We start from the raw sequence: 113,455 nt of genomic DNA on the forward strand, positions 1-113,455 counted from the left end.
TATAGAGTCGATAATTATTTGGTCCATTATTCATTTTGCTATATTTCGCGAGCCTATTTCATAAATTGTCATCCGGGACACTTTGGGCGGGATATCAGCCCCCTCGCGCGGCAACCGGTCGCCGGCCCCCTCGGGCCCTGACGTTACGGACCGCTTGTATCGGGCCCGCGTCGGCGCCAAACCTCGCCGTCTTTATAGCGCGGACCCCATTCCATGATCGGCAAACTGAACCACGTCGGCGTCGCCACTCCCTCGATCGAGGAGTCGGTGAAGCTCTATCGCGACATGCTGGGCGCGACCTCGATCGGCGAGAAGTTCTCCATGCCGGAGCAGGGGGTGTGGGTCTGTTTCGTCAACCTGCCCAACGCCCAGATCGAGCTGATCGAGCCCTATGGCGAGGCCTCGCCGATCCACGGCTTTTTGGCCAAGAACCCCAAGGGCGGGCAGCATCATGTCTGCTTCGAGGTGCCCGACATCTACGCCGCCCGCGATGAGATGCGGGCCAAGGGCGCGACCGTGCTGGGTACCGGCGAGCCGCGCATGGGCGCGCACGGCGTGCCGGTGATCTTCGTGCATCCCAAGGACATGGGCGGGGTGCTGGTCGAGCTGATGGCCGAGCCCAAGGCGGCGCACTGATGAGCCTTTCGGTCTCGATCGCCGTCTTCCTGACCGTCTGGTGGGTGGTGTTCCTGTCCATCCTGCCGCTGGGCGTGATCAGCCACGCCGAGGCGGGCATCAAGCCGGAGGGCGGGGGCGATCCCTCCTCGCCGGTGGACCCCAAGATCAAGCGCAAGGTGATCACCACCACCTGGGTCTCGGCGATCGTGTTTTCGGTGATCTGGCTGGTGCTGCATTTCCACCTGATCCAGCTGCCGCCGCTGCGCAGCTTCAGCTGACCAAATTTCGGGCGAAGGGCGAGGGCGGTTCGCGCGCATCGCCCAGAACTTGGGCGCGGCCCTGCAAACCGCGCGTGTGGACAGCGTTATCGTAGCCATTCGGCTCCAACGGGCGTTTGATTTCCTCAGGACGCCGCGAGGCGTTGTTGCTCCTAGCTTTCTTCCCCAAGACTTTCCCGGCCGCCCGATTCCCTCGGGCGGCCGCCTTTTCATGGTCCTTAGGTTTGGAGCGGGGCGCGGGCGGAAAACCGCTTCACACTTTTCCTCACCCCGCTCGCGCGTTGCCAAGCCGGGCAGGCGAGGGGTAATCAGGGGCTTTCGAGTTTCGAGGACCCCGTCGTCATGCGCCTGTCGCGCTACTTCCTGCCCCTTCTGAAAGAGACGCCGTCGGAGGCGCAGATCGTTTCGCACCGGCTGATGCTGCGCTGTGGCATGCTGCGGCAGGAGGCGGCGGGCATCTATGCCTGGTTGCCGCTGGGCCTGAGGGTCCTGAAGAAGATCGAGCAGATCGTGCGCGAGGAGATGGACCGGGCGGGCGCGGTCGAGCTTCTGATGCCGACCCTGCAACTGGCCGACCTGTGGCGCGAAAGCGGGCGCTATGACGACTACGGGGCCGAGATGCTGCGCATCAAGGACCGGCACGAGCGCGAGCTGCTCTACGGCCCGACCAACGAGGAGATGGTCACCGAGATCTTCCGCGCCTCGGTCAAGAGCTACAAGGACCTGCCCAAGAACCTCTACCATATCCAGTGGAAGTTCCGGGACGAGCAGCGCCCCCGCTTCGGCGTCATGCGTGGCCGCGAGTTCCTGATGAAGGACGCCTATTCGTTCGACCTGGACGAGGAGGCGGGGCGACGGGCCTATAACCGCATGTTCGCCAGCTATTTGCGCATCTTCTCGCGCATGGGGCTGAAGGCGATCCCGATGCGGGCCGAGACCGGGCCGATCGGCGGCGACCTCAGCCACGAGTTCCACATCCTGGCCGAGACCGGAGAATCCGGCGTGTTCTGCGACCGCCGTGTGCTGGAGCTGCCGATCCCGCCTGAGGATGTCGACTATGACAGCGACCTCTCGGGCATCGTGAAGCAATGGACCACGCTCTACGCCGCGACCGAGGACGTGCATGACGCCGCCCGCTACGAGGCCGAGGTGGCGCCCGCCGACCGCATGGAGGCGCGCGGCATCGAGGTCGGCCAAGTGTTCTTCTTCGGTGATAAATATTCCAGGCCGATGAAGGCCTTCGTCACCGGCCCCGATGGCGTCGACCGGCCGGCCCAGATGGGCAGCTATGGCGTCGGGGTCTCGCGTCTTCTGGGCGCGATCATCGAGGCCAGCCATGACGACGCCGGCTGCATCTGGCCCGACGCGGTGGCGCCGTTCGGCGTCGCGATCATCAACCTTCGGCCCGGCGATGCGGCCGTGGACGAGGCCTGCGCCGGCGCCTACGCCGCCCTGACCAAGGCCGGCAAGGAGCCGCTGCTGGACGACACCGACGGACGGGTCGGGGCCAAGTTCGCCGCCATGGACCTGATCGGCCTGCCCTGGCAGCTGATCATCGGGCCCAAGGGCCTGGCCGACGGGGTGGTGGAGCTGAAGCGCCGCGCCACCGGCGAGCGCCAGACCCTCAGCCTCGAAGCGGCCCTGAAGGCGATCTGCGCGTGACCGCTGACGCGCGGCCCGCCGCGCCGTTCAGCCAGTGGGAGCGCTCGGTCGCGGCCCGCTATCTGCGCGCCAAGCGCAAGAACGGCGGGGTGGCGCTGATCTCGACCATCTCCTTCGTCGGCATCGCGCTGGCGGTTGCGGTGCTGATCATCGTAATGTCGGTGATGAACGGCTTCCGCGCCGAGCTGCTGACCCGGATCCTCGGCTTCAATGGCCACCTGTTCGTCGCCGGGCAGGTGCTGAACGAGCCCGGCCGCGCGGCCCTGGTCCAGCGGCTGCGCGCCATCCCCCATGTCGTCCAGGCCGCGCCGATGGTCGAGGCCGAGGCTCTGGTGCAAGGGCGCGGGGCGACCTCGGGCGCGGTGGTGCGCGGGATCGGCCCGGGCGACCTGAAGGCGACGCCGATCATCGCCGGCAATATCAAGCGCGGCTCGCTGAACGGCTTTGGCCAGGGCGATTTCGGCGGCGACATCATCCTGGTGGGCGACCGCCTGGCCGCTTCCATGGGGGTCGAGCCGGGGGACACCCTGACCCTGACCTCGCCCTCGTCGTCCTCGACCGCCTTCGGCTCGGCGCCGATCAGCAAGGCCTATACGGTCGGCGGAGTCTTCAGCGTCGGCATGAGCGAGTACGACCAGACCTTCATCTACATGCCGCTGCAGCAGGCCCAGCTGTTCTTCGGCCGAGAGGACAGCATCGACAAGATCGAGATCAAGCTGGACGACCCGGACCGCACGCCGCTGGTGCGGCCTCAGGTGGCCGTCATCGCCGGGAACGAGGGCGTGGTCACCGACTGGCGGGACAACAACCAGGCCTTCTTCAACGCGCTCGAAGTCGAGCGCAACACCATGCGCCTGATCCTGCTGCTGATCGTGGCCATCGCGGCGATGAACATCATCTCGGGGCTGGTCATGCTGGTGAAGAACAAGGGCCGCGACATCGCCGTCCTGCGCACCATGGGCGCGGACCAGGGCGCGATCATGCGCATCTTCTTCCTGTCCGGCGCCGCCATCGGGGTTCTGGGCGCCCTGGCCGGCTTTGTCCTGGGGGTGCTGTTCTGCACCTACATCAAAGAGATCCAGACATTTGTGCAGTGGGTGACGGGCGCCGACGTGTTCAACGCCGACATCTATTTCCTGTCGCACATCCCGGCCAAGCTGGACTGGAACGAGGTGATCGGGGTGCTGTTCTGGGCGCTGCTGGCCTCCTTCCTCGCCACCCTGCCGCCGGCCTTCCAGGCGGCGCGGATCGATCCGGTGGAGGCGCTTCGCTATGAGTAGCGCGGTGCTGGCGCTCCGGGGCCTGGGGCGCACCTACAAGACCGGCGAGGGCAAGCTCGAGGTCCTGCGCGGCGTTGATCTGGAGGTCCATGCCGGCGAGGTGGTTGGCCTGATCGGGCCGTCGGGCTCCGGCAAGTCGAGCCTGTTGCACGCAGCCGGGCTCCTGGAACGGCCGACCGCGGGCCAGGTGATCATCGAAGGCCAGGACTGCTCGAAGCTGTCGGACAAGGCGCGCACGCGCCTGCGGCTAGGCCTGGTGGGGTTCGTCTATCAGTTCCACCACCTGCTGCCGGAGTTCAGCGCCCTGGACAACGTGGCCCTGCCGCAGATGATCGCCGGCGCCTCGCGGCCGGCGGCTCGCGGGCGGGCGGAGGCGCTGCTGACTCAGTTGGGCCTGGGCGCGCGCCTGGAGCACCAGCCAGGCCAGCTTTCCGGCGGAGAGCAGCAGCGGGTGGCCATCGCCCGCGCCCTGGCCAACCAGCCGTGCATCGTCCTGGCCGATGAACCCACCGGCAACCTGGATCCGCACACCTCCGGCGCCGTATTCCAGGCCCTGTTCGACCTGGCCCGGGCTACCGGCGTGGCCCTGCTGATCGCCACCCACAACATGGAGCTGGCGCGGTTCATGGACCGGGTGTTCGCCCTGGAGGACGGGCGCCTGAGCGAGCGCCGGGGCCGGTTCTAGAGCGACGTGTGCGATTCGAGAATCGCGCACGTCGCTCTAGTTCTTTGATGTCGCATCGTTTTTGCGGAAAACCGGTAGCCACTTTTCCGCACGATGCTTTAGGCGAGGCGGCCATGCCCATCACCGCGGTCGTGTTCGATGTCGGCGAGACGCTGGTGGACGAGACGCGGCACTGGGGCGAATGGGCCGACTGGATGGGCGTCCCCCACCTGACCCTCTTCGCCGCCCTGGGCGCGGTGATCGCGCGCGGCCAGCACCATCGCCAGGTGTTCCAGCTCTTGCGGCCCGGCTTCGACGTGGAGGCGGCCGAGGCGTCGCGGCTGGCGGCGGGGTGGCGCTATCGCTTCCTCCCCGGCGATTTCTATCCTGACGCCCTGCCGTGCCTGGCGGCTTTGCGCGCCGGCGGCCTTCGCATCGGGCTCGCCGGCAATCAGCCCGAAGCCGCGGAAGAAGCGTTGCACGAGGCGGGCGTGCAGGCCGACTTCATCGCCTCCTCGGCGCGCTGGGGCGTGGAGAAGCCGTCGCCGGCCTTTTTCGACAAGGTGATCGAAGCGGCGGGCCGCCCGGCCGGGGAAATCGCCTATGTCGGCGACCGGCTCGACAACGACGTCCTGCCGGCCAGGGCGGCAGGCCTGGCCGCCGTGTTCCTGCGCCGCGGGCCCTGGGGTCTGCTGCACGCGCTTGGCCCTGAGGCGGCCCAGGCCGACATTCAGCTCGAAAGCCTGGATGGCCTGGCCGAGATCCTGGCTCAGGCGCCCAGCACGCGGCGCGGGGTGAGGTAGTTCCCAGAACGCGGCTACAGGTGCAGGCTGGCCGCATTCCTCGGCGCTATAGTCACAGCCAAACACAAGATTCGGAGGCGCGGGCATGGGTGATCGGCCAGGGCGAGTGCAGGGCAAGGTGGCGCTGGTCACCGGCGCGGCTTCCGGGCTCGGCGCCGAGGCGGCGCGCCGGCTGGCGCGCGAGGGCGCGGCTGTGGTGCTGAGTGACATGGCGGCCGACGCCGGCGAGGCGCTGGCCGAAGCGATCAGCGGCGCCGGCGGCCGGGCGGCCTTCCTGACCCATGACGTGACCAGCGAGGCCGATTGGGAGCGGGTCGTGGCCGGGGCGGTGGAGCGTTTCGGCCGGCTGGATGTGCTGGTCAACAACGCCGGCGTGTCCGGCGCGGGCGAAGAGCTGATGAGCCACAGCCTGGAGGCCTGGCGGCGTGTGCTGGGCGTCAATCTGGACGGGGTGTTCCTGGGCCTGCGCCATGCCGGCCCGGCCATCGCCAAGGGTGGCGGCGGGTCGGTGATCAACCTGTCCTCGATCCTGGGCAAGGTCGGAATGGCGGGCGCGGCGGCCTATTGCGCTTCAAAGGGCGGCGTCACCATGCTGACCAAGGCCGCGGCGCTGGAATGGGCCCCGGTCAACATCCGCGTCAATTCCATCCATCCAGGATTCATCGACACGCCGATGGTGGCCGACGCCTTCCACCGCGCCGAGAACGGCAACGAGATGCGGCAGATGGTGATTTCGCGCCACGCCCTCGGCCGGCTGGGCGTCGCGCGCGAGATCGCCGATGGGGTGGTGTTCCTGGCCTCGGACGAATCCAGCTTCATGACCGGCTCGGAGCTGGTCATCGACGGCGGCTACACAGCGCAATAGGCCTCAGAGGCCGAGGCGATAGACCCGGTTCGCCGTGCCGAAGAACAGGGCCGCTTTCTCCTCGGCCGAGGCTCCGGCCGCCAGGCGCTTGAAAGCGTTCCACAGGACGTCGTAGCTGCAGCTGCAGACATCCACCGGGAAGTTGCTCTCGAACATGCAGCGCTCGGCCCCGAAGGCTTCGATGCAGGTCTCGACGTAAGGGCGCCATTCCTCCGCCAGCTGGGCCGAGGTCGCGGGCGGGTCGGCCATGAAGGAGGCGAAGCCGGGGAAGGCCATGGCCAGGCCGCCGAGCTTGACCGAAACCTGCGGGCAGGCGGCGAGGGCGCGGATGTTCTCCCGCCAGACGCCGAACCGCTCCGACAGGCGGCCCGCATAGGCGCCGATGCCCAGCGGCGTGCCCACGTGGTCAAGTACGATCGAGGTCTCGGGGAAGGCGCGAGCCAGATCGATCAGCTCCGGCAACTGGGGCTCCAGCAGCCAGGCGTCGAACGACAGGCCGAGCGGCGCCAGCCGCGCGAAGCCTTCGCGGAATTTGCCGTTCAGATAGAGGCCGCCGCCGATCCGGGCCAGGGGACCCAGCACAGCCGGGTCGGGGTCGTAGGAGGCGCTGTTGCGGATGCCGCGGAAACGTCCGCCAGCCACGGCGATATGCTGCTCCAGCACCCCCGCCGCCGCGTCGCCGAGCAGGAGATCGACGTGGCCCACGATCCCGGCGCAGGCCTTCACCGGGCCATAGATCCCGCTGGCGGTCATGGCCGCGACGCCGTTGACGAACTCGGTCTCGCCCAGCGAGCGCAGCTCTTCCGGACCATCGGCCCGGTACATGGCCCCGCACTGCAGATAGACCGTGGCGCGCACGTCGTGCCCGCTCTTCATGTCGGCCAGGAGTTCGTCCAGCAGATAGCGCGGCCGCATGTGCATCACGTTCTCGAACGGGTGCGTCGGCGCGCCGGTCGGCGCCGGCCGGTCCCAGAGGTGGTGATGGGGGTCGATGATCGGCAGGCCGGGTTCGAGGATCGGCTCGCGCGGCGCAGCAGTTACGGCCATCGGTGTCGTCTCCCGGCGTTCCTGAACCTGTTTCAGTTATCTGATGACCGAGCCGCCTGCGCCTGGCAAGCGGGCCGCACGCGATTGTGAGCCGTGACGTCGGCTGGCGCCCTGCTGTGGCGCTCAGGCCCCGACCATCGAGGCGATCGGTTCCGGCTCGGCCTCGGCTTCGACGGGGTCGCCTCCGGAAACGGCCTCGCTGAGCGCCGCCAGCAGAGCGGCGGCGGTGACCGGCTTGGAGATGTGGCCGTCGGCGCCGGCCTTCAGGCCCGCTTCGCGATGCTCGGGCATGGCGTTGGCGCTCAGCATGTAGAGCGGCGTGCGGCCGCGGCCGCCCGTCTGCTCCTCGATGCGGATGATGCGGGTGGCCTCCAGCCCGTCCATCACCGGCATCTGCATGTCCATGAAGATGGCGTCGAACGGCTCGCGGCGCGCCGCCTCGACCGCCTCCAGGCCATTGACCACCGAGACGGTCTCGACGCCGAACTGGTCCAGCATCATGCGAACGACCTTGCGGTTGGTCTCATGGTCGTCGACCACCAGCACGCGGACGGCGCGTTCGGCGGCGGCCTCGATCTCCTCGGCCCGTTCGGCCACGGTCTCCGGGGCGCTCGCAGCGGGGAAGGGGGCTTCGAAGCTGAAGCGCGAGCCTCGCCCCGGCACGCTGGCGCAGTCGAGTTCGCCGCCCATCAGCGCGGCCAGCTGGCGCGAGATGGCCAGGCCCAGTCCGCTGCCGCCGAAGCGGCGGGTGATCGAGCCGTCCGCCTGCTGGAAGCGGCCGAACAGGCGCTCCTTCTCCGCATCGTCGAAGCCGACCCCGGTGTCGATGACCACGAAGCGCAAGCCGTCCTCGCCGGCCGGCTCGGCGGTGATGGTCACCGATCCGGCGTCGGTGAACTTGACCGCGTTGCTGACCAGGTTGGTCAGGATCTGGCGCACGCGCGTGGCGTCGCCGACGAACCAGCCCTCCAGCTGCGGGGCGATCTGGACCAGCAGGTCCAGGCCCTTCTCCTGGGCCTTGACCTGGGACAGGCTGGCCACTGTCCGCACCAGGTCTGCGGCCTGGAACGGCGCCGGCTCGATGGTCATGCGGCCGGCTTCGACGCGGGCCAGGTCCAGGACGTCGGACAACAGCCGCTCGAGCGACTGGCCGGAACTGCGGATGATCTCGACCATCTCGCGTTCGCGCTTGGGCAGGCCCGCGGCGGCCAGCATGTCGGCGACCCCGACAACCCCGTTCAGCGGCGTCCTGATCTCGTGGCTCATATTGGCCAGGAATTCGCTCTTGGAGCGGCTGGCGAGCTCGGCCTTGAGCTGAGCGGCGCGCAGGCGCAGCCCGATCCGGCGCTGCCAGAACACCACGCCTGCGGCGCAGACCAGGAACAGGCCGGCGAAGGCGACGATCCAATGCTGGGAGCGGGCGGCCTGCCGCTGCAGCTCGGCGTCCTTGCGCGCGGTGGAGAGCTGGGTCTGCAGCGCGCCGGTCAGCTGGTGAACCCCGGCGTTGAAGCGGCGGGCGGCGACCACGGCGTGCTGGCGGTCATAGGCGCGTAGGGCCTCGTAGGCGTCCTTGGTCTTGCCCTGGGCCAGCAGGAGTTCGGCGGCGACCTGTCCCTCGCGTTCCAGGCCTGAGGTTTCGATGTCGTTCGAGGCCTTCAGCACGCGGATGGCGGCCAGGTCGTTCTCCGCGCCGGCGATGTCGTTCGTCCGGGCGCGGGCGATGGCGCGCAGGGGCAGGATGTCCGGCGCCAGGAACTCCGCCCCCGACAGCTTCTCGTCCAGGCCGCGCAGGCAGCGGAGCACCTCGGCCGGCGTGCCGAAACTGTCGCCGACCATGGCGCAGAGGTTCTGGTCCCAGATTTTCAGGTGCGGCAGATCCGAGCGCACCGCCATCTGGTGGTGCACGCTCGACAGTTCGCGCGCCAGCTTGGCGTCGCCCAGCATCACGGCCATGTGGGCCATGTTGTAGACGTCGTCGAAGTCCGGGCGCGGATAACCCGGATGGGCGAACTCGATGTCGGCGCGGGTGAAGGCCTGGGCTGCGCCGTCCAGGTCGTCCAGGATCATCAGGGCCAGGCCGATGGTCTCCCAGATGGTCGATTCGGCGTCGTTCGAGGCCGGGTCGCCCGAGGGGATCAATTGCTCCGCTTCCGACAGCCGCTTCAGCGCCAGGCTGGACTGGTCCTGGTCGATAAGCTCCATGGCCTGGACGCTCATGGCGTGCACGCGGACGAACCAGTCGGCCTGGTCCTTGTCGATGCGCGCGATCTGGTCCTTCACGGAGGCGTCGCCGCGGTCGTAGCGGCTCTTCAGCTCGTCGATGCGGGCGATCGCGATGTAACGGTCGTCGTGCTGCTGCTGGGCGTTGCGCAGCAGAAGGCCGTTCCAGTGTTCGAAGCTTTCGAACTCCGATTGGTTCAGCATGATCCAGCCGACATGCTGCAGCCGGTTCAGCGACTCCCGGTCGGTCCCGCGCCCGGCGGCTTCGCCGAAGCGCTGCAGGTCGGCGAAGCTGGACTTGTCGGCGCGCTGTTCGATCTGCCTGGCGAGCTTGACCGGGGCCTCGCTGCCCTGGGCGCGAGCGGTCGGCGCGCCGGCGGTCAGGCAGGCGAGCGCGCACGCAATGGCTGCGAGCCTCGGCGCCCCCCTCATCCCCATTCAAACGCTCCAACCACCTGGGTCTTGAGAATCAGTAACACGACAAAGGTTTCGGAAACGCTATGAACCAGGGCCGTGTGGCGAAGGGGCGCAGCGCTGTCCCCGGGCAGTATTCGCAGCCCGGAAATCCTTTGATCCAGCGCAACGGCGCCGCTCGCAACTGGCGGCATCTTGAGTGTCATGATACCGCCACTCGCCAGCTTGGCCTGCAGCGCCGCGCTCGCGGCGGCCCAGCCTTCCGTGCCCGAGAAGATCGACTGGCGCGTGCGCGAGCTTCCGCAAGCGGCGGCGACCTATGACATCAATTGGCGGCGGCTAGCGGGCGGCGCACCGCCTACGGGATGGGGCGTGTACGCGGCGGCGCGCGGACAGACCTTCGACTTCGAAAGCCAGGCGGCAGGCTGGGTCGAGGATCCGATCGTCGGTCCAGGCCAGATCGAGGCCGGCGTCGGATGGCGTCAGCCCGACATGGCGGTCATGTTCGGCTTCAACCGCCCCGGCTGGCGCCGGGCCCAGGCCAGCTGGCTCGACGCCGGCGGGCGGGCCGCGGCGCCGCGGGGCGACTATCGCCTCGATATCCGGCCCCAGACTGTAGTGGGGTTCAGTCTGACCTTTCACCTTCAGTGAGCGCCTCACCCGGGACGGTCGGCGCCCTGGCGGCCAAGGCCCGGGATCAGCATCGGCGTGCGTCGGCGATAGGCCTCGTAGGCGTCGTCGCCCAGTTCGGACGACAGGAACCGCTCCTCGATCCGGGCCTTGATCCAGAATCCCAGGGCCATCAGGGCCGCCCCGGCGAAGCCCGAGACCGCGCCGCGCAGGAGGGCGGTGGCCGCGCCGGCCAGGATCAGGCCGCTGTAGATCGGGTGCCGCACCAGGGCGTAGGGGCCGGTGTCGACGACGTGATGCCCGGCCTTGCGCGTCACCGTGCCGGACCACAGCTGGCCCAGGTGCAGCCGCGCCCACCAGCAGAAACCGAGGCCCGCAGCGGTGACGGCGACCAGCAGCCATCCCGGCGCCTCGTCCATGACCCAGATGTGCCCAGGCGCCGCCCCGGCCGGGACGCGGACCACCAGCAACAGCCAGATCCCCAGAGCCGTGATCGCCCAATAGAGTCCCTGGTCCCACAGCGAGACCCGCCTTGCGGCCGGCGCGGCCCACAGCGCGGCGATAACCCACGAAAGCGCCCAGGCGTCCCAGATCCAGAAGATGACGTTGAAGGGCGAGATCATCGCGGCCTCACCGGGTCCGGCGGAAGGCGAAGGCGTCTTTCTGCGGCTCCATGCCGATCCGCTCATAGAAGCCCACCGCATCGGGCATGGAGAGCAGGATCACGCTGACCTCGGGCCCCAGCTCGGCCTGGACCGCCGCCAGCAGGCCCCGCCCGACCCCCAGCCCCTGGGCCTCGGCGCCCACCGCCAGCTCGGAGACGTAGGCGCACCACGAGAAGTCGGTGACACAGCGCGCCACGCCCAAGAGCCGCCTGTCGCGCCGTCGCCGTGCGGTCATGATAAGGTTCGCGTGTGCCAGCATGCGGCCGATCCGCACCGCGTCATCCAGCGGCCGTGTCGCGCCCAGGCCGGATTCCGCCAGCACCTGGCTGAACTCGGCGACGGACAGGTCCTGCTCGCGAGCATAGGCCACCTCGGCGTCGGTCATCACGTTCCTCCGACTGCATTCTCTAACCCGGATCGCGCCGGCTTGACAGTGCCACAACCTTTGCGGGATGCTTGGGCCGTCATCGAGCCTGGCGGGCAAGAATTCGCCAATGAACCTCAGGACGAGGCGAATAGAGATCGCCCTGCGTCCAGGTCGAAGCTAAACTTCGGCTGGTTTTCGATGCGGGCGGACCAAGCGCCGATTGTGGGGCGGAAGTCGTGAGCGCAGAAGCTGAAATCCAGGCGGCGCGCCTGCGCTCGGTTTTCGAGCGCCTGGCGGTCACCTCTCTGGTCACCGTGGTCAACGCGGTGCTGATGGCGCTCGTGCTCCAGCGCCGCGGCGCGACGCCGGGCCCCTGGATCTGGCTCTCTCTGGTTTTGCTGCTGGCGGCGACGCGCACCTTCTCGGGGCGCCTGTTCGAGGACGATGCGGATCGCAGCCGGCGCCTCCTGCACTGGACCGCGGTCTCGGTGCTGGGTTCGGCGGCCTCGGGCGCGCTCTGGGGCCTGGGCGCGGCTTTCCTGTTCCCGCCGGACGAGACCGGCCAGTGGCTGTGGATCTTCCTGATCGCCGGCATGTGCGCCGGCGGCGCCTCGCTGCACGCCGCGCATCTGCCGACCGCCCTGGCCTTTGTGGTCCCGGCCTGCGCGCCCCTGGCCGTGCGCCTGGCGCTGGAGGGTTCGGCTTCGCGCATGGCCGCCGCAGCCATGATCGTGGTGTTCATGGTCGCCATCGCCTTCACCGCCGGCCGCTTCGCCCGCCAGTTCGGGCAGGTCCTCAGCCTGCAACTGGACCTCGAGCGCCGCACCGCCGAGCTGGACCAGACCAACCGCCGCCTTCGGGCCGAGATCGAGCAGCACCGCGCCACCGCCGACAGCCTGCACCAGGCGCAGAAGATGGAGGCCCTGGGCCACATCACCGGCGGCATCGCCCACGACTTCAACAACCTGCTGACCGTGATCAGCGGCAGCCTCGACCTGATCAGGAAGCGCGCCGCCGGCGACGAGACCGTGCAGCGGCTCAGCGCCGCCGCCACCCACGCCGCCAAGCGCGGCGCCCAGCTGACCGGCAGCCTGATGGGCTTCGCCCGCAAGCAGTCGCTGCACCCGGCCGTGATCGACGTCGGCGCCCTGATCGTCGAGTTCGCGCCCCTGCTGCGCCGGGCGGCGGGGGAGGCGATCGAGGTGCGGCTGGACCTGGCCGGCGACGTGGCCGACGCCTATGCCGACGCCGCCCATTTCCAATCGGCCATCCTGAACCTGGTCATCAATGCGCGCGACGCCATGCCGAACGGCGGCGTGGTGACGGTCTCCACCCGCAACGCCGCCCTGGGCGGCTCCGACGCGGTGCTGGACAGCGAGGCGCGCCAGGGGCGGGCGGTGGTGGTCAGCGTGCGTGATCAGGGCGCCGGCATGGCGCCCGAGGTGCTGGCCAAGGCCTTCGAGCCCTTCTTCACCACCAAGCAGGCCGGCAAGGGCACGGGCCTGGGCCTGGCCCAGGTGCTTGGGTTCGCGCGCCAGTCGGGCGGCTACGCCACCATCGACAGCGCTCCGGGGCAGGGCTGCGAGGTCAGCCTGGTGCTGCCGGCCCTGGCCTCCACCGGCTCGCAGCCGGCCAACGAAGCGGGCGCGGCCGAACCGGCGGCGCCGGGCGCCCCCCTGACCGTGCTGCTGGCCGAGGACGATGCGGCGGTGGCGGCGATGCTCCGCGAATCCCTGGGCCAGATGGGCTGGGAGGTGCTGACCGCCGCCTCCGGCCGCGAGGCCCTCGACATCCTGGGCCGCCGGCCCGAGGTCCAGATCCTGGTCGCCGACGTGGTCATGGCCGGCGGGGTCAGCGGGGTCGAGCTGGCCCGGGCCGCCGGGCGCCTGCGCCCGGGCCTGCCGGCGGTGCTGATCTCCGGCTATCCGGGCGAAGCCGCCGGCGCCGACGAGTTCGAACTCCTGCAAAAGCCCTTCACCCACCAGGACCTGGTCGACCACGTGCGCGCCGCCCTGGCCGCGCACGGCGCGAGCAAAGACGAAGCCCCCCGCGCCACGGCGTGAGGGCAATGAATGCTCCGCTCTTCCTGGCGAAGGCGCTGAGTTTGGCGGCTTTGCAGAATATCCTCATCCTGAGGCGCCCGCGCAGTGGGCCTCGAAGGACGCAGTGGTGAGGCCGTGCGTCCTTCGAGGCCCGACGCTTCGCGCCGGGCGCCTCATGATGAGGAAGTTTTTGGACTGCAAAAAAGAATCGTCATGGTGAGGAGCGGCCCGAAGGGGCGCGTCTCGAACCACGCACGAGCTTCGCGACGGCGCCAAAAAAGGGTGATTCCATGCGCATCTTTGTGGTCGCGGCCGCGCTCTGCCTCGCCGTCACGGCTCCGCCGCCAGCCTCGGCCGCCGACTCTGCGCCGCAGGCGCCGCCCGAAACGATCTGGCGCGACGCCCCCGACGGCGGGCTCGAGCACCTGCAGTCGGGCCTGGCCTGCCCGCGCAGTCTCGGCGAATATGATCGGCGCACGGCGTTCGTCTTCGACAATTTCGGCCTGGACGTCGGCTGCGACTACCAGGCGCGCGAAGCGAGCGTGACCCTCTACCTCACCCGTCGGACCCAGGGCGGCTTGGACGAGGCCATGGCTGAGGCCAAGCGCGAACTGGTGCAGTTCGGCGCCGCCGACAACCCCCAACTGCTGACCGAGCAGCGCTATGACGAGGCCGGCCACGCCTGGACCACCGCCCTCTACGCTAAGGACGGCGGGCGCCATTCGGGCATCTGGATGACCGACCTCTACGGCTGGACTCTGGAATATCGTGCGACCTATTCCCTGGCCGTGGAATCCCAGGTCCAGGCCGACCTCAAGGCCTTCACCGCCCAGATCGCCTCCACCGCGGGCACACGCCTGGCTCTCTGCGCCAAGCCGGCTCCGCCCGAGCGGCATGGCGCGGCGGCCCCGGCGACCAAGGACGACTCAGCGACGTCGCTGATGGACGCCCTCGTCGGCGCCGCCGCGATCCAGACAGCGGTGCAAGACAAGCACGCCAAGCCAAAACCCGTCCTCTGGTGCGTCGAGCGCCCGCTAAAGATCGAAGGCCATGGCGCCCTCTACTGGCGCGGGGTGGACGAAACCGGCGCCGACGCCCGCACCGACCAAGTCACCGCCCTGACGATCAAGACCACGCCCGGCCTTACCGTCACCCCCGACACCATGGGCGGCCTGATCGAGGCCCTGGGCAAGAAGGACGGCGACGACGCCCCTCCGCGCTGGGTCGCCGTCCTTGAGGCCAAGAGCCAGTCGACCATCTTCGGCTACTTCAATGGCCGTCCGACGCCCGAGGTCCTGGCCGAACTGTTCGGCCGCATCATGGCCGGCAAGGCCAAGCCCCTGGCCAGCTACGACGCCAGCCGCAAGAACATCACCATCACCATGCCGAAGGAGTGAGGGGGAGGGCCGTGGCGGCCGCGAACGAAGCCGTGTGTCCGGCCTTGACGCGGAACAAAACCAGAAATAAGAACAAAAAAGCAACCCGCTTTCCACAGGGGATTCACATGGTTCGGATGGCTTGGGACGGTCTGGCGCTTGCTTCGGTGGCGAGCTTCGTTTGGATGATGCTGGCGGTGGTTCAGCACGTGGGCTGAGTCGCGGCGCGGGCGTCGGAACGGGAGCGCGGCTGATGGCCGAAGGCGGGGACCTGGGCTTTGTGCATCTTCGGGTGCGGTCGGCCTATTCCCTGCTGGAAGGGGCGATCAAGGCCGACGCCATCGGCAAGCTGGCCGCGGCGGCCGACATGCCGGCGGTGGGCATAGGCGACCGGGCCAACCTGTTCGCGGCCCTGGAATTCTCCAGCTACACCAAGGACGCGGGCGTGCAGCCGATCGTCGGCTGCGCCCTGCCGGTGACGGGTATCGGCGACCGGGCCCCCGACAAGTGGGCGCGCATCCCCACGGTGATGCTGCTGGCCCAGAACCAGGCCGGCTATCTGAACCTGATGGCCCTGACCTCGGCCGCCTTTCTGGAGATCGGCCCTACCGACGACCCGGGGGTGGCCTGGAGCAAGATCGCCGAGCACGCCGAGGGCCTGCTCCTCCTGTCCGGCGGGCCGGACGGGCCGATCGATCCCCTGTTCGCGCTGGGCCGGGCGGCCGAGGCCAAGACGGCGCTGGCCGAGATGCATCGGGTGTTCGGCGAGCGCTTCTACGTCGAGCTGCAGCGCCACGGCCAGCCGCGCGAGGCCCTGGCCGAGCCGGGCCTGGTGGCCTGGGCCTATGACCAGGACGTCCCCCTGGTCGCGACCAACGACGTCTATTTCGCCACCCCCGACATGCACGAGGCGCACGACGCGCTCTTGTGCATCTCCGACGGGGTGTTCGTCGGCCAGGAAGAGCGGCGGCGGATCACCGGCGAGCACTATTTCAAGTCCTCGGCCCAGATGCGCGCCCTGTTCGCCGACCTGCCCGAGGCCTGCGACAACACCCTGGACATCGCCCGCCGCTGCGCCTTCCTGGTCAAGAAGATCGACCCGATCTTGCCGCGGTTCGACACCGGCGCCGGCCGGTCGGAGGCCGAGGAGCTGGCCCACCAGGCGCGTGAGGGCTTGGCCGCCCGCCTGGCCGTGCATCCGCTATCGGCCCCGCGCGAGGCCTATGACGAGCGGCTGGAGCGGGAGATCGGGGTCATCACCCAGATGGGGTTCCCCGGCTACTTCCTGATCGTGTCGGACTTCATCAAGTGGGCCAAGACCCACGGCATCCCGGTGGGGCCTGGCCGCGGTTCGGGCGCCGGCTCGCTGGTGGCCTGGGCCCTGACCATCACCGACCTGGACCCCCTGCGCTTCGGCCTGCTGTTCGAGCGCTTTTTGAACCCCGAGCGGGTGTCCATGCCCGACTTCGACATCGACTTCTGCCAGGAGCGGCGGGAGGAGGTGATCAGCTACGTCCAGCGCAAGTACGGCGACGACCGGGTGGCGCAGATCATCACCTTCGGCACCCTTCAGGCCCGGGCTGTGCTGCGCGACGTCGGCCGGGTGATGCAGCTGCCGCTGGGCATGGTCGACCGCCTGGCCAAGATGGTGCCGAACAACCCAGCCAACCCGACCACCCTGGCCAAGGCCATCGAGATCGAGCCACGCCTGAAACAGGCCCGCGACGAGGACGACAACGTCCGCCACCTCCTGGAAGTCGCCCTGCGCCTGGAAGGCCTCTACCGCAACGCCTCGACCCACGCCGCCGGCGTGGTGATCGGCGACCGGCCCCTGACCGAGCTGGTGCCGCTCTATCGTGACCCGCGCTCCGAGCTGCCGGCCACCCAGTTCAACATGAAGTGGGTCGAGAGCGCCGGCCTGGTGAAGTTCGACTTCCTGGGCCTGAAGACCCTGACCGTGCTCGACCGGGCGGTGAAGCACCTGGCGCGGCGCGGGGTGTCCCTGCACCTGGACCAGCTGCCCTTCGACGATGCGCCCACCTACGAGCTGATGACCCAGGGCCAGACCGTGGGCGTGTTCCAGCTGGAAGGGCAGGGGATGCGCGACACCCTGCGCAAGCTGCGCCCCGGCTCGATCGAGGACATCACCGCCCTGATCTCGCTCTACCGCCCGGGGCCGATGGACAACATCGACGCCTTCGTGGACTGCAAGTTCGGGCGCAAGCCGATGGACACCCTGCACCCCTCGCTGGAGCCGGTGCTGAAGGAGACCTACGGCATCATCGTCTACCAGGAACAGGTGATGCAGATCGCCCAGATCCTGGCCGGCTATTCCCTCGGCGAAGCCGACCTTTTGCGCCGCGCCATGGGCAAGAAGAAGAAGGAGGAGATGGACCAGCAGAAGGTGCGGTTCGTCTCCGGGGCCAAGGAAAAGAACGTCCCCGAAAAGCAGTCGGGCTCGATCTTCGACCTGGTGGCCAAGTTCGCCGGCTACGGCTTCAACAAGAGCCACGCCGCCGCCTACGCCCTGGTCGCCTACCAGACCGGCTGGCTGAAGGCCAACTGCCCGGTCGAGTTCTTCGCCGCCTCGATGAGCCTCGACATCTCCAACACCGACAAGCTGGCGGTGTTCTACCAGGACGCCCGCCGCGGCGGGGTCACCATTCGCGCGCCCGACGTCAACCGCTCGGGCGCCGACTTCGAGGTCGAGGAGGGCGAGGTGCTCTACGCCCTGGGCGCGGTGCGCAACGTGGGCCTTGAGGCCATGAAGCACCTGGTGGCCGTGCGCGAGGAGGGCGGGCGCTTCCGCGACCTGTTCGATTTCGTCGAGCGGGTCGATCCACGCCAGGTCAACAAGCGGGCGATCGAGAACCTGGCCCGGGCCGGCGCCTTCGACAGCCTGCACCCGAACAGGGCCCAGATCGTCGACAACGCCGACGCCCTGATCGCCTATGGCCAGAGCATGGCCGCCGAGCGCGCCTCGTCCCAGACCTCCCTGTTCGGCGGCGAGCAGGTCGAGGCCGGCCGCCCGCGCCTGATGGCCCGCGAGCCCTGGACCGCCACCGAGCAGCTGGACGAGGAACTTGCCGCGGTCGGCTTCTACCTGACCGGCCACCCCCTGGAAGGCATGCTGGAGATGCTGCGCCGCAAGCGCACCACGCTTCTCACCGACGCCCTGGTCCAGGCCGAGGCCGGGTCCGAGGCCTTCCGCATGGCCGGCGTCGTGCGCCGCCGCCAGGAGCGCGCCTCGGCCAAGAGCGGGGAGAAGTTCGCCTTCGTCACCCTCTCCGACCCCACCGGCGAATACGAGGTGCTTTTCCCGCCCGAATCCCTGCGCCGCTGCCGCGAGGCGCTGGAACCGGGCCGGTCGGTCTCGGTGCGGGTGCGGGCCAAGTCCTCCGACGGCGAGGTGCGCTTCTTCGGCGACGACGCCGAGCCCCTAGACAAGGCTATCGAGAACATCCAGGCCAGCTTGCGCGTCTATCTCTCCTCCGCCTCGGCCGACATGGAGGCGCTGAAGAAGCGCCTGCAGCCTGTCGGCGGCGGCGGGCCCAGCGGCCCCAGCGGGGAGGTGGTGCTGATCGCTGGCATGGGCGCCGGCCGCGAGGTCGAGATCAAGCTGCCCGGCCGCTTCATGCTCGACTCCGCCGTCCGCGGCGCGCTGAAGACCGCGCCGGGGGTGAGCTATCTGGAGGAGGCGTAGGCCGTTACTACCGGTCCCCGGATAGCGCCTTGAGGATCTCGGCCTCGCCGCAGACGCCCAGCAGCCGGCCGTTCTCGACCAGCAGCACGGGATGGCGGTTGGCCTCGCAGATCTTGATGATGGCGCTGAGCGGCAGGCCGGCTTCGGCCAGGATCATGCTGTCGGGGCGGATCGGGCCGCCCTGGGGCTCGTGGCGCAACAGCACCCGCTCCTCGCCCTCGACGTGGCAGGCGAGGGGGTGGCGGTCGGCGTCGAGCTCGAGGCGATAGCGGCGGCGGCTGTCGAGCCACACCCCGCCGGCCTCGGCTTCCAGGTCGTCAACGCCGCGCATGACCGTGGCGCCGGTCAGGACCGACAACGGATTCATGTGCCGCACGAACTGGGCGACATAGTCGTTGGCCGGCCTGAGCACGATGTCCTGGGCGTCACCCGTCTGGACGATGCGGCCGCCTTCCATGATGGTGATCTGGTCGCCGAGCTTCAGCGCCTCGTCCAGGTCGTGGCTGACGAAGATGATGGTCTTCTGCACGCTCTCCTGCAGGCTGATCAGCTCGTCCTGCAGTCGGCTCCTGATCAGCGGATCGAGGGCCGAGAACGGCTCGTCCATCAGGAGGATGTCGGCGTCGGTGGCGAAGGCCCTGGCCAGGCCCACGCGCTGCTGCATGCCGCCACTGAGTTCCTGGGTCTTGCGGTCGGCCCATTCGGCCAGGCCCACCAGCTCCAGCTTCTCGTCGACGATCCTGCGCCGCTGGGCCTTGTCCATGCCCTGGAATTCCAGGCCCAGGCCGACATTGTCGCGCACGGTGCGCCAGGGCAGCAGGGCGAACTGCTGGAACACCATGGCGATCGACTTGCGGCGCACTTCGCGCAAGGTCGGCGCGTCGCAACTGGCCACATCGACCACGCCGCCCTGGTGGCGAACCAGCACCTGGCCGCGGGTGACGCTGTTCAGGCCGTTGGCGGCGCGCAGCAGGGTGGACTTGCCTGAGCCGGAAAGACCCATCAGCACCGAGATCTCCCCGGCCCTGACGGTCAGGTTGGCGCCGGCGACGCCCAGAACCACCCCGGTCTCAGCGGCGATCTGGCTGCGGGTGGAGCCGGCCTCCATCAGCGAGATGGCCTTGGCCATGGCCGGGTCGCGCGCGCCCTTGCCGGCCTTGCCGAACAAGATGTCGACCTCTTTGAACTCGACCGCGGTGGTCACGTCGCCGGCTTCCTGGCGAGGGGGCTCATCGGTGAGGGCCGCCGCGTGAACGTTCATCAGACCCCTTTCAGCGCCAGGTTCTCGGGATCATAGGGCGAATCCGGGATCACTGTCGCGCGGTGTCGTTCCCCGAGGATGCTGATCTCGAGTTCTGTGCCGATCTCGGCCAGATCCGGCCGCACCATGGCCAGGGCCAGCGACTTGTTCACCCGCCAGCCATAGCCGCCCGAGGTGGCGCGGCCGACCAGCGCCTCGCCCAGATAGATCGGCTCGGAACCGCGCGCGTCGGCGTCGGTGACGCCATGCACTTCCAGGGTGACCGCCTTGTTGGCGAAGCCGCGCGCCTTCCAGGCGGCGAGGGCGTCCTTGCCGTGGAAGGTCTGCTTCTTCATGGCGATGAAGCGGCCGAGGCCGGATTCCAGCGCTGCGTATTCGATCGAAAGCTCGCGCGGGATCAGCTTGTAGGTCTTTTCCAGGCGCATGGAGTCCATGGCGCGGATGCCGAAGGGCTTAAGGTCGAATTCGGCGCCGGCCTCGAACAGCTTGTCGAAGATGTAGTTCTGCATCTCGATCGGGTGGTGCAGCTCCCAGCCCAGCTCGCCGACGAAGTTGACGCGCAGGGCCTTGGTGTGGGCCGCGCCGATGTCGATGTCCTTGCCGGTCAGCCAGGGGAAGGCCTCATTCGACAAGTCGGCGTCGGTGACCTTGGCCAACAGCTCGCGTGAGCGCGGGCCGGCCAGGACCAGCACGCCATATTGCGTGGTGATCTTCTCGATCCGCACCGAGCCGTCGGTCGGCATCGCCTTGAGCAGGTAGTCGTAGTCGTGCCGCTCCAGGGCGCCAGCCGAGACCAGGTAGAAGCTCTGCGGCGCCTCGCGATAGACGGTAAACTCGGCCCGCACCCCGCCCTTGGCGGTAAGCAGGTAGGTCAGGCTGACCTTGCCGACGTCCTTGGGGATGCGGTTGGTGAAGAGGTTGTCCAGCCACGCCTCGGCGCCCGGCCCCGAGACCTGGAACTTGGCGAAGGCCGACATGTCCAAAAGGCCGACCTTTTCGTGCACATGCCGGCACTCGGCGCCCACATGCTCGAAATAGTTGGAGCGGCGGAAGCTCCACTTTTCGCGGATCGGATCGCCTTCCTTGGCGGGTTCGGGGTGGTTCTCGTTCAGGATCACGTCCGGCTTGTCGAGGTCGGCCTCGGTCAGGGCGTAGCCGGCGGGGGCGAACCAGTTGGGCCGCTCCCAGCCAAACACCGAGCCGAACACCGCGCCGAGGGCCTTCATGCGGTCATAGCAAGGGGTGCGGCGCAGGGGCCGCGCACCCGTGCGCTCCTCGTCCGGATAGTGGACGGTGAAGACCTTGGCGTAGGCCTCTTCGTTCTTTTGGCGGAGGTAGCCTTTGGAGGCGTAGTCCCCGAACCGGCGCGGATCGACACCCATCATGTCGATGGTCGGCTCGCCCTCGACGATCCAGTGGGCCAACTGCCAGCCGGCGCCGCCGGCGGCGGTGACGCCGAAGCTGTGGCCCTCGTTGAGCCAGAAGTTCTTCAGCCCGTTCCAGGCCGGGCCGACGATCGGGCTGCCGTCGGGGGTGTAGGCGATGGCGCCGTTGAAGATCTTCTTGATGCCGACCTCGGCGAAGGCCGGCACGCGGGCGATGGCCGCCTCGATGTGCGGGGCCAGGCGGTCCAGGTCCTCCTGGAACAGCTCGTATTCCGATTGCGGGTCCGGCCCATCAACATAGCAGCAGGGCGCGCCGACCTCGTAGGGGCCGAGCAAGAGACCGCCGGCCTCCTCGCGCATGTAGTAGGAGGCGTCGCTCTCGCGCAGCACGCCCATTTCCGGCAGGCCGGCCGCCTTGCGCGCCTGGATCGCCGGGTGGGCCTCGGTGACGATGTACTGGTGCTCGACCGGGATCACCGGCACGTCGAGGCCGACCATGGCCCCGGTGCGGCGGGCGAAGTTGCCGGTGGCCGAGACCACGTGTTCGCAGGTGATGTCGCCCTTGTCGGTCGAGACCACCCACTCGCCGTTCGGCTTCTGGGTGACGCCCGTGACGGTGGTCTGGCGATGGATGGTGGCGCCGCGGCTGCGGGCCCCGCGGGCCAGGGCCTGGGTCAGGTCGGCCGGCTGGATGTAGCCGTCGTCGGGATGCTGGATGGCGCCGATCAGGTCGTCGGTCTCGCAGAGCGGCCAGATCTCCTTGACCTGCTCTGGGGTGAGGAAGCGAACGTCGACGCCGATCGTCTTGGCCACCCCGGCATAGTACTTGTATTCGTCCATCCGGTCAGGGGTGCGGGCTAGGCGGATGTTGCTGACGCGGGAGAAGCCGACGTTCAGCTCGGTCTCGGCTTCGAGCGTGGGATAGAAGCCGACCGAATACTTGTGCATCTGGCCGACGGAATAGCTCATGTTGAACAGGGGCAAGAGGCCCGCGGCGTGCCAGGTGGAGCCCGAGGTCAGCTCCTTGCGCTCGATCAGCACGCAGTCGCTCCAGCCGAGCTTGGCCAGGTGATAGAGGGTGCTGACCCCGACGACCCCGCCGCCGATCACCACCACGCGCGCATGCGAATTCATGAACCGTTCCCGACGGAAGTCTTCCGCCGCAGGGGATCTACGGCGCCTGGAACGATAGGTCCGGGGCGTGTGCTGTCGAGAGAATGTTTACGCCGCTGGATTGGAACGATTGCGACGCGTTTTCGTCGCTCGCGTTCAAGAACCGCAGCGCCGGGCTGAAACCGGCGCTGCGGCTTCCGGCCTGGTTCAGAGGCCCTGCCAGAGCGCGGCTTCCACGGTCTCGGTCACGAACAGGCCCCGGTCCTGGGCGATCTTGAGCATACCCTGGTATTCGGAGTCTTCGAGGAGGGCGTGCGAAGCCTTTTCCCACTGGGCGAGGCTGTCGTAGCGGGTCACCCAGACGATGTCCTGGGTGCCGGCCAGGCGCGTAGCGACATCGGTATGGATCCCGGTGCGCTTCTCGACCAATTGCGCCACCTGCTTGGCCCATTGTGCGGGTTCGCTGCCAGCCTTGGCTGAACGGGCGCGGATAGAATACATAATCATGGTCGTCTCCTGTCGCTCTATGGCGTCGGCCATTATCCAGGCGAGCAAAAGCACTTGCGGCGCTTGCGCCGGAAACGTCCTTGCGACCCTCGGAGACTCGATTGCGAACGAAAACCAAGTCGTTCGAAATTGCGCGGAGCGCTAATTTTACATAACTTTACTCGAAAGGGCGCCAATGCACGCGTTATCCGAGAGCATGGACCTGAATTTTCAAGCCGACGCTTGCTGAATACAGTCTGCACCCTGGCCGTAGAGATTCATAGCCGAATCGAAGCTTTGCTTTCGAAAGCTCTGGCGCGGCCAAAAAGCCGCGCCAGAATGCCAGGGCCTACTTCAGGATCAGCTCGCGGGTGATGATGTCGCCACGCTGGGTGCGAATGGTTTCCCGGTCGACAGCGGCCTTGGCCGAGGCGGTGACGGAGCCGAACTCCTTCTTGGCCATGGCGTCGAAGTCATCGAGCGGAACGTCGAACGCCGCCATATTCTTGTACTCGACCATCAGGAACAGGTCGGGCTCGTTGTCGCGTTGGTCCTGGACGGTCAGCACCTTGTAGTCGAGCACCACGCCCTTGGCCTTCAACGCCTCCTGGCGGGCCTTCCACACCGTGGCGACGAAACGCATGTAGTCGTCGAAATGACCGGGCTTGGTCTGGATGGCGGCGACGTCCCAGACCGGGCCGTTGTCGTAGGGGCGCGCCGCGTCCTGGGCCGACGCGGCCATGGGCGCCGCGAGCAGGGCGGCCGAAGCGAGCAAGCCAGTGAGAACGATCTTCATGTCCGGATCTCCGGTTTTCCGCGCCCCGGTCGCCGCCGACATGGCGGACTTGTCCCCCTTTGGACGCGGCGGGAGCTTCCGCCTGGCGCGCGGCAGCACAACTGGACATTTTTGATCGAACGGCGTTCGGCGAAGTTTCGCCGGCGTTCAGGGCGCGTGGAGCGGGGGCGGCGCTTCGGGTTCGTGCGCCGGCGGCGGCATGGCCAGAGGCGGATCAGCCCGCTGCTCGAGGGTGGCGAGTGCCGATTTCGCCGCGCAGATGATGAAACCCATCAGCCGGGTGGCGAACACCAGACGCAAGGGCGCCGCCGCCGGCGCCTGGAACAGGATCGCCCCGTCCGCTTCGCGGCGCACCCAGCCCTGGCGCTCGAAGTCGTCCAGCATCCTCATGATGTGGGCGCGCGAGACCCTCAGCTGGCGTGCGACGTGGGCGACGGACAGCCGGGCCGGCCCCCTGGGCGGGAAATGACCGTCGAAGGGCGCCGAGGTCAGCAGCATGTGGGTGAGCTGCGCGCCTGCATGGCGATGATAGAGCAGCCGGATGATGGGGGCCTCGGTGTCGGCGCGGCTGCTTGAAAGGAAGAAGCCGACGCCCTGGTGCCGCAGCCAGACCTCGAGCACGGCGTCGTCTTCCAGCGCGATGGCCACCGGCGCCGTCGCCGGCTCGATCAGGCTGGCGGCCTCCAGGGCCTGCTGCAACTGGATGCGGAACGCCCTCATCAGCGCGGGGGTGGCCGCATAGCGGCGAGCCTCTCCGCGTTGCGAGGGGACCGGGCGGACAAAGCCCAGGAACTGCAGGTAGAGCAGCATGGCGCGAGCCCGCCCCGGGCTGAGCAGCCCGCTAGCCGCGCACAGCTCCTTCAGCCGTGGCAGGGTCAGGCCGCCTGTGAGGTGCAGATAGGCGGCCCATACTCCCGACACGTAGCGGCCAAGGTCCTTGGCCAGGCCGTCGAAGGTCGCGTCGTGCTCCGCGGCGGCGATCATGCGCAGGGAAAGCTCGCGGCATGCCGCCGCGAAGTTCGGGTGGGCGAACACCCAGGCGTAGCGGTCATCCGGGATCCGGTCGTCGATATCCCAGGCTCTCAGCGCCCGGATGTGCCCCGGCTCCGGCAACCCCGCCTCCAATGCGCTTGGGCGACCCTCGCGTTCTGACGGGGCGCCGACGTCGCGAAACTAGGGAAACTGCGGCGCAGTCTTATGTCACGCCGAGCGCGCCGCAAGCGCAATCTCTACGGTCGCCTTCAGTGCGCGCCACGCTCCGTACGCGGACGGGTCATGCGGTCGAGGATGATGGCCAGCAGCACGATGGCGAAGCCGGCTTCGAAGCCCATGCCCACCTGCACCGTATTCAGCGCCCGAACCACCGGCACGCCCAGGCCGCCGGCGCCGACCAGGGCGGCGATCACCACCATGGACAGGCTCAGCATGATGCACTGGGTGATCCCGGCGATGATGGTCGGCATGGCGCTGGGCAGCTCGACCTTGAACAGCAGCTGGGCCTTGGTGGCGCCGAACGCCTCGCCGGCCTCGATCAGCGGCCGGGGGGTCGAGGAGACCCCGAGATGGGTCAGGCGCACCGGGGCGGGCAGGGCGAAGATCACCGTCGAGATCAGGCCCGGCACCACGCCCAGGCCGAACAGCACCAGGGTCGGGATCAGATAGACGAAGGTCGGCAGGGTCTGCATCAGGTCCAGCACCGGGTGCATGGCGTTGTAGAGCCAGGGCCGGTGCGCGGCGGCGACGCCCAGCGGCACCCCGATCAGGGTCGAGATCAGGGCGGAGAAAAGGACCAGCGACAGGGTCTCCAGCATGGCGTCCCAATAGCCCTGGTTCATGATCAGGAGCAGGGCGAGGGCGACGAAGACGGAGAGCGGGATCGAGCGCTGCAGGCCCCAGGCGAGGGCGGTCAGGGCCAGGATCAGGATCAGTGGCGGGACGTGCTTGAGCAGACCGGTCAGCCCGTCGACGGCGCCGTGCACGCCGCCGGAGATGGCGTCGAACACCCCGGCGCCATGGGCCTTGATCACCTCGACCAGGTCCGCCATCGCCGGCCCGATCGGGATCTTGTGCCCGGTGACCCAGGCGGCCAGGCCGCCGTGCGAGATCGGTCCCGCGGCGCCCAGCGCCTCCAGAGCCGGCCGGCCATCGAAGGTGGTCACGCCTGAGACCCATCCCTTCAGGATCTCGGGATGCGCGGCGAGCCAGGCGACAGCGACGGCCTTGGGGTCCTGATGCCTGTCGGAGATGTCGCTCATCATCGCGTCTTCCTGAGCGACGGTGAACTGCAGGTTCTGCAGCAGGCGGCCGACATTGGGGCACTGGCGCAGATAGCCCGCGCGGACATTGGTGAACACCTGGGCCCCGCCGTAGTTCGGGCCGAAGGTGGAATCGCCGCCGGTCAGATAGCGCAGGTCGAAGCGCTGGTTCATGGGATGCGGCTCCCAGGCCAGGAACACGATCGGCTGCTTGTCGCGCACCGCCCGTTCGACCTGGGACAGCATGCCCTGCTCGCTGGACTCGACCAGCTTGAAGGAGCCCAGCCCGTCGGTGTTGCTCTTGATCAGGTCCAGGATGTGGTGGTTGCCGTCATTGCCGGGCTCGATGCCGTAGATCGAATTGTTCAGCTGCGGGGCGAAGCGGCGGATGTCGGAGAAATCGTGCAGGCCGGCGGCGTAGGTATAGGCCGGGACGGCCAGGGTGTATTTGGCGCCGTTGAGGTTGGCCCGCACCACCTCGACTGACCCGTCCTTGACGAAGGGGCCGCGGTCGGGCGCCTGGGACGGCATCCAGTTGCCCATGAAGACGTCGATGTCCTTGTTCTTCATGGCGGCGTAGGTGACCGGCACCGACAGCACGACGATCTTGGGCTGATAGCCCAGGTCCTCGAGGATGACGCTGGTCAGGGCGGTGGTGGCGGTGACGTCGGTCCAGCCGATGTCGGCCAGGCGCACCGCCTGGCACTGGGCGCCATCGGCGCGCGCGGCGCCGGCCATGGCCAGCAGCAGGCCGAACGCCAGGAACAGACGGTGCAGGAACGCCGGTCGCTTCATCGAGCGTCTTCTCCCATCCTGCTAAACGAGGATTCAATCTCTACACTGACGCGGGGCGCTCGCATTCGCAAGGCGCCAATTCACTGACCACGAAGCCCGAGATATTCCTGCGCGGCGCCCTGAATTTGCACGCATCGAGCCGTGAGCACTTGCATTGAATCGTCGTTCAAACGGCTTCGCCGCCCGGCCCGTTCGCCAAACCGGCTTTTCGCAGGGCTGTTGATCCAGGTTAGCCGCCGGCAGGCATCCAGGCCAGTTCGGGCTAACCTGCGTCAATACCCCTCTCCATCCCGAAAGTAATTGAAACGGGTCTCGATCAGAAGCCTGTCGTCTTGGCGTCCGGCCGTTCAATGCAAGGGGATTGACTGTGAAGAATAGCCTTTATCTGGCGGCCGGAGCAGCCGCGTTGTTCGTCTGCACCGCGGCCTATGCGGACGACTATACGCCCAGCAAGGCCGGCAGTTGGATCGTCGATCTGCGTGGTACAGGGGTGCTGCCGGCCAATACTGACGCTATCAAGACCGCCGCCGGCGCGGACACGGGCCTGAAGACCCATATCAGCGATTCCTACGTGCCGACCCTCGGGATCACCTATTTCATCACCGATCACATCTCGACCGAGCTTGTCCTTGGGACGAGCCATCACAAGATCAAGGCCGTCGGCCCGGGGGTCGACCTCGAGGTGCGCGACGCCTGGGTGCTGCCGCCGATCTTGACCGTGCAATACCGCCCGGCGCCCGCTTCGCGCCTGAACCCATACCTGGGCGCCGGCCTGAACTACATGTGGTTCTACGCCGGCTCCGGAAAGAACGGCTTCTCGGTCAAGGTGCCCAACGGCGTGGGCTATGCCGTGCAGGGCGGCGCCGACATCGCGCTGAAGGGCCCCTGGACGCTGAACGTCGACGTCAAGAAGGTGTTCTTCGAGACCGACGCCAAGGTCAACGGCGGGGCCCTCTATTCCCACGTCCACCTGGATCCGATCGTCGCCTCGGTCGGGATCGGGCGAAAGTTCTGACGGCGCGTCGCTGAACGGCGCCCCGCCCTGGGGCGCCGCGCTTCGCAATTGATCTGGGTCAAGGGCGAGTCGCTCGGCAAGGGCGAGCTTGTCGGCATGACCCAGACCGAACCGTTGCTCGCCCATACCTCGAACTGCGTCTATTGCGCGGCCAGGCCGCTCGGCGTCTGCGGCGCGCTCGGCGACGGCGAAGCCTTCCGCGAGCTTCGCGATTCCCGCCGGGCGGTGCGCATCCTCGACGCCGGCCTGCCGATCTATCGCCAGGGCGATCCGTCCGGCGACCTGTTCAACCTCGTCACCGGCTGGGTCGTGCAATACCAGGACCTGGAGGACGGCCGTCGCCAGATTCTGCGTTTCCTGGTCCCAGGGGCCCTGTTCGGCTACGAGCCGACCGGGGTGAAGGGCATGTGCCACGGGGCCGAGGCCCTGACCAACGCCAGCCTCTGTGTCGTGCCCGCCGCGCGGATGACCGAGCTGCGTCACAGGCATCCGGCGTTCAACGAGCGGTTCGTGTGGATGCTGGAGCGGGACAGCCATCTGGCCTTTGACCATATGATGTCGCTGGGCCAACGCGACGCGCGCGAGCGGGTCGCGCATCTCCTGCTGGAGTTGGCCGTACGCTCGACCGGGCGGTTGCCCGCGGCGCGGGGTGAGGTGTTCAAGATCCCGCTGAACCAGCCCCTGATCGCTGAAGCCACCGGGCTGACCTCGATCCATGTCAACCGCATGCTGCGCAAGCTGCGGGAGGACGATATCCTCGATTTCCACCACGGGCGGCTGACTGTGTTCGACCCCGAAAGGCTGGTGGAGCTGGCCGGAGTTTCGGAGGCCATGCTGGCGCTTTGGAGCCGTGCGTCCCAACCGATGGACGAGGCGCTGAGCGCCTGATCAGGCGGCGATGAGCGCAGCCGGGCCGGCGCCCTTCCGTACACGGCCGAGGCCCCGGCGGGGCGCGCCGGAGATTTCCCGCCAGGCTCCCAGGTCCATCACCAGAAGGTCCGCGCCGCAGGCCGCAGCCGCTTCGAGCGCGGCGCGGGCGGCGCTGGCCGTGCATCGGCGGATCATCACCGGCATCAGGCCCTGGGCGCTCAGGTGCTGCTCCAGGGCGCTGTCGCAAGCGCCCAGGTCGGCGGCGTTGGGGGCGGCCTGCACCACCCACAGCGCATCGGCCGCCTTCAGGATCGGCATGGCGGCGGCCAGCGCGCGCCAAGCCTCTGGACCCTCGCGCCAGGCGACGAGCACACAGCGGCCGATGGTCTTGCTGGCGTTTGGCGGCAGGACCAGAACCGGCCGGCCGCTGGCCGTCGCCAGGCGGCAGTGGCCGAGGTCCGTGGCGGCCGCGTCAGCGCCGGATGGATCGAGTGGGGCGATGATCAGGTCGGCCGCCCGCGCCCGCTCCAAAAAGTCGCTCTGGCCGTCGCCGGAAAGCTGTGTCCAGTCGGCGTCGGCGCCCTGGTGCGACGCGGCTTCGAAGAACGACTTGCGCGCCACGACGTCGCGTCTGGACCGGCCGGCGGGCGCGGCGACATAGAGGCCGTGCAGCCTGGCGTCCAGCCGCCTGGCCAATTCAGCCGCGACGGCGATGCGGCCCGTTTCGCGCGCCGCCGACCCGACCGGGATGACGATGTCCGCATAGCCCATGGCCAAGTTCGTTGTCCTCCGGCCGCGAGCGCTCGAACCCGCGACCTGGACATGGTCGGTTCATGCGGCCCTTGGCGGCTTGACCTAGATCAGCGGCCGGGCTCGGCCGGCTTCACGCCTCGGCGGCGAGGTCGGCCGATCTCAAGGCCGCGCGAGGCCGGGTGCGGGCGAGGGCCCAGGCTTCGGCCAGGTCCACCGCCCGGGAAAGACCGATGCCGATCAGGCAGCAGAGCGCGATGGCCGGCAGGGCGAGGGCCAGCGGAATGCGGCCGTGCAGCGCGGACCTCAGGGCGTGAACCACCATGCCGTGGGACAGGTAGATGTAGAGGCTTGCCGCCGCCGTCATCGAGACGACCTGGGTCAGCTTCCACCCCAGGGTGACCCGGCGCACGAACAGCAACAGGGTCAGGGCCGCCAGGGTCACCGGCGCGGCGAACTCGATCCCGGGGCGTTCGAAGGCGAACAGGGCGCCGGCGCCCAGGGCCAGCAAAAGAAGCCTGCGGCCCGTCGTTCGCGCCTGGGGGATCGCCCAGCCGAAGGCGAACAGGTAGCCCAGGGTGAAGGGCGTGTGGTCGAAGAAGACAGGAAGGCTCATGTTGAGCCGCGCCACCGAGCCTGCGATCAGGGTGACCAGGACAAGTCCGAGCGCAAAGGGCCAGGGGTGTTTGGCCCCGAGCCGCCTGAGGCCGGGCGCCAGCATCATCAGGCTGGCGGCCAGGATCAGCCAGACATAGGTCTCGATGTACCAGAACACCGTGGTCCGCAGCGGGTCGGGCGTCGCCGCCGAGGCGCTGAAATTGCTCACCAGCAGGTATTGCGGCAGGAACACGCCGTGCTGCAGCACGAAATAGGCGCTGATGATCAGGAAGTAGGGCGCCAGCACCTTGACCAGCAGCGGCTCCAGCACCGACCAGAGCTGGCCCTGGGCCAGTTTCGGAACCTGGAAACGGGAGAAGTTCATGCCGGCGATCAGCAGCAGGCTGTAGGCGCCGCCGCCGACGGCGCTGTTGGTCACGTGGTGCATGACCACCATGACGATCGCCACGGCGCGGGCCAGCACGTCGGAATCGATCGCCATCCGCCGCTGAGGCCAGGATTGCGAGGCGCCTTCCAGCTCGGCCAGGCTCATGGTCTCCCAGTTTTCCGGGCAGCGGCCGAGGTGCTCTTCCAGCACCAGCCAGGCGCGGACATAGTTCAGCGAGTCTCCGCCCAGGCTGATGAAGCTGTCTTCGTCGCGGACCTGGCGCACGCCGAGCACGGCCGCCAGGGCTGGGCGTAGGCCGCCGGTCCGCGCCTGCGCGGCTTCGCCCGCATCCCGCGCCTGGCGCAGGATGGCGGCATAGTCGGTCTTGCCGGAGGACAGGCGCGGGATCGTCGGCAGGGCCAGGACCAGGAACGCCGCCTTTGGCAGGTGCAACTGGTTCAGCAAGAGGTCGGTGGCGGCCTGGGTGTCGCTCGCGGCGCAGGCCACGGCCAGGCCTTCGTCGTCGGCGGCGACCGCGGCGGCCAGGCCGGCTTGGGCCAGGCGGGCCTCGATCTCGTCCAGGCTGATGCGCAGGCCGAACACCTTGGAGATGCGGCTGAGGCGCCCGGTGATCTGGAAATAGCCGGCGTCGTTGACGCGGGCGATGTCGCCGGTGCGCAATTCGGCCGTCTCCGCCCCGCGGGTCAGGTCGGCGCGCCCTTCGGCGTAGCCCATCATCACGTTGGGCCCGGCATAGACCAGTTCGCCCTGCTCGCCGTCGCCGATCGGCTCTATGCGCAGCCGTCCGCCCGGCACGGCGCGGCCGATGCAGTCCGGATGGCGCTCGATGTCTTCGGCCGGCACATAGGCGATCCGGGGCGCGGCCTCGGTCTGGCCGTACATGACGAAGAAGCGCTTGCCGGCCTTGCGGAGCTGGGTGGCCCAGGCGAGCACCTGGTCGGCCGGCAGCCGCCCGCCGGCCTGGGTCACATAGCGCAGGCTGGGGTGGGCGGCGGGCTCGAAGCCCGAGCCGCGCAGAAGGTCGAAAATGTGCGGCACGCCGGCGAAGCTGGACGCGCCGTCGCGATCCAGGATCTGGGCGAAGGCCGGATCGGTGACCGAGCCGTCGAACAGGGCCAGCCGGGCGCCGGCCAGCAGGTGCGAGTGGATCACCGACAGGCCGTAGGAATAGGCCGGGGGCAGGGTGGTGATCGCCGTCTCGTCGGGGCCGATGCCCAGATAGTCGATGATCGAGCGGGCGTTGGCCGCCAGGTTGCCGTGCGACAGCCGCACCAGCTTGGGCGAACCGGTCGAGCCCGAGGTGGACAGCAGGACCGCGAGGTCGGGGTGCAGCTCGGTCGCCGCCTCGGCCGCCGGCTTCTGGGTCCAGGCGCCGGCCCGGAACACGGCCTCCGGGCGGAAGGTGCGGACGATCGGGGCCTCGTCACTGGCGCCGCCCGGTGTCGTCAGGATGACGGCGTGGCCTGCACGGATCGCGCCGACATAGGCGGCGAGCGGCGTCAGGCGGTTGGCGATCTCGATCGCCACCAGCCTGCGACGCGCGCCCAGCGGCTCGACGAGGGATGCGGCCCGGGCGAGCAACGCCGCATAGGTGACGGGGCGTCCCTCTTCATCGATGACCGCAATGGCGTCGCCATACTGGTCGAGACAGTCGAATAGCGTCTTCATACCCCCCGGCGCCTTCGATCCGATCCAGGACAACACAAGCCTGCTGCAGGCCAACCCCATGGCCTGCAAGTCCCGGACCAATCCCCTCGACCTATAACCTGAACCATGGCCGCTGGTCTCGGGGAATACGATCCTGGAGATCGCCTACCGGCGGCGGAAGCCTCAGCCGAGCAGCCGCGCGGCCAGGGGCGGCAACTGGGCGAAGGCGTCGATCAGGTGGTCGGCGCCCAGATCCGCGGCCGGGATTTCCGTATAGCCGAAGCTGACCACCACGCTGGGCACCCCGGCGGCCGAGGCCGCGCCGATGTCGGTGGCGCTGTCGCCGATCATCAGGGCCCGCGACGGGACGCCGCCGACGGCGCTAAGGGCGTGCAGCAGGTGGCGGGCGTCGGGCTTGGGCGCGGGGGCCAGGTCGGGCCCGATCACCGCGCCGAAGCGGCCCGTCAGGCCCAGGGCGTCCAGGAGGGCGATGGAGAGATCGGTCGGCTTGTTGGTGCAGACCACCAGCCTGGCGCCGGCGCCGGCCAGGGCGTCCAGGCAGTCCTCGACGCCCTCGAACGCCCGGCTCTCGTCGGCGATGCGCGCGCGGTAGATCTCGATGAAGCGGGCCACCAGGCCCGGCACCACGGGCTCGTCGAGCTGCGCCCCGGCGGCGGAGAAGCCCTGTTCGATCAGCGCCCGGGCGCCGCGGCCGACCATCACCCGGGCGGTGCGCAGGGGCAGAACCGGCAGGCCCTGCTCGTGAAGCACGCCATTCAGGGCGCCCACGAGGTCCGGCGCCGTGTCGACCAGGGTGCCGTCGAGGTCGAAGGCGAGGGCCGCGCCAGCCAGCGAGGTGGTCAAAGTCAAACCCTGGGCTCCATCATGCAATCGATTGCGGTTTCGGTTAAATCCGGATTCCGTGCGCCGAACGAGTCCAAGTTACCGAGGATAAGCCCAGATGACCGCCCAAGCCCGCCCCCGCGCCGCCGTGATCCTCGCCGCCGGCCAAGGCACGCGGATGAAGTCGCCGCTGCACAAGGTGCTGCACCCGGTCGGCGGGCGGACCATGCTGGACTGGGCGATCGACGCCGCTGAGGGGCTGGGGTGCGAGAAGATCGTGGTGGTGGTCGGCGCCCAGGCCGAGGCGGTGTGGCGGCACGTGGAAAAGCGGCTGGGCGCGGGCGGCGTGGCGGTGCAGGACCCGCCGCTGGGCACCGGCCACGCGGTGCTGGCCGCGCGCGAGGCCCTGGCAGGCTTTCCCGGCGATGTGCTGGTCAACTATGCCGATGGTCCCTCGCTCACGGCGGCGGACATCGAGCCCCTGTTCGGCCTGCGCGCGGCCGGGGCCGAGGTGGCGGTGCTGGGCTTTGAGGCGGCAGACCCCAGCGCCTATGGCCGGCTGATCCTGGGCGAAGGCGACCGGCTGATGAAGATCGTCGAGGCCAAGGACGCCAGCGAAGCGGAGCGGGCGGTCAAGGCCTGCAATTCCGGGGTGCTGGCCGCGCCGGCCGGGCGGCTGTTCGAGCTTTTGGCCCAGGTGCGCAACGACAACGCCAAGGGCGAATACTACCTGACCGACGTGGTGGGCCTGGCCAATGCGGCGGGCCTTTCCGTGCGCGCCGCCTTTGCACCTGAAGAGGTGTTCCAGGGGGTCAATTCCCAGGCCGAACTGGCCGCTGCCGAGGCGGCCTTCCAGCGCCGACGCCGGGGCGAGCTGATGGCCGCCGGGGTGACCATGACCGCGCCGGAGACCGTGTTCCTGGCCTGGGACACCCAGATCGCCGCGGGCGCGATGATCGAGCCCAATGTGGTGTTCGCCCCGGGCGTGGTGGTCGAGGGCGGCGCGGTGATCCGCGCCTTCAGCCACCTGGAGGGCTGTATCGTGCGCGCCGGCGCCCTGATCGGCCCCTATGCCCGCCTGCGGCCTGGCGCCGACATCGGCGAGGAGGCGCACATCGGCAACTTCGTCGAGGTGAAGAAGGTCAAGGTGGGGCCAGGGGCCAAGGCCAACCACCTGTCCTATCTGGGCGACGGCAGCGTGGGGGCTAAGGCCAACATCGGGGCCGGGACCATCTTCTGCAACTATGACGGGTTCGACAAGTTCGAGACCCACATCGGTGAGAACGCCTTCATCGGCTCCAACTCCTCGCTGGTGGCGCCGGTGCGGATCGGGGCGGGGGCCTATACCGGCTCTGGCTCGGTGCTCACCCGCGACGTGGCCCCGAACGCCTTGGCCCTGGAGCGGGGGCAGCAGACGGAGAAGGCGGGGTGGGCGGAGCAGTTCCGGGCGCGGAAGCGGGCGGCGAAGGGAAGGTAGGGGCAATCGCGCGCTTCGACTAAGGACGCGCTCCGCCGTTTCAGGCCCGTTCGGAAGATCCACATTTTGGCGATCCCGGAGACGCCGCTGCGAACGGCAACTTGCAGCACGGGAGCCAACGGGAGAGAACGACCCATTGCAGAATTTCGCGCCCGCCAGTACCCCGCACAAGTGCATGGTGGGCTCGGTCGGAGGATCATCGATGGATGTTATGGCGGAGCTGAAGCCAATTGGCTTGCTGTACAGCGGGGGCAATCTGCGGGTTGGACAGCGTCAACTTCAGTCCCTTTGGGCCGCAGTCCCAGAGCCAAAGGCCGACACGCCAAATGCCTACCTCATTGTCGAATATGGCGTGGCATTTTCGCTCAAAGACCACGACCTCGATCAAGCTCAGGAGTGGGCTGACCGAGCACCTTTATTCGCTGCAAAGCGACATGACATGGGGGAGGTGGAGTTCTTGATCGGGAAGGTAGCCTTCGAGCGCGGAGAGATTGAGAGGGCTAGAGAGCAATTCCTGATAGCGCACACCAAGTCCGAGGGCCGGGCGTTCGCAGGCAAAGACGAACGATACAAGCGCCTGATCGGCTGACCCGAGTTCAGGGTCCGGTTTCCACCCATCTTACTCGTTCGGAGAGTCCGCTATCTGGCCATCCGGCTCGCACCGGTGCGAACAGCAGCTTGTGGCGCCTGAGCGAACGGAACAGACCGACCCGTATGAGACATTGCCTGGATTGATTACACGCGTATGTATGCCCGCTCAGGTTCAGAGGGCCAGCCACCCATGCACTCAAAAGTGCCGAGAGTTATAGCGGCATCCGTCGCCCTGGCATGCTGGTTTTGTGTTCAATTCCTTCCACGAGAGGCCCAAGCCATGGAGCCCAGTATTTACGATGGCCTTCGGGCGCAGGCTCTCAATGTTCGCCCGGCCGATCTAGGCGTCAAGCCAAGTGGTGGAAAGGCTGCGGTTTACGGCGTGGTGATGGACATGGGAGTCCCGCAAGGCACAGCGACTCTAGTCGGCTTTGTCTCAGGCGATGCCAGTCTATACCTAAGCACTGGCGGTGCGATGATTGGCGGCGGCGGTCATGCCACGGTGCGCACATCTGCCCAGGATTGGGTCCAAGTTGTACAAGCTCACCTAGCTGCGTTTTCGCCCACTACATCCTTTCCTACGCCTACGGATGAATATGTTCGGTTCTACGTGCTGACCAGCGATGGCGTGCTGACGGCGACTGTGAAGATCGACGCTGTCGATTCCGGTGGCCTTGAACTCTCTCCAGTCTGGTATGCGGGGCAGAGGTTGCTGACGGACCTTCGACAATCTCAGGGCAGGCCCGTCGATTAGAGGGAGCGCTTCTGTCATAAGCCAAAGAGACACGAGTCTCGGGGAATTAGGGGACAGGAGCAATAATCCCTCTCTAGCAAGCGCGGCCAAATAATCTAAGCGCGCGGCGCGGGACACATGCTCCTGTCCCTGAATTCGGAGCGGACGGCGGGGAGGTCTGCTAGGACCACGGTTGCGACATTGCCGCTTCGCGAGATTTAGGGGTATCGATAGTTGATAACATCTTGGGAGGGGAGATGTCTGTTCGAGTTGCTTTTGCTGTAGGGGTTGCGTTTGTTTTAGCGTCTGCTGCTGCCGCTGCGGATGAGGGCGTCATACCAAAGCTCAAAGCCGGAATGTGGACGGAGGTCCAAAGCGTCCATTTTTCGCAGCCCGGGACGGAGAGTTTGAATAAGTCGCTGTCCGCATTGACGAGTTTGTCGAACTCAAATCGCTTTTGCGTCGATGACGCCGTGCAAGACAAGATCGGCATTGTGGGCGCCCCCGCTCCCTCGATGGGCTGCACCCGGCGGAACGTGACCAAATCGAAAGATGGCGTTGTGATTGAATTTGCCTGCCACGGTCAGCAAGGCGCGGGCATCCCGCTGAAGATCGAGGCTCATGGAGATTTCTCGACGACGGTGAAATCCGAGCTCACCGTCGGACGCGGCGCATCAGGAGGCAGTGTGGAGAAGCGGCAATTCCGGTACCTAGGGGCGTGCACGGGGGGATTGAAGCCGGGGGAAATACTCATTTCCGGCATGCCGAAAACGCGAATGGACCTTACCTATCCGCCCCCCGTCAAATAGACAGTGATCCCCTGCGTGGACCAGCCTGCCGCGCTCGCTTACGTCGCAAGGTACTCGGGGCTGATGCCGATCTGGTAGGTCTCCTGGATCCAGTCCGGGGTTTTGGGATCGAGCTTTAGCGCCTGTCCGCGGTCGGCCTTCGAGGCGGCCGCCGATCCGCGCATCGCCTCGAGGAGACCACGGCCGAACAGGGCCGGCGCGCAGTCGGGCGACTTGGCGACGATGGCGTCGAAGTCGCGCGCCGCAGCCTTGGTATCCCCCAGCTTGAGCGCCAGGAAGCCACGGTCGAGGCGGACGGAGGCGTCATCCGGCGTGAGGCCCACCGCCTTGTCGCAGACTTGGCGGCCGTCGGGCCGCCAGCTGCCCTCGGCGATGGTGCGGCAGCGCCAGGCCAAGAGCACGGCGTCCTGCGGCTGCGTCTTCATCTCGGCGTCGATATCGGCCGGCGGCTGCTGGAACTTGCGGACGGCGGCCCGCCAGCCCGTCGTCGCGCGCCAGGCCGCAGGCGAGGCATGGCCGCAAGCCAGCGCCGCCTCGCGGTCGCTGCCGCCGATCGGCCTCCCTGCTGCGCCGGTCAGGTCCTCGCGGCCGGAGAACTTGCCGGCCTGGTCGTATAGAGCGATGACCTCCTGCGCGATGGAGCGGTCGGCGCAGTACACCAGCTCCCTCTTGACGCCGATCGCATAGCGCTGCTCCACGGATGTTGGCGTCTTGCCAACGATCAGCGCCGTCACCTGGTAGGTAGCCTGGCCGGGCTTGAGGTCGCCCACGACGTAGCGCGTGTCGATGTTCGAGGCGCCCGCAAAGGTCAGCCGGCCCTCCGGCAGCGTGGGCGGCGCGGCCTGGGCCTGGGCCGGGACCGACGCCCGGCTGCTCCAATAAAACCATCCGCCGACGCCCAAGGTGATGGCTGCTGCGACCGCAAAGATCGCCGGACCCGAATTCGACCGCTTCTTGGCCATCAAATGCCCCTGCCGCTGCGGCACGCCCGCCGATGCCGCGAACACGCCCGACTCCCTACCGTTCAGGTAGCATGAGCCTACAAGCTTGGCCATAGGACGAAGTACGGATTCGAGGCCGGTAGGGCGCGCCAGCGAGCTGGAGCGAAGGCTCACCCCCGTCAGGCGGCCGATCTCTTCCTCCGCGAGGGGGGGAGGGGTTCGCTTGACGAATCTCCAGAATTATGTTCCTATTTGTCACATATGCATCAGCCCGAACCCTACGACTTCGACGACGCCCGCGCGGCGGACCCTGTGTCCGTGGCGGCGATGGCGCGTGGGGTGGCGGAGCGGCAGGTCGCGTTTCTGGACCGGCTGGCCGAGGCGGGGACGCGGATGGCCGAGGCCCTGGCGCAGAGGACCGTCGAGGAGGCGGCTGGCGGCGGGGATGTCGAGGGGCTAGACCGGGCGTTCCAGAAGGTCACCCGGGCGGTGCGGCTGACGCTGGCCTTGCAGACCAAAGTGATCAAGGACCTGGCGGCGCTGGAGGCTGGGCAGGTTCGCGTCGCTGCGGCGGTTACGCCGGAAGACCCGCTGGATCAGCGCCGGCGGCGGATTGCGCGGATCGTGAACCGGGTAGTGGCCGATGACGAGGCCACGGCCTGGAAGGCCGAGCGGCTCTTTGGGCGGGTCTGGGAGCGGCTGAGCGACGAGGACATCTATGGCGATGTGCTCTCCCAGCCGATCGGCGTGGTGATCGAGATGATCTGCCGGGATCTGGAGATTCCGGTGAACTGGGTGCATCTGGCCCGCGAGGCCTGGGCCGTCGAGGAGATGGCGAGCGGCGATGAAACCTCGCCGTTCGTGGCGCCGGACGGGGCCTATGTGCGGCTGTTCAGGTCGCCGCCTATAGCTGGGGCGCCGTGATTTCCCTTCTCCCTTCCCCAAAACTTCGTCATCCCGGCCGGAGCGCTCGATAGAGCGCGTAGAGCCGGGACCCAGCCGCACCGACCTCGACGCTGCGATCATTGCGCGTCGAGACCGGAACTGCTGGGTCCCGGCTCTCCAGCCCGCTGCGCGGGCTTCCGGCCGGGATGACGGGGTGGGGTGGGATCTGTGAGGGTTGCCCCTGAACCCCCTTACATCCGCTCGATGATCACCGCAGGCGCCATGCCGCCGGCGGCGCAGAGGGTGGCCAGGCCCACGGCCTGGTCGCGGCGCTCGAGTTCGTCCAGCAGGGCGCCGACGATGATCGCGCCGGTGGCTCCGATGGGGTGGCCGAGGGCGATGGCGCCGCCGTTGACGTTGACGATGGCCGGGTCGATGTCGAGGTCGCGCATGAACTTGATCGGCACCACGGCGAAGGCCTCGTTGATTTCGAAGAGGTCGATGTCCTTCAGCGTCATGCCGGCCTTTTTCAGCGCCTTCTTGGCCGCCGGGCCGGGGGCGTTCAGCATCAGCTCGGGGCTGTCGCCGATGGCGGCAACGGCGCGGATGCGGGCGCGGGGCTTCAGCCCATGGGCCTTGGCGTATTCCGGCGAGGCCAGAACCAGGGCGCCGGCGCCGTCCACCACGCCCGAGGAGTTGCCGGCGTGGTGCACGTGATTGACCTTGAGGTCCGGATAGGTGGCCTCGACCAGCCTCTTGAACGACAGGCCTTCCTCGTTCAGCGGAACCGAATACAGGGCCTCGAAGGCCGGCTTCAGCTGGGCCAGGCCCTCCAGCGTGGTCTGGGGCCGGGGATATTCCTCGCGGTCCAGGGCCAGCGAGCCGTCGTCCTTGTAGACCGGGACCAGGCTCTTTTCGAAGCGGCCCTCGGCGATGGCGGCGGCGGCGCGCTGCTGGCTCTCATAGGCCAGCCGGTCCACGTCCTCGCGGGTGATGCCTTCCAGGGTGGCGATGACGTCGCCGCAGACGCCCTGGTGCGGCTGGGGGTGGATTTCGCGCAGGTGCAGGTTGTCGCCGTCCAAGAGGCCGGTGGTGGCGCGGGGCAGGGTGGAGGCGTAGCTCATGCTCTCGACGCCGCCGGCGATGACCAGGTCCTGCTGGCCGGACATGATGCCCATGGCCGCCAGGTTGACCGCGGTCATGCCCGAGCCGCAGAAGCGGTCGAGGGAGAAGCCGCCGGCCTTGATGTCGTAGCCGGCGTCCAGGGCCGCCATGCGGGCGATGCAGGCGCCCTGCTTGCCGCTCTGGCTGCCGCAGCCGGCGATGACGTCGTCGATCTCGGCGGTGTTCAGGTTGTTGCGCTGGGCCAGGGCCTTGAGCACGGTCGACAGGATCCGCTGGGGGTGGACGTCCGAGAGGGCGCCCTTGCCCACCTTGCCGACGCCGCGCGGCGTGCGGGCCGCATCGATGATCCAGGCTTCCGTCATGGTCGTGTTTCCTCTGCTGGCGCCGCCGGCGTTCCCGGGCCGGGCGGCTCGCGATGGGGGAGACTTCGCGTTCGCCGGCATATGCCACGGCCTGCCCTAGGGTCCGTCAAGCGGCGCCTTTTTCGGACCGTTGACGGAGGGGCGGGGGCTTCGCCGGGCGAGAGCCTGCGCCTAGGCTGCTGGGCAGGAAACATCAGGGATGACGGCGGCATGAGCGTTCAGGAACGGTTCGACCTTTCGGGCAAGACGGCCCTGGTGACCGGCGGCAGCCGGGGGCTGGGCCTGCAGATGGTGCTGGCCTTCGCCGAGGCCGGCGCCGACGTGGTGATCGCCAGCCGCAAGCTGGAGGCCTGCGAGGAAGCGGCGGCCGCGGTCAGGGCGCTGGGCCGCAAGGCCCTGCCGGTCGCCTGCCACGTCGGCCACTGGGGCGATGTGGAGCGGCTGGTCGAGACGGCCTATGCCGAGATGGGGCGGATCGACATCCTGGTGAACAACGCCGGCATGTCGCCCTTGGCGCCGTCCTCGGCCGAGACCAGCGAGGCCTTGTTCGACAAGGTGCTGGAGGTCAATTTCAAGGGGCCGTTCCGCCTGGCGGCCCTGGTCGGCGAGCGCATGGTGCAGGGCGGCGGCGGGGCGATCATCAACATCTCCTCCTCCGGCGCGATCCGGCCACAGCCGCGGTTCCTGCCCTATGCCGGGGCCAAGGCGGCGTTGAACGTGATGACCGAGGGCTTCGCCAAGGAGTTCGGGCCGAGCGTGCGGGTCAACTGCATCATGGCCGGGCCGTTCCTGACCGACATCTCCAAGGCCTGGGACGAGGCCTCGCGCGAGACCGCGCCCAATGCGCTGGGCCGGCCGGGGCGGCCGGAGGAGATCGTCACGGCGGCCCTCTACCTGGCCAGCCCGCAGTCGAGCTTCACCACCGGCTCGGTGATCCGGGTCGACGGCGGCATGGCCTGAGCTCAGGGGAAGCGCGGCGGGCGCTTTTCCCGGTGCGAGGCCAGGCCCTCGCGCGCCTCGGGACCGGTGAAGCCGAGCATCTCCAGGGCCAGGGAGGCGTCGAAGGTCGGGCCGGCGCTGCGCAGCCAGTTGTTCAGGGCGTACTTGGTCCAACGGATCGCGCTCTGGGCCCCGGCGGCGAGCCTGGCCGCGATCTCCTCGGCCTTGGCGTCGAGCTGGTCGTCGGGGGCCAGGAGCGAGATCAGCCCGATCCGTTCGGCCTCGGCCCCGGTCAGGGGCTCGCAGAGCAGGAGGTAGTACTTGGCCTTGGCCATGCCGCACAGCAGGGGCCAGACAATGGCCGCGTGGTCGCCGGCGGCGACGCCCAGGCGGGTGTGGCCGTCGATGATCTTGGCCTCGGGCGTGGCGATGGAGATGTCGGCCAAAAGGCCGCAGACCAGGCCCGCCCCGACCGCCGGCCCGCGCATGGCGCTGACCACCGGCTTGGAACAGTTGATCAGGTTGTAGACGATCTCGCGCGCCTCCTTCAGCACGCGGGCGCGGGCGTCGAAGTCCTGGGTGATCTGCTCGATCATGGCGAAGTCGCCGCCGGCCGAAAACGCCTTGCCGGTCCCGGTCAGGATCACCGCCCGGACGGCGTCGTCGCGGTCGACGTCGCGCCAGATCTCGGCCAGTTCGGCGTGCATGACCGCGTCGGCGGCGTTCAGCCGTTCCGGGTTGTTCATGCTGACGCGCAGCACGCCGGGCGAGGGGCGGTCGAAGGCGAGGCGCTGGTAGCGGGCGTAGAGGTCGCTCATGGGAGCTCCTTGGTGAGGGGTGGCCAGGCGCGTTCTGCCGGCGCGAGCAGGGTTTCGATGGCGATGGTGGTTCCGCTGGCGGCCGACCGGATCGCCGCCTCCAGCACCCCCATCACCCCCAGAACCTCGTGCGCCGGGGTGGGGTTCGCCGCCTGGCCGCGCAGGGCCTTGGCCACGGCGGCGTAGTAGAGGCCGTGGTCGCCGGCCAGGGCCGGGCGGGTGGCGCGGCGGCCCTCGGCGTCCCATATCTGCAGCGGATCGGGATCCTGGCCCCAGCCCGGCGCGCCGGGGCGCAGGCCGGCGACGTACTGAGCTTCCTGGGCGTCGGGCATCTGTTTGACCAGGCTGCCCTGGTCGCCGTGGATGGTGAAGCTGGGGACGCCGCCCGCCGCCAGCATGCTGGCGTTCAGCACCACGCGACGACGGGGATAGTCGAGCACGACATGCGCCCAATCGTCGGCCTTGGCCCCGTCGCGCAGGGCGCCCAGGCTGGCGGTGACGTCCTGCGGCAGGCCGAACAATTGCAGAGCCTGGTCGACGAGGTGCGGGCCGAGGTCGAACCAGACGCCCGAGCCCGGGCCGCCGCCCTCGCGCCAGCGGTCCCTGACCTTGGGCCGGAAGCGGTCGAAGTGGGATTCGAAATGGACGACGCGGCCGACGGCGCCCTCGGCGATGGCCTCTCGCACGGTGAGGAAATCGCTGTCCCATCGGCGGTTCTGGAACACGGAGAGCAGGCGGTCCTTCCGCCGGGCAAGGTCCAGCAGCCTTCGGGCCGAGGCGAGGTCCAGGGTGAAGGGCTTGTCCACCACCACAGCCTTTCCGGCCTTCAGCGCCGCTGTGGCCAGGGGTTCGTGGGTGTCGTTGGGGGTGGCGATCACGATCAGGTCGATGCGCGGATCGGCGAACAGGGCCTCGGGCGATACGGCGATCTCGGCCGCCGGCAGTTCGGCGGCCACGGCCTCGCGGCGGCTGGTGCTGACCGCGAACAGGCGGAACTCGGGCCGGGCGGCGAGCAGGGGGGCGTGAAACACCCGCCCGGCCAGGCCGAAGCCGATCAGTCCGACACCTATCCTGTCGTCCGCCATGTCCGCCTCACTGGTCGCGCGCCGGAGCCAAGCGCAAGGCCATCCCTGCTGCAAGCCCGATCGGGCTTTGGATCAGTCGGCGAAGGGCTTGGCTATGGTTGTCATCAGGGCGGCGGCCAGCCCGGAGACCAGGATCACGGGGGCCATGGCGATGGCCAGGCCCGAGGCGCCCACGCCCAGGGCGACGAGCTGGCCGGCGGCGAAGGGGCCGACGATCGAGCCGATCCGCCCGACCGCCACGGCCGACCCGGTGGCGACGCCGCGCGAGGCGGATGGGTAGTACATCGGCGTCACGCCATAGAGGCAGTACTGGGCGCCCAGGATGCAGAAGCCGCAAGCGCCGGCGCAGGCCAGGACCAGCGGCAGGCTGTGGGCCGCCGCCAGGCCCAGCAGCGCGACGATCAGGCCGGCGAAGGCCAGGGACACCGGCCCGCGTGCGCCGCGGCGATCGACCAGCGAGCCCAGGATCAGGGCGCCTGGAATGCTGATCGCGTTGAAGGCCAGGGCCGCCTGGGCCCCGTTGCTGGCGCTGAAGCCCTTGGACGCCACCAGGGTCGGCAGCCAGTTGAGCATCAGGTAGAGGACCAGGAGCGTCAGGCCGAACGTGGTCCAGAGCAGCGCGGTCACGCCGGCCCGGCCCTCGCCGAACAGGGCTTCGGGGATCGACGGCGCGCCGCCGGCGTGATGCTCGGCCTGCTTCCTGCGGGTCTCAGGCAAGGTCAGCAGGAACGGCAGAAGGGCCAAGGGCAGGACGCCGCCGACCAGAAACAGCGCCCGCCAGTCGAGGTGCTGGAAGGCGTAGACGGCGAACAGGCCGGACGAGGCGCCGCCGGCCGGCATGCCGCAGGCCATGGCCGAGACCAGCCGCGCGCGATGTCGAGCCGGGCTGACCTCGATGACGATGTTGATCAGGCTGGGCATGGCCGCGCCGAGGCCGAGGCCGGTCAGGAACCTGGCGGCGACCAGGCTGAGGGCGTCGGGCGCCACGGCGGTGGCCAGGCTGAACAGGCCGAACACGGTCACCGCCAGGCTCATCAGGATGCGGCGGCGCATGTGGTCGGCCAGCCACCCGCCGGCGGCGGCCCCCAGCACCAGCCCGACCATGCCGGCGGTGAACACGTTGCCGAGCGCCGCGGGGGCGAGGTGCAGGGCCGGGGCCAGCTTGGGCGCCGCAACGCCCATGGCCTGGATGTCGTAGCCCTCCAGCAGCGCCACGGCGGCGCACAGGGCGACCACGGGCGCGGCGCGGGCGGGGCTCGCAGGTGCGTCGGCCTTCATGCGGTCATTTCCCCGAAAGCCGCGGCTCTACCCCTCGGGCGGCCGCGGTCAGGCGGGAGAACAGCCGATTCAGCCGGCCTCCGCCAGCGCCATTTCACCGGCCGGGACGGGTTCGCTGCGGCGGGTGATGAAGCCGTAGGCTGCGATCCACAGGTAGCAGACGATCGGGACGGCGAGGAAAGCGGTCAGGCCGAAGGTGTCGGCGACCTTGCCGGAGATCAGCGGCACCACCGCCCCGCCGACGATGGCCAGGCAGAGGAGACCCGAGCCCTGCGGCACTGACTCGCCCAGGTCCTCGATGGCCAGGGTGAAGATGGTCGGGAACATGATCGAGTTGAACAGGCCGATGGCCAGCACCGCGACCGCCGCCATCATGCCGGACGAAAGCCCAGAAGCCGCCGCCAGCGCCGCGGCGCCGAAGGCGCAGAAGGACAACACGGCGCCCGGGCGGACCTTGCGCAGCACATAGGCGCCGATGAAGCGGCCGACCATGGCGCCGCCCCAGTAGAACATCACCAGCTTGCCGGCGATCTCGATCTTCAGCGACAGGGCGTGCGGCGACATCAGATAGCTGGTCATCATCGCCCCGATGGCCACCTCGGCGCCGACATAGGTGAAGATCGACAGCACCCCCAGCATCAGGCGCGGCTGAGCCAGGAGCTGGCGATAGGTCCCGTGCGCCTTGGGCGGGGCGGGCGGCGACTGCTTCAGGAACAGGGCGCAAAGGCCCGCCAGCAGGATCAGGCCGATGGCGATGCCCAGGAAAGGCGCCTGCATGGCGTGGGCTTCGTGGATGCGCAGCTGGCTCAGCACGCTGGCCGGCAGGCTGGCGGCCGGCGGTACCGGCTTGGAGCCCTTCAGCATCAGTTCGGCGCCGATATAGGGGCCGACGAAGGTGGCGAAGGAGTTGAAGGCCTGGGCCAAGGTCAGGCGGCTGTGGCTGTAACGCGGGTCGCCGATCACGGCGGTCAGCGGATTGGCGGCGACCTGGACGATGGTCACCCCGCTGGCGACCACGAAGATCGCGCCCAGGAAGGCCTCATAGACCCCGAGATTGGCGGCGGGGGTGAAGAGCAGGGCGCCGACCGCCGTCAGCACCAGGCCCGCGATCACCGTCTTAAGATAGCCGACCCGGCCCAGCAGCCACGCCGCCGGGAGGGAGACCAGGAAATAGGCGATGAAGAACACGAACGGCGTCAGCGCCGCCTCGGTGTAGTTCAGGGCGAACATGCCCTTCAGCTTGGGCGTCAGGGTGTCGTTGATCACCACCGTGCAGAAGCCGAAGGCGAAGAAAAGGGCCATTGCCAGGGGGATCAGCCGCCGGGCGCCGCCTCCCGAGGCGGAGGACGGAGGGGCGGAAATGACGGCTGCGGGCAAGTCGGGTCTCTCCCTGGGACGGGCGCGCGTTCGCGGCCTGGCCGCTTCGACGCCGCTGCTGTTGTGACAACGCTACCAATATCGGGTCGGGGCAGGGTTGTCACGCCGCCTGGAGCGGAAATTCCGCTGCGTAAGGGTGGCGGGGCGTCAGGCCGTCGCGGCGGCGCCGGTATGTTCCTTGGCCCCCGGATAGGGGCTGGCGATGGCGGCGAGCAGCCGCTCGGCGCTGATCGGCTTGCCCAGATGGCCGTCCATGCCGGCCTCCAGGCAGCGGGCCACCTGTTCGGGCAGCACGTTTGCGGTCATGGCCAGGATCACCGGCCGCCGGGCGCCGAGCTGGGCGGCTTCGCGGATGCGGCGGGTGGCGGTCAGGCCATCCATGTTGGGCATCTGCACGTCCATCAGGATCAGGTCGAACGGCGTGCGCAGCGCCGCCTCGACCGCCTCGACGCCGTCCTGGGCGGTCTCGACCTCGAGATCGAAGGGCGAGAGCAGGGTGCAGATCAGCTCGCGGTTCACCGCATTGTCGTCGACGACCAGCAGACGCATGGCCGGGTCGATGTCGGCGGCGGCGGTGCTGGCCCTGGTGGCCCGGACCGGCTGGTCCGGGGCGGCTTCGAGCACGATCTCGAACCAGAAGGTCGAGCCTTCGCCAATTCGGCTTTCGACCCCGACGCTCCCGCCGAGGGCCTCCATGATCCGCTTGGAGATCGCAAGGCCCAGGCCCGTGCCGCCGTACTGGCGCGAGGTCGAGGCGTCGGCCTGGGTGAAGCGGTCGAAGAGAGACGGCAGCTGTTCGGTCGAGATTCCGATGCCAGTGTCCTCGACGGCGATCCGCAGGCGGCGCACCTCGCCGGCCTCTGTCTGAGACAACCGCACGCACACGCGGCCGCGGCTGGTGAATTTGATGGCGTTGGAGAGGAAGTTCAGCAGGACCTGCCTCAGTCGCGGCTCGTCGCCCATCAGCCGGTCGCCCGGGCCGGCGGCGGCGATCTCCAGCGCCACGCCCTTGGCTTCGGCCTGACCGGCCAGCATGGCCACGGCGGACTCGACCAGGCTTCGCGGGTCGAAGGGCGCCAGTTCCGGCTCCACGGCGCCGGCTTCCAGGCGCGAGAAGTCGAGTACGTCGTTGACCACGCCCAGGAGGGTGTGGCTGGCGTCTGCGATCAGGGCCAGGTGGCGCGCGCCGGCCGGGCTCAGTTCCTCCGAGGTCTTCAGCACCTCGGAGAATCCGATGATAGCGTTGAGCGGCGTCCTGAGCTCATGGGTCATGTTGGCCAGGAAGTCGGACTTGGCCTGGCCGGCGGCCTTGGCCTCGCTGAGCGCGCGCAACAGTGCATCCTCCAGCGCCTTGCGCCGGTTGATCACGCGAGAGGTGGACAAGAGCTCGCCGTCGCCGTCCAGCCGGCGGACCATGCTCTCGACCCAGGCCTCCGACCCGTCCTTGAGATGAACCCGGTACTCGGCGACGACCGGCTCGCCGCCGGGTTTCAGTCCTTCCAGCACGCCGCGGATCCGGCCGGCGTCCTCCGGGTGCACCTCCAGCAGCGCCGGCTGTTCCTGCAGTTCCTCGGGCGTGAAGCCCAGGGTGCGCTTGACCGAGGGCGAGGTGTATTTGCGCTTCAGGTCCTGGGTCCAGAGGGTGATCACGTCGGTCTGGTTGTCGGCCAGCAGGCGATAGAGGCCCTCGCTGCGCGCAAGCCGGTCCAGGGCGCGCTCTGCGCCGGCGGAGGACTCTTCGGCCTCCTGCCGCCGCTGCTGGATCTCGGCGATGACCCGGTTCTTTTGCGCAGCGCTTTCCAGCGCTTCGGCCGCCATGCGGCGCTGACCCAAAACCAGCAGGCTGAGGGGGATGCTCGACAGGGCGGCGGCGATCACGGCGCACAGAAGAGTGAGGGGCGAAAGAGCTCGAACGGCGAACGCCACCAGGATGTTGGCGGCCAGGGCCAGCAGGAACACGCTGGCGACGGTCTTCAGGCGCATCCAGGACATCGGGACGGAACCGAGCGACGCCTTCATGCCAGACGCGCCGCCACGAAGGCGCCTTCGCCCAGATCGGCGTCGGTCAGGTCCACCGGCCGTTCTCCGCCGCTGGCCAGGGGCAGCGGGCGCAGATCCGCGCGGTCGAACCGGGCGTAACGCAGCTTGGCGCCGCGGAACGAAGCACCCCGAAGGTCTGCGCCGCTGAAGTCGGCGTCCCTGAGGTCCGCGTCGTCGAAGCGCGCCCCTTGAAGCTGAGCGTTGGTGAAGCGGGCTCCGACCCCGCAGGCCCGGCGGGCGGTGAGGGCGGCGAGCCGCCGGCCGGCGAAGGCGTCGCCGAGCGGGCGCAGGTCTTCATCGTCCAGTTCGGCTGGTGCGCCGTCGGCGCCGTTGCTGGCGACCCATCGGTCGGCGGCGGCGATGCGGGCCATCAGTTCGGGAACTCGCCGAAGCGCCTGCTCGGAAACATCCAGCACACAGCCGTCCAGCGCGCCGGGATCGAGCTTCGCGCCGCCCAGGTTCGCGCCGGTCAGGATGGCGCCGCGGAAGCGTCCGCCGCGCAGGTCCGCGCCGGCCAGATCCGCGCCGGCCATGCAGGCGCCGGTGAAGTTGGCGCGGTTCAGCCGGGCGTTGTTCAGGCGCGCGTTGCGCATCGAACAGTGGGTGAAATCCACCTCGAAGGTGATCTCGCCCGCAACGGCCTCGGCGGCCTGGGATGGGCTGCTGAGCCGGAAGTCTTCGGACACCCCTGCCGGCGACAGCACCGCCTGGCGCATGTCGGCCTGATCGAAGCAGGCGCCGGAGAGGTTCGCCCGGCGCAGGCTGGCGCCGCGGATGTCGGCTTGCGCGAAGCTGGCGTCGGCGGCGTCGACATCACGCAGGTCGGCGAGTTGCAGGCAGGCGCGCTCGAGGTTGGCGGCGGCAAGGCGGCAGGCCTGCAGATTGGCGCCGGTCAGGTCTGCCAGGGCGAAGACGCGGCCGGAGAAGTCGCAGCTGGGCGCCTGGACATAGCGCCATATGGCGCGCTGCCCCTTCGGCTCGCCGCGCACGAAACGTTCATGGGCGGACAGGAATTGTCGCAGTTCAGCTTCGCTGTATCGAGGCGAGCGAACGCTGTTCTTGCTCGCGCTGGCGAAGTTGAACGGCGTCACGGCGTCCCCAGGAACACAGCCAAAACCCCGCAGTCAGGGCGCTACTGGCAAGGGATTACCGAGCGCCGCTTTCGATATGTTTAATTTCAACGTACGGGCGGCGCAAAACACAAGGACAACCGGTTTTGGGTGTTCTGACAAATTGTCGCAGAGGTTCGGTCCAGATCAGATTTGTTTGTGTCCTGCGATGTTAGTCTTGAAGCAATCGCTTCCGTCGCGGCAGTTCCTGAGGTCTTGGAGCTCGATCGACCGCCTGAAGGGCGCTGGGCTTCGCAAATTCTGGCGGGTCGCCTGCGGGGCGAAGCCTGCTCCGAAAGCGCGGGAGCGGCTTGCCGCGCACGGCGTTCATGAGTTGGGGGCGCCTTAGGGAGCCCGGCCATGGACCTTTGCAGGCGGCACCCGGCCGACGAGATCGACCAGCTGTCTATCGCCACCATTCGCACCTTGACCGTCGACGCGGTGGAGCGGGCGAAGTCGGGCCATGCCGGCTTGCCGCTGGGGATGGCGGCTGCGGCCTATACGCTCTGGAGCAGGTTTCTGACCTATGACCCGGCTCAGCCGCTCTGGCCGGGACGGGACCGGTTCGTGCTCTCGGCCGGTCATGGCTCGATGCTGCTGTACGCTTTGCTTCACCTGGCGAACGTCGCTGAGGTCGACCGGACGGGAGAGCCGACAGGCAGCCCTGCCGTAAGCCTCGACGGCATCAGGGCCTTCCGCCAGCTAGACAGCGTCTGCCCTGGCCATCCGGAATACGGGATGACCACGGGCGTCGAGGCCACCACCGGGCCGCTCGGGCAGGGCGTCGGCGACAGCGTCGGCATGGCCATCGCCGCCAAATGGCTGGGGGCGCGCTATGACCGGGCTGGTTCAGCCCTGTTCGGGCAAAGGGTCTACGCTCTCTGCAGCGATGGCGATCTGATGGAGGGGATCAGCGGCGAGGCGGCGTCGCTGGCCGGCCACCTGGGTCTCTGCAACCTGTGCTGGATCTACGACGACAACAGCGTGACCATCGACGGACCCACCCGGCTGGCGTTCAGCGAAGATGTCCGGCGACGGTTCGAAGGCTATGGCTGGGCCACCCATCGGGTCGAGGACGCCAACGACTGCGCGGCCTTCGCCGAGGCCATCGAGCGCTTCCTCGGCACTCCCGACCGCCCGACCCTGATTGCGGTGCGTAGCACCATCGGTTTCGGCGCGCCCGACCTTCAAGGCACGTCCAAGGCCCACAGCGATCCATTCGGCGCCGAGGAAGTGCGACGCACCAAGCGCGCCTACGGCTGGCCTGAGGATGCTCAGTTCCGGGTTCCCCCGGCGGTTCCGCAGCGCTTCGCGGAGACCGTGGGACGACGCGGCGCGGAAGCCCGGATGGCCTGGGAAGAGCGCCTTGGCCGTTTGAAACTCGAAGCGCCGGACCTGGCCGCCGAATTGACGCGCGGCCTGGCCGGCCAGTCGAAACCGGGTTGGGAGGACAAAATCCCGGCCTTCGAGCCGGACCCCAGCGGCATGGCCACGCGCGAAGCGTCCGGCCGGGTGCTCAACGCCTTAGCGCCGCATATGCCGTGGCTGCTCGGCGGGTCCGCCGATCTTGCCGGCTCGAACAAGACCGAGCTGAAATTCGACGGTGCTGGTGATTTCGAGGCCGGCGCTTTTGGGGGCCGGAACCTGCATTTCGGCATACGCGAGCACACCATGGGGGCGATCGCCAATGGCCTCGCCCTGTCGGGCCTGAGGCCTTTCGTTGGGACCTTCCTGGTCTTCAGTGACTACATGCGACCGCCGATCCGGCTGGCGGCCATGGGCGGGCTTCCTGTGGTTTTCGTGTTCAGCCACGACTCCATCGGCCTGGGTCAGGACGGTCCGACTCATCAGCCGGTCGAGCAACTGGCCGGACTCCGGGCTGTTCCGGGCCTGATGGTGATCCGGCCCTGCGACGCGAACGAGACGGCAGAAGCCTGGCGGGTGATCCTGGGACAATCCGAGCGGCCCGCCTGCCTGGTCCTGTCGCGCCAGGCCCTGCCCGTGCTGGATCGCGGGAAGTTCGCCCCTGCCAGCGGCCTCGCCCGGGGCGGCTATGTGCTCGCGGGCGGCGAAGAGACACCCGACGTCATCCTGATCGCCTCCGGAGGCGAGGTGGCCGCCTGCCTCGAGGCGCGCGAGACATTGGCGAGCGAGGGCCTCCGTTGCCGGGTCGTGTCCATGCCCTCGTTCGACCTGTTCGAGGCCCAGGACGAAGCTTACCGACGCTCGGTGCTGCCGCCGGCCGTGAAGGCCCGGCTGGCGGTCGAAGCAGCCTCGCCACTCGGTTGGGATCGCTATGTCGGCCCCGAGGGCGCGGTGATCGCCATGCGCCGCTTCGGCGCCTCCGCGCCCTATGCAGACCTTCAGTCCAAATTCGGCTTCACCGCCGCCGATGTCGCCGAGGCGGCGCGGCGGTTGACCTGCAGATAGGAGACGCCCCCATGACCAATCCGCTGCTGCAGCTGGCCAAGGCCGGCCAATCTGTCTGGCTCGACCATCTTGACCGGGAAATCCTTGAGAGCGGGCGGCTCGAGCGCTGGATCGCCGAGGATGGCGTCAGGGGACTGACCTCGAACCCGACCCTGTTCGAAAAGGCGATCGCCGAGGGCGACGCCTACGACAAAGGTATCCGCCGATTGCTGAGCGAACAGGAGCTGTCGCCGAAGCGGCTCTATGAGGCCCTGGCCATCAACGACATCCGGGAGGCGGCCGACCGCTTCCGCCCGGTGTTCGAGCAACTCGGTGGCGAGGACGGCTTCGTCAGCCTGGAGGTTTCGCCACATCTGGCGGACGATGCGGCCGGCACGGTGGTCGAGGCGCGCCGGCTGTGGAAGGCCGTCGGCCGGCCCAACCTGATGATCAAGGTCCCGGGCACGCGCGCCGGCTACCAGGCGATCCGGCAACTGATCGGGGAGGGGGTGAACGTCAATGTCACCCTGCTGTTCGGCCTCGACGCCTATCGGGCCGTCGCCGAGGCGCACATGGCCGGGCTGGAGGACCTGAGGGCCGAGGGCGGGGACATCAGCCAGGTGCGCGGCGTCGCCAGCTTCTTCGTCAGCCGCATCGACACCGCGATCGACCAGGCCATCGACGAACGCTTCAAAGCCGGTGTCGGCCCGGAGGCGGAGATCCTTCGGACTCTTCGGGGCCGGGTGGCCATCGCCAACGCCAAGCTGGCCTATCAGGCCTATCTGGACATGATCGGCGGGGCCCGATGGAAGGCGCTTGCGGCCGCAGGAGCCAAGCCACAGCGGGTGTTGTGGGCGTCCACCGGGACCAAGGATCCCACCTATTCGGACGTGCTCTATGTCGAGAGCCTGATCGGCCCGGATACGATTACTACTGTGCCGCCAAAGACGCTCGATGCGTTCCGCGATCACGGCCGGGTCCCCGCCACCCTGGTCGCAGCCGATCCGCCCCTGACCGCCGAGTTGGACCTTGCCCGAAGCGTGATCGCCCAGGTCGAGCGCGCTGGGCTCGACCTCGACGGCGTGACGAGGGAACTGCTCGCCGATGGCGTGCGCAAGTTCTCCGGTTCGTATGACAAACTGCTGGAAGCCCTGTCAGCCAAGCGCGGCGCCTTGGCGGCGTCCCGCAGCATTGCGCATGCCGGGCGATCAGCGCTGACACTGGGAATGGTCGGCCTCGGCCGCATGGGGGGCGACATCGCCCGTCGCCTGATGAGCGCCGGGCATTCATGTGTCGTCTTCGATCGCGACGAAGGGGCGAGGCGAAAGCTCGCAGATGCTGGAGCCACCGCGGCGAACGATCTCTCCGATCTGGTCCGCAAGCTGGCGTCGCCCCGTCTGGTCTGGCTGATGCTGCCCGCTGGTGAGGCGACGGAGGAGACGGTCGTGGCCCTGTCGGCGCTGCTGGAACGGGGCGATGTGATTATCGATGGCGGCAACGGGTTCTACCGCGACGATATTCGCCGAGCCCGCAAGCTGCGCGCGCAGGGGATCGACTATGTCGACGCCGGGGTCTCGGGCGGCGTTTGGGGGCGCGAGCGCGGCTACTGCCTGATGGTCGGGGGCGAGGCGCGGGCGTTCGAGGCCATCGAGCCGATCCTGCGCACGCTCGCGCCGGGGCTGGGCCAGCTCCCGCGCACCCAGCGGCCGGCCGGCGCTGATCCCCGTCCGGAGCTGGGCTATGTGCACGCCGGTCCGGTCGGGGCCGGGCACTTCGTCAAGATGGTGCACAACGGGGTCGAATACGGCCTGATGCAGGCGCTGTCGGAAGGCTTCGACCTGTTGCGCGGCCGCGGCGCGGCCACGATGCCGGAGGGAGAGCGCTATGATTTCAACCTCGCGGACATAGCCGAGACCTGGCGCCGGGGCAGCGTGGTTTCGTCCTGGCTCCTGGACCTGGTCGCTCAGGCCCTGGCGCGCGATCCGGCTTTGGAGCACTTCGAGGGTGATGTGGCCGACAGCGGCGAAGGCCGCTGGGCCCTGGCCGCAGCGGTGGAGGAGGAGGCGCCCGCCAGCGCCCTCGCCAACGCCCTGTTCGCCCGGTTCAGATCCCGCGAGACTCATACCTTCGGCGAGAAATTGTTGTCTGCGATGCGTTTTGGCTTTGGCCATCACGTCGAGCCGTCCAACGGGGCGGACCGTGGGGCCGCCGCCTAGATCAGGTCGAACCAGGGTTCGCCCGTAGTCGCGGCTGTGCTTCAGAAAGCAGAATCGACTCCTCCTCGCTCAGGCCGCCTCGCCGGATTTGATTGAAATCAGGGCGGACAGCGTGACCGGCCCCACCATGCCGCCGATCGCGGACACGGAGAGACCATGCCGACGACCAGGAAGGACCAGGCCATCGCTACGGGCGAGGGCCAGCTTTGCGCCAAGCTGGTCGCGCTGGACACCTTTCGCGAGAACACCGTGCTGCTGGCGCGCGACTGTGCGGCGCTGCGGCCCGAACGCTTACGGGGAGTCCGCAAGGTCGAGGTGCGGTCGGGCCGCGGGACCGTGCTGGCGATCCCCCTGATCTGCGACGATCCGAACCTCGTGGCCGCGCACGAGGCGGGCCTGTCGCAACCCCTGGCGCGCCGGCTGGGGGCCCGCCCCGGCGAATGGCTGCAGGTCCGCCCCGCCCCGCCGCTCGACACCCTGCAGGCGGTCCGGGCCAAGGTGGCCGGCGAGACGCTCAGCGCCGCTGCTTATGATGCGATCGCCCGCGACCTCGCAGAGCACCGCTGGTCGGACATCGAGATTTCGGCCTTCCTGATCGCCTGCGCCAGCTCGATGACCGCCGAGGAGACCTTGGACCTGACCCGCGCCATGGTGGCGGCGGGCGACCGCCTGACCTGGGACCGCGACCTCGTCGTCGACAAGCATTGCATAGGCGGGGTGCCGGGCAACCGGACCTCGCTGATCGTGGCGCCGATCGTGGCCGCCCATGGCCTGTTGATCCCCAAGACCTCCTCCCGGGCCATCACCTCGCCGTCCGGGACCGCGGACACGATGGAGGTGCTGGCGCGGGTCGATCTGTCGGAGGAGGAGATGCGCAGCGTGGTGGAGCGCTGCGGCGGCTGCATCACCTGGGGCGGGCGCGTGCGGCTCTCGCCCGCCGACGACGTGCTGATTTCGGTCGAGCGCCCGCTCTCGATCGATACGCCCGAGCAGATGACCGCCTCGATCCTGTCGAAGAAGCTGGCGGCGGGTTCGACCTATCTGGTGCTCGACATCCCCGTCGGACCGACGGCCAAGGTCCGCGACCGGCGCGAAGCGCTGCGGCTGAAGAAGCTGTTCGAGTTCGTCGCCCGGCGGCTGGGCCTGGAGCTGGAGGTGCTGGTCACCGACGCCGCCGAGCCGATCGGCCGTGGCGTCGGGCCGGTGCTTGAGGCCCGCGACGTGCGCGCGGTGCTGGAGGGGCGGGCCGACGCCCCTGCGGACCTGCGGGAGAAGGCCCTGCTGCTCGCTGGCCGCTTGCTGGAAGCGGATCCTAACATGCCCGGCGGAAGCGGGGCCAAGCGCGCCCGCGAGCTGCTGGAGAGCGGCGCTGCGGCCCGCAAGCTGGACCAGATCGCCGAAGCCCAGGGGCCTTCGCCGGTGGACGGGCGCCTCGGCGGGCTGATCCACGAGGTCCTGGCCCCCACATCCGGCCGGGTCGAACGCATCGACTGCCTGCAGATCGCGGCCATCGCCCGGCGATGCGGCGCGCCGAGCGATCCGGGCGCAGGCGTCGACCTCCTGGCCAAGACCGGCGCGCAGGTCCGCAAGGGCGATCCGCTGTACCGCATCCATGGCTGCGAGGCGCTCGACTTCGGGTCCGCGGTCGACCTGGCCGGCGACAACAGCGGCTACGAGCTGGCCTCGTGAGCGCGCTGGTCTGCGCCTTCGCCGACCAGGCGGCCCGCGCCGAAGCCCTGGCGTCTTCACTCAAAGCGCCCTTCAGCCTGATCGACCTGCACCGCTTCCCGGACGGCGAGGGCTTGCCGACCGTAGGCCCGCCGGCGGAAACGGTGCTGGTCTATTGCTCGCTGGATCGGCCGGACGCCAAGATCATGCCGCTAGCGCTCGCCTGCGACGCCTGGCGGCGGGCCGGCGTGCGGCGGCTGGTGCTGGTTGCGCCCTATCTCGCCTATATGCGCCAGGACAAGGTGTTCGCAGCCGGCCAGCCCGTGAGCCGCGACGTGATCGGCGAGATCCTCGGATGCCGCTTCGATCGCATCGTGACGGTCGAGCCGCATCTCCACCGGACCCGCGACATCGGGGCCGTGTTCGGGACCGAGGTCACGACGCTGTCGGCCGCGAGGGTGCTGGCCGACGCGATCGGCGTTCGCGGCGAGCCGCCGCTGCTGATCGGCCCCGACGAAGAGTCCGCGCGCTGGACCGCGGCTATCGCAGACTTGATGGACGCTCCGCATCTGGTGCTGAGCAAGACGCGGCTCGGCGATCGGCGGGTGGAGCTTTCGGTCAATGAGCCGTCCGCGCTCGCCGGCCGGCGGGTGGTGCTGGTGGACGACATCTGCTCCAGCGGCGCGACACTGGCCGAAGCGGCGCGCCTCGCCCTGCGTTGCGGGGCCAGGTCGGTGGAGGCCGGCGTGGTGCACGCCCTGTTCGACCACAGCGCCGCCGAGGCGTTGAAAGCGGCCGGCCTGACCCGCATCGTGTCGACCGACAGCTGCCCCCATCCTACCAACGTCGCGCCGCTCGCCTCCCTGCTGGCGGACGCCCTGGCCGGAGAAATCGCCTCATGAGCCTTCGATTGTCCTTTCACGGCGCGGCCGGCTGCGTGACCGGCTTCTGCGCCCGGCTGGAGACCGATCAGGCCACGGTCCTGATCGACTGCGGTATGTTCCAGGGCTCCAAGACGCTCAAGGCCCTGAACTATCAGCCGTTTCCTTTCGATGCCGGCAAGGTCGACGCGGTGCTGCTGACCCACGCCCACATCGACCACTCGGGCCTGTTGCCGAAGCTGATGCTGGCCGGGTTCGAGGGCCCCATCTACGCCACCGAGGCGACGCGCGAGCTGTGCGAGGTGATGCTGGCCGACGCCGGCGGCATCCAGGAGAGCGAGGTGGCCCACCTGAACCGTCGCAACCAGCAGCGCGGCCGCCCGCCGGTCGAGCCGATCTATACCGAGGGCGACGGCCGCAAGGTCGTGCGCCAGTTCAAGCGGGTGGAGCTGAACGAGGTGGTCGAGGTCGCGCCCGGCGTCTCCGCCACCTATTGGGAGGCGGGCCACATCCTGGGCTCGACTTCGATCGAGGTGCGGGTCGAGACGGCGGAAGGCGTCCAGACGATCCTGTTCTCCGGTGACCTGGGGAGCGGCGGGCGCGACTATTCCCCCGACCCGCAGGGGCCTGCCGGGGTCGACCATCTGGTCATCGAGTCGACCTATGGCGATCGTGAGCGGGAGGTGATCACGCCGGATGCGCGCCGCAGGCTGTTGGCCGAGGAACTCGCCGCGGCGCACGAGGCGGGCGGCCCCTTGCTGATCCCCGCCTTCGCCGTCGAGCGGTCGCAGGAGCTCCTGGCCGATCTGATGACCCTGATGGCCTCGGGGGATGCGCCGGCCGGCGATATCTTCCTCGACTCGCCGCTGGCGATCGAGGCCACCGAGATCTTCGTCCGCCGCGGCTGGAACAAGGCGAGCGGTCGCAATCCGTTCAAGGATATCCACGCCAGCGGCCGGCTGAAGTTTTTGCGCGACCCGTGGGAAAGCGACAGCCTGGAACGGCTGCGCGGTTGGCATGTGATCATGGCCGCCAGCGGCATGTGCGACGCTGGCCGAGTGCGCAAGCACCTGAAGCGGCTGTTGTGGCGGCGCGAGGCCACGGTGCTGATCGCCGGTTATCAGGCGACCGGCACGCTGGGGCGGATCCTGCTCGACGGCGCGCGCAATGTCCGCATTCAGGGCGAAGACATCCACGTCCGCGCCCGGATACGCAATCTCGACATCTATTCCGCCCACGCCGACGCCACGGGCCTGACCGCCTGGGCCAAGGCGCGCGGGCCGGTCCGCGGCGCCGTCTTCGTGGCCCATGGTGAACCGCAGGGCGCGCAGGGACTGGCTGACCGGCTCGCCGCGGCTGGCTTCGACAAAGCCAAGATCCACATCCCGCGGATCGACCAGCGGTTCCGGCTGCAGCCGACGGGGCCTCAGCCGCTGGAAGACCTCCAGCCCCGCATCGCCTCGCCGGCCGCTGCAAGGCCGGACTGGCACAATGCGCGCGCCCAGCTGCTGATCGATCTCGACACCAGGCTGGAGCACGCAGGCTCGGACGAGGAGCGCGCAGACCTGATCCGCCGCCTGGCACGGGATCTTGGCCGATAGTGGGGATCAGGCCGTCGGGTCCGGGGTGAGCTGGACCAGCATCTTGCCGAAGTTGTCTCCGCGCAGCATCTCGGCGAAGGCCGCGGGGAGGGCCTCGAATCCCTGGCGGATATCCTCGCGGTATTTGAGGCGGCCCGCGGCGACCAGCGGCGCCACATAAGCCAGCATTTCGTCGTGGTGGTCCCGGGCGAAGTCGCCGACAAACAGGGTCTTTACGGCCACGTCCCGCGCCTCGAAGATCGGTCGTCCGAGCTCCATGAGCGCTGCGCGGGCGTCGCGGCCCTCGGCGTCGCCATAGTGGGCGATCAGGCCGCAGATGGTCATGCGGGCGCCCGGGTTGAACAAAGGCAGCACCGCCTCGAACACCGGCCCACCCACATTCTCGAAATAGACGTCCACGCCTCCGGGGCAGGCGGCGCGGAGTTCGTCGGGCAAGCGCGGCGACAGATGCGAGACACAGGCGTCGAAACCGAGCTCCTCGGTCACGAACCGGCATTTGGCCCTTCGGCCCGTGATCCCGACGACGCGCGCGCCTTTCAGCTTGGCGAGCTGGCCCGCGATCTGGCCGACCCCGCCGGACGCAGCGGAGACCACCACGGTCTCGCCGGCCTGTGGCGCGGCCATGAGGTTCATTCCGGCATAGGCGGTCAGGCCCAGCATTCCGAGGACGCCGACCGCCAGCGAGATGCGCCCGATGCTAGGGTCCAGCTTGCGGGGAACCATGTAGTCCGGCCGCCAGATTCCCTCGCCCATCAGGCCGTACTCGGCCCAGCCGTTGGTGTTGAAGACGAGGTCGCCGGCTTCGAAGCCCGGCATGCGGCTCTCGACCACCTGCGAGACCGTGCGGGCATGGCAGGGCGCGCCGTTCGGCTCGACCCGCCGCCGCTTGTAGCCCCACTGGTATGGGTCGAGGGAGACATAGATCGTCCGGGTCAGGGCCTGTCCCTGCTCGGGGCTCGAAACGGCGCCCTCGCGCATCACGAAGGTGTCCGGTTGCGGCCAGTTCGGCACGGGCCCTTCGGCCAAGGTCCAGTATCGGTTCACGCCGGTTTCGCTCCCTGCGCCCGGGCGACGCGGTCGCGCGCCAGCATAGGCAAAAGTCCCGGAGAATGCGCGCCCGAACGCGACGGGCCAACCGATGGGGCGTCCGCACTAGACAAGGTCAGCTCCAAATCTGTCCGAAGTGGACAGAACCTGTTGCGCCGCTGTCTCATTGGTCCCATTCTGTCCAGCGAACCTAGGGGTCGAGCCAGAAACAGATGCGGCCAACCATAAAGCACGTCTCGAAGATCGCGGGCGTGTCGACAAAGACCGTTTCGCGGGTCCTGAACGGCGAGCGATATGTCTCGGAGGAGACCCGGGATCGCGTGCAGCAGGCCATAGCCCACCTCAAGTTCGTGCCCAGCATGGCCGCGCGCTCCCTGGCCGGCAAGCGCAGCCATCAGGTCGCGCTGCTCTACGACAACCACAGCCCGCACTACATTCACCAGATCCAGACCGGGGTCTGGACGCGCTGCATGGAGGAGGGGGTGCGGCTGCTGGCCCAGCCCAGCGACGTGGCCTCGCCCATGCTGGCGCAGCACGTGGGCGAACTGATCGACCAGACCCGGGTCGACGGCGTGATCCTGTCCTCCCCCGTCACGGACGCCATCGCAGTGCTGGATGAGTTGGAGGCGCGCGGCGTGCCCTATGTGCGCATCTCGCCGGGGACGGAGCACAGCCGCAGTTCGTCCGTGGCCATGGACGACGTTCAGGCGGCGGACGACATGACCACCCACCTGATCAATCTGGGCCATCGCCGGATCGGCTTCATCGTCGGCCACGTCAATCATACGGCCAGCGATCAGCGTCTGTTCGGATACAGGCGGGCCCTGGATCGCGCCGGCATCCCCTTCGAGCCGCGCTATGTGCGGCAGGGAGATTTCGATTTCGCTTCGGGCGAGGCGGCGGGGGACGTGTTGCTGGACCTGGCCAACCCGCCTACGGCGATCTTCGCCAGCAACGATGACATGGCGGCCGGGGTGCTGACCGTCGCGCATCGGCGTGGGCTCTCGGTGCCCGGGGACCTGTCGGTGGCCGGTTTCGACGACACGGCCCTGGCCAGCCAGCTGTGGCCGCCGCTCACGACCGTCCGCCAGCCCACCCGGGACCTGGCCTACGCTGCGACCGGCCTTCTGTTCAGCGGGGAAACCGTGCACCGGCGGCTGCCGCACGAACTGGTGGTGCGCGGCTCGACGGCGCCGCCTTCGATCCAGTCCTGAGCTCGGCGCAACCCGGCCATTGCGCAACGCCGTGATCGGCGCCTAGTATGACAACGATGACATACCTTCCGATCCCCCCTGCGACGCGCCCCCTCTATGTCGGCGGCCCCGAGGTTTCCTCGCTGGCCTGGGGCATGTGGCGCTTTTCCGGCGTCGACGCCGGGGCGGCCGAGGGTCGAATCCGGGCCGCGCTCGATTCGGGCGTGACCCTGTTCGACACCGCCGACATCTATGGCGCCGACAGCGCTGGAGGGTTCGGTTCGGCCGAGATGTTGCTGGGCGAGGTGCTGGCGCAGGCGCCGGATCTTCGCGGCCGCATGGTGCTGGCCACCAAGGGCGGGATCGTCGTCGGCGCTCCCTACAATTCCGGCGAGGCCTATCTGGCCTCGGCGATCGACGCCTCCCTGCGACGACTTCGGGTCGAGCGCGTCGAGCTGTGGCAGATCCACCGGCCGGATTTCCTGACTCATCCCGCCGAGGTCGCCCGTGCGCTCGAGGATGCGCTGAAGGCCGGTAAGATCGGCGCGGTCGGGGTCTCCAACTATCTGCCTTCGCAGGTTGAGGCCCTGCAGGCGCACCTTTCGGCGCCGATCGTCAGTATCCAGCCGGAATTTTCGCCCCTGGCGATCGCGCCGCTGTCGGATGGCGTCCTCGACCAGGCGATGGCCAAGGACATGGCCGTTCTGGCCTGGTCGCCGCTGGGCGGCGGCCGGCTGGGCGATCCCAGGGACGAGCGGAGCCGAGCGGTGGCGGCGGCCCTCGACGCCCAGGCCGAGGCTTATGGCGTCTCGCGCGCGGCTGCGGCCTACAGCTGGATCATGGCCCATCCGGCGCGCCCGATCCCGATCGTCGGAACCCAGACACTGTCGCGAATCCAAGAAATTCCAGATGCCTACAAGCCGCGCTGGACCCGCGCCGATTGGTACAAGGTCCTGACGGCCGCCCGGAGCGAGCCCCTGCCATGAACAGATCCCCCTGCGAAATCAGCTGGTTCTCCGCCCTCTGCGATGACGACTACGAGTTCCTCGGCGCGCCCGATCCGCGGCTGAAGTCCAGCTGGGAGCATTGCCGAGACATCGTCCTGCAGGCCGAGAGCGGCGGCTTCGACAATATTCTCCTGCCGTCCGGCTACGCCCTGGGCGTGGACACCACCGCGTTCGCTGCCGGGATCGCGCCGCTGCTCAAGCGGATGAGGATGCTCATGGCGGTGCGTATCGGCGAACTGTGGCCGCCGCAGCTCGCGCGCCAGATCGCGACCATAGATCGTATGTCGGCAGGGCGCCTGGACATCAACATCATCTCCTCCGACCTGCCGGGCGAGACCTTGGCTTCGGCGCCGCGGTATCGGCGCACGGTCGAGGCCATGGCGATCCTGCGGACCCTGCTGAACGGCGAGCCCCTGGACCATGACGGCGAGTTCTGGAAGCTGAAGCTGGACCCGCCGCGCATCACCACGGTCTCGGGCAAGGCCCCGCTATTCTATTTCGGCGGCCTGTCGGAGGACGCGCGCGATGCGGCGGCGGCCGGTTGCGACGTCTACCTGATGTGGCCGGACCGCCAGGAAGCCATCGCCGAGATCATCGCCGACATGAAGGCGAGGGCGGCGCGCCATGGCCGCACGCTGCGCTTCGGCTATCGCGCCCATATGATCGTGCGGGAGACCGAGGCCGAGTCGCGCGCAGCGGCCGATCGCCTGCTGTCCAAGCTGGATGCGGCGACCGGGGCGGCGATCCGCGCCAAGTCGCTGGATTCCGCATCGGCCGGCGTTCAGGCCCAGGCGAGCCTGCGAGAGAGCGCGGGCGACGACGGCTATGCCGAGCCAGGCCTGTGGACCGGCGTGGGCCGGGCCAGGTCCGGTTGCGGCGCGGCCATCGTCGGCGATCCGGACCAGGTGCTGGCCAAGCTGAATTCCTATCGCGATATGGGAATAGACGCCTTCATCCTGTCCGGTTATCCGCACGCGGCCGAGGCGGACCTGTTCGCGCGCCACGTTTTGCCGCGGATCGACCATGGCCCTTTGGTCTCGCCGGTTCGGGTCCCGGCGATGACGTAGTTCGTTCGTTTGAACAGTAGCATAGTGCGCCGGCCCGGTCCTGGTCGGCGCAGACGGACACGGGCTGACCGCCGGGGCCTGATCTGCCGGCGACTGGCCCGCATGTAAATTTGCTAAGCCACGGGCTCAGAATATCTACCTTGCCCGTAGGGTTTAGCGGTGTGAGTGACACAAAAGCACGGCGCGGATTGCACGCGCCTTTAATCGGGGAGGTCGCCATGCGGCGGGTTGTGACATCGGTGTCAGGTCGAGCGGGTTGTCCGTTGGCGTATCAGGGTTCCAGGACTCAGGTCCGGCGGGCCGGAAGGGCTGCGTGGCTGGCCGGGGCCGCGGCCTTCACCCTGGCCGACGCCGCTTCGGCCCAGCAGGCCAGCAGCGCGCCGCAGCAGCAAGTCGAGGAAGTGGTGGTCACGGCCCGCCACCGCGAGGAGCGGCTGCAGAACGTGCCGATCTCGGTCGCTGTGGTGAACGGGGCCGCCGCCGCGGCCAAGAACCTCAACGACATCGCCGACATCAGCCAGCAGGTGCCGTCGGTCGACTTCCGCACCGGGGCCTCGAACAAGGACCGCACCGTCTTCATCCGCGGCACGGGCACGATTTCGACCTCGCCGGGCGTGGAGCCGTCCGTTTCGACCGTGGTCGACGGCGTGGTCATGGCCCGGCCGGGTCAGGCGACCGTGGACCTCCTGGACCTCGACCACATCGAGGTTCTGCTTGGGCCGCAGGGCACCCTGTTCGGCAAGAACGCCTCGGCCGGCGTGGTCAACATCGTCACGCGCAACCCGAGTTCTTCGCCGTCCGGCTATCTGGACGCGGCCTACTATGAGGGTGATGAGTACCGCATCAGCGCGGCGGCCAGCGGACCGATCACCAGCGACGTGCGAGCCCTGCTGTCGGTGTTCACTGGCTACTATGCGGGCAACGTCAAGAACCTCTATTCGAACCAGGACGTTAACGGCTACCGGCACGACGGCGCGCGCCTGAAGGCGATCGCCACGCCGCTGCCGAACCTGACCCTGACCTTCGGCGCCGACTACACGCATTCGGTGGATTCGGTGCCCACCGGCGTGATCGCCTCGACCGGCCAGGTGGCCTACTGCCCGGCCTATCTGGTGGCGCCGCCTGCGGCCAATTCGTGCCATCCGAACGTGTTCACCAACAATGCGCACATGGCGGCGCTCCTGGCCTCGCAGGGCATCGCCGGCGGGCCTGACAACCGCACGGTCAGCACCAACACCAACAGCAACGTCCGCGACGACAACGGCGGGGTTTCGCTGCAGGCGGACTACGACCTGCCCGGCGGCTATCGCCTGACCTCGATCACCGCCTGGCGCGACTGGCGCAACACTCAGCGCCAGGACTACGACCAGATGTCCGACAGCCTGGCCTTCACCTTCCCGGCGGTGGTCGACATCGGCCATGTCGCCTTCACCCAGACGTCCGAGGAACTGCGCATCGCCTCTCCCAAGGGCCAGTTCGTCGACTACGTCGCCGGCCTGTTCTATCTGGGCGCCTCCGACCACGAGATCTACGAGCGGGACGTGACCCACGGGACCGCCGCCGCACCCGTGTTCGACTTCGGCGTCAACCACTACGGCTCGTCTGACGACAACTATGCGGTGTTCGGCGAGGCGAACGTCAATTTCACCAAGAATTTCCGTCTGATCGCTGGCTATCGTGAGATCTGGGATTCGCTCAGCTACTACACCGGCCGGGTGTCCACCGCGGCCACGACCGGCGTGGCGGCCAGCTTCGCCGACCGCGGGCATGAAACCAAGGACGGCTGGGCCGGCCGCGTGGGCCTGCAATATGACGTCAGTTCCGACGTCCACGCCTACGCCACGATCTCGCGCGGCTACAAGGGGCCAGCCTACAACGTCTTCTTCAACATGGGCGTCAACAACACGCCGCCGCTGAAACCGGAGACCTCGAATTCCTATGAAGTCGGGGTCAAGTCGCAGCTGCTCGACCGTCGGGTCCAGGCGAACCTCTCAGCCTTCCTGACCGATTTCGACAACTATCAGGCCAATTCGACTCAGGTGATCAACGGCGCCCTGGTGACCAATCTGGTCAACGCCGGTTCGGTGACCACCCGTGGCTTCGAGGCCGACATCGTGGCCAAGCCGGCCCAGGGCCTGACCTACTATTTCGACGGCGCCTATGACGACGCCCATGTGGTCAACTTCCCCTGTCCCACCGGGGCGGCGGTTACCTGCCATATCAACGGCGAGCCCTTGCCGTTCGCGCCGCGCTGGAAGCTTCATGTCGAGCAGGATTACCGCCGGCAGATCGCCGACCAGCTCAGCCTGGATGTCGACACCGACTACAACTGGCAGGCCAAGACCCAGTATCAGCTCAGCCAGACGCCGGACACGATCCAGCCGGCCTATGGGATCTGGAACGCCTCGGTGGGCCTGATCGGGACCAGCTATGGCGGCTGGTCGGCGCGGGTGCTGGTCAAGAACATCCTCGATCAGCACTATTCGTCCTACCTGTCGCATGGCGACCTGGCCGGGGTGATGCGCTGGGTTCCGCGCGACGATCATCGCTACTTCGGCATCGACCTGCACAAGGACTTCTAGGTCGAGCCGTGGAACAGGCGCGCCGGGCCGACCGTCCGGCGCGCCCCAACTACCAGTTTTCGAGCTGCTGCGACGCGGCGGCCAGGGTGACGTTCAGCCATGCAGCTCATCGATCAGGCCGACGGTTTCGATCTCGCACTGGACGGCCGCATCGTCGCCCGCCACCGGGCGGCCGCGCCGATGATCTTCGTCGGCCAGGGCGAGCCCTCGGTGCAGATGAACAAGGGCCACTTCAAGATCGACGACTATGTCGTGGCCCGGGTCCCGCTGGCCCATGCCAGGATCGTGCGGAGGGACGGTGAGGTGCGGCTAGCGTTCAGCGCCGGGCCGTCCGACGCATCATCCCTCACGCTTGTCGTCACGGGCGGGGAAAACGACGCCGCGATCCGTTTCGAAGGCGCCGATGCTTCCATAAACCGCCTCTGGCTGCGCATCGCAGCCGAGCAAGAGGAGCGCGTCTGGGGGGGCGGCGAGCAGCTTTCCTATTTCGACATGCGTGGCCGGCGGTTCCCGATGTGGACCTCCGAGCCCGGCAATGGCCGCGACAAGTCCACCCTGATGACCTTCAAGGCCGACCGGACCGGCTCCGGCGGCGACTACTACAACACCAACTATCCCCAGCCGACCTGGCTGTCCTCGCGGCGCTACGCCCTGCATGTCGAGACCACCGCCTACTCGGCCTTCGATTTCAGGCATGGCGACTTTCATGAGATCGAGGTGTGGGCCGTGCCAGAGCGGATCGAGCTATGGGCCCGCGATCATTTCATCGACCTGGTCCGCGCCCTGTCCGACCGCTTCGGCCGCCAGCCGCCCTTGCCGGATTGGGTGCTGCAGGGCGCCATCGTCGGGCTCAAGGACGGGGAGCGCAGCTTCGAGCGGCTGGAGGCGTTCCGTGCAGCCGGCGCGGCGATTTCCGGGATCTGGTGCGAGGACTGGGTCGGCCTGCGCATCACCACCTTCGGCCGGCGCCTCTATTGGGACTGGAAGTGGGATCCCAAGCGCTATCCCGGCCTCGATCGCAAAATCCCCGAACTGGCTGGGGAAGGGGTCCGGTTCCTGGGCTATGTGAACCCCTATCTCTGCGTCGATGGCGAGCTCTATCCGCACGCCGCCGCCGAGGGCTATCTCGCGCTGCGACCCGACGCCGACGAGCCCTACATCGTCGATTTCGGCGAGTTCGACTGCGGCATCGTCGACTTCACCAATCCCAAGGCGGCGGCCTGGTTCGAGGACGTGGTGATCGGCCGGAACATGCTCGACTTCGGCCTTTCGGGCTGGATGGCCGACTTCGGCGAATACCTGCCTCACGACGTGCGCCTGGCCAGCGGCCTCGACGGCATGCTCGCCCACAACGCGTGGCCGACCCTGTGGGGCCAGGTCAACGCCCGCGCCGTGGCCAGCCGCGGCAAGACCGGCGAGGCCCTGTTCTTCATGCGCGCCGGGTTCACCGGGGTGCAGGCCCATTGTCCGCTGCTCTGGGCCGGAGACCAGTCGGTGGATTTCACCCGCCATGACGGCCTGCCCAGCGTGATCTGCGCAGCCCTGTCGTCGGGCCTGGTGGGCAACGCCTTCCACCACAGCGACATTGGCGGCTACACCAGCCTTTATGGCAATGTGCGGACGGCCGAACTGATGCAGCGCTGGAGCGAGATGGCCGCCTTCACCCCGGTGATGCGCTCGCACGAGGGCAATCGGCCGGACCAGAACCTGCAGCTGGACCAGGACCCGGACGTGCTGGCCCATTTCGCCCGCATGACCCGCATCTACCGCCATCTGGCGCCCTATCTGGCCGAGCTGTCCCAGGAGGCGGCCACAACCGGCGTTCCCGTCCAGCGACCGCTGTTCCTGCATTTCGAGGGCGATCCGCGTGCGTTCGAGTGCCAGGTCAGCTACCTCTACGGCCCCGACCTTCTGGTCGCGCCGGTGCTGGAGGCGGGCGCCGAGCGCTGGAGCGCCTATCTGCCGGCGGGCGCTGAGTGGCGCCACCTCTGGAGCGGCGAGACCTTCGCCGGCGGGGCCGAGGTGAGCGTGGCGGCGCCGATCGGCCAGCCGCCGGTGTTCTACCGCGCCGACGCCGCCCGGGCCGACCTGTTCGCCGCCCTGGCCACGCTCTGACGCGGCATGTGGACCGCCCGATCCCGACTGATTCTGGCGCTGCTGATCCTCGGCGGGGTGCTGAACTATGCCGACCGGCAGATCATCGCCGTGCTCAAGCCCATGCTGCAGGAGGAACTGCACTGGAGCGACACGGACTACGGCCGGCTGACCTCGGTGTTCCAGTTCGCCTCGGCCGTGGCCTTCCTGGGCTCGGGCTGGTTGATCGACCGCATCGGTTGGCGCAGGGCCAACCCCCTGGCGGTGGGCGCCTGGAGCCTCGCGGCCATGGCTCACGCCGCGGCGCGCACGGTCGGCCAGTTCACCTTGGCCCGCTTCGCCCTGGGCGCCACGGAGGCGCTGGGCACGCCGACCGCGATCAAGACCATCGCCGCGGTGTTCCGCGCCGAGGAGCGCTCGCTGGCGCTGGGGATCATGAACGCCGCCAACACCCTTGGCGCCGTGGTGACGCCGCTGTTGATCCCCCTCCTGGCCTTGCGGGTCGGCTGGGCAAGGTCGTTCCTGCTCACGGGCGGTCTGGGCCTGGCCTGGGTGGCGCTATGGCTGGTTTTTTCGCCCGGCCGGGAAGATGAAGAGGCCGAGGCTGCGGCTGCGGCGAAGGCGCCGATCGAAAAGGCCGGTTGGTGGACGGTGCTTCAGGATCGGCGCACCTGGGCGATCGCCGGGGCCAAGGCGCTTTCGGACCAGGTCTGGTGGCTCTTGCTGTTCTGGACCCCGGACCTGTTCCACCGGGTGTTTCACCTCAGCATCAAGGCGTTCGGGCTACCCCTGGCGGTTATCTACGCCTGCGCCGCCATCGGCGCCCTGGGCGGCGGCTGGGTCACGACAAGGCTGTTGGAAACCGGGTTCGGCCTCGATCGCACGCGCAAGCTGATGCTGCTGGTTGCGGCCCTGCTGGCGACGCCGGTCTGCCTGGCGCCCTATGTGGGCAGCTATTGGATCGCGACCGCGATCCTGGGCCTGACCCTGGCGGCGCATCAGGTGTTTTCGCTGAACATCTTTGCGCTGGCGACCGACATCTCGCCGGCGCCGCGCGTGGCCACGGTGGTCAGCATCGGCGCCCTGGCCGGCAACCTCGCCGGCATGGTGATCCTCCAGGCCGCCGGATGGGTGCTGGGGGCCGGCTATGGCTACCTGCCGCTCCTGGGCCTGGCCTCGGTCTCCTACCTCCTGGGGCTCGGCTGGGTGCGGCTACTGCTGCCGCGGATCGCCAGCGCACAGGCGGGCGAGCCGGCGTCAGCGTCGGACGAGTTTGGAAAGGCCATCGCGTGACATCCAGAACAGCTTCAGCGCCGCTGATCGTCGGCATCGGCGGCACCACGCGCCCGGGCTCCACCAGCGAGCGGACCCTGGTCAAGGCGCTGGCCGCGGCGGAGGCGCTGGGCGCTCGCACGCGCCTGTTCGGCGGCGCGATTCTGACCCGGATCCCGATCTACGACCCGACCACGGCCGACCGCTCGCCGGAGCTGCAGGACCTGCTGGATGGCGTGAGACAGGCGGACGGGGTGATCATCGCCACGCCCGGCTATCACGGCTCGGTCTCCGGCGTGGTCAAGAACGCCCTGGACGCGCTGGAGGGGGTGCGCGGAGACGCGCGGCCCTATTTGGATGGCCGGGCGGTCGGCTGCATCGTCACCGCCGACGGCTGGCAGGCTGGCGGAACAGCCCTGGCGTCGCTGCGCACCATCGTCCATGCCCTACGCGGATGGCCGACGCCGTTGGGGGTCACCTTCAACCCCTCGGCCAGTCCGCTGTTCGACGCGGCCGGCGAACTCTGCAATGTCCGCGACGGCGAAATGCTGGCCATGCTGGCCGGCCAGGTGGTCGGCTTCGCCCGCATGAAGCAGGCGTTGGCGGAGCCCGCCTGAGCCTCACATCTGTGTCAACCGATCGGTCTGTCCGAGGCAGTCCGCCGCCGCCTTCAGCGCGGTTTCGCGGAAAATTTCGGCCACAGCGGGGGGCGGGCCTATGTCCGGCTCCAAGATGGCGAAATCGACCGACAGGTCCGGCTCGAGCCGGCGCACGGCGACGCCGAGGCGAGCGAACAGCGGCGCGCTGAACGGCTCGACAATGGCGATCCCCAGGCCGGATTCCACGAACGCGTAGGCGGTGAAGGACTGCTGGGTCTCCAGCCGGCGCGCCACCTCGACGCCTTCCGCCGCCAGGGCCTGGTCGATGCCGAACCACAGCGCGTCGGCCTCGTGCATCGGCCCGATGAACGGCTCGCCGGCAAGGTCGCTCAGCCGCACGGTTTCCCGCGACGCCAAGGCGTGGCCGGCGGGCAGGGCGCAGACATAACGGGCGCGGCCTAGAGGACTGGAGCGCACGCCCTCGCGCACCGGCCCGGCTACGCCAAGGCCGATGTCCGCCTGGGCCAGGAAGACCCGGTCCTCGACCGCGCGCTGGCCGAGCGACTCCACCGTGACCTTGATCTCCGGATAGGCGGCCTGAAGAGCCTTGACCGCCGGCGCCACGACCGCCGCCGCCAGGGCCGAGAGCGCGGCGATGCGAAGCGAGCCGATCGGATGGGCGCGGATGCGGCGGGCGGCCTGGTCCAGCAGGTCCAGGCCGGTGAAGCTTCGGCGCACGGCCTCATTGAGAGCCTGCGCCTGATCCGTCGGAACCATCCGACCGCCGCGCCGCTCGAACAGGGTGAAGCCGACGCTGGCCTCCAGGTCGGCGATCAGCCGGCTGACCGAAGGCTGGCTGATGCGCAGCAGGGCGGCGGCCGCAGTGACCCCGCCGCTCTGCATGACCGCGCGAAACGCCTCGACCTGCCGGAACCGCATAGGCCCATAGTATTGGCAAATACCATAGCTAAGCAATTCGATTGGATGCGATGGTTCGAACGTGGTTCCTGGCGATGCGCCGGCGAGGTTGACCGGGCCGGGAGGTATGCGATGAGCCGTTTCGAAGCCCAGAAAGAACAGTTCGCCAACCAGGGCTACGCCGTATTCGAAGGCGTCCTCGACGGCGAGGCCCTGGCGCTGCTGCGCGGCCAGTGCGACGCCTTCGTCGCGCGGGAGGATGCGCGCATGGACGCCCTGGGCGTCGACACTATCGGCATCACCCACAGGGGCCGCCGCTATTTCGCCAACGAGTGCCAGCGCGCCCAACCGGCCCTGCGGTCCATGCTGTTCAGCCAGACCATGGCCGAAGTCTGCCGCGCCACCCTGGGCGAGGACGCCTACTTCTTTTTCGACCAGTTCGTCGTCAAAGGGCCGGATCGCGGCATGCCGTTCGGCTGGCACCAGGATTCGGGTTACGTGGTGGGCAATGGCGGCCCGACCGACCACCCGCCCTATCTGACCTGCTGGTGCCCCCTGGACGACGCCACGGCCGAGAACGGCACGGTGCGGGTGCTGCCGTTCAGCCAGGCGCCGGCCTCGCGCGAGGGTATCCTGCCGCACGAACGCCAGCCGGGCTCCAACGACCTGATCGGCTGGAAGAGCGACGAGGGCGCGGTCACCGTGGAGGCCAAGGCCGGCAGCATCGTCGCCTTCTCCAGCCTCTTGCTGCACGCCACCGGCGCCAACCAGACCGACCGTATGCGCCGGGTCTATCTGGCGCAGTACACGGCCGAGCCGATGCTGGAGAAGGACAAGCGCCAACTGCGACGCAACGCCATCGCCCTGGTCCGCGGCGGCAAGCAGGTGACGTTCGCCTGATCCCTCAGGCGGCCAGCGCCTTCGCCTGGCTCTTCAGGAGGTCGATGAAGGCCTTGACCGCCAAGGGCTGGGTGCGGCGGCGAAGGACATGCACCCCGTCATTGGTGCGCGAGGTGGGCGGCAAAGGCCGCCAGACCAGTTCGCCCGAGGCGCAGGCGGTCCGGGCCAGGGACAGGGGCGCGGCGGTGATGCAGAACCCGCCGCGCACGACATCGAGGCAGGCGTCCGTGGAATCCAGCTGGAAGTCGGGAAAGGTTCCGGCGGCCAGCCGCCTGCGCAGCGCCGGCGCGAACCGTTCGCGGCTGGCCGGGGAGGGCGCCGGCAAAACCCAGGGATAGAGGGTGGTGTCCGGGCGCGCCTCGCCCGCCGCCGGATGGTCGGCGCGGAAGATCAGCACAAGGGGCTCGGAGGGCAGGCCGGAGACGGTGATGTCCTCGGCGAAGGCGCTGTCGTCGAATTTGCTCATGTCGCAGACCACGAGGTCGAGTTCACGGTCCAGCAGACCCTGCAGCAGCACATCCGACCGCCCGCCCGCCACGGTTACGCGAACCCCGGGATAGAGGCCGGCGAAGGCGGCCACGGCGCCGGTCACCAGGGGCTGCATCGGATAGGCGCCCGAGCCGGCCCGCACCACCCCCGACACCGGCTCGCGCAGGCGCCGCGCCTCCTCGTCCAGCGCCGCGCAGGCGGTGATCACGTCCAGGGCCTGGCGGATCAACCGCTCGCCGCTGTCGGTCGGGATCACGAAATGGGTGCTGCGGTCGAACAGCGCCGCACCGAGTTCAGCCTCCAGCTTCTGCAGGCTGCGGCTGAGGGCGGATTGGGTGACGCCGACCTCGTCCGCTGCGCGGGCGAAGCTGCGCAGGCGGTAGAGGGCCTCGAAATGTCTCAGGCGGCGCAGGTCCATCGGTCAGCAGCTCATTCTCAAAACTCAATACCAAACCGATCTTGATGCGCATAGTGTCGCCACAACGGAGACGCCAATGTCCGACGCCCTCGACCTGCGCGCCCGCGCGCGCCTGTTCCGCGATCTGGAGAGCCGCGTCTTCGACCTGGTTGTGATCGGCGGCGGGGTCACCGGAGCCGGCGTGGCGCGGGACGCGGCGTTGAGAGACCTGTCGGTCGCCCTTTTGGAGGCGCGCGACTTCGCCAGCGGGACCAGCAGCCGTAGCTCCAAGATGATCCATGGCGGCCTGCGCTACCTGGCCCAGGGCGACACCGCCCTGGTCAAGGAAGCCGCTTCGGAGCGGCAGGTCCTGCGCCGCATCGCGCCGCACCTGACCCGCATCAGCCCCTTCATCGTCCCGGCCCCGACCCTGGCCTCGGTGGCCAAGCTGCGGGCTGGCCTTTGGATGTTCGAGAAGCTCGGCGGCGCACCGGCTGAGGAGCGGCACCAGATCTGGGACCGGCGCGAACTGGCCGAGCGCGAACCCTTGCTGAGGGCCGATGATTTCCACGCGGCGGCGGTCTATCCCGAGTTTCTGACCGACGATTCCCGCCTGACCGTGGCCAATGTCCGCGCTGCGGCGGGAGCGGGCGCCGTGGTCCTGAGCTATGCGCCGGTCGTGGCGCTGTCCGGCGACCCGGCGGAGGCGGCGATCTGCCGCTCGAGCCTGCCGGGCGAAACCCTGCAGGCGCGCGTGCGGGGCAGGGTGATCGTCAACGCCGCCGGACCCTGGGTCGATGGCGTGCGCCGGATGGAGGAAGCGGGCGCCGACCAGCGCCTGACCCTGACCAAGGGCGTGCATGTGGTCGTGCCGCGCTCGCGCATACCGATCAACCACACCGTGATCCTGCGCGGGGCCGACAAGCGGGGCCTGTTCGCCGTGCCGCGGGGCGATCGAACCTACATCGGCACCACCGACACCTTCTACGCCGACCCCGATGAATGGCCGCGGATCACCCGCGAGGACATCGCCTATCTGTTCCAGGCCGCCGAGCGGGGGCTGAAGATCGCGCCGCTGTCCTTTGACGATATCAGTTCCGTCTGGTCGGGGGTGCGGCCGCTGATCGGCCAGGCCGGCAAGGCGCCCAGCGAGATCTCCCGCCGCGACGAAGTCTGGACTGGCCCGAGCGGCGTGGTGACCATCGCCGGCGGCAAGCTCAGCGCCTATCGCGCCATGGCCGAGCGCATCGTCGACCTGGTCCAGGAGCGGCTGGGGCGCAAGGCGAGCAAGGCCGCAACGGCGGAAACGCCTTTGCCCGGCGGCGACGGCGATCACCGCGCACTGATGGCCGATCCGGCCCTGATCGCCTGTTCGGAGGTCGCCACGCGCCTGGTTGAACTTTACGGTTCGGAGGCTCCGACCGTCGCCCGGGACGGCGGCGATGTTGCGGCCGAAGCCCGCCATGCGGTGCTTTGCGAAGGCGCGTTACGGCTGGAGGACTACTGGGTGCGCCGTTCCATGCGCGCCTGGTTCGGCGCCGACGCTGGGCTCTCGGCCCTGGCCCCCGCCGCCGATGCGATGGCGGGGCTGCTCGACTGGGACGCCGCCCGGACCCGGGCCGAGATCGATGCCTGCCGGCGCATCCATCACGAAAGCCTGGCGGCGCTGGCCGCCTGAGGAAGGACCTTCAAAGCATGACCAAATCCATCGCCGCCGTGCTGTCGGGCGCCATCGGCGCCGACCGCGTGTCCAGCGCCGCCGAGGACCTGAATGCGCGCCGGTTCGACCAGTGGGCCTTGAGCCACCTGAAGGACTGGAGCGGCCAGGCCATGGCGGCGCCCGCCTGCGTGGTTCGGCCGCGCTCGACCGCAGAGGTGCAGGCGATCATGGTCGCCGCCAGCAAGGCCGGCGCTCCTGTCATGCCTTTCGGCCTGGGCAGCGGGGTTTGCGGCGGGATCCTGCCGACGCCGGAGACGGTGCTGCTGGACCTTTCGGGCTTCAACGCCGTGCGCTCGATCGACGAGACCAACCTCCTGGCCAGCTTCGACGCCGGCAAGAACGGCCTGGAAGCCGAGGACGCAGTCGCCGAGCGCGGCCTGACCATTGGCCACTGGCCGCAGTCGGTGGCCATCAGCAGTGTCGGCGGCTGGGTCTCGACCCGCGCCTCCGGCCAGTTCTCCACGGCTTACGGCAATATCGAGGACATCATCTATTCCATCGAGGCGGTGCTGCCCGACGGGACCCTGGTCAATCTGGGCAAGGCGCCGCGGGCCGCGGCCGGTCCGGACCTCAGGCACCTTTTGATGGGCGCCGAGGGGACCATGGGCGTGATCACCGGCGTGACCCTGGCCCTGCGTCGCAAGCCTGAGCGCCAGGCCTTCAGCGCCTACTACGCCAAGGACATGGAGGCCGGTTTCGAGGCCCAGCGCCGCATCATCCAGGCCGACTGGCGCCCGCCCGTGGCGCGCCAATATGACGCCCGCGAGGTGCGCCGCATGTTCCGCGACCATGAGCGGGACGACCAGTGCCTGATCCTGTTCGTCCACGAAGGGCCGGCCAAGCGGGTCGAACTGGAGTTGGCCGAAGTCGAGGCCATCGCCCGAGAGGCCGGCCTGACCCCGGCCGATCCTGCCGCCACCGCCGGTTGGATGCAGCGGCGCAACCACGTGCCGTCTTGGCGCGAGCTGTTCGAGCGTGGCTATGTCGCCGACACCATCGAGGTCTCGGCCGGCTGGAGCGCGATCGGCAAGGTCTATGCGGACGTCGTCGCCGCGCTGTCGGCGGTTCCGAACGTGATCAATGCTTCGGCGCACAGCTCCCACGCCTACCGAACCGGGCTGAACCTCTATTTCAGCTTCGCCGCCGCCCACGCCGACCCGGCCGAACGCGAGCGGGCCTATCTGGAGTGCTGGCGGCGAGCGATGGAGGCGACGGCGCGGCACGGGGGCGGCATCGCCCACCACCACGGCGCTGGGCGTTTGCGCAAGCCCTATCTGGAGTATGATCTCGGCCCCGGCGGCGTTTCACTGCTGCGCCGGATCAAGCAGGCGATCGATCCGCAAGGCATCATGAACCCCGGCAACCTGATCCCCGATGCCTGAACTGCTCCTCGCCCTGGATGTCGGCACCACCAGCGCCCGGGTGCTGCTGATCGATGCGTCCGGCGCGGTGAAGGCTCAGGCGCGAGGGCCCGTCGAAACCGCCTATCCGGCGCCGGGCCTGGCCGAGCAGGACGCCGAGGCGGTGTGGCGCCTGGCGCGGGATCTGATCGAGCGGGTGCTCCCTGGGGCGAATATAGCGGCGAGCGATCTCGCGGCGGTCGGGGTTACGACCCAGAGGGCGAGCTTGGTGGTCTGGGACCGCAGGACCGGCGCACCCGCCGGGCCGATGGTGCTGTGGAACGACCTGCGCGGCGTGGAGCGCAGCCGGGCTCTGGCCGCGGCCGGCTTCCCGTCCTGGCCCCAGACGCCGGCCTGCAAGCTGGATCCCGATCTGCTGCGGTCGGGCGGCGGGAGCCTCGTCTGGGGCGGTCTGGAAAGCTATCTGGTGTTCCGGCTGAGTGGCGGCGCCGCCCACCTGACCGACCTGTCGAACGCCTGGCTCAGCGGCTATCTGGATCACGGCGCCAAGGCCTGGAACCCGCGGATTCTGGAGCACCAGGGGCTAGACCCCGCGATATTCCCGACGATTGTGGATTCATTCGGGATGCTCGCCAGCACCGCCACCTCGGTGCTCGGGGCGAGCGTCCCCATCGCGGCGATTCTGGGCGATCAGCAGGCCGGTCTTTTCGGGCACGGTTCGATCGAGGCGGGCGGCTGGAAGGCGAGTTTCGGCACCTCCGGCACGGTGATCGCCAGCACTGGCCCCGGCCCCGAGTGGCCCCATCGAACCATGCCCCCGGAAGTGTTGGCCATGGGCGGCGGGCGCACGCTCTATTGCGTGGAAGGCATGGTCATCACCGCTGGCGCGGCGATCGACTGGCTGTGCCGTGGTCTCGGCCTGTTCGACGACGCCCAGGCTGTGTACGCCGCGGCGCGGTCGGTCCACTCCAGCGGCGGGGTAACGTTCAGGCCTTCCCTGCAAGGGCTGGGCGCCCCGCATGCACGTTTCGAGGCGAGGGGACTGCTGTCCGGCTTTTCCCTGGCCACCAGGAAGGAGCATCTCGCGCGCGCGGTGCTCGAGGGCCTGGCCTTCCGTGTTCGAGAGATCGTGGCGGCGATGGGGTCCATGGTCGGCGACGAGGCCCCGCTTCGGATCGATGGCGGCATGACCGCCGATCCGGTCTTCCCCCAGATCCTGGCCGATTGCCTGGGCCGTCCGGTGATGCGGCACGCGATCCGGGAAGCGACGGCCTTCGGCGCCGCGCTGGCCGCCGGGCTCGGGGTCGGCCAGATCCGTGAGGCCGAGCTGGCCAGCCGGGCGAGCCACGATGAGACATTCCAGCCCAGGCTCGACGTTCAGCAGGCGGCTTCGTCGTTCGACGACTGGGTCGCGGCGACCATGATCCAGGCGCGGGATCAATAGCCCATAGCAGAGACGCGAATGCCCAGTGGCGGCGCAGGGCTCTGTCGCCCTGCCGGAGGCGGATGCCTGCGGCGGCATGGGCTATGGCGCGGTGTTCGTCGAGGTCGGCGTCGATCCCGACCCACGCCGGCATCCCGGCCTTCGACATCATCGTGGTCGAGGAGGACGACCCCTATCTCCCGGGCGGGGTGAAGGGCATCGGCATGCTGGGGTCGGCGGGTGTGCAGGCCGCTATCGCCAACGCCATCCATCATGCGATCGGCAAGCGAATCCGGCGCCTGCCCATTCGGATCGAGGACATATTGGGCGTTGGCGAGTCTGGCTCTGCCTGACCGCTACAGGCGCCGCCTCACCAGACGTTGCGAACCATGTCGACAATATAGCCGGTGTCGGCGTCGATCAGGGCGATGTCGTCATCGACCCAGACCCATATGCAACCCGGCGGCGGCGCGGGCAGGCCGTAGCGCCAATAGTCGCGCACGACATAACGCCAGAACCACGACGGCAGGAAGCCGCCGGGCGCCCAATAGCCGTGCTGGTATTCGGGCGGGACCGAGACGTAGCCCATTTCCGGGATGAACAGGAAGCCGATCCGCGGGCCGATGAACAGGCGGAAGCCACGATCGCGGCGCCACCAGTTCGGCTTGCGCCGCCAGATGCCGTTATTGTCCCAGCCACGATGCTCATCGCGCCATTGGCGGCCGGCGTGGTCCGCGTCCGGCCCGCGCAAGTCGCGCCGCCAGTCGCCGAGCTGTGGCCACCCCCTGGGTTCCCGCCGGGACTGCGTGGCTGGCGGGTTGGGATGCGTCCTCGCGCGCTCGCCCCTCTCTCGCCCTTCATGGGCCTGAGGCGGGGTGCGCGCCTGGCCGCCTGGCGGCGCGGCGAACGGCTGCTGGACGGCCTGGCCCGGCGGGCGTCGGTGCTCGCCTCGGCCGGCTTCGCCAAGGCCGCCGCGCTGGATGGCGCTGGCTGCCGGTGGGGTCGGCGCCGTGGGGTGTATCCTTTGGTCCCGCGTGTCAGGCCCGGTCGGCCCCGTGGGGCGTCCCTGTCGGGCGTCACCCTGTCTTCGCACCTCCGCCGGCGGCCGAACCTGCTCCTGCTGGGGGGCGTGATCGCGCTGCGGCCGCGCCGCTCTCTGTTCGGGCTGTGGTCGCTCTGGCGCCGAGTTGATCGGCGCCGCGCCCGACGGCGGTTGGGCGAAGCCCTGGGCGGGCGCGGCCAGGATCAGCACTGCGGTCGCAAGAAGCCAGCTGCGTAGTTTCATTGGACCAGTTCCTCAATGGGGGCCGTGGTCGGGCCGCCGCGATTCGTGGCGGTACCAGTAGCGGTGGTAGGGATAGGGCCTGTAGACCCAGCGCTCGTCGGCCCAGATCCAGGGCCGGTAGTCAGGCGGTGCGACATAGACGAAGCCGCTTCGGAAGCGGGGAGGGCTGAACGGCGGCGCGCCCGACCTGACGACGTAGCCGGGCGGGCAGCCTGGGCTGGTCTGGCTGGCGCCGATCGCGCTGCCGGCGATCGCGCCGAGGATACCGCCGACGACCGCGCCGCCGCCACGGTCGTGCCGACCAGCGGCCGCGGAGCCGACGAGGGCGCCGAACACGCCGCCGATCGCGGCGCCCGCCACGCGATTCTGGTCGCGCTCATCGACGCAGGCCCGCGCCGCCCAATGCTGAACCGCCGCGGCGTAGCGACGATCCTCTTCGCGTGCGCCGGGCGAGAAATCCTCGCCGCGATGCTCGGGATGATAGTCCATCGGCGGTGAGATGTCAGCGCTGCCGTAAGGATATCCGGGGGCGTAGCCCGGCGGCTGCGGGCCAGGCGGCTGATAGGGCGCCGCCGCCGGAGGGCCGGGCGGCTGGGCTTGAACCGCGCCCGGCGCCTGCGCGACCACCAGGGAAGCCAGCGCCAGGGCGAGCGCGCCGCCTGAAGACTTCGCCATTTCTGTTCTCCTGCTCCCCGACGCGACGCCGCCGGGCGCGTGACTTTTCGGCCTAGCGCGGGACGTTGGCGCTCTTCTTGGTCAGGTCGGCCGGATGGCGCACAAAGGCGTCGGCGAACTGTTCGAACGTCCAATAGGCGTCGGACCACGTCCATTTGTGGGGCGCTTGGCGGATGTCGGTCTCGTACCACTCGTAGCTGAGCGGCGTGCTGGTCCCGTCGGGCTTGACCAGAGCGCCTTCGATGCGCGCTCCGCCGATGCTGAAGCTCATCATCGAAAGGCCGGGACGGTCGCCGAGTTCCTTGAATGTGGGGCGGTTCGCCTTGGCGTCCGCAAGCACCAGCTTCAGTTCGCCGCCGCCTGGGCCCAGTTGGCCATGGCCGGCGAGGGCGTGCTCCACCTCCGACTTCAATTGAGAGGCCAGGCCGTCGAGTTCGGATTGGCCGTAGGTTTGGGCCTTGGCCGACAGTTCGGGTCCGATCGAAACCGAAACGGTGGTGGCCGAGGCGGCAGGCGCCAGGGAAGCCGCCAATGCTGCGACCGCCAGCGCCGTCACGAGAATCTTCGCCCTCATCGTCGCGCTCCATGAATTCTGTAGCGATTAACCATCGTTCGGCGCCTACCGCGTTGATTCTGATCAAGTAAGCCTGGGTCGCCGGCGGGACCCATTTCAGTGGCAGAGCAGGACGAACCGATCGCGCGCGCTAAGCAGATCCCGGGTCACGCCGCCCAGCGCCCATTCACGCAGGCGGGAGTGGCCATAGGCGCCGGCGAAGATCAGTTCGCTGCCGTCGGTTTCGGCGATCCTGACGAGTCTGGAGCCAGCGGACCCCGGCGCGCCGACCTCGGCCAGGGTGGTCGCCGCCACGCCATGTCGCGAAAGCCGGCGGGCGATGTCCGCCAGTTCCTGTTCCACGCCTGCCAGGTCGCGCTCATGACAGACCGAGGCGACCAGCACCCGCCGGGCCTTGGACAGCACCGGCAAGGCGAGGGCCGCCGCGCGGCGCGCCTCGCGAGTGTTTTTCCAGGCGAACAGGACCGTGTCGGCTTTGAATTCCGCGTAGGACGCCGGCATGAACAGGACCGGCAGGCCGGCCTCCATCAGCACGATCTCCGGATCGGCATAGGCGAAGGAAACCGTGGCCTCATTGCTGCGATAGGCCAGGACGAGGTCCGCCGCGCGTGCGTGGGCGGCGACCACATCGCTCGGATAGCCGATTTCGGATCGCCACGAGGCGGTCGCGGTGGCGGCGGCCAAAGCATCACGGAACGCGGATTCGGAAACCGCGATATCGCTTCGGGCCGACTGCACCAGCCGTTCGAAGTCGGGGCCTGTCCCGTCGCGTTCGTCCGAGAATGGCCATGGCGCCTGGGCGCCGAGGCCGATCACCTCGCCACAGCCCAGCACCCGGGCGACATCGGCGGTCATGCGCAGCCGGGCCTCGCAGCCTCGGTCCATCGCAACGTGGGTCAGAAGGGTGTCGTAGGCCATCGCTCCGTCCTCCCGCCTGGACCCTTGCGCGAAGCCCGCTCTGGCGCGTTGACCTAGCGCAACGCCGGCCCAATCAACGCTCCCAGGGCCGCGGTTACGCGCGAGCCGTCAGCCCGTGCGGCCTTGGGCCGAGACCCGGCCGCCATCCCTGACGCGGTCGGATGGAAAAACGACGACGCCGTCGCCGGCCTTGAGGCCGCTGAGGATCTCGGCCTCGCGATCGGTCATCGCGCCGATCTGCACCCGTGTCAGACGGGCCCGTCCGTGATCCAGCCTGAATACGCTCCAGCCTTCGCCCGAGCCCACCAGGGCCCCCAGCGGGACCTTCGCCGCCCTCGGCTCCTGGCGCAGGAACACGCGACCCCAGACGCCATAGCCCGGCGCCAGGCGGGACCAGCGGTCCGGCGCTCCCTCGAACTGCAGCATCACCAGCACGCGGTGCTCCTCGACCCCCAGGGCCGAGATCTTGACGAAGCCTTCGGGCTCGACGCGACGAACCACGGCCGGGATCGCCGCCCCGCCGCCCCAATCGTAGATCTCGGCCGCCATGCCCTCGCGGATGCGCACCGCATCCTGGGAAAGGAATTCGATCTGCGCCTCCAGCCCCTGGCTTTCGCTGACTTCCACCAGGGGCGCGCCCATGGCTACGGTGCGCTCGCTCTCCTGCAGCACGCGGGTCACATAGCCGGTCGCAGGCGAGGTGACGGAGACCACTTCACGCGCGGATGCGCCAGGGCCGATGAGCGCGGACCGCGCCGAGACCAGCTGCGCCTGACGCGCAGCGACGTCCGCGGCGGCCGCATCGACGGCGGCGTGGGCGGCGCGGGCGTCGGCTTCGGCGTCGTCCAGCGCGCGTTTCGGCGCAAAGCCGTTGTCGGCCAACGCTCGCGTGCGGCCGAGCGCCAGGTCCGCGCGGCGGGCCTCGGCCGCGGCGCGCTGTTCGGCGGCGCGCGCAGCGGAGACGGCCGCGCCTGCCGCAGCGACGGCGGCGGCGGCCTGGGCCCGGGCGCGGGGATCCAGCAGGTCGGGCGGCGCGGGGCGCATTCGGGCCAGGATCGTCCTGCCGGCGATCACCCGGTCGCCGACATGAAGGTCCAGACGTTCCAGTCTTCCCGAGACGGGCGCCGAGACCACATAGGCCTCGCGGACCCGCGTGATCCCCTGGTCCTGGACCGTCTCCGCGATCGGGCCGAGCGAAACCTTGGCGATATCGACCGGCGCCGGTCGAGGGACGAAGAGGACTGCGAGACCGGCCACAAGGCCGGCGCCGAAGAGGCCGATCAGCGCCCAGCGAAGTGGAAAGCGCGCCATGCTTCATTCCCTCGTCTTAAGGGCCGCAACGAGGTCCAGCGCCCAGATTCGCCGCGCCACGATGGCGCAGGCCACCAGTACCGCGATCAGATAGGCGGCGATGGAGACGCCGTAGGATTCCGGCCCGACCGTCGCCGGCAGGCGAAGCTCGTCGCGTGAATAGGCCAACACCAGGCCCTTGGCGAACAGGGCTCCGCCGGCCATGCCGACGGGGATGGCGGCGACCGCCAGCGCGAGCAGTTCCCCGAGCAGAATGTAGGTGCAATCGGCGTGATCGAATCCCAGCACATGCAGGGTGGCGAGGTCCCGAGACCGTTCGGCCATGGCGATCCGGCCCGTATTGTAGGCGACCCCGAAGGCGATGGCGCCTGCGAAGCCGACATAGAAGATGATTGAAATGCGAAAGGCTTCTGTCATCGCCTGCCGCCAGCCGGCCACGGTGTCGTCTCGCGAAGAGGCGGCGGCGATCTCGGGGGCCCGTTCGATCGCGGCGTAGAAGGCGGGCAGCGCTGCGGGGCGCACCAGCAGTTGTGCGCCCGACGCGACATCGCCTTCGGCCAGGAGCCGGGTGAGGGCGATGCGCTGCATATAGACGGCGAGCCCGCTGTAGTCCTCCGCGGTCGCGGTGACAGGCAGGATCGCACGGGCGCGCCTGGCCTCGGTGATTTCGAGGTCGACCGAGCCGCCCGGGCCGACGCCGAGCTTCCGGGCCAGGGCCTGGCTGAGGACCAAGCCGCGCCCCTGAAAGGCGATCGGGCCGCCGCCGGGGGCCAAGGGATGCGACAGCAGCGCCGCCGGCTCCAGGCCGTGAACCAGCACCTTCTGCCGACGCCCGTTGGCGCTGATCTGAGCCGCGGCCAGCCGGACCGGTTCTGCCGCATAGACGCCAGGGAGCCGCCGGACTGCTGTGATCGCGCGCACATCGCGGACCTCGGCGAAGCCGACGGCCTCGTTCCAGCGCTGGGCGCGGAAATAGGCGTGGTCCAGCACCTCGTCGAGGGCGTGGAACATGAATTGCGTGCCCACCAGCAGGGTCAGGCTTGCGGCCAGGCCCAACGTGGTCAGGCCGGCGCGAAGCGGAAAGCGCTCCAGGCTTCGCAGGATCATCCGGGTCGGCTGATCCATGCGTCTGAGCAAGCCGATGATCTCGAGCGGGCCGCGGCGATAGTCGGCCGGCCTGGGCGGCTGCATAGCCACTGCGGGACTGAGGCGCATGGCCCGCCGCACGCTTAAGGCCGAGCCCAGGACCGCCGCGGCGATCGACGCGCCTGCTGCGGCGGTGAAGGCGGGCCACGAAAACTGCGCCGCAAGCTCCGGAAACCGCATGTAGCGCGCGTACATGCCGGTGATCGATGCCCCGAACCACAGCCCGAGCACGGCGCCGCCCAGGGCGCCGAGGACGCCAATGACAAGGGCGAGCCGCAGATAGGGGCTCGCCGCCGCGAGGTCGCCATAGCCGAAGGCCTTGAGCAGGCCGATTTGCTCGCGCTCCGCCTCCACCATGCGCCCGACCACCAGGTTCACCAGGCCGGCCGCGACAACCAGGAACACCGGGGGGATGATGGCGGCGGACTTGGACAGCTCCTTCAACTCGGCCTCGATGAAGGCGTTGGAGGGCTGGTCGGCGCGCACATAGGCTGGAACCCCGCCATAGGGCGCAAGGGCGCCGTCAATCGCCTCCATCACGGCCCTGGCCGAGGCGCCGGGCGCTAACCGAACGGCGACGGCGTCGAAGGCTCCGCCGAGCCCGGCCACATGCTCGACGATCCGGCGCGGCATCCAGAACACGCCCTGGTGCGCATCGTCCGGCATGGTCGATTCCGGACTGGGGACATAGACATATTCCGGCGCCAGCACCGAGCCGGTGACGCGAAAGCTGATCGCCCGCCCAGCGACGACCGCGGTCAATCGGTCGCCGACATGGACATGGGCGGCGTCGAGAAAGGTTTTCAGCGCCACAGCTTCGTCGGTGCGGCCCGGATCGGGCAGGCGTCCCTGCTGCAGGACGATGCGATTCAGGCCGCCGGCCGGATCCTCGGGCAACGAGATCAGGCGTGCGGTCGCTGGCCGGGCCAGGCCCGGGACCTGCATCAGCCCGGAGTACTGGGCCCGAACGTCGATGGCCGCGACCCCCGGTATGCGCGCCAGGTCCTGGGCCAGGACCAAGGGCGCTCGCTTGCAGGCGGCGAAGACGTCCGCAAAGCGCGTCTCGGCGTAGTAGTGCTGCTGCGCCGCCTTCAGCGCCGCTTGCGCGGAGTAGGCCATCACGGTCACCGACACGCCGCAGGCGATCAGCATGGCGATGGCGGCGACCTGCCACCTCGTTCGACCGAGGTCGCGCAGCAGCTTGCGGTCAAGCGGCGCCAATCTCACCAGACCAACTCCCGAGGCGCGCGCTTTTCCGCATTTTCGTGGATATCGACGATCGATCCGTCGCGAAAGCGGATCACACGGTCGGCGATGTCAGCCACGGCCGCATTGTGAGTGACGATCAAGGTGGTCGAGCCGACCTCGCGGGCCACCTTCAGGATCGCTTCCAGCACCTGGACGCCGCTTTCGCTGTCGAGCGAGCCGGTCGGCTCGTCGCAGAACAGCACCTCGGGGCGCTTGGCGATCGCGCGGGCGACGGCGACACGCTGTTGCTGGCCGCCCGAAAGCTGGGCAGGGAAGTGGTCCATGCGGTCCGCTAGGCCCACGAGATCCAGCGCAGCCTCCGGCGACATGGCGCGGGGCGCGATCGAGGTGATCAGCTCGACATTCTCGCGGGCGGTCAGGCTGGGGGTCAGGTTGAAGAACTGGAAGATGAAGCCGACGCAGCGCCTCCGATAGTCGGTAAGCTCCCGGTCGCTGGCCTGGATCAGGTCTTTGCCTTCGAACCGCACCACGCCCGCCGTCGCGCGGTCCAGCCCCCCAAGGATATTGAGCAGGGTCGACTTGCCCGATCCGGACGGCCCGAGCAGCACCACCAGTTCGCCGCGGATAAGGTCGAGATCGACCCCGCGCAGGGCATGCACGACCCCGGCGCCGCTGGGATAGCTCTTGGTCAGGCCCCTGATCTCGAACAGCGCGGCCAAGCGATCTGCTCCTAACCGAACAGCGAGGCAAGCCAGAAGGCGGCCCCCGCGGCCAGGCCGCCGACCAGCAGGGTCTGCAGGCTGGACTTCAGCACGCCGGCGCCGGTCATGCGCCCCTTGACGGCGCCGAAGGCCACGAGAGCGAGGCCAGTCGCCGCGACCGAGACCGGCAGGGCGGCTTTGACCGAAGGGGCTAGGAAATAAGGAACCAGGGGTACGAGCCCGCCGGCGATATAGGACACGCCGATGGTCACGGCGCTGATCGGCGCGCGGCGGCGGTCCGGCTTTTCCAGGCCGAGTTCGAAGCGCATCATGAACTCGGTCCAGCGTTCGGGATCGGCGGCGATCGCCGCCACCACCGAGTCGAGTTGGGCGCCGCCCAGGCCGTAGCCGGCGAAGATCTCGCGCACCTCGCCCAGTTCGCGGTCCCGCAGTTCGACGATCTCGCGCCGTTCGCGCCGCTCTTCGTTGGCGTAGTGTTCGGCGTCGCCCCGCGCGGCCAGGAAGCCGCCGAGGCCCATGGCGATGGCGCCGGCGGCGACCTCGGCCATCCCAGCGGTGACCACCAGGTCTGTGCGGGTGACCGCCGCAGACAGGCCGGCGGCCAGGGCGAACGGCACGGTCAGCCCGTCGGCCATGCCGATGACGATGTCGCGGACGGTCTCCGAGCCGCGGAAGTGTGTCTCGATGTGCGGTGTGGCGGGCATGGCGGCTCCTGGCGATCGGCGAGCGATGCCGCCATCGATGAAACTCCGCATTGAGGTCGGTCAAAATGCGCAGACGGACCCGCGCCCCAGCCTCGAGGGCGGCGTCAACGCCCGACGATGGCGTTGAGCCGATAGGCCGCCACGATCTCGGCGCCGTGTGCTTCGAGTTCGCCGATATGAGCGGCCAGGGCCTCGCGTTCGGCGTTCAGCAGATCGAGGGTGGGCTTTGCGCCGACGCGAACCTCCTGCCGGACGCTGTAAAGGGCCGCCTCGGCCGCCTTGGCCTGCGCCGCGGAGGCGCGGGTGACGGCGGAAGCCGTCTGAAGGGCCTGCCAGCCGTCGATCGCCGCCTCCTGGGTGGCGGCCCTGGCCTGGTCCAGCGCCGCTCCGGCCGCGCGCTCGGCCGCCCGGGCCTTGGCGATGCGGGCGGATGCCGCGCCGCCTGAGAACAGGGTCCAGCGTCCCTGGACCCCGACGCTGGCCCCGTCTGCGCGGTAGCCGGGCAGGAACTGGTCGCTGACCGTGGAAGCCTGGGCCACGAGCCCGAGCGTGGGCAGGCGTTCGGCCTCGGCCTGGCGCACGCTCGCCCCGGCGGCGCCCAGACGTGATCGCGCCGCGGCGACTTGGGGGTTGGCGGCCTCTGCGCGGCTTGTGGCCTCCTCCAGGCTGCCCGGGGTCGGCGGCAGCGCCGCGACGGGCTCCAGCGCGGCCGGATCCTCGCCGACCAGGCTGTGGTAGCGGGCCCGCGCGCGAGCCAGGGCGCCCTGCGCCGCCGCCAGGTCGGCCTGGGCGCCGGCCAGGCGCGCCTCGGCCTGGTCGAGGTCGGTGCGCGGGCTTGCGCCATCGTCGAAGCGGCGCTGGGCCTGGTCGCGCACGAGTGTGAGTTCGGCGATCTGGGCCCGTCGCAGATCCAACGCCTGCTCGGTCACTCGGACCGCGACGAAGGCCTCGGCCACGTCGGCCACCAGGTTCAGCCGGGTGGCGCCTTGCTCGGACCGGCTGGCCGCGTCTTCAGCACGCGCCTGGTCGATCGCGGCCGTGATGGCGCCGCCGGCGAAAAGCGGCTGGGTGATCGATACGGCGGCCGAACGGGGCGTGAGGTCATAGCGGCCGAAGCCGAAGAAATGGCCGAAGTCGGTGCGGGCGGAGGCGGCCGAACCTTCGATCGCCACCGTCGGCAGGCGACCGGCCTCGGCCTCCTTCACCCGCGCTTGGGCGATGGCTTGCTCGGCCTCGGCCCGCCTGAGGCCCGGGTCGTGGTTCAAGGCCAGCGCCACCGCCTCGTCGAGGGTGGTGGCCGAGCCACGCCCCGGCGCCAGAAGCGCGAGCAGGGCGGCGAAGACGGCGGCTCGTCCCATGCTCAACGGAACGCTGCGCCCGGCTTGAAGCCGAGCTTCTTGAACAGCGCCGCGGCCGGGCAAAACCCGGTGAACGAGGCCTGCAACAGGTTTGCGCCGACGAACACGGTCAGCCATATCCAGGCGGGATGGACGAAGTGGGCCAGGAGCAGGCTCACGAGGACCATGCATCCTGCAAAGGCCATGACGGCGCGATCGACGGACATTTCGAGTCTCCTTTCAGGCGCCTGCGGCGGCCAGGTGCTGGCGCGTCCAGGCGATGATCTGCTCGGCGCTCATCAGGCCGGCGTGGCGGGCGACGACGCGGCCGCCCGCAATCAGGAACAGGGCGGGAATGCCGGACACGCCGAGCGCGGCCGCGGTGTTCTGGTCCTGATCCGAGTTGAGCTTCAGTAGCCGCACCTCGGGCTCCAGGCGCTGGGCCGCGGCGGCGAACTGCGGAGCCATGGCGCGGCAGGGACCGCACCACGGCGCCCAGACGTCGAGCAGCAGGGCCGCGCCATGGGTCGAGCGGCGGTGGGCTTCGAACTGCGCGCCGGTGACCTCGACCGGCTTGCCGGTGAAGATCCTTTCGCCGCAGCGCCCGCACTTGGCGGCCGCCGCGTCCTTGCCTTCGGCCGCCCGATTGACGGCGGCGCAGGCGGGGCAGACGAACTGGCGCATCGACCGCTCCCTCAAGCCGGCTCTTTGAGCTTGTGGGCGCCCATCAGGTCGAGGGCCATCTTCTCGTAGAAAGGCTCGGCCTCGCCGTTGCGGATCTTGCCCAAGAAGTATTTCTCGAAGGCGACCTTGGCCAGGTGCACCCACTTGCCGCTGGATGACCAGTTGACGTTACGCGGCGGGATCTGGGGCTGGGCGAAGAAGGCGACGCCGCCGTCGCCGAAGTCGGCCAGGCAGATGGCGTTCCAGGTGGCCTCGTGGTTCGCCGGCTTGCCGGCCAGCTCGTTGCGCAGATTGGCGGCGACGGCGGTGACCATGCTCTCGATCATGAAGCCGGTCTTGGGCACGCCCACCGGGACGGGCGTCTTGCCGGTCGGGGCGATGGCGACGCAGACCCCGAGGGCGAAGATGTTGCGGAAGGTGGGGTTGCGCTGGTTCTTGTCGACGACGATGAAGCCGCGCGGATTGGTCAGGCCGTCGAGCCCCCGCACCGCCTCGACGCCGCGGAAGGCCGGCAGCATCATCGAATAGGCGAAGGGCAGGTCATGCTTGGCCTTGACCTGCCCGTCCTCGGCGATCTCCTCGACGTGCATCAACCCAGGCTCGACCGAAGCCACCTTGGCGTTGGTGATCCACTTGATGTCCCGGTCGCGCATGGCGCTTTCCAGGAGGCCCTTGGTGTCGCCGACCCCGTCCAGGCCGAGGTGGCCGATATAGGGCTCGGAGGTGACGAAGGTGATTGGCACGCGGTCGCGGATCTTCCGCTTGCGCAGCTCCGCATTGAGGATCATCGCGAACTCGTAGGCGGGGCCGAAGCATGAAGCCCCCTGCACCGCCCCCACCACGATCGGCCCCGGCGCCTCGACGAACCGGTCAAAGGCTGCAGCCGCCGAAACGGCGTGATCGACATGGCAGATGGACTCGGTGTGGCCGGCGAGGGGACCCAGGCCCGGGATTTCGTCAAAGGCCAGGTCCGGGCCGGTGGCGACGATCAGATAGTCGTAGGCGAGATCGGTCCCGTCCTCGAGCTCCAGGCGATTTTCCGCCGGGACCAGCCGCTTGGCGCCGCAGGAGCGGAAACCCACGTCGCGCTTGGCGAACACCGGCCCGAGCTTCACCTCGATCGCCGAGCGCTCGCGCCAATGCACGGCGACCCAGGGGTTCGAGGGTGTGAAATGGAAGGTGTCGCCCTTGGACACCACGATCACTTCGGCCTTGTCGGCGACAGCCTGCTTGATCTCGAAGGCGGCGATCGACCCGCCGAGGCCGGCGCCGAGAATGACGATCTTGGGCTTGTTCACGGACGTTCCTCCTCAAGCTCGTGCGCCTGACCTTCGGTCCGCCTGGGGGCGCAGTCGTTGATCCTCATCAACGCAGCGGCCCTAGAGGCGCGCAGACTTTAACAACGATGGTTGACATATATATTTGTATAATCGCATATACGCAATAACAAATTTAAAACCGGAGCCTCCGCATGTTCCTGTCCCCCGCCATCAAGGCCCTCAGTCCTGAAACTGTGCGGCAGGAGCTGAAGGCCCACCGCATCCTGCTGATCGACGTGCGCGAGCCGGCCGAATTCGCCGCCGAGCGCATTCACGGCGCGCTGCTGTTTCCGCTGTCCACCTTCGACCCCGAAGCCTTGCCCGCCGCAGACCCGCGGCCGATCGTGTTCCACTGCGGTTCGGGCAAGCGCTCGGCCATGGCCATCGAGCGCTGCCGCAAGGCGGGGCTGGCGGTCGATGCGCATATGGAGGGCGGCATCGGAGCCTGGATCCGCGCCGGCCTTCCGACAGTGAAGCTGGATGCCGACACGGGAGCGGTCCGCGATGCGCGCTGAGCCGCCCATGGTTCGGCGCGCTGCAGCGGCGGTCGGCCTGTCGGCGGCCTTGGCGCTTGCGGCTTGCAGTCCCGGTGAGCAGAACACCCCTCCAAGCGCCCCGGCGGTTATCGCTGAACGCCTGACCCTCCGCGAGCAGCCGATCGCCGACCTGAAGCCCGTGGCGGCGGTGATCACCAGCAGGGACATGGCCGAAGCCCGCGCCCGGATCGGCGGCACGCTGGTGCGGCTCCTGGTGAAGGAGGGCGATGCGGTCCGCAGGGGCCAGCTGATCGGCCAGGTGGCGGACGAGAAGATCGGCTTCCAGACCCGCGCCTATGACGCCCAGGTCGGCGCCGCCGAAGCCGAGAACGAGCGGGCCCAGGCCGAACTGACCCGATCGAAGGACCTGTTCGACCACGGCGTCTACGCCAAGGCCCGCTACGACCAGGCGGTGGCCGGCGCGCGCGCCGCCGCCGGAGCCTTGAACGCGGCCAAGGCGCAGCGTTCGGCCAGCGCCGAACTGGGCGCCCAGGGCGCGGTCCTGGCGCCGGCGGACGGCCGTGTGCTGCACGCTGCGACCCCCGCGGGGTCCGTGGTCGCGCCAGGCCAGTCGATCGCCACGCTCACCGTGGGCCAGACCGTGGTGCGGGCCGAAATTCCGGAGGGGCAGGCCGTCGCCCTCAAGACCGGAGAGCAGGTCGCCGTCGAACCCGACCAGGCCGCCGGCGTCACCAGCGCCGTGGTCAGCCAGATCTACCCGGCCGTGTCCGCGGGCCGTGTCACGGTCGACCTGACCGCGCCCGGCCTCGAGGCCGGACTGGTCGGCCAGCGCGTGCGCGTGCGCCTGCCCGCCGGCCAGCGTCCGGCTCTGGTCGCGCCGCGGCGCTTCATCGTCACCCGCTTTGGCGTCGACTACGCTGCGGTGCTGCAGCCCGGCGGCCAGGTCGCCGATGTCCCGGTGCAGCTGGCGCCGGGGCCTGCGGCCGACCAGGTCGAGATCCTCTCGGGCCTGGCCGCGGGCGACACCATCGTCCGCGCCGGAGCCGGCAAATGAAGCTGGGCCTCTCCGGGCGGCTGACCCAGGCGACCATCGCCTCGCCGCTGACGCCGCTGTTCCTGATCGCCGCCATCGCCATGGGCGTCCTGGCCCTGGGCGCCATCCCGCGCGAGGAGGAGCCCCAGATCAGCGTGCCCATGGTCGATATCATGGTCCGCGCAGACGGCCTGCGTGCGCCCGACGCGGCGGAGTTGGTGGCCAAGCCGCTGGAGGCCATCGTCAAGAGCGTCAGCGACGTCGACCACGTCTATACCCAGGCCGACGACGATCAGGTGCTGGTCACCGCCCGCTTCAAGGTCGGCACGGATCCGGACAACGCCATCGTCCGCATCCATGAGAAGATCAGGGCCAACTACGACAAGATTCCGGTGGGCATTCCCGAGCCGCTGATCGTCGCGCGCGGCATCAACGACGTGCCGGCGGTGGTCCTGACCCTGACGCCCAGGCCTGAGGCCGCCGGACGCTGGAGCGACCAGGCGCTCTACGAGATCGCCGGCAAGCTCCGGACCGAGATCGCCAAGGTCGACGATGTCGGCCTGACCTTCATCACCGGCGGCCGGCCTGAGGAGATCCGCATCGAGCCGGATCCGGCGCGCCTGGCCCTGCATGGCGTGCCTCTGGGCGCCCTTGTCGAAACCATACGCCAGGCTGACCGCGCCTTTCCCGCCGGGTCGGTTCGCCAGTCCGGCCAGGCCAAGGACGTCATCGCCGGGCGCACCCTGCAGACGCCCGAAGACATCGGCCTCTTGACCGTCAGTTCGATCACCGGCGAGCCGGTCTATGTCCGGGACGTGGCCAATGTTGTGCAGGCGCCCCGCGAGGACCAGGCGCGGGTCTGGCGCTATGCCCGCGCCGCCCGGGGCTGGAGCCAGACCCCGGCGGTCAGCCTCGCCATAGCCAAGCGCAAGGGCGCCAACGCCGTTGTGGTGGCGGGCGCGATCCTGAAGAAGGTCGATAGCCTGAAGGGGCCGCTGCTGCCACCGGACCTGCAGGTGGTGGTGACGCGCAACTACGGCGAGACGGCCAACGAAAAGGCCAACGAACTCCTCTTTCACCTGGCCCTGGCCACCGTCTCCATCGTCGCCCTGATCGGCTTCGCCATCGGCCTGCGCGAGGCGCTGGTGACGGCGATCGTGATCCCGACCACCATCCTCCTGACCCTCTTCGCGTCCAACTTGATGGGCTACACCATCAACCGGGTCAGCCTGTTCGCCCTGATCTTCTCGATCGGCATCCTGGTCGACGACGCCATCGTCATGATCGAGAACATCGCTCGCCACTGGGCGATGAACGACGGCCGCAGCCGGCAGCAGGCGGCGGTCGAGGCGGTGGCCGAGGTCGGCAACCCGACCGTGGTGGCGACCCTGACGGTGGTCACGGCCCTGCTGCCCATGCTGTTCGTCTCCGGCCTGATGGGCCCCTACATGGCCCCGATCCCGGTCAACGCCTCGGCGGCGATGATCTTCTCCTTCTTCGTGGCGGTGGTGATCGCGCCCTGGCTGATGATCCGCTTCGCCCGCCTGGCGCTGGGCGCCGGCAAGCCTCACGCCGAGCATGACGAAGGGCCGCTGGGGCGGCTCTATCGCCGCGTGGCCGCCCGCGTGATCGCCACGCGCAAGAGCGCCTGGACCTTCCTGATCGCGGTGGGGGTCGCGACCCTTCTGGCCTGCGCCCTGTTCGCCACCAAGACCGTGACGGTCAAGCTCCTGCCCTTCGACAACAAGTCCGAACTGCAGGCGGTGCTTAACCTGCCCGAGGGGACCAGCCTGGAGGCCACCGAGCGCACCCTGGGCCAGCTCGCCGCAGTGACCGAAACCCTGCCCGAGGTGGTCTCGGCCGAGGCCTATGCCGGGACCGCCGCCCCGTTCAACTTCAACGGTCTGGTGCGCCACTATTACCTGCGCGGGCGGCCGGAGATGGGTGACCTGCAGATCGAGCTGTCGCCCAAGGGCGAGCGCAAGCGCGCCAGCCACGCCGTCGCCCTGGACCTGCGCCAGCGCCTGGCCAAGGTTCCGCTACCGCCTGGCTCGGCGCTGAAGGTGGTCGAGGCGCCGCCCGGGCCGCCGGTGCTGGCGACCCTGCTGGCCGAGGTCTACGGCCCGGACGCCGCGACCCGCCGGGCCGTGGCGGATCAGGTGCGCGCGCTGTTCAGATCCGTGCCCTACATCGTCGACATCGACCGGAGCCACGGCCAGCCCCGGCCACGCCTGCGGCTGACGCCCGAGCGCGACCAGCTGGAATTCTTCGGTCTCTCCGACCGCGAAGTGCTGGACTCGATCGGCGCGGTGATGGGCGGCCAGACGCTGGGCTATTCGCACCGCGGCGAAGAGCGGTATCCCTTACCGATCGAGATCCGGCTGCCGCAGCAGGACCTCGCCTGGAACGCGCGGCTCGCCTCGACCCCCGTGGGCGTATCGAAAACCGCTTCGGGGCCCCGGCTGGTCGAGTTGGGCGAGGTGGTCCAGGCGGCGCAGGAGCCGGGCTCCTACCATGTCTTCCGCCGCGACGGCCGCGACGCCGAGATGGTCACCGCCGAACTCGCCGGCGCCTTCGAGGCCCCGATCTACGGCATGCTCGACGTGGACAAGGCGATCCGTGACCACGACTGGGGCGCGCTGCCCAAGCCCGCCATCCGCCTGCACGGCCAGCCGGACGACGAGGCGCGCCCGACCGTGCTCTGGGATGGGGAATGGGAGATCACCTGGGTCACCTTCCGCGACATGGGCGCAGCCTTCGGCGTCGCCATTCTCGGCATCTACTTCCTGGTGGTCGCCCAGTTCAAAAGCTTCCGCCTGCCGCTGGTCATCCTGACGCCGATCCCCCTGACCCTGGTGGGCATCGTGCTCGGGCACATCCTGTTCCACGCGCCGTTCACCGCCACCTCGATGATCGGCTTCATCGCGCTAGCCGGGATCATCGTGCGCAACTCGATCCTGCTGGTGGACTTCATCCGCCACAAGCAGGCGGAGGGGCGGGCGCTGCGCGATGTGCTGCTCGAGGCCGGCGCGATCCGCTTCAAGCCGATCCTCCTGACCGCGCTCGCCGCCATGATCGGGGCGGCGGTGATCCTGTCCGACCCGATCTTCCAGGGCCTGGCCATTTCGCTCTTGTTCGGCCTCGCCTCCTCGACCCTGCTCACCGTGCTGGTGATCCCGGCTATCTATGTCGTCCTCAGGGACGACGGGCGGCCGGCGACCACCGCCCCTGTTGGAGTGACCGACCATGCCCACCCATGACTGGCGCGAAGTGACCGAGGATCTCACGGCGGCGCTGAGGCCGCTGCGGAGCGGCGCCGCCGAGCCGATGAAGGCCTTTTCGGCCTTGGCTAGGGCCGCCCTGGAGCCCAAGGCGTTGAGCCTCAAGACCAAGGAGCTGATCGCCCTGGCCATCTCGGTCGCTACGCGCTGCGACGCCTGTATCGCCTTCCACGCCGAAGCCGCCCAGCGTCACGGCGCCAGCCGCGAAGAGGTTATGGAGACCATGGGCATGGCGATCTATATGGGGGCCGGGCCCAGCGTCATGTATGCGGCCCAGGCGCTGGAGGCGTTCGACCAGTTCGCCGCCGAGCGAGAACCGGAGACCGTCTAGGACCTCATGCCGCCAATCGTCCCAAGCCCCACGCTCCGGTCGCCCGCCCCGGACGTGACCCCCGAAGAGGTTGCTGCACTCGCGGCGCGGGCGGCGTCCGCCGCGCGGCTGATGAAGCTGCTGGCCAGCGAACAACGCCTGCTTCTGCTGTGTCGCCTGTTCGAAGGGGAGGCGTCGGTGGGTGAACTGGCGCAACGCGCCGGCCTGGCCCAATCGGCGGCCTCGCAGCACTTGGCCAAGATGCGCGCGGAGGGGCTGGTCGCGACGCGGCGCGAAGCCCAGACGATCTTCTACCGGCTGGTCGACCCGGGCGCCTTCAGGGTGCTCGAGACCCTATGCGCCGTGTTTCACGCCCCGACCGCTCCGCCGGCGCGATAGCTTATCGTCACGCCCGGCGCGGGCAGGGAAGGCCGCCCGGCCCGGCGACTTTCCTCGCAACTATATCAATTTATTGAGAGAAAATGGTGGGTGCAGTAGGATTCGAACCTACGACCCGCTGATTAAGAGTCAGCTGCTCTACCAACTGAGCTATGCACCCAAAGCCGCTCGGTGGGTCGATCCGCGCGGCGGTCCCGGGCGGTAGCCGCGCGGGAGGCGCTCTCCTAGCCGCCTTTTTCGCGCTCCGCAAGCTGCAGCTTCGCCAGGATTAAAGATTGATCGCCGCCGCTGCGCCTCGGTCGCCTGTCGCCGGCCCTGAGCGGCCTGCGGATCGCCCTCGCCTTGAACTTTCACGCATAAGTTCTGGCGAGGGGCCGCGACATGCCTTGATCAATCTTTGTTAGGCATGTTCGGCTTAACATCATTGCGAATCCGGGAGGCCACATGGCTAGACGCGATCTGACCGGCGCCGTCGATTTCGCCTATCTGGAAAGCTATGCCGGCCAGGACATGGCCGTGGTCGAGGAAGTCCTCGGGCTGTTTCGGGAGCAAGCCGCAATCTGGCTGCGCCTATTGGATCCGGTGACTCCGGGCGATGCATGGCGTGATGCGGCCCACACGCTCAAGGGCGCGGCCCGCGGAATCGGGGCGGGGGCCCTGGCCGAGGCTTGCGCGGCGGCTGAGCTGGCTACGGGAGAGGCCGCGGGGGAGCGGGCTGTGCTGCTCGACCGTGTGCGCGACGCTCTGGACCTCGCCCTGGCGGATATCGCCGCCTACCTGCACGAACAAGCGATCCAGTCGCTCAAGCGGCAGGCCTGAACGGGGCGGCGAGGGCGCGTCCGCCCCGTCGACTTCAATCGGATCGCGATCAGCGACCGTGCGCTGCGTCCCAAAGGGCCCCATCGACCTCATGGGTCGCGACCTGGATGTTCTTCAGCGCCACTTTTTTCAGCTCATAGGTCGCCGGATCGTCGTCCTTCTGGTTCACGTCGTGATGGGCCTGGGTCAGCAGTTCCTGAGCGCGCTGCAGCCGGCCCTCGCGTGACGGAGGCGCATCGGTGGCCGGATGGTCGTCCAGGTTCTTGCCGTCGTCGATGGAGGCTCGCTGAATGTCGCTGATGGCCGCCACGATGGATTGAACCGCGGCGTCCTCGTGGGCGCTGACCCTGGCGTCTCCCGGGCGGTGCAGAATCAGCCAGCGGGCCGCACGCAGGTCGGACAAGGCGTGGAGGAAGCCAGGATGCCTGCCGGGCGTGTCCGCCAAGGCCGCCGGCGCGAGCATGATCAGGGCGGCCGAACTCAGAAGGGCGGCCATGAGTCTGGGTTTTGCAGTCATTGATTGGTTCTCGATCCGATTGTCGCTGGCCCCGCCCCTGACGGCGTCGCTTCAATGTCCTATCTTTGAGATGGTTCCAGCGCGTCGACATGGAGGCGCCGATGCACGCCCCGCCAGAACCCTTCGCGCCGCCTGCGCAGCCTTGGTTTCCGCTGGCGACCGAGCGGCTGCTGCTGCGTGAATTCCGGAGCGAAGACCTGGACGATATCCACGCCTACGGCAGCGACCCGGAAATGGTCCGCTTCATGGACTGGGGCCCGAATACGCCGCAGATGACGCGCGAATTTCTGGATCGAATGCTGGTCCAGCAGGCCGAATGGCCGAGGCTGGGCGTGGGCTTGGCCGTGGAATGGACAGCCGAAGCCAGGGTGATCGGGGCGGTCCGGCTGGAGGTGAAGGACCCCATCCATCGCACGGCGGACCTGGGCTACGGCTTTCATCGGGAATTCTGGGGGCGCGGCGTCGCCACCGAAGCGGCGCGCGCGCTGGTCCGGGTCGGATTCGACGGGCTGGGCCTGCACCGGATTTGGGCCACTTGCGACGCGCGCAACACCGGCTCGCAGCGGGTTTTGGAGAAGCTGGGCATGCGGCGGGAAGGCTTGATGAATGCCAACGCCTGGTCACGCGACCACTGGCGCGACACCCTGCTGTACGCCGTGCTGGCTGAGGAGTGGGGCGGCTAGATTCCGGACCCGTTGTCGATGGTCCTGAGCGCAGCCTCGTGCGCCGCCGCCTCGGCGTTCAGCCACGCGACGAAGGCCTTGACCTGGGGCAGGCGACCCTTCGCCTTGGGATGCACCACGTGATAGGCGAAGTCGACCGCGGTGGCGATCTGGAACGGGGCGACCAGGCGCCCGGCGTCGATGTCGGCCTGGGCCAGGGTGCGCTTGGCCAGGGCCACGCCACGGCCGCCGACCGCGGCCTCGATGACTAGGCTCGACTGGTTGAAGCGCGGGCCGCGGGCGCCGTCGACGCCCTTCACCCCGCGCGCGGCCAGCCACATGGTCCAGTCGGGACAGGACTCGTCGGCGTCGGGCGAGCCGTCGTGCAGCAGCACATGATTGGCTAGGTCCGAAAGCTCGTTCAGGGGATTGGTCTCCAGAAGCTGCGGGCTGGCCACGGCGATCACCGTTTCCTGCATCAGCCTGTTGACCTCCAGCGCCGGATAGCGGCCTGAGCCATAGCGGATAGCCAGGTCCACCTCGCCGCTGGCGAAATCGACGATCTCCATGCCGGCCGAGACCCAGACGTCGACCTGGGGGTGCAGGGCTTCGAACTTGCCCAGCCGCGGCACCAGCCACTTGGCGGCGAAGGAGGGGGCGACCGAGACGGTCAGTCGCCGCCCGTCGACTGCGGCGGTCAGCATCGAGGCGGCTTCGGCCAGGCGGTCGAAGGCTTCGCGCAGGGCGGGCAGGGCGGTCTGGGCGGGGTCGGTGAGCAGCAGGCCCTTGGGCGTGCGCTTGAACAGGGCGACGCCCACATAGTCTTCCAGATTCTGGATCTGCTGGCTGACCGCGCCGGGCGTCACCGACAGTTCGTCGGCGGCGCGGCTGAAGTTCAGGTGACGGGCCGCGGACTCGAAAGCGCGCAAGGCGTTGAGCGGTGGCAGGCGGCGGCGCTGTTCCATCAGTTTTCCTGAATCGGGCGGCAGAAGTCCTTGTTTGCGAATTGGCTGCTCAGCGCCCAATTTGCAACCGTCCGCGCAGCTTATCTCGCGCCGGCAGTACGCAAAAGCTCAATGAAAGCCCCGAAATTCAGGGCTTTGCGTATTTCAGACAGTTCAGAGGATCTAAAGGCCATGCCCCGCGGCCGTAGTTATCGCGATGCTCCCAGCCGCCTGGTTGTGCTGAATGGCGCCAAGGCGAAGGCTGGCGTGGTGTGGCTGGTGGGCGCTGGACCGGGCGATCCGGAGCTTCTGACCGTCAAGGCGCTGCGCCTGCTGCAGGGCGCCGATGTGGTGGTGCATGACCGCCTGACGCCGCAGCCAATCCTGGATTTGGCCGGACCGAGCGCGCGGCTGATCGACGTTGGCAAGCGCAAGTCGCGCCACACCCTGCCGCAGGACGACATCAACCGCCTGCTGGTGGCCCTGGCCCGCGAGGGGCTGAAGGTGGTGCGGCTGAAGGGCGGCGATCCGTTCCTGTTCGGCCGCGGCGGCGAAGAGATGCTGGCCTGCCGCGAGGCTGGAATTGAAGTTCACGTGGTCCCCGGCGTCAGCGCCGCCCTGGCCGCGTCGGCCGATATCGGCGCGCCCTTGACCCACCGCGGTCTGGCTCAGGCGGTCACCTTTGTCACCGGCCACGCCGCCGGCGACGCCGATCCGGACCTGGACTGGGCCGCCCTGGCGCGAGCCAACCAGACCGTCGCCATCTATATGGGCCTGACCAAGGCCGGGCGGATCGCCGCCCGCCTGATCGCCGCGGGCCGCGCGCCCTCGACCCCGGTCGCGATTGTCGAAGCCGCCAGCCAGCCCGACGAGCGCCGCCGGGTGACCACGCTCGCCGAACTGGAAGCCTGCGTCGCCGACCTGGATGGCCCTGCGCTTCTGATCGTCGGCGAGGTCGCCGCCCTGGCCGATGTTTCCACCCTGCCCGAGGCCGCCGAAGCCGGCCGCGCCCTTGCCCTGGAGTCCCGCTCATGATGGCCCTGACCGCCAGCCGCCTGATCGACGGCGAAGTCGTGTTCTGGAACCGCGGCCAGTGGGTCGAGCGGTTCGGCCAGGCCGAGCTGTTCGAGGCCGACGAGGTGGCCGGCCAGGCCGAAGCCGCGGCCAAGGGCCAGCCCAACGTCGTGATCGACCCCTATCTGATCGCGGTCAGCGAGGCCGAGGACGGCTTTGCCCCCGTCGCCTATCGCGAGCGCCTGCGCGCGCTTGGCCCCACCAACCTGCGCCACGGCAAGCAGGAGGAGGGCGGTCATGACGTCGAGGTGATCACCCGCGCCGTGGGCGTGGCCCGCTCCGGCGGTCGTCATAACCTGATCAAGCGTAAGTAAGAGGCCGGCCGATGTACCAGTACGACGCCATCGACAAGGCCTTCCTCGACGACCGGGTCTCCGAGTTCCGCACCCAGGTGCAACGGCGCCTGGCCGGCGAGATGACCGAGGACCAGTTCAAGCCGCTGCGGCTGATGAACGGCCTCTATCTGCAGCTGCACGCCTACATGCTGCGTGTGGCGGTGCCCTACGGCACGCTGAGCTCGGCCAAGATGCGCCGCCTGGCCCATGTCGCGCGCACCTATGACAAGGGCTACGGCCACTTCACCACTCGCACCAACATGCAGTTCCACTGGATCAAGCTGCGCGAGGCGCCGGACGCCATCGCCTCCCTGGCCGAGGACGGGCTGCATTCCATGCAGACCTCGGGCAACTGCATCCGCAACACCACCGCCGACCCGCGCGCCGGGGCGACGGCCGAGGAGGTGGACGATCCGCGGGTGTGGGCCGAGGCGATCCGCCAGTGGTCGACCCTGCACCCTGAATTCACCTACCTGCCGCGCAAGTTCAAGATCGCCATCACTGCCGCCGCCAAGGACCGCACCGCGGCCAAGACCCACGACATCGGCCTTTCGCTGCGTCGGGGCCGTGACGGTTCGCTGGGTTTCGAGGTGATGGTCGGCGGCGGCCTGGGCCGCACGCCCTATATCGGCCAGACGATCCGCGAGCACCTGCCCGTGGGACGCCTGCTGTCGTACCTGGAGGCGATCCTTCGGGTCTACAATCGCCACGGCCGGCGCGACAACAACAACAAGGCGCGGATCAAGATCCTGGTCGCCCAGCTCGGGACCGAGGAGTTCGCCCGCCAGGTCGAGGCCGAGTTCGCCCTGATCGACGGTTCGAAGGTCGACCTGCCGGATGAGGAGCTGGCCCGTATCCGCGGCTTCTTCGCGCCGCCGGCTTTTGCGACCCTTCCCGCGGTGTCCAAGGTGTTCGAGGAGGCCAAGGCCCGCGATCCGGCCCTGGCACGCTTCGCCCGCCAGAACACCCACGCCCACAAGGTGCGCGGCTATGTGATCGTTGACGTATCGCTGAAGGCGCCCGGCGAGACCCCCGGGGACATCAGCGCCGAGCAGATGGACGTGATGGCCGACCTGGCCGATCGCTATTCGTTCGGCGAGATCCGCGTCACCCACGAGCAGAACCTGGTGCTGCCGCACGTGAAGCTGGACGACCTGCCGGCGGTGCACGCGGCCCTGGCCGCTGTCGGCCTGGCCACGCCCAACATCAACCTGATCAGCGACATCATCGCCTGCCCGGGGCTGGACTACTGCTCGCTGGCCAACGCCCGGGCGATCCCGATCGCCCAGGACATCGCCCGCAAGTTCGCCGACCCCGACAAGGCCGAACAGATCGGCGAGCTGAAGATCAAGATCTCGGGCTGCATCAACGCCTGCGGCCACCACCATGTCGGCCACATCGGCATCCTGGGCGTCGATAAGAAGGGCGAGGAATTCTACCAGCTCACCCTGGGCGGCTCGGGCGCCGAGGACGCCGAGGTCGGCAAGATCCTCGGCCCGGCCCTGCCGGCGGGGCGCGTCGCCGAGGCCGTCGACCAGCTGGTCGAGGTCTATCTGCGCGAACGCAAGGACGGCGAACGTTTTCTGGACACCTATCGGCGTGCGGGCCTCGAGCCCTTCAAGGAGGCGGTTTATGTCGCAGCTTATTGAGCTTCGGGCCGGTCGTTTCACCGAGGCCGCGGACCGCTTCCCCTTCGTGGCCGACGACGAGGCCGCGCCAGCGGGCGACATCATCGTCTCCCTGGCCCGCTACCAGGCTGAAGGCGAGGCCCTGGCCAGCGATGGCCGCCGGGTCGGGGTCTTGGTCCAGTCGCACGAGGCGGTCGAGGACCTGGCCTACGACCTGCCTTGCATTCCGGTTGTGGCGCTGAGCTTCCCCAAGTTCCGCGATGGCCGGGCCTATAGCTCGGCGCGGGTGCTGCGCGAGCGTTTCGGCTTCACCGGCGAGGTGAGGGCGGTAGGCGACGTGCTGCGCGAGCAGGCCCTGCCCATGGTGCGGTGCGGCTTCGACGCCTTCGCTCCCGCCGACGGCTCTTCGGCCGAAGCCTGGGCGGCGGTGGTCGGCCGCTACCGTCACGTCTATCAGCGGGCCGCCGATGCGCGCCGCCCGGCATTCGAAGAGCGCGCGGCAGGGGCTCGCGTCCTGGCGACGGCGGAGGCGGGCCATGGCCTATGAGGTCTGTGAGGCCGCCGACGAAGTCGGGGAGCTGAACGCGCGCCTGCGGGACGCGACCCCGCAGGAGATCCTGCGCGTCGCCATCGAGCGGCACGGCGGCAAGATAGCCCTGGTCTCTTCGTTCGGCTCGGAATCGGCCGTGCTGCTGCACATGGCGGCGCAGATCGACCCGGATATCGCGGTGATCTTCCTCGACACCGGCATGCTGTTCGGCCAGACCCTCGACTATCGCAAGCAACTGGCCCAGCGCCTCGGCCTGACCGGCGTGCGCGACGAGCGGCCCCAGTTCCAGGACCTGGCGGTGCACGATCCGAACGCGGACCTCTGGAAAAGCGACACCGACGCCTGCTGCCATATCCGCAAGGTGCTGCCGCTGGACCGGGCGCTGAAGGGCTTCGACGGCTGGATCACCGGCCGCAAGCGTTTCCAGGGCGGCGACCGCATCCGCCTGCAGGTGGTCGAGCGGGGCGAGGGCAAGCTGAAGTTCAATCCGCTGGCCAACTGGACCAAGGCCGATATCGACGCCTATGTCGCCGAACACGACCTGCCGGCCCACCCGCTGGTGGCCTTCGGCTACCCCTCGATCGGCTGCTGGCCCTGCACCCGGCCGGTCGAAGAAGGCCAAGATGAGCGTTCCGGGCGCTGGGCGGGTTCCGAAAAGACCGAATGCGGCATACATACGCCCCGCGCGTCGTCGATCGTCGAAGTTGGCGGCGATATCTGATAGGCCGCCTGTAAGACACTCAAGAGTTGGACCAAGAATGACTGACGCCGTAGCCGCGCCCGCGCCGGCCCCTGTTTCTGCGAAAGCCCGCGGGGCCTTCAACGTCGAGCGCGTCACCTATGTGAAGCACTGGACCGACAGCCTGTTCACGCTGAAGACCACGCGCGACCCGGGCTTCCGGTTCGTCAGCGGCCAGTTTGTGATGCTGGGCCTGGAAGTCGACGGCAAGCCGCTGCTGCGCGCCTATTCCATCGCCAGCCCCGCCTGGGACGACGAACTGGAATTCTATTCGATCAAGGTGGCGGACGGCCCGCTGACCTCGCGCCTGATGAAGATCAAGGAAGGCGACGAGATCCTGGTCGGCAAGAAGCCCACCGGCACCCTGGTGCTGGACGGCCTGCGCCCTGGGCGCAACCTGTATCTCCTGGGCACCGGCACCGGTCTCGCGCCCTTCCTCAGCCTGGCCCGCGAGCCGGAAGCCTATGAGCGGTTCGAAAAGATCATCGTCACCCATACGGTGCGCGAAGTCGCCGACCTGAACTATCGCGAGTTCCTCTCGCACGACCTGCCGAACGACCCCGATCTGGGCGAGCTGATTGCGCCCAAGCTGATCTACTACCCCTCGGTGACCCGCGAGCCGTTCGTCCACCAGGGCCGCATCACCGACCTGATCCAGTCGGGCCAGCTGTTCAAGGACATCGGCCTGCCCGAGATCGACCCCGCCCAGGACCGCCTGATGCTCTGCGGCGGCCCCTCGGTGCTGACCGACCTGAAGGCCATGCTGCTGGATCGCGGTTTCGAAGAGGGCGCGGTGTCGAGCCCCGGCGACTTCGTGCTGGAGCGGGCGTTCGTCGAGACCTGAGGTTAGCGCGCGTCCGCCACCCTGGCCGCGCCGCCATCCACCGGCGGGCAACCTTCGAATTCACCGACCTTGGTCACGGTGACCGACTTCAGGTTCACCGTCGCCATGGCCCGCATCGAGGCGGCGTCATGGCCGGTGAAGAGGTCGATGCGGTGGCCCTTGATCGCCCCGCCGATGTCAGAGGCGTACCAGAAGCCGTCGTGCGAGCCGCCACCGGGCAGCGGCAGGCCGGCGGTCTCCTTGATGTAGACGATCGAATGGCGGGCCACGACCGAGGGGTCCACCGCCACAGTGCGCATGGCCGCGACCGGGCAGCCGATCGAATCGCGCGGATGCATGCCACGGCCTGCGTGATAGAGGCTGGCCTTCAGACTCATGTCGGTAGGCAGGTCGGCCTGGTCCTGCGGAATCATCACGGCGATGGCGTCGCCGATCGGATCATACCCATTGGGAAGAGGTTCGGCGCCGAGGGCCGTTGCAGGGGGCAGCGCCAATGCGGCGAGGCATGCCAGGATGCGCTTCATCAGCGTCCTCGTTGTTTCTCGTCTCAGTCGGGACGCAGTCGTAACGGGCCGCTTTGCGGTCGGTCAACCCCTGCCGCGTTGCCTGGCCGGCTTGGCCGCCCCATCTGACCACGCTATGGGCGATGGCGGATGGAGGCTGCGGCATGGCGATTCGGATCTACGGCGACTCGATTTCGGGCAACTGCCTCAAGGTGAAATGGACCGCCGACCATCTGGGCGTCGCCTACGAGTGGATCGAAACCGGGGTCCTGACCGGCGAGACGCGGACGCCTGATTTCCTGGGGATAAACCCAGCTGGGCAGGTGCCCGCGGTGATCCTGGAGGATGGCCGGCCGCTGGCTCAGTCCAACGCCATCATCCTGCATCTGGCCGAGGGATCGGCCCTGTTCCCCAAGGACGCCTACGACCGCGCCCGCATGTACGAGTGGATGTTCTGGGAGCAGTATAGCCACGAGCCCTATGTCGCCGTGGCGCGGTTCAAGGTGAAATATCTCGGCGAGCCGGCGGAATCGCTTGAGCCGCGATTGGTCGAACGCGGGAACGCGGCGCTGGCGCGGCTCGAGGCCGCCCTGGCTGATTCGCCTTTCCTGGTAGGCGCGACGGTCAGCCTGGCCGACGTGGCCCTGGTCGCCTACACCCGCATGGCCGGGGACGGCGGTTTCGATCTCGGCGCCTATCCTGCGGTGCGCGCCTGGATCGGCCGGGTGGAAGCCGCCCTGCGTATTCGCGACTGAGTCAGGCGAGGAGCCGCAGCGTGCCCCCTTCGATCCGTTCCCGCTTGCTGGTCGGCCTTGCCGCGGCCCTGGCGCTTGCTGCGCCCGCCGGGGCCGCGCATGCCTGGGGTTCGACCGGGCACCGCATCATCGGGCGCCTTGGGGTGCTGACCTTGCCCGACAATGTCCCGGCCTTTTTGCGTAGTCCCGCCGCAGCCGAGGCGGTGGGCGAACTCGCCCGCGAGCCGGACCGCTGGCGCGGCGCCGGCAAGGCCCATGACAATTTCCGCGACGGCGGCCACTTCGTCGATGTCGATGACGACGGCAAGATCCTGGGCGGCCCGGCGCTTTCGGCCCTCCCTGCGACCCGAACCGAGTACGAGGCGGCGATCCGTGCGGCCGGGAGCGACGCCGGCCACGCCGGCTGGCTGCCCTATTCGATCATCGACGGCTGGCAGCAGCTGGCCAAGGACTTCGTCTATTGGCGTGTCCTGACCGCGGCGGTCGAGCGCGAGCAGGATCCGAAGCGCAAGGCCTGGCTGGTCGCCGACCTGAAGCGGCGCGAGGATTTGACTGTCCATGACCTAGGAGTCTGGGCTCACTATGTCGGCGATGGCAGCCAGCCCATGCACGCCTCGACGCACTACAACGGCTGGGGCGACTTCCCCAATCCGAATGGCTACACCCAGGAACGCGTCCACGTCCCGTTTGAGGGGGCTTTCGTGCGCCAATGGGTCACCGAGGGCGCCGCACGGGCGGCCATGCCGGCGGCCAGGCCCTGCGCCCCGATCGACGCCTGCACCAGCCAGTACCTCACCGAGACCTTCCATACGGTGGTCCCGTTCTACGAGCTGCAGAAGGCCGGCGGCCTTTCCGGTCCGCATCCGGCGGGCCAGGCCTTCGCCGTCGAGCGGGTGGCGGCAGCCGCCGCCGAGTTGCGGGACATGATCGTCTCGGCCTGGCAGGCCAGCGCTCACGGCTCGCTGGGCTATCCGCCGATCACGGTCGACCAGGTGCTGAGGGAGCACATCGACCCGTGGGATGCGCTCTACGGCGACGACTGACCGCCACCCCCGGCTCATGGAATTGCTCATGGCTCCAAATCCGGCGGAATGTGGTTAAATCTGGTTTGTTGTTTCCGCCGGGGCATGGCGCCGGTTCGGCTTTCGCGCATTTCACATACCGTAGCTTTGCGGCGCGCCGATTCCTGCGGTAGCGCTTGACCCTCAGAGCGCGCGTCGCGTGCGTCACGGAGCAGACAGCCTCGATGAGCTCTCCCGCCGACTTCGACGTGCGCGAGCGTGACGGGGCGCGGTGGGTGACGCTGACCGGCGACTGGACCGCGATCAACCTGGACCGCGTCGCCGGTCGCTTGCGCGCCGCCCTGAGCCGCGAGCGCGAAGTGCGCTTCGACCTGAGCCAAGTGGGGCGCTGCGACACCGCCGGGGTCTTCGCCATCCTGAGCGCAGGCCAGGGGCGCACCGCGGCGGACGGCCTGACCCCGCCGCCGGCGCTGGAGCGCCTGTTCGAGCTGGTCGCCAACGCCACCCGCATCACCACCCGGCCCAAGGGGCGGCCCTGGTCGCTCTACGCCATGGCCGAGCGGCTGGGCCGAGGCCTGTTGGGTGTCGGCGCGGCCTTCTACGAGACCATGGCCTTCTTCGGCCACCTGCTGGTGGCGATCGGGCGGGTGACAGCCCACCCGCGCCGTATCCGCTGGGCGGCCTGCTTCAGCCTGGCCGAGCGGGCCGGCCTGGACGCCATTCCGATCGTCGCCGTCACCACCTTCTTCATCGGGGCGGTGGTGGGTTTCCTGGGCGCGAACGAGCTGTCGCAGTTCGGGGCCCAGGTGTTCGCCGTCGAACTGATCGGCATCGCGGTGATGCGCGAGTTCAACATCGTCATCACCGCCGTGCTCCTGGCCGGCCGCTCGGCCTCGGCCTTCGCCGCCGAGATCGGGGCGATGAAGATGAACCAGGAGATCGACGCCATGCGCACCATGGGGGTCGATCCGTTCGAGGCCCTGGTGTTGCCCCGCTTCCTGGCCCTGCTGCTGACCATTCCGCTGCTGACCTTCGTCGCAACGCTCGCGGGCCTGGCAGGCGGCATATTAGTGAGCTGGTGGGTGCTGAACCTCAGCCCCAGCTTCTTCCTGGAGCGGATCGTGGAGAACGTCGGGGCGACCCACTTCTGGGTTGGCCTTTCCAAGGCCCCGGTGATGGCTATCACCATCGCCGGGATTGGTTGCCGGCAGGGCATGGAGGTGGGCGGCGACGTCGAGTCCCTGGGCCAGCGGGTGACCACGGCGGTGGTGCACGCAATCTTCTCGATCATCCTGATCGACGCCGTGTTCGCCCTTGTCTACATGAAGCTCAACGTATGAGCGATTCCGCCCCCCAGGCCGACCTGAACGCCGCCGAGCCGATCGTGGTCGAAGGCCTGGTCTCGCGCTTCGGCGATCACGTCGTGCATGACGGGCTGGACCTCGTGGTCCGGCGCGGCGAGGTCTTGGGCGTGGTCGGCGGTTCGGGCTCCGGCAAGTCGGTGCTGCTCAACACCCTGATCGGCCTCAAGGTCCCTGATGGCGGCAAGGTCACGGTGTTCGGGCGGGACCTTTCGATGGCCGACGAAGGCGACTGGACGCTGATCGAGAAGAATTGGGGCGTCCTGTTCCAGTCGGGGGCCCTGTTCTCCAATCTGACCGTGCGCGAGAACGTGGCCGCGCCGATGATCGAGCATACGCGATTGCCGCTCGACCTGATCGCCAGCCTGGCGGACATGAAGATCGCCCTGGCGGGCCTGCCGCCGGAAGCCGGCGACCTGAAGCCGGCGGAGCTGTCCGGCGGCATGGTCAAGCGCGCGGCCCTGGCCCGGGCCTTGGCCCTGGACCCGGAGCTTCTGTTCCTGGACGAGCCCACCTCCGGCCTCGACCCGATCTCGGCCGCCGCCTTCGACCAGTTGATCGGCGGGCTATCCGCCAGCCTGGACCTGACCGTGTTCATGATCACCCACGATCTCGACAGCCTCTATGCCATCTGCGACCGCATCGCGGTGCTGGCCGACAAGAAGGTGGTGATGGTGGGAACCATCGCCGAGCTGGAGGCGTCGGATCATCCCTGGATCAAGCAGTACTTCCTGGGGCCGCGCGGGCGTATGGCGCAGGGCGCGCAGGCCGGACGAGGAGCCGACTGATGGAAAGAAACGCCAATTACGCCCTGGTCGGCATAGCCACCTTGCTGCTGTTCCTGGGGCTCGTGGCCTTCATCTTCTGGCTCGCCCGCTTCGAGTTCACCAAGCAGTACGACCTCTACGACATCAATTTCGTCGGTCCGGTGCGGGGCATCTCGGAGGGGGGCGAGGTGCACTTCAACGGCATCAAGGTCGGCGAGGTGTCCAAGATCGCCCTCGACAAGACCAATCCGGCCAATGTGGTGGCGACGGTGCGGGTGACCTCGGACGTGCCGATCCGCACCGACAGTTATGCGACGCTCGAGCCCCAGGGCATCACGGGGGTCAACTACATCCAGATCACCGGCGGGACGGCCGGCAAGCCGCTCCTCAAAAGCACGGTGCCGTTCGGCGTGCGCCCAGTGCTGGCCAGCCACGGCAGCGCCATCTCGGACCTGCTACAGGGCAGCGGCACGGTGCTGAACGCGACGGTGGAGGCGCTGAACCGGGTCAATCGGCTGCTGTCGGACGACAACATCAAGAGCCTGTCGGACAGCATGCGCAACATCGATACCGTCACCCTGGAGCTGAAGCAGCGCCGCCAGGTGATCGAAGACGCCGACAACGCGGTGAAGAGCATCGACCAGGCGGCGCAGAGCCTCAAGCAGCTCAGCGACTCCAGCCAACAGCTGGTCGGCGGCGACGGCAAGCGCGCCTTGCACGACGTCGCCGACGCCGCAGGCGAGATCAAGGCCACGGCCACCGAAGCGCACCAAATGATCGCCAAGCTGCAAGGCCCCACGGGCGACTTCGCGCGCACGGGCCTGCCGCAGCTCACCCAGGCCGCCGCCTCGCTGCAGCAGACCGCCGAATCCCTCAACCGCCTGGTCAACGAGATCGAGGCCAATCCGCAGATGCTGGTCTCAAAGCCCGCCGCCAAGGAAGTGCAGGTGAAGCCGTGATCCGATCCCGTCTTGTCCTCGCCGCCGGGGCGGCCATGGCCCTGGTTCTCGGCGGCTGCGTCACCCTGCTGCCCAAGACCGCGCCTGTGCAGCTCTACCGCTTCGACGTGGCGGAGACCGAGCAGCCGGCGTCAGCAGAGGGGCCCGGCTTCTGGGTGCATCGCGCGCCGACTGGGTTCGCCCGGGGCGCCGAGGGCGACCAGATACTGACCATGAGCGGCAACGAAGCCGCCTATATCGCCGGGGCGCGCTGGGTGGCGCCGGCCTCGGCCCTGTTCGACGACGCCGAGTCCCACGCCTTCGACCGTTCCCCGGGACCGGCGCATCTGGGGCGTCGCGGCGAGGTGGGGGCGGCGCCCCTGAGCCTGAGGCTGGACGTGGAAACCTTCGAGGCTCGCTATTTGGACGGCGCAGGAGCGGCCCCGACGGTGGTGGTGCGGGTGCGCGCCAGCCTGGACCGCACGGCCGATCGCCTGGCGGTCGCCACCAGGCTGTTCGAGAGCCGCAAGAAGGCGGCCAGCAACAACGTGAGCGCCATCGTGCCGCAATATGAGGCCGCGCTGACGGAGGTCATGGGCCAGGTGGTGGCCTGGACCAATACCGAAGGGGCTCAGGCGGGAAGCAGCCCGGCTTCGGCCAGCACCGCCTCGGCTGCGGCCAAGCCGGGGCCGTAGCGTCGCCAGCGTCCGATCGAGCTGGAAAACAGCGGCTGGCGCACCTGGACGACGCTGGCGGTGGCGACGCCGGCGCGGTTCTCATGAAAGTCGAGGCAGCGCGGATCCCAGTCGAGGCCGCAGAACGCCAGCAGCCGCCGTGTTTCGCCCTCCTGGTCGGCGACCAACCGCTCATAGGTGATCTCGAAATAGCGATCGGCGGGCAGAGCGCGGCGCCAGTGGGCGGCCAGCCGCTCGAAGGCGGCGACATAGCGCGCGATGTCGGCGAGGTCGTAGGCGTAATCGTGAAACGGGGAGTCTCGCCCGAACAGCTGGCGATAATTGGACAGGCAGGCGTCCATCGGGTCGCGGCGCAGGCAGACGATCCGTGCGCTTGGCAGGGCCTGTAGGATCAGCCCGGCATAGAAGAAGTTGAACGGCAGCTTGTCGGTGAGGCGAGGCCGGTCCGGCAGGATGGCTCGGGCCTGGTCCATGTAGGCGCGACCGAGCGCAGGAAGGTCGATGGCTCCCGCCGCGCGGATCGCAGCTGGATCGGCAAGGTGCAGCCCCGGCGTGGCGGCCGCCTGCTTGAGCAGGAGCGGAAAGGCGTACTGCTCGCCGATCGAACCCACCTCGGGGTGGCTGGAGAGGATGCGGTCGACCAGGGTCGTGCCGCTGCGCGGCAGGCCGACGACGAAGATCGGCCCGGCTTCCCCATTCGCCGCTCCCGGGGCGCCGCCAGTCTCCGCCGCCGCCGCAAACAACGCCTCGTCGCGCGCCGGGTCATAGGGTACGACGCGGCGGCGGGCGGCCTTGGCGCGCGTCAGCCACTCCAGGGCCTGTTCGTATTGGCCGAGGTCCTCGGCGGTCTTCGCCAGGGCGTGGCCAAGGGGCAGGGCGCGCTGGGTGTCGCTCTCCGCCTGTCGGAACAGCGCCTCGAGCGTGTGCTGGTGGTTGTTCGCCGGCGACTGCGGAGTCAGCTCGACCAGGACGCGCCAGGCGCCCCCATGGCCGGGGTCAAGCTCCAGAACCCGGCGCAGCGCGCGTCCGGCGCCGTCGATCTCGCCGATGTACTGCCTTGCGAGGCCAAGATTGTAGAGCGCGCCGGTATTGCGAGGCGCCAGCGTCACCACCCTTTCCAGCAGGCGTACGGCCTCGGCATAGTCGCCCGTGCGCGTGAGGGTGATGGCCAGGGTCTCCAGGCTGAAAGCGTCGCGAGGCTTCAGCGCAAGGGCCTGACGCACGACGGCTCGCGCCTCGGCGAGCCGGTTCAGTCCGATAAGAACCGTGGACAAGCGGGCCAGGGGCACGGGATCGTTCGGGTCGAGTTCGTGCGCACGCCGCAGATACTGGGTCGCCGGCTCGAGCGCGCCGACGGCGGCGGCGACATCGCCGACGGCATGAAAGGCCATGGCGCAATCGGGATCGACCTGAATGGCGCGAAGGCCGATCGCCCGGGCCTCGTCGAGCCGGCCGGCGGCGAGGGCTTCGCGGGCCCGGGCGGCCAGTTGCTCGGCTGCGGTCGGGCCCGGGCGCTTGCTCAAGCTGGAAGGCCGGCCTGACGCTTGGCGGCGGTCAGGGTGTTCTGCAACAGGCAGGCTACCGTCATCGGGCCGACGCCGCGCGGCACCGGGGTTATACAGCCGGCGACCGTCTTGGCCTCGGCGAAGCGGACGTCGCCCACCAGGATGGTCTTGCCCTGGGCCGCCAGCTCCGGCTTGCGCGAGGGCACGCGGTTGATGCCGACGTCGATTACGGCTGCGCCCGGCTTGATCCAGTCGCCGCGGACCATCTCAGGCTGGCCGACTGCGGCCACCAGGATGTCGCCCAGGCGGGCCACGGAGGGCAGGTCGCGGGTGCGCGAGTGAGCGATGGTCACGGTGCAGTTGGCGCGCAGCAAGAGCTGGGCGATCGGCTTGCCGACGAGGTTCGAGCGGCCGATCACCACCGCGTGCTTGCCCCTCAGGTCGCCCAGGGCGTCCTCCAGCAGCATCATGCAGCCCACAGGCGTCGCCGGCGCCAGGGCGGGCTGGCCGGAGGCCAGGAGGCCGATGGTCACCGGGTTCAGGCCGTCCACGTCCTTGGCCGGGGCGATCGCCGACTGGATCACCAAGGGATCGATGTGGTCCGGCACCGGGAACTGCACCAGCAGGCCGTGGATGGCGGGATCGGCGTTCAGCTCGCCCACTACCTTCAGGAGCTCGTCCTGGGTGGTCGAGGCCGGCAGGCGCACGGTCAGGGAGTGCATGCCCGCTTCCAGGGTCTGTTCGCCCTTGCTGCGGACATAGACCTGGCTGGCCGGGTCCTCGCCCACCAACACCACGGCCAGGCCGGGCTTGAGGCCATGGTCGCGCTTCAGGGCGGCGACCTCGTCGGCGATGCGCTGGCGAAGGCCGGCGGCGAAGGCCTGGCCGTCGATGATGCGGGCTTCGTTCATGCCGGGCTCCTGGCCAGTTTTGCGCTTCCTCGTGCGCTCCTAGGCGATTGGATACGGTCTAGGCAAGGCGCCTGGCGATGCCAAAACCGCACGTGTCGGCTGGAAACAGCGGCGGCGTCGAGCGCCGCACAGCTTCAGCGCTTCAGTGCGGCCGCCTCGCGGGCCAACTCGGTGATCCGGCCCCAGTCCCTGGCCTCGACCGCCGCCGCCGGCGCGACCCATCCGCCGCCGACGCAGAGCACGTTGGGCAGGGCCAGATAGTCCGGCGCGGTCTTCAGCGAGATGCCGCCAGTGGGGCAGAAGCGGACGTCGCCGAATGGGCCGCCCAGGGCCTTGATCGCCGCCGCCCCGCCCGAGGTCTCCGCCGGGAAGAACTTGAAATGGGTCAGGCCGGCTTCCAGGCCGCGCATGATGTCCGAAGCGTTGGCGGTCCCGGCCAGCAGCGGGACCTCGCTGTCCGCGGCCGCGCCGATCAAGCCATCGGTCAGGCCGGGGCTGACGATGAAACGGGCCCCGGCGTCGCTAGCGAGCTCATAGTGGCGGGCGTTCAGCACCGTGCCGGCGCCGACCACCGCGTCGGGGACCTCGGTCGCGATGGCGGTGATGGCCTCCAGGGCCGCGGGCGTGCGCAGGGTGACTTCGATGGCGTAGAGCCCGCCGGCGGTCAGGGCGGCGGCCAGGGGCACGGCGTCCTCGATCCGATCGATGGTCAGGACAGGGATCACCGGAGCCAGGCGCATCACCGCCGCGGTGGTCAGGGTCGTAGAACTGTCGGTCATGGGGCCCACCAGATGTCGACGGGAGTCGTAGATTGGTTGAGGACGGCGCGGATCGGCAACTCGTCCGGAACGGCGTTTGCGGCCGCGCGGCGGCAGACCTCGAGCTTGTCGGCGCCGTCGATCAGGATGGCGATCCAGCGCGCGTTCAGGATCGCGCTGAGCGTCAGGGACAGCCGCTCGGCCGCACCCGCTGCGCCGACCCGGCGGACCGGAATGACCAGATCGCGCCCGTTGGCGTCCAACCCCTCGACCAGCTCCGGCGCGCCGGGGAACAGCGAGGCGAAATGGCCATCGCCGCCCATGCCCAGCACCACCACGTCGAACGGGCAGGGCAGAGCGGCGAGGGCCTTCTCAACCTCGGCGGCGCCATCGGCTGGCGTAGCGTGCGGCGTCTTCAGCCCGACGAACCAGGCGCCCGCGGCATGGCCGGTCAGCAGGCGCCTACGGACCAGGTTCTCGTTGCTGGATGGATCGTCGGGGGGGACCCAGCGTTCGTCGCTGAGGGTGATGCTGACCCGGTCCCACGACAGCGGCGCCTGGGCCAGGGCGTCATAGAGCGGCCCAGGCGTCGAGCCGCCGGTGGCGACCAGGCTGGCCGCGCCCCTGGCCTGGACGGCGTCCTCCAGGCGCACGGCGATCTCGCGCGCCAGGGCGGCGGTGCGGTCCTCGCGAATGTCGAACAGCTGTTCCTGCGCCATGGGCGGCGGGCTCACTCGTACCAGGTCTGGCCGTTGCGCTCGGTCAGGGCGTAGGCCCCGGCCGGGCCCCAGGTGCCGGCCACATAGGGCGCCGGCTTGATGTCGAAGCGCTTCCAGCCGTCGATGATCCCGTCGATCCAGGTCCAGGCCGCCTCGATCTCGTCGCGGCGCACGAACAGGGTCTGGTTGTCGCGGATCGCCTCCAGCAGAAGCCGCTCGTAGGCGATGCGCCGGCGGGGCGCTTCGTTCTTGAACGCGTCGGTCAGGCTGAGGTTCAGGTCGACCGAGCGCAGGGCCACCCCCTCCAGGCTGGGCGTCTCGTTCATCAGCGACAGCGAGATGTCTTCCTCCGGCTGCAGCCGGATGGTCAGGCGGTTGGAGAGGAGGCTCTCACCGGAGAAGATCGAGTGCGGCACGTCCTTGAACTGGATGACGATCTGGGTGTTCTTGCTCGGCAGCCGCTTGCCGGTGCGCAGGTAGAAGGGCACGCCGGCCCAGCGCCAGTTGTCGATATTGGCCTGCAGGGCGACGAAGGTCTCGGTGTCGCTCTCGCCCCCGCCGGCCTCCTCGTTGTAGCCCGGCACCGTCTTGCCGTCGGCGACCCCCGCCCGATACTGGCCGCGCACGGTGCGGTGACGCACGTCGTCCAGGCTGGTGATGGGGCGCAGCGAGCGCAGCACCTTGACCTTCTCGTTGCGCACCGAGTCCGGATCCAGGCTCGCCGGCGGCTCCATGGCCACCAGGCAGAGCAGCTGCAGCACGTGGTTCTGCACCATGTCGCGCAGCGCGCCGTAGTCGTTGTAGTAGCCCCAGCGTCCCTCGACGCCGACCGTCTCGCCCACGGTGATCTGCACGTGGTCGATCGAGACCTTGTTCCAAAGGGGCTCGAACAGGGCGTTGGCGAAGCGCAGGGCCAGGAGGTTCTGGACCGTCTCCTTGCCCAGGTAATGGTCGATGCGAAAGATCTCGCGCTCGGCGAAGGTGCGGCCCAGGCTGTCGTTGATCACGTCGCTGGAGGCCAGGTCGCGGCCGATCGGCTTCTCCACGATCACCCGACTGGCGCCCGGCTTGACCAGGTCCGCCTCACGCAGGTGGGTGCTGATGGCGTCATAGAGGCTGGGCGAGGTCGAGAGGTAGAAGATGGTCTCGCCCGAGTCTTTCAGCAGACCCGCCAGGGCCTTGAAGGTGGCCGGCTTTTCCGCGTCCAGGGTGTGGTAGTCCAGCCGCTGGGCGAAGGCGTTCCAGGCGTCCTCGGTGAAATACTTGCCGGCGCGGGCCTTCACCGCCTTGTGCACGTCGGCGACGAACGCCTCGTGGGTCAGGTCGGTGCGGGCGGCGCCGAAAATCTTGAAATTTTTGGGGAGCTTGCCTTCGCTGTCTAGGAAATAGAGCGAAGGGAACAGCATGCGTTGGGCCAGGTCGCCGGTCGCGCCGACGATCACGATGGTCTGGGCGGTCATAAACTTGTGGGGCTCCCGCGCCCCGATCCGGGCGCGGCGAGTGCTTTACCTTGCGTCGCCCCGTCTGAAAACGATGTCAGTCGATATTTATGGAAGTTTTTGCCCCGGCCGTGACCGCCACGGCCGGGGCGCAATCGTTATGCGTCGAACATGATGACCGAGCGGGCAAGTTCACCCTTCTTCAGTTCGTCGAAGGCCTCGTTGACCTGGTTCAGCTTGATGCGGCGCGAGATCAGGTCGTCCAGCTTCAGCTTGCCGCTCATGTAGAAGTCCACGAGGCGCGGCATGTCGACCGGGAAGCGGTTGGAGCCCATCAGCGAGCCCTGGATGCGCTTTTCGCCCAGGAAGTCGGCGCCGTGCAACTCGATCATCGTTCCCACCGGGATCATGCCGATCACGTTGCAGGTGCCGCCGCGGCGGAGCATGCGGAAGGCTTGTTCTGTGGTGGCCTTCAGGCCGATGGCCTCGAAGCTGTGGTGCACGCCGCCGCCGGTCAGGTCCATCACCTGCTTGACCGGGTCGCCGTCGGCCGGATTGACCACGTCGGTGGCACCGAACTGCTTGGCCAGGTTCAGCTTGGAGCCGACCATGTCGACCGCGATGATCCGTCCGGCGCCGGCGATGGCCGCGCCGTTGATGGCCGCAAGGCCCACGCCGCCGCAGCCGATCACGGCTACGGTCTCGCCCGCACGGACGTTCGAGGTCTGGATCACCGCCCCGACGCCGGTGGTCACCGAGCAACCGATCAGGGCGGCGCGGTCCAGCGGCATGTCCTTGCGCACGGCCACGCAGGCGTGCTCGTGGATCAGCATTTGCTCGGCGAAGGAGGAGAGGTTCAGGAACTGGTTCATGCCAGCCGGTTCCTGCAGCAGGCGCGGCTCGTCGCCCTTCTGCCGCTTGGTCTCGGGGCTGACGCACAGCGACATGTGGCCGGTCAGGCAATGCTCGCAGTGACCGCAGAAGGCCGAGAGGCATGTGATCACGTGGTCGCCCGGCTTCACCGTGCGCACTTCCGAGCCGACCTGTTCGACCACCCCGGCGCTCTCGTGGCCCAGCACGGCGGGCAGGGGGTAGGGGTAGGAGCCCTCGACGAAGTGCAGGTCCGAATGGCAGACGCCGGCCGCGGCGGTGCGGATCAGCACCTCGTGCGGGCCGGGCTTGTTGATCTGGACGTCCTCGATCTCGAGCGGCGTCTTCACCTGGCGCAGAACGGCGGCTTTCATCCGGACTTCCTCCAAAGCAGCATTGGCGGCGTTGCAGCCGCCGCGTCGCGCGC

Annotated in this window: 103 protein-coding genes and 1 tRNA gene (1 of these 104 only partly in view); 58 read left to right on the top strand and 46 right to left on the bottom strand. The window is 68.8% G+C overall.

What is annotated here, in order from left to right; genetic code table 11:
* The 8 genes from KCG34_RS01885 to KCG34_RS01920 all read left to right on the top strand — a co-directional run.
* A protein-coding gene (locus tag KCG34_RS01885) for a hypothetical protein (protein WP_211938711.1) crosses the window boundary here: on the top strand, positions 1-64 show its final stretch. 206 nt of this gene lie to the left of the window's left edge; the window shows 64 of its 270 coding nt (coding positions 207-270); its start codon lies beyond the left edge, outside the window; it ends in the stop codon at positions 62-64.
* A 149-nt stretch (positions 65-213) separates the two neighbouring features.
* Complete coding sequence (gene mce, locus KCG34_RS01890; RefSeq protein ID WP_211938712.1) at positions 214-636, top strand: methylmalonyl-CoA epimerase; 423 nt, start codon at positions 214-216, stop codon at positions 634-636.
* Positions 636-896: a DUF1467 family protein gene (locus tag KCG34_RS01895; protein WP_211938713.1), complete on the top strand. Its 261-nt coding sequence runs from the start codon at positions 636-638 to the stop codon at positions 894-896. Before mce ends, KCG34_RS01895 begins: the two co-directional genes overlap by 1 nt.
* Before the next feature lie 342 nt (positions 897-1,238).
* Positions 1,239-2,558, top strand: a complete 1,320-nt coding sequence (proS, locus tag KCG34_RS01900; RefSeq protein ID WP_211938714.1) for a proline--tRNA ligase — start codon at positions 1,239-1,241, stop codon at positions 2,556-2,558.
* Entirely contained in the window at positions 2,555-3,838 is a 1,284-nt protein-coding gene (locus tag KCG34_RS01905; protein ID WP_211938715.1) for a lipoprotein-releasing ABC transporter permease subunit, read from the top strand. Before proS ends, KCG34_RS01905 begins: the two co-directional genes overlap by 4 nt.
* Positions 3,831-4,523: an ABC transporter ATP-binding protein gene (locus tag KCG34_RS01910; RefSeq protein ID WP_211938716.1), complete on the top strand. Its 693-nt coding sequence runs from the start codon at positions 3,831-3,833 to the stop codon at positions 4,521-4,523. The genes KCG34_RS01905 and KCG34_RS01910 overlap by 8 nt, the downstream gene beginning before the upstream one ends.
* Positions 4,524-4,636: 113 nt before the next feature.
* Positions 4,637-5,305: an HAD family hydrolase gene (locus KCG34_RS01915; RefSeq protein WP_211938717.1), complete on the top strand. Its 669-nt coding sequence runs from the start codon at positions 4,637-4,639 to the stop codon at positions 5,303-5,305.
* A gap of 85 nt (positions 5,306-5,390) precedes the next feature.
* Entirely contained in the window at positions 5,391-6,170 is a 780-nt protein-coding gene (locus KCG34_RS01920) for an SDR family NAD(P)-dependent oxidoreductase (RefSeq protein ID WP_211938718.1), read from the top strand.
* 3 nt (positions 6,171-6,173) lie between these two features.
* Here the strand turns inward: KCG34_RS01920 and KCG34_RS01925 are convergent, their stop codons facing one another.
* Together KCG34_RS01925 and KCG34_RS01930 are read right to left on the bottom strand one after the other, a co-directional pair.
* Complete coding sequence (locus KCG34_RS01925) at positions 6,174-7,217, bottom strand: amidohydrolase family protein (RefSeq protein ID WP_211938719.1); 1,044 nt, start codon at positions 7,215-7,217, stop codon at positions 6,174-6,176.
* 123 nt (positions 7,218-7,340) lie between these two features.
* Positions 7,341-9,875 (bottom strand): hybrid sensor histidine kinase/response regulator, encoded by a 2,535-nt coding sequence (locus KCG34_RS01930; protein WP_211938720.1) that lies wholly within the window; start codon positions 9,873-9,875, stop codon positions 7,341-7,343.
* A 180-nt stretch (positions 9,876-10,055) separates the two neighbouring features.
* Here KCG34_RS01930 and KCG34_RS01935 point away from each other — a divergent pair, with 180 nt between their 5' ends.
* Complete coding sequence (locus KCG34_RS01935) at positions 10,056-10,502, top strand: hypothetical protein (protein ID WP_211938721.1); 447 nt, start codon at positions 10,056-10,058, stop codon at positions 10,500-10,502.
* A 5-nt stretch (positions 10,503-10,507) separates the two neighbouring features.
* Here KCG34_RS01935 and KCG34_RS01940 read toward each other — a convergent pair whose 3' ends face one another.
* The gene (locus tag KCG34_RS01940) at positions 10,508-11,104 is read right to left on the bottom strand and encodes a methyltransferase family protein (protein ID WP_211938722.1); all 597 of its coding nucleotides are present in this window, start codon (positions 11,102-11,104) and stop codon (positions 10,508-10,510) included.
* Positions 11,105-11,111: 7 nt separating this feature from the next.
* Positions 11,112-11,531, bottom strand: coding sequence for a GNAT family N-acetyltransferase (locus tag KCG34_RS01945; RefSeq protein WP_211938723.1), 420 nt, complete (start codon positions 11,529-11,531; stop codon positions 11,112-11,114).
* Between the two features lie 218 nt (positions 11,532-11,749).
* Here KCG34_RS01945 and KCG34_RS01950 point away from each other — a divergent pair, with 218 nt between their 5' ends.
* The 4 genes from KCG34_RS01950 to dnaE all read left to right on the top strand — a co-directional run bounded on the left by KCG34_RS01950 (position 11,750) and on the right by dnaE (position 18,634).
* Positions 11,750-13,576 (top strand): ATP-binding protein, encoded by a 1,827-nt coding sequence (locus tag KCG34_RS01950; protein ID WP_211938724.1) that lies wholly within the window; start codon positions 11,750-11,752, stop codon positions 13,574-13,576.
* Between the two features lie 269 nt (positions 13,577-13,845).
* A complete protein-coding gene (locus KCG34_RS01955; protein ID WP_211938725.1) occupies positions 13,846-14,952 on the top strand; it encodes a hypothetical protein in 1,107 nt (368 codons plus the stop codon).
* A gap of 11 nt (positions 14,953-14,963) precedes the next feature.
* Complete coding sequence (sidA, locus tag KCG34_RS01960; RefSeq protein ID WP_211938726.1) at positions 14,964-15,149, top strand: cell division inhibitor SidA; 186 nt, start codon at positions 14,964-14,966, stop codon at positions 15,147-15,149.
* A 35-nt stretch (positions 15,150-15,184) separates the two neighbouring features.
* Positions 15,185-18,634 carry a DNA polymerase III subunit alpha gene (dnaE, locus tag KCG34_RS01965; RefSeq protein WP_211938727.1) on the top strand — a complete coding sequence of 1,150 codons (3,450 nt, stop codon included), beginning with the start codon at positions 15,185-15,187 and terminating at the stop codon, positions 18,632-18,634.
* Positions 18,635-18,641: 7 nt separating this feature from the next.
* On the opposite strand, the gene choV is transcribed toward dnaE, so the two are convergent.
* The 6 genes from choV to choW all read right to left on the bottom strand — a co-directional run bounded on the left by choV (position 18,642) and on the right by choW (position 26,725).
* A complete protein-coding gene (choV, locus tag KCG34_RS01970) occupies positions 18,642-19,895 on the bottom strand; it encodes a choline ABC transporter ATP-binding protein (RefSeq protein WP_211938728.1) in 1,254 nt (417 codons plus the stop codon).
* The gene (locus KCG34_RS01975; RefSeq protein ID WP_211938729.1) at positions 19,895-22,414 is read right to left on the bottom strand and encodes a GcvT family protein; all 2,520 of its coding nucleotides are present in this window, start codon (positions 22,412-22,414) and stop codon (positions 19,895-19,897) included. The genes choV and KCG34_RS01975 overlap by 1 nt, the downstream gene beginning before the upstream one ends.
* Positions 22,415-22,600: 186 nt before the next feature.
* The gene (locus KCG34_RS01980) at positions 22,601-22,900 is read right to left on the bottom strand and encodes a hypothetical protein (RefSeq protein WP_211938730.1); all 300 of its coding nucleotides are present in this window, start codon (positions 22,898-22,900) and stop codon (positions 22,601-22,603) included.
* A gap of 328 nt (positions 22,901-23,228) precedes the next feature.
* Positions 23,229-23,675 carry a hypothetical protein gene (locus KCG34_RS01985; RefSeq protein WP_211938731.1) on the bottom strand — a complete coding sequence of 149 codons (447 nt, stop codon included), beginning with the start codon at positions 23,673-23,675 and terminating at the stop codon, positions 23,229-23,231.
* A gap of 147 nt (positions 23,676-23,822) precedes the next feature.
* Entirely contained in the window at positions 23,823-24,788 is a 966-nt protein-coding gene (locus KCG34_RS01990) for a MarR family transcriptional regulator (protein ID WP_211938732.1), read from the bottom strand.
* 128 nt (positions 24,789-24,916) lie between these two features.
* A complete protein-coding gene (gene choW, locus KCG34_RS01995) occupies positions 24,917-26,725 on the bottom strand; it encodes a choline ABC transporter permease subunit (RefSeq protein WP_211938733.1) in 1,809 nt (602 codons plus the stop codon).
* Positions 26,726-27,092: 367 nt separating this feature from the next.
* Between choW and KCG34_RS02000 the strand changes: the two genes are divergently transcribed.
* Both KCG34_RS02000 and KCG34_RS02005 read left to right on the top strand, forming a co-directional pair.
* The gene (locus KCG34_RS02000; protein WP_211938734.1) at positions 27,093-27,740 is read left to right on the top strand and encodes an OmpW/AlkL family protein; all 648 of its coding nucleotides are present in this window, start codon (positions 27,093-27,095) and stop codon (positions 27,738-27,740) included.
* Positions 27,741-27,788: 48 nt separating this feature from the next.
* Complete coding sequence (locus KCG34_RS02005) at positions 27,789-28,628, top strand: Crp/Fnr family transcriptional regulator (protein WP_211938735.1); 840 nt, start codon at positions 27,789-27,791, stop codon at positions 28,626-28,628.
* Here KCG34_RS02005 and KCG34_RS02010 read toward each other — a convergent pair whose 3' ends face one another.
* The 3 genes from KCG34_RS02010 to KCG34_RS02020 all read right to left on the bottom strand — a co-directional run bounded on the left by KCG34_RS02010 (position 28,629) and on the right by KCG34_RS02020 (position 32,883).
* Positions 28,629-29,381, bottom strand: a complete 753-nt coding sequence (locus KCG34_RS02010) for a hypothetical protein (RefSeq protein WP_211938736.1) — start codon at positions 29,379-29,381, stop codon at positions 28,629-28,631.
* A 112-nt stretch (positions 29,382-29,493) separates the two neighbouring features.
* On the bottom strand, positions 29,494-32,034 hold the full coding sequence (locus KCG34_RS02015; protein WP_211938737.1) for an AMP-binding protein: 2,541 nt from the start codon (positions 32,032-32,034) through the stop codon (positions 29,494-29,496).
* Between the two features lie 162 nt (positions 32,035-32,196).
* On the bottom strand, positions 32,197-32,883 hold the full coding sequence (locus KCG34_RS02020; protein ID WP_211938738.1) for an HAD-IA family hydrolase: 687 nt from the start codon (positions 32,881-32,883) through the stop codon (positions 32,197-32,199).
* A 91-nt stretch (positions 32,884-32,974) separates the two neighbouring features.
* On the opposite strand from KCG34_RS02020, the gene glmU reads away from it, so the two are divergent.
* From glmU to KCG34_RS02040, 4 genes are all read left to right on the top strand, one after another.
* A complete protein-coding gene (glmU, locus tag KCG34_RS02025) occupies positions 32,975-34,333 on the top strand; it encodes a bifunctional UDP-N-acetylglucosamine diphosphorylase/glucosamine-1-phosphate N-acetyltransferase GlmU (protein ID WP_211938739.1) in 1,359 nt (452 codons plus the stop codon).
* Between the two features lie 202 nt (positions 34,334-34,535).
* Positions 34,536-34,922 (top strand): hypothetical protein, encoded by a 387-nt coding sequence (locus KCG34_RS02030; RefSeq protein ID WP_211938740.1) that lies wholly within the window; start codon positions 34,536-34,538, stop codon positions 34,920-34,922.
* A gap of 282 nt (positions 34,923-35,204) precedes the next feature.
* Positions 35,205-35,678: a hypothetical protein gene (locus KCG34_RS02035; RefSeq protein WP_211938741.1), complete on the top strand. Its 474-nt coding sequence runs from the start codon at positions 35,205-35,207 to the stop codon at positions 35,676-35,678.
* A 236-nt stretch (positions 35,679-35,914) separates the two neighbouring features.
* Positions 35,915-36,466 (top strand): DUF3617 family protein, encoded by a 552-nt coding sequence (locus KCG34_RS02040; RefSeq protein WP_211938742.1) that lies wholly within the window; start codon positions 35,915-35,917, stop codon positions 36,464-36,466.
* 38 nt (positions 36,467-36,504) lie between these two features.
* Here KCG34_RS02040 and KCG34_RS02045 read toward each other — a convergent pair whose 3' ends face one another.
* Positions 36,505-37,428, bottom strand: coding sequence for a tetratricopeptide repeat protein (locus KCG34_RS02045; protein ID WP_211938743.1), 924 nt, complete (start codon positions 37,426-37,428; stop codon positions 36,505-36,507).
* A 240-nt stretch (positions 37,429-37,668) separates the two neighbouring features.
* On the opposite strand from KCG34_RS02045, the gene KCG34_RS02050 reads away from it, so the two are divergent.
* On the top strand, positions 37,669-38,331 hold the full coding sequence (locus KCG34_RS02050) for a hypothetical protein (protein WP_211938744.1): 663 nt from the start codon (positions 37,669-37,671) through the stop codon (positions 38,329-38,331).
* Positions 38,332-38,543: 212 nt separating this feature from the next.
* On the opposite strand, the gene KCG34_RS02055 is transcribed toward KCG34_RS02050, so the two are convergent.
* Entirely contained in the window at positions 38,544-39,779 is a 1,236-nt protein-coding gene (locus KCG34_RS02055; protein WP_211938745.1) for an acetyl-CoA C-acetyltransferase, read from the bottom strand.
* A 210-nt stretch (positions 39,780-39,989) separates the two neighbouring features.
* Between KCG34_RS02055 and KCG34_RS02060 the strand changes: the two genes are divergently transcribed.
* Positions 39,990-40,739, top strand: a complete 750-nt coding sequence (locus KCG34_RS02060) for an SDR family NAD(P)-dependent oxidoreductase (protein ID WP_211938746.1) — start codon at positions 39,990-39,992, stop codon at positions 40,737-40,739.
* A 2-nt stretch (positions 40,740-40,741) separates the two neighbouring features.
* Here the strand turns inward: KCG34_RS02060 and KCG34_RS02065 are convergent, their stop codons facing one another.
* From KCG34_RS02065 to KCG34_RS02090, 6 genes are all read right to left on the bottom strand, one after another.
* Complete coding sequence (locus KCG34_RS02065; protein WP_211938747.1) at positions 40,742-41,536, bottom strand: enoyl-CoA hydratase/isomerase family protein; 795 nt, start codon at positions 41,534-41,536, stop codon at positions 40,742-40,744.
* On the bottom strand, positions 41,533-42,621 hold the full coding sequence (locus KCG34_RS02070) for an oxidoreductase (protein ID WP_211938748.1): 1,089 nt from the start codon (positions 42,619-42,621) through the stop codon (positions 41,533-41,535). Before KCG34_RS02070 ends, KCG34_RS02065 begins: the two co-directional genes overlap by 4 nt.
* Positions 42,622-42,693: 72 nt before the next feature.
* Entirely contained in the window at positions 42,694-43,899 is a 1,206-nt protein-coding gene (locus KCG34_RS02075; protein WP_211938749.1) for an MFS transporter, read from the bottom strand.
* A gap of 69 nt (positions 43,900-43,968) precedes the next feature.
* The gene (locus tag KCG34_RS02080) at positions 43,969-45,276 is read right to left on the bottom strand and encodes a sugar MFS transporter (RefSeq protein ID WP_249138179.1); all 1,308 of its coding nucleotides are present in this window, start codon (positions 45,274-45,276) and stop codon (positions 43,969-43,971) included.
* 147 nt (positions 45,277-45,423) lie between these two features.
* Positions 45,424-47,295: a PAS domain-containing hybrid sensor histidine kinase/response regulator gene (locus KCG34_RS02085; protein ID WP_249138180.1), complete on the bottom strand. Its 1,872-nt coding sequence runs from the start codon at positions 47,293-47,295 to the stop codon at positions 45,424-45,426.
* Positions 47,292-48,407, bottom strand: coding sequence for a pentapeptide repeat-containing protein (locus tag KCG34_RS02090; RefSeq protein WP_211938750.1), 1,116 nt, complete (start codon positions 48,405-48,407; stop codon positions 47,292-47,294). Before KCG34_RS02090 ends, KCG34_RS02085 begins: the two co-directional genes overlap by 4 nt.
* A gap of 378 nt (positions 48,408-48,785) precedes the next feature.
* On the opposite strand from KCG34_RS02090, the gene tkt reads away from it, so the two are divergent.
* From tkt to KCG34_RS02115, 5 genes are all read left to right on the top strand, one after another.
* Complete coding sequence (gene tkt / locus KCG34_RS02095; protein ID WP_211938751.1) at positions 48,786-50,855, top strand: transketolase; 2,070 nt, start codon at positions 48,786-48,788, stop codon at positions 50,853-50,855.
* A gap of 11 nt (positions 50,856-50,866) precedes the next feature.
* A complete protein-coding gene (gene gnd / locus KCG34_RS02100; protein ID WP_211938752.1) occupies positions 50,867-53,050 on the top strand; it encodes a phosphogluconate dehydrogenase (NAD(+)-dependent, decarboxylating) in 2,184 nt (727 codons plus the stop codon).
* Positions 53,051-53,206: 156 nt separating this feature from the next.
* On the top strand, positions 53,207-54,739 hold the full coding sequence (locus KCG34_RS02105; protein WP_211938753.1) for a thymidine phosphorylase family protein: 1,533 nt from the start codon (positions 53,207-53,209) through the stop codon (positions 54,737-54,739).
* Complete coding sequence (locus tag KCG34_RS02110) at positions 54,736-55,620, top strand: ribose-phosphate diphosphokinase (RefSeq protein WP_211938754.1); 885 nt, start codon at positions 54,736-54,738, stop codon at positions 55,618-55,620. The genes KCG34_RS02105 and KCG34_RS02110 overlap by 4 nt, the downstream gene beginning before the upstream one ends.
* Positions 55,617-57,200, top strand: coding sequence for an MBL fold metallo-hydrolase (locus KCG34_RS02115; RefSeq protein ID WP_211938755.1), 1,584 nt, complete (start codon positions 55,617-55,619; stop codon positions 57,198-57,200). The genes KCG34_RS02110 and KCG34_RS02115 overlap by 4 nt, the downstream gene beginning before the upstream one ends.
* 6 nt (positions 57,201-57,206) lie before the next feature.
* On the opposite strand, the gene KCG34_RS02120 is transcribed toward KCG34_RS02115, so the two are convergent.
* Positions 57,207-58,244 (bottom strand): NADP-dependent oxidoreductase, encoded by a 1,038-nt coding sequence (locus KCG34_RS02120; RefSeq protein ID WP_211938756.1) that lies wholly within the window; start codon positions 58,242-58,244, stop codon positions 57,207-57,209.
* A 254-nt stretch (positions 58,245-58,498) separates the two neighbouring features.
* Between KCG34_RS02120 and KCG34_RS02125 the strand changes: the two genes are divergently transcribed.
* The 7 genes from KCG34_RS02125 to KCG34_RS02150 all read left to right on the top strand — a co-directional run bounded on the left by KCG34_RS02125 (position 58,499) and on the right by KCG34_RS02150 (position 68,079).
* Complete coding sequence (locus KCG34_RS02125) at positions 58,499-59,461, top strand: LacI family DNA-binding transcriptional regulator (protein WP_249138181.1); 963 nt, start codon at positions 58,499-58,501, stop codon at positions 59,459-59,461.
* Between the two features lie 56 nt (positions 59,462-59,517).
* Positions 59,518-60,426 (top strand): aldo/keto reductase, encoded by a 909-nt coding sequence (locus KCG34_RS02130; protein WP_211938758.1) that lies wholly within the window; start codon positions 59,518-59,520, stop codon positions 60,424-60,426.
* Positions 60,423-61,514: an LLM class flavin-dependent oxidoreductase gene (locus KCG34_RS02135; protein ID WP_211938759.1), complete on the top strand. Its 1,092-nt coding sequence runs from the start codon at positions 60,423-60,425 to the stop codon at positions 61,512-61,514. The genes KCG34_RS02130 and KCG34_RS02135 overlap by 4 nt, the downstream gene beginning before the upstream one ends.
* Positions 61,515-61,777: 263 nt before the next feature.
* Positions 61,778-64,096: a TonB-dependent receptor gene (locus KCG34_RS02140; protein ID WP_211938760.1), complete on the top strand. Its 2,319-nt coding sequence runs from the start codon at positions 61,778-61,780 to the stop codon at positions 64,094-64,096.
* A gap of 99 nt (positions 64,097-64,195) precedes the next feature.
* Positions 64,196-66,211, top strand: a complete 2,016-nt coding sequence (locus KCG34_RS02145; protein WP_211938761.1) for an alpha-glucosidase — start codon at positions 64,196-64,198, stop codon at positions 66,209-66,211.
* 6 nt (positions 66,212-66,217) lie between these two features.
* On the top strand, positions 66,218-67,483 hold the full coding sequence (locus tag KCG34_RS25760; RefSeq protein ID WP_249138182.1) for an MFS transporter: 1,266 nt from the start codon (positions 66,218-66,220) through the stop codon (positions 67,481-67,483).
* Positions 67,480-68,079, top strand: coding sequence for an NADPH-dependent FMN reductase (locus KCG34_RS02150; protein ID WP_249138183.1), 600 nt, complete (start codon positions 67,480-67,482; stop codon positions 68,077-68,079). The genes KCG34_RS25760 and KCG34_RS02150 overlap by 4 nt, the downstream gene beginning before the upstream one ends.
* A 3-nt stretch (positions 68,080-68,082) precedes the next feature.
* Here KCG34_RS02150 and KCG34_RS02155 read toward each other — a convergent pair whose 3' ends face one another.
* Positions 68,083-69,000, bottom strand: coding sequence for a LysR substrate-binding domain-containing protein (locus tag KCG34_RS02155; protein WP_211938763.1), 918 nt, complete (start codon positions 68,998-69,000; stop codon positions 68,083-68,085).
* A gap of 111 nt (positions 69,001-69,111) precedes the next feature.
* Between KCG34_RS02155 and KCG34_RS02160 the strand changes: the two genes are divergently transcribed.
* Positions 69,112-69,879, top strand: a complete 768-nt coding sequence (locus tag KCG34_RS02160) for a phytanoyl-CoA dioxygenase family protein (protein ID WP_211938764.1) — start codon at positions 69,112-69,114, stop codon at positions 69,877-69,879.
* A 4-nt stretch (positions 69,880-69,883) separates the two neighbouring features.
* Here the strand turns inward: KCG34_RS02160 and KCG34_RS02165 are convergent, their stop codons facing one another.
* On the bottom strand, positions 69,884-70,786 hold the full coding sequence (locus tag KCG34_RS02165; RefSeq protein ID WP_211938765.1) for a LysR family transcriptional regulator: 903 nt from the start codon (positions 70,784-70,786) through the stop codon (positions 69,884-69,886).
* A 76-nt stretch (positions 70,787-70,862) separates the two neighbouring features.
* Here KCG34_RS02165 and KCG34_RS02170 point away from each other — a divergent pair, with 76 nt between their 5' ends.
* The 4 genes from KCG34_RS02170 (at position 70,863) to KCG34_RS02185 (ending at position 75,622) form a co-directional block, all read left to right on the top strand.
* Positions 70,863-72,443: a glycerol-3-phosphate dehydrogenase/oxidase gene (locus KCG34_RS02170; protein WP_211938766.1), complete on the top strand. Its 1,581-nt coding sequence runs from the start codon at positions 70,863-70,865 to the stop codon at positions 72,441-72,443.
* Positions 72,444-72,460: 17 nt separating this feature from the next.
* On the top strand, positions 72,461-73,867 hold the full coding sequence (locus tag KCG34_RS02175; protein ID WP_211938767.1) for an FAD-binding oxidoreductase: 1,407 nt from the start codon (positions 72,461-72,463) through the stop codon (positions 73,865-73,867).
* Positions 73,860-75,290: an FGGY family carbohydrate kinase gene (locus tag KCG34_RS02180; RefSeq protein WP_211938768.1), complete on the top strand. Its 1,431-nt coding sequence runs from the start codon at positions 73,860-73,862 to the stop codon at positions 75,288-75,290. Before KCG34_RS02175 ends, KCG34_RS02180 begins: the two co-directional genes overlap by 8 nt.
* Positions 75,291-75,373: 83 nt before the next feature.
* Complete coding sequence (locus KCG34_RS02185) at positions 75,374-75,622, top strand: hypothetical protein (RefSeq protein WP_211938769.1); 249 nt, start codon at positions 75,374-75,376, stop codon at positions 75,620-75,622.
* Between the two features lie 17 nt (positions 75,623-75,639).
* Here KCG34_RS02185 and KCG34_RS25765 read toward each other — a convergent pair whose 3' ends face one another.
* On the bottom strand, positions 75,640-76,020 hold the full coding sequence (locus tag KCG34_RS25765) for an RcnB family protein (RefSeq protein WP_249138184.1): 381 nt from the start codon (positions 76,018-76,020) through the stop codon (positions 75,640-75,642).
* Positions 76,021-76,092: 72 nt separating this feature from the next.
* On the opposite strand from KCG34_RS25765, the gene KCG34_RS02195 reads away from it, so the two are divergent.
* On the top strand, positions 76,093-76,548 hold the full coding sequence (locus KCG34_RS02195) for a hypothetical protein (RefSeq protein WP_211938770.1): 456 nt from the start codon (positions 76,093-76,095) through the stop codon (positions 76,546-76,548).
* Positions 76,549-76,566: 18 nt separating this feature from the next.
* On the opposite strand, the gene KCG34_RS02200 is transcribed toward KCG34_RS02195, so the two are convergent.
* The 11 genes from KCG34_RS02200 to KCG34_RS02250 all read right to left on the bottom strand — a co-directional run bounded on the left by KCG34_RS02200 (position 76,567) and on the right by KCG34_RS02250 (position 87,132).
* On the bottom strand, positions 76,567-77,229 hold the full coding sequence (locus KCG34_RS02200) for a YMGG-like glycine zipper-containing protein (RefSeq protein WP_211938771.1): 663 nt from the start codon (positions 77,227-77,229) through the stop codon (positions 76,567-76,569).
* A gap of 52 nt (positions 77,230-77,281) precedes the next feature.
* Positions 77,282-77,803 carry a hypothetical protein gene (locus tag KCG34_RS02205; RefSeq protein WP_211938772.1) on the bottom strand — a complete coding sequence of 174 codons (522 nt, stop codon included), beginning with the start codon at positions 77,801-77,803 and terminating at the stop codon, positions 77,282-77,284.
* Positions 77,804-77,899: 96 nt separating this feature from the next.
* The gene (locus KCG34_RS02210) at positions 77,900-78,721 is read right to left on the bottom strand and encodes a universal stress protein (protein WP_211938773.1); all 822 of its coding nucleotides are present in this window, start codon (positions 78,719-78,721) and stop codon (positions 77,900-77,902) included.
* Positions 78,722-78,829: 108 nt separating this feature from the next.
* Positions 78,830-80,032 carry an efflux RND transporter periplasmic adaptor subunit gene (locus tag KCG34_RS02215; protein WP_211938774.1) on the bottom strand — a complete coding sequence of 401 codons (1,203 nt, stop codon included), beginning with the start codon at positions 80,030-80,032 and terminating at the stop codon, positions 78,830-78,832.
* A 3-nt stretch (positions 80,033-80,035) separates the two neighbouring features.
* Positions 80,036-82,405: an ABC transporter permease gene (locus tag KCG34_RS02220; RefSeq protein WP_211938775.1), complete on the bottom strand. Its 2,370-nt coding sequence runs from the start codon at positions 82,403-82,405 to the stop codon at positions 80,036-80,038.
* Positions 82,402-83,106, bottom strand: a complete 705-nt coding sequence (locus KCG34_RS02225) for an ABC transporter ATP-binding protein (protein WP_211938776.1) — start codon at positions 83,104-83,106, stop codon at positions 82,402-82,404. Before KCG34_RS02225 ends, KCG34_RS02220 begins: the two co-directional genes overlap by 4 nt.
* Before the next feature lie 11 nt (positions 83,107-83,117).
* Positions 83,118-83,813 (bottom strand): VIT1/CCC1 transporter family protein, encoded by a 696-nt coding sequence (locus tag KCG34_RS02230; RefSeq protein WP_211938777.1) that lies wholly within the window; start codon positions 83,811-83,813, stop codon positions 83,118-83,120.
* A 104-nt stretch (positions 83,814-83,917) separates the two neighbouring features.
* Positions 83,918-85,171 (bottom strand): TolC family outer membrane protein, encoded by a 1,254-nt coding sequence (locus tag KCG34_RS02235; RefSeq protein WP_249138376.1) that lies wholly within the window; start codon positions 85,169-85,171, stop codon positions 83,918-83,920.
* Positions 85,172-85,173: 2 nt separating this feature from the next.
* Complete coding sequence (locus KCG34_RS02240; protein WP_211938779.1) at positions 85,174-85,377, bottom strand: YgaP family membrane protein; 204 nt, start codon at positions 85,375-85,377, stop codon at positions 85,174-85,176.
* Between the two features lie 13 nt (positions 85,378-85,390).
* Entirely contained in the window at positions 85,391-85,834 is a 444-nt protein-coding gene (locus tag KCG34_RS02245; protein WP_211938780.1) for a thioredoxin family protein, read from the bottom strand.
* Positions 85,835-85,845: 11 nt separating this feature from the next.
* A complete protein-coding gene (locus KCG34_RS02250; protein WP_211938781.1) occupies positions 85,846-87,132 on the bottom strand; it encodes an NAD(P)/FAD-dependent oxidoreductase in 1,287 nt (428 codons plus the stop codon).
* A gap of 173 nt (positions 87,133-87,305) precedes the next feature.
* On the opposite strand from KCG34_RS02250, the gene KCG34_RS02255 reads away from it, so the two are divergent.
* The 5 genes from KCG34_RS02255 to KCG34_RS02275 are packed head-to-tail and all read left to right on the top strand — an operon-like array spanning position 87,306 to position 92,673.
* On the top strand, positions 87,306-87,668 hold the full coding sequence (locus KCG34_RS02255) for a rhodanese-like domain-containing protein (protein ID WP_211938782.1): 363 nt from the start codon (positions 87,306-87,308) through the stop codon (positions 87,666-87,668).
* Entirely contained in the window at positions 87,658-88,704 is a 1,047-nt protein-coding gene (locus tag KCG34_RS02260; protein ID WP_249138185.1) for an efflux RND transporter periplasmic adaptor subunit, read from the top strand. Before KCG34_RS02255 ends, KCG34_RS02260 begins: the two co-directional genes overlap by 11 nt.
* Positions 88,701-91,943 (top strand): efflux RND transporter permease subunit, encoded by a 3,243-nt coding sequence (locus KCG34_RS02265; protein ID WP_211938783.1) that lies wholly within the window; start codon positions 88,701-88,703, stop codon positions 91,941-91,943. Before KCG34_RS02260 ends, KCG34_RS02265 begins: the two co-directional genes overlap by 4 nt.
* Entirely contained in the window at positions 91,930-92,295 is a 366-nt protein-coding gene (locus KCG34_RS02270; protein WP_211938784.1) for a carboxymuconolactone decarboxylase family protein, read from the top strand. Before KCG34_RS02265 ends, KCG34_RS02270 begins: the two co-directional genes overlap by 14 nt.
* A 6-nt stretch (positions 92,296-92,301) precedes the next feature.
* A complete protein-coding gene (locus KCG34_RS02275; protein WP_211938785.1) occupies positions 92,302-92,673 on the top strand; it encodes an ArsR/SmtB family transcription factor in 372 nt (123 codons plus the stop codon).
* Between the two features lie 84 nt (positions 92,674-92,757).
* Here the strand turns inward: KCG34_RS02275 and KCG34_RS02280 are convergent.
* Positions 92,758-92,833: transfer RNA gene (locus tag KCG34_RS02280), tRNA-Lys, on the bottom strand.
* Positions 92,834-93,117: 284 nt separating this feature from the next.
* On the opposite strand from KCG34_RS02280, the gene KCG34_RS02285 reads away from it, so the two are divergent.
* On the top strand, positions 93,118-93,492 hold the full coding sequence (locus KCG34_RS02285) for an Hpt domain-containing protein (RefSeq protein WP_211938786.1): 375 nt from the start codon (positions 93,118-93,120) through the stop codon (positions 93,490-93,492).
* Between the two features lie 49 nt (positions 93,493-93,541).
* Here the strand turns inward: KCG34_RS02285 and KCG34_RS02290 are convergent, their stop codons facing one another.
* The gene (locus tag KCG34_RS02290) at positions 93,542-93,988 is read right to left on the bottom strand and encodes a hypothetical protein (RefSeq protein WP_211938787.1); all 447 of its coding nucleotides are present in this window, start codon (positions 93,986-93,988) and stop codon (positions 93,542-93,544) included.
* 122 nt (positions 93,989-94,110) lie between these two features.
* Here KCG34_RS02290 and KCG34_RS02295 point away from each other — a divergent pair, with 122 nt between their 5' ends.
* Positions 94,111-94,692 carry a GNAT family N-acetyltransferase gene (locus KCG34_RS02295; protein WP_211938788.1) on the top strand — a complete coding sequence of 194 codons (582 nt, stop codon included), beginning with the start codon at positions 94,111-94,113 and terminating at the stop codon, positions 94,690-94,692.
* Here the strand turns inward: KCG34_RS02295 and gcvA are convergent.
* Positions 94,689-95,636: a transcriptional regulator GcvA gene (gene gcvA, locus KCG34_RS02300; protein WP_211938789.1), complete on the bottom strand. Its 948-nt coding sequence runs from the start codon at positions 95,634-95,636 to the stop codon at positions 94,689-94,691. The two genes, KCG34_RS02295 and gcvA, sit on opposite strands and share 4 nt — an antisense overlap.
* 171 nt (positions 95,637-95,807) lie before the next feature.
* Here gcvA and cobA point away from each other — a divergent pair, with 171 nt between their 5' ends.
* Genes cobA through KCG34_RS02330 form a run of 6 tightly spaced genes read left to right on the top strand, consistent with a single transcriptional unit; the run spans position 95,808 to position 100,785 of the window.
* Positions 95,808-96,650: a uroporphyrinogen-III C-methyltransferase gene (gene cobA / locus KCG34_RS02305; protein WP_211938790.1), complete on the top strand. Its 843-nt coding sequence runs from the start codon at positions 95,808-95,810 to the stop codon at positions 96,648-96,650.
* Positions 96,647-97,003 (top strand): DUF2849 domain-containing protein, encoded by a 357-nt coding sequence (locus KCG34_RS02310; protein WP_211938791.1) that lies wholly within the window; start codon positions 96,647-96,649, stop codon positions 97,001-97,003. The genes cobA and KCG34_RS02310 overlap by 4 nt, the downstream gene beginning before the upstream one ends.
* 11 nt (positions 97,004-97,014) lie before the next feature.
* On the top strand, positions 97,015-98,673 hold the full coding sequence (locus KCG34_RS02315; protein ID WP_211938792.1) for a nitrite/sulfite reductase: 1,659 nt from the start codon (positions 97,015-97,017) through the stop codon (positions 98,671-98,673).
* A complete protein-coding gene (locus KCG34_RS02320) occupies positions 98,657-99,199 on the top strand; it encodes a DUF934 domain-containing protein (protein WP_211938793.1) in 543 nt (180 codons plus the stop codon). The genes KCG34_RS02315 and KCG34_RS02320 overlap by 17 nt, the downstream gene beginning before the upstream one ends.
* The gene (locus tag KCG34_RS02325) at positions 99,189-99,923 is read left to right on the top strand and encodes a phosphoadenylyl-sulfate reductase (protein ID WP_211938794.1); all 735 of its coding nucleotides are present in this window, start codon (positions 99,189-99,191) and stop codon (positions 99,921-99,923) included. Before KCG34_RS02320 ends, KCG34_RS02325 begins: the two co-directional genes overlap by 11 nt.
* A 37-nt stretch (positions 99,924-99,960) precedes the next feature.
* Positions 99,961-100,785 (top strand): ferredoxin--NADP reductase, encoded by an 825-nt coding sequence (locus KCG34_RS02330; RefSeq protein WP_211938795.1) that lies wholly within the window; start codon positions 99,961-99,963, stop codon positions 100,783-100,785.
* 2 nt (positions 100,786-100,787) lie between these two features.
* Here the strand turns inward: KCG34_RS02330 and KCG34_RS02335 are convergent, their stop codons facing one another.
* The gene (locus KCG34_RS02335) at positions 100,788-101,309 is read right to left on the bottom strand and encodes a 3D domain-containing protein (protein ID WP_211938796.1); all 522 of its coding nucleotides are present in this window, start codon (positions 101,307-101,309) and stop codon (positions 100,788-100,790) included.
* A gap of 143 nt (positions 101,310-101,452) precedes the next feature.
* Between KCG34_RS02335 and KCG34_RS02340 the strand changes: the two genes are divergently transcribed.
* The 6 genes from KCG34_RS02340 (at position 101,453) to KCG34_RS02365 (ending at position 106,826) form a co-directional block, all read left to right on the top strand.
* Complete coding sequence (locus KCG34_RS02340; RefSeq protein ID WP_211938797.1) at positions 101,453-102,043, top strand: glutathione S-transferase family protein; 591 nt, start codon at positions 101,453-101,455, stop codon at positions 102,041-102,043.
* 20 nt (positions 102,044-102,063) lie between these two features.
* The gene (locus KCG34_RS02345; RefSeq protein ID WP_211938798.1) at positions 102,064-103,086 is read left to right on the top strand and encodes a S1/P1 Nuclease; all 1,023 of its coding nucleotides are present in this window, start codon (positions 102,064-102,066) and stop codon (positions 103,084-103,086) included.
* Between the two features lie 203 nt (positions 103,087-103,289).
* Complete coding sequence (locus KCG34_RS02350; RefSeq protein ID WP_211938799.1) at positions 103,290-104,405, top strand: ABC transporter permease; 1,116 nt, start codon at positions 103,290-103,292, stop codon at positions 104,403-104,405.
* Complete coding sequence (locus KCG34_RS02355; protein ID WP_211938800.1) at positions 104,402-105,214, top strand: ABC transporter ATP-binding protein; 813 nt, start codon at positions 104,402-104,404, stop codon at positions 105,212-105,214. The genes KCG34_RS02350 and KCG34_RS02355 overlap by 4 nt, the downstream gene beginning before the upstream one ends.
* Entirely contained in the window at positions 105,214-106,152 is a 939-nt protein-coding gene (locus KCG34_RS02360; protein ID WP_211938801.1) for an MlaD family protein, read from the top strand. The genes KCG34_RS02355 and KCG34_RS02360 overlap by 1 nt, the downstream gene beginning before the upstream one ends.
* Complete coding sequence (locus tag KCG34_RS02365) at positions 106,149-106,826, top strand: ABC-type transport auxiliary lipoprotein family protein (protein WP_249138186.1); 678 nt, start codon at positions 106,149-106,151, stop codon at positions 106,824-106,826. Before KCG34_RS02360 ends, KCG34_RS02365 begins: the two co-directional genes overlap by 4 nt.
* Here the strand turns inward: KCG34_RS02365 and KCG34_RS02370 are convergent.
* The 6 genes from KCG34_RS02370 to KCG34_RS02395 all read right to left on the bottom strand — a co-directional run bounded on the left by KCG34_RS02370 (position 106,763) and on the right by KCG34_RS02395 (position 113,402).
* Positions 106,763-108,349 carry a tetratricopeptide repeat-containing sulfotransferase family protein gene (locus KCG34_RS02370; RefSeq protein ID WP_211938802.1) on the bottom strand — a complete coding sequence of 529 codons (1,587 nt, stop codon included), beginning with the start codon at positions 108,347-108,349 and terminating at the stop codon, positions 106,763-106,765. The two genes, KCG34_RS02365 and KCG34_RS02370, sit on opposite strands and share 64 nt — an antisense overlap.
* Entirely contained in the window at positions 108,346-109,242 is an 897-nt protein-coding gene (gene folD, locus KCG34_RS02375; RefSeq protein WP_211938803.1) for a bifunctional methylenetetrahydrofolate dehydrogenase/methenyltetrahydrofolate cyclohydrolase FolD, read from the bottom strand. Before folD ends, KCG34_RS02370 begins: the two co-directional genes overlap by 4 nt.
* A 134-nt stretch (positions 109,243-109,376) precedes the next feature.
* Positions 109,377-110,021, bottom strand: a complete 645-nt coding sequence (locus tag KCG34_RS02380; RefSeq protein WP_211938804.1) for a bifunctional 4-hydroxy-2-oxoglutarate aldolase/2-dehydro-3-deoxy-phosphogluconate aldolase — start codon at positions 110,019-110,021, stop codon at positions 109,377-109,379.
* Entirely contained in the window at positions 110,018-110,719 is a 702-nt protein-coding gene (pgl, locus tag KCG34_RS02385) for a 6-phosphogluconolactonase (RefSeq protein ID WP_211938805.1), read from the bottom strand. The genes KCG34_RS02380 and pgl overlap by 4 nt, the downstream gene beginning before the upstream one ends.
* Positions 110,720-110,730: 11 nt before the next feature.
* Positions 110,731-112,179, bottom strand: a complete 1,449-nt coding sequence (gene zwf / locus KCG34_RS02390) for a glucose-6-phosphate dehydrogenase (protein WP_211938806.1) — start codon at positions 112,177-112,179, stop codon at positions 110,731-110,733.
* Between the two features lie 137 nt (positions 112,180-112,316).
* Positions 112,317-113,402 (bottom strand): Zn-dependent alcohol dehydrogenase, encoded by a 1,086-nt coding sequence (locus tag KCG34_RS02395; protein WP_211938807.1) that lies wholly within the window; start codon positions 113,400-113,402, stop codon positions 112,317-112,319.
* Between the last annotated feature and the right edge of the window lie 53 nt (positions 113,403-113,455).

It is taken from the genome of Phenylobacterium montanum (assembly GCF_018135625.1).
Taxonomy (GTDB): Bacteria; Pseudomonadota; Alphaproteobacteria; order Caulobacterales; family Caulobacteraceae; genus Poindextera; species Poindextera montana.

Coding starts and splice junctions, on each gene's coding strand:
- KCG34_RS02230 (WP_211938777.1), bottom strand. CDS start 83,813: ATGCCCGCCACACCGCACATCGAGACACACTTCCGCGGCTCGGAGACC.
- KCG34_RS02275 (WP_211938785.1), top strand. CDS start 92,302: ATGCCGCCAATCGTCCCAAGCCCCACGCTCCGGTCGCCCGCCCCGGAC.
- KCG34_RS01920 (WP_211938718.1), top strand. CDS start 5,391: ATGGGTGATCGGCCAGGGCGAGTGCAGGGCAAGGTGGCGCTGGTCACC.
- cobA (WP_211938790.1), top strand. CDS start 95,808: ATGCCCCGCGGCCGTAGTTATCGCGATGCTCCCAGCCGCCTGGTTGTG.
- KCG34_RS02045 (WP_211938743.1), bottom strand. CDS start 37,428: ATGGCCAAGAAGCGGTCGAATTCGGGTCCGGCGATCTTTGCGGTCGCA.
- KCG34_RS02205 (WP_211938772.1), bottom strand. CDS start 77,803: ATGAGGGCGAAGATTCTCGTGACGGCGCTGGCGGTCGCAGCATTGGCG.
- KCG34_RS02055 (WP_211938745.1), bottom strand. CDS start 39,779: ATGACGGAAGCCTGGATCATCGATGCGGCCCGCACGCCGCGCGGCGTC.
- tkt (WP_211938751.1), top strand. CDS start 48,786: ATGGACCTTTGCAGGCGGCACCCGGCCGACGAGATCGACCAGCTGTCT.
- KCG34_RS02060 (WP_211938746.1), top strand. CDS start 39,990: ATGAGCGTTCAGGAACGGTTCGACCTTTCGGGCAAGACGGCCCTGGTG.
- KCG34_RS02015 (WP_211938737.1), bottom strand. CDS start 32,034: ATGAAGACGCTATTCGACTGTCTCGACCAGTATGGCGACGCCATTGCG.
- mce (WP_211938712.1), top strand. CDS start 214: ATGATCGGCAAACTGAACCACGTCGGCGTCGCCACTCCCTCGATCGAG.
- KCG34_RS02115 (WP_211938755.1), top strand. CDS start 55,617: ATGAGCCTTCGATTGTCCTTTCACGGCGCGGCCGGCTGCGTGACCGGC.
- KCG34_RS02330 (WP_211938795.1), top strand. CDS start 99,961: ATGACTGACGCCGTAGCCGCGCCCGCGCCGGCCCCTGTTTCTGCGAAA.
- KCG34_RS01985 (WP_211938731.1), bottom strand. CDS start 23,675: ATGAAGATCGTTCTCACTGGCTTGCTCGCTTCGGCCGCCCTGCTCGCG.
- KCG34_RS01925 (WP_211938719.1), bottom strand. CDS start 7,217: ATGGCCGTAACTGCTGCGCCGCGCGAGCCGATCCTCGAACCCGGCCTG.
- KCG34_RS02335 (WP_211938796.1), bottom strand. CDS start 101,309: ATGAAGCGCATCCTGGCATGCCTCGCCGCATTGGCGCTGCCCCCTGCA.
- KCG34_RS02240 (WP_211938779.1), bottom strand. CDS start 85,377: ATGTCCGTCGATCGCGCCGTCATGGCCTTTGCAGGATGCATGGTCCTC.
- KCG34_RS02105 (WP_211938753.1), top strand. CDS start 53,207: ATGCCGACGACCAGGAAGGACCAGGCCATCGCTACGGGCGAGGGCCAG.
- KCG34_RS02185 (WP_211938769.1), top strand. CDS start 75,374: ATGGCGCGGTGTTCGTCGAGGTCGGCGTCGATCCCGACCCACGCCGGC.
- KCG34_RS02050 (WP_211938744.1), top strand. CDS start 37,669: ATGCATCAGCCCGAACCCTACGACTTCGACGACGCCCGCGCGGCGGAC.
- KCG34_RS02315 (WP_211938792.1), top strand. CDS start 97,015: ATGTACCAGTACGACGCCATCGACAAGGCCTTCCTCGACGACCGGGTC.
- KCG34_RS25760 (WP_249138182.1), top strand. CDS start 66,218: ATGTGGACCGCCCGATCCCGACTGATTCTGGCGCTGCTGATCCTCGGC.
- KCG34_RS02215 (WP_211938774.1), bottom strand. CDS start 80,032: ATGGCGCGCTTTCCACTTCGCTGGGCGCTGATCGGCCTCTTCGGCGCC.
- KCG34_RS02360 (WP_211938801.1), top strand. CDS start 105,214: ATGGAAAGAAACGCCAATTACGCCCTGGTCGGCATAGCCACCTTGCTG.
- KCG34_RS02285 (WP_211938786.1), top strand. CDS start 93,118: ATGGCTAGACGCGATCTGACCGGCGCCGTCGATTTCGCCTATCTGGAA.
- choW (WP_211938733.1), bottom strand. CDS start 26,725: ATGAAGCGACCGGCGTTCCTGCACCGTCTGTTCCTGGCGTTCGGCCTG.
- KCG34_RS02170 (WP_211938766.1), top strand. CDS start 70,863: ATGTCCGACGCCCTCGACCTGCGCGCCCGCGCGCGCCTGTTCCGCGAT.
- KCG34_RS01945 (WP_211938723.1), bottom strand. CDS start 11,531: ATGACCGACGCCGAGGTGGCCTATGCTCGCGAGCAGGACCTGTCCGTC.
- pgl (WP_211938805.1), bottom strand. CDS start 110,719: ATGGCGCAGGAACAGCTGTTCGACATTCGCGAGGACCGCACCGCCGCC.
- gcvA (WP_211938789.1), bottom strand. CDS start 95,636: ATGGAACAGCGCCGCCGCCTGCCACCGCTCAACGCCTTGCGCGCTTTC.
- KCG34_RS02200 (WP_211938771.1), bottom strand. CDS start 77,229: ATGGCGAAGTCTTCAGGCGGCGCGCTCGCCCTGGCGCTGGCTTCCCTG.
- dnaE (WP_211938727.1), top strand. CDS start 15,185: ATGGCCGAAGGCGGGGACCTGGGCTTTGTGCATCTTCGGGTGCGGTCG.
- KCG34_RS02180 (WP_211938768.1), top strand. CDS start 73,860: ATGCCTGAACTGCTCCTCGCCCTGGATGTCGGCACCACCAGCGCCCGG.
- proS (WP_211938714.1), top strand. CDS start 1,239: ATGCGCCTGTCGCGCTACTTCCTGCCCCTTCTGAAAGAGACGCCGTCG.
- KCG34_RS01895 (WP_211938713.1), top strand. CDS start 636: ATGAGCCTTTCGGTCTCGATCGCCGTCTTCCTGACCGTCTGGTGGGTG.
- KCG34_RS02075 (WP_211938749.1), bottom strand. CDS start 43,899: ATGAAGGCCGACGCACCTGCGAGCCCCGCCCGCGCCGCGCCCGTGGTC.
- KCG34_RS02245 (WP_211938780.1), bottom strand. CDS start 85,834: ATGCGCCAGTTCGTCTGCCCCGCCTGCGCCGCCGTCAATCGGGCGGCC.
- KCG34_RS02195 (WP_211938770.1), top strand. CDS start 76,093: ATGCGTCCTCGCGCGCTCGCCCCTCTCTCGCCCTTCATGGGCCTGAGG.
- glmU (WP_211938739.1), top strand. CDS start 32,975: ATGACCGCCCAAGCCCGCCCCCGCGCCGCCGTGATCCTCGCCGCCGGC.
- KCG34_RS02290 (WP_211938787.1), bottom strand. CDS start 93,988: ATGGCCGCCCTTCTGAGTTCGGCCGCCCTGATCATGCTCGCGCCGGCG.
- KCG34_RS02395 (WP_211938807.1), bottom strand. CDS start 113,402: ATGAAAGCCGCCGTTCTGCGCCAGGTGAAGACGCCGCTCGAGATCGAG.
- KCG34_RS01955 (WP_211938725.1), top strand. CDS start 13,846: ATGCGCATCTTTGTGGTCGCGGCCGCGCTCTGCCTCGCCGTCACGGCT.
- KCG34_RS02320 (WP_211938793.1), top strand. CDS start 98,657: ATGTCGCAGCTTATTGAGCTTCGGGCCGGTCGTTTCACCGAGGCCGCG.
- KCG34_RS02210 (WP_211938773.1), bottom strand. CDS start 78,721: ATGGCCTACGACACCCTTCTGACCCACGTTGCGATGGACCGAGGCTGC.
- KCG34_RS02040 (WP_211938742.1), top strand. CDS start 35,915: ATGTCTGTTCGAGTTGCTTTTGCTGTAGGGGTTGCGTTTGTTTTAGCG.
- KCG34_RS01975 (WP_211938729.1), bottom strand. CDS start 22,414: ATGAATTCGCATGCGCGCGTGGTGGTGATCGGCGGCGGGGTCGTCGGG.
- KCG34_RS01940 (WP_211938722.1), bottom strand. CDS start 11,104: ATGATCTCGCCCTTCAACGTCATCTTCTGGATCTGGGACGCCTGGGCG.
- KCG34_RS02065 (WP_211938747.1), bottom strand. CDS start 41,536: ATGAGCGACCTCTACGCCCGCTACCAGCGCCTCGCCTTCGACCGCCCC.
- zwf (WP_211938806.1), bottom strand. CDS start 112,179: ATGACCGCCCAGACCATCGTGATCGTCGGCGCGACCGGCGACCTGGCC.
- KCG34_RS01980 (WP_211938730.1), bottom strand. CDS start 22,900: ATGATTATGTATTCTATCCGCGCCCGTTCAGCCAAGGCTGGCAGCGAA.
- KCG34_RS01930 (WP_211938720.1), bottom strand. CDS start 9,875: ATGGGGATGAGGGGGGCGCCGAGGCTCGCAGCCATTGCGTGCGCGCTC.
- KCG34_RS02160 (WP_211938764.1), top strand. CDS start 69,112: ATGAGCCGTTTCGAAGCCCAGAAAGAACAGTTCGCCAACCAGGGCTAC.
- gnd (WP_211938752.1), top strand. CDS start 50,867: ATGACCAATCCGCTGCTGCAGCTGGCCAAGGCCGGCCAATCTGTCTGG.
- KCG34_RS02085 (WP_249138180.1), bottom strand. CDS start 47,295: ATGAAGGCGTCGCTCGGTTCCGTCCCGATGTCCTGGATGCGCCTGAAG.
- KCG34_RS02070 (WP_211938748.1), bottom strand. CDS start 42,621: ATGGCGGACGACAGGATAGGTGTCGGACTGATCGGCTTCGGCCTGGCC.
- KCG34_RS02155 (WP_211938763.1), bottom strand. CDS start 69,000: ATGCGGTTCCGGCAGGTCGAGGCGTTTCGCGCGGTCATGCAGAGCGGC.
- KCG34_RS02145 (WP_211938761.1), top strand. CDS start 64,196: ATGCAGCTCATCGATCAGGCCGACGGTTTCGATCTCGCACTGGACGGC.
- KCG34_RS02165 (WP_211938765.1), bottom strand. CDS start 70,786: ATGGACCTGCGCCGCCTGAGACATTTCGAGGCCCTCTACCGCCTGCGC.
- KCG34_RS02355 (WP_211938800.1), top strand. CDS start 104,402: ATGAGCGATTCCGCCCCCCAGGCCGACCTGAACGCCGCCGAGCCGATC.
- KCG34_RS01935 (WP_211938721.1), top strand. CDS start 10,056: ATGATACCGCCACTCGCCAGCTTGGCCTGCAGCGCCGCGCTCGCGGCG.
- KCG34_RS02265 (WP_211938783.1), top strand. CDS start 88,701: ATGAAGCTGGGCCTCTCCGGGCGGCTGACCCAGGCGACCATCGCCTCG.
- KCG34_RS02380 (WP_211938804.1), bottom strand. CDS start 110,021: ATGACCGACAGTTCTACGACCCTGACCACCGCGGCGGTGATGCGCCTG.
- KCG34_RS02310 (WP_211938791.1), top strand. CDS start 96,647: ATGATGGCCCTGACCGCCAGCCGCCTGATCGACGGCGAAGTCGTGTTC.
- KCG34_RS02350 (WP_211938799.1), top strand. CDS start 103,290: ATGAGCTCTCCCGCCGACTTCGACGTGCGCGAGCGTGACGGGGCGCGG.
- KCG34_RS01915 (WP_211938717.1), top strand. CDS start 4,637: ATGCCCATCACCGCGGTCGTGTTCGATGTCGGCGAGACGCTGGTGGAC.
- KCG34_RS01910 (WP_211938716.1), top strand. CDS start 3,831: ATGAGTAGCGCGGTGCTGGCGCTCCGGGGCCTGGGGCGCACCTACAAG.
- KCG34_RS02295 (WP_211938788.1), top strand. CDS start 94,111: ATGCACGCCCCGCCAGAACCCTTCGCGCCGCCTGCGCAGCCTTGGTTT.
- choV (WP_211938728.1), bottom strand. CDS start 19,895: ATGAACGTTCACGCGGCGGCCCTCACCGATGAGCCCCCTCGCCAGGAA.
- KCG34_RS02235 (WP_249138376.1), bottom strand. CDS start 85,171: ATGGGACGAGCCGCCGTCTTCGCCGCCCTGCTCGCGCTTCTGGCGCCG.
- KCG34_RS02260 (WP_249138185.1), top strand. CDS start 87,658: ATGCGCGCTGAGCCGCCCATGGTTCGGCGCGCTGCAGCGGCGGTCGGC.
- KCG34_RS02325 (WP_211938794.1), top strand. CDS start 99,189: ATGGCCTATGAGGTCTGTGAGGCCGCCGACGAAGTCGGGGAGCTGAAC.
- KCG34_RS02135 (WP_211938759.1), top strand. CDS start 60,423: ATGAACAGATCCCCCTGCGAAATCAGCTGGTTCTCCGCCCTCTGCGAT.
- folD (WP_211938803.1), bottom strand. CDS start 109,242: ATGAACGAAGCCCGCATCATCGACGGCCAGGCCTTCGCCGCCGGCCTT.
- KCG34_RS02340 (WP_211938797.1), top strand. CDS start 101,453: ATGGCGATTCGGATCTACGGCGACTCGATTTCGGGCAACTGCCTCAAG.
- KCG34_RS02175 (WP_211938767.1), top strand. CDS start 72,461: ATGACCAAATCCATCGCCGCCGTGCTGTCGGGCGCCATCGGCGCCGAC.
- KCG34_RS02255 (WP_211938782.1), top strand. CDS start 87,306: ATGTTCCTGTCCCCCGCCATCAAGGCCCTCAGTCCTGAAACTGTGCGG.
- KCG34_RS02035 (WP_211938741.1), top strand. CDS start 35,205: ATGGAGCCCAGTATTTACGATGGCCTTCGGGCGCAGGCTCTCAATGTT.
- KCG34_RS02030 (WP_211938740.1), top strand. CDS start 34,536: ATGGATGTTATGGCGGAGCTGAAGCCAATTGGCTTGCTGTACAGCGGG.
- KCG34_RS02130 (WP_211938758.1), top strand. CDS start 59,518: ATGACATACCTTCCGATCCCCCCTGCGACGCGCCCCCTCTATGTCGGC.
- KCG34_RS02270 (WP_211938784.1), top strand. CDS start 91,930: ATGCCCACCCATGACTGGCGCGAAGTGACCGAGGATCTCACGGCGGCG.
- KCG34_RS02010 (WP_211938736.1), bottom strand. CDS start 29,381: ATGGGCTATGCGGACATCGTCATCCCGGTCGGGTCGGCGGCGCGCGAA.